Origin of the sequence: Pantoea sp. NGS-ED-1003 (assembly GCF_000738765.1) — a bacterium.
Classification (GTDB): Bacteria; Pseudomonadota; Gammaproteobacteria; order Enterobacterales; family Enterobacteriaceae; genus Pantoea; species Pantoea septica.
The window spans coordinates 115,344-230,686 of sequence record NZ_JPQA01000006.1 but is presented as its reverse complement, the minus strand read 5'-3'; the positions used below and the strand labels follow the sequence as shown (position 1 = coordinate 230,686).

The following is a 115,343-nucleotide window of genomic DNA, read 5'->3' as shown; positions in this document are numbered from 1 at the left end:
ATCATCCGCTCTGCCTGAGCTGGGAGCATTATCATCAGGGGCAGTGGCAGCCGCTGGCGGCCGATCGCCACACCGGCGCCTATTTGCTGAACGCGCACGGCGACGGCGTAGAGCACTATCAGCGTCGTCTGCCGCAGGATCGCGTCTACGGCCTCGGCGAAAAGAGCGGCGACTTGAACCGCAGCGGCCGCCGCTTCGAGATGCGCAATCTCGACGCGATGGGCTATAACGCCGCCAGCACCGATCCGCTCTATAAGCACATTCCCTTTACCCTGACGCAGCGCGACGGCGTCAGCTTCGGCCTGTTCTACGACAACCTGAGCAGCAGCTGGCTCGATCTCGGCAACGAGTTGGACAACTACCATCTGCCGTATCGTCGCTACCGCGCCGAAGCGGGCGATCTCGACTACTACCTGATGCTGGGACCGAAGCTGCTGGACGTCACTCAGGCCTTCGTGCGCCTGACCGGCCGGACTATTTTTCAGCCGAAGTGGAGCCTGGGCTACAGCGGCTCGACCATGCACTACACCGACGCCCCCGATGCGCAGCAGCAGCTGCAGGGCTTTATCCGCCTCTGCCGCGAGCATGAGATCCCCTGCGACTCGTTTCAGCTTTCGTCGGGTTATACCTCGATCAACAACAAGCGCTATGTCTTTAACTGGAACTACGACAAGGTGCCGAATCCCAACGGCATGAGCGCGGCGTTCCACGCGGCGGGCATGAAGCTGGCGGCCAATATCAAACCCTGCCTGCTGCAGGATCATCCGCGCTATCAGGAAGTGGCGTCGCAGGGGCTGTTTATTCGCGATTCGGAGCAGGATCGCCCCGAGCGTTCGGTGTTCTGGGACGATGAAGGATCGCACCTCGACTTTACGCATCCGCAGGCGGTGCGCTGGTGGCAGGAGAACGTCACCGCGCAGCTGCTGGAGAAGGGCATCGACGCGACCTGGAACGACAACAACGAATATGAAGTGTGGGACGGTGAAGCGCGCTGCCACGGTTTCGGGCAGAGCATCGCCATTAAACACATTCGCCCGGTGATGCCGCTGCTGATGATGCGCGCTTCGCTGGAGGCGCAGCAGCGCTTCGCGCCGGAGAAGCGGCCCTATCTGATCTCCCGTTCCGGCTGCGCCGGGATGCAGCGCTACGTGCAGACGTGGAGCGGAGATAACCGCACCAGCTGGCAGACGCTGCGCTACAACATCCGCATGGGACTGGGCATGAGCCTTTCGGGCTTGTTTAACGTCGGTCACGACGTCGGCGGCTTCTCCGGCGACAAGCCGGACGCCGAGCTTTTTGTGCGCTGGGTGCAGAACGGCGTGATGCATCCGCGCTTCACCATCCACTCCTGGAACGACGATCACACCGTGAACGAACCCTGGATGTATCCGGAGGTGACGCCGCTGATCCGCGAGGCGATTCGTCTGCGCTACCGCCTGATGCCCTATCTCTACACGCTGCTGTGGCAGGCGAGCGCGCAGGATGAGCCGATGCTGCGTCCCACTTTCCTCGATCACGAAGAGGACAGCGAGACGTACCGGGAAAACGACGACTTTCTGCTGGGGCGCGATTTGCTGGTGGCCAGCGTGGTGGAGGAGGGCAGCCGCGAGCGCGAGGTCTATCTGCCGCACAACGCTCACGGCTGGTATGACTGGCACAGCGGCCAGTGGCTGGCGGGTGGCCAGACCGTGACGCTGGACGCGCCGCTCGATCGCTTGCCGCTGCTGGCGCGCGCCGGTTCCGCCATTCCGCTGGGACGCTGCGAAAGCACCACCGATGCGCGGCTCGACAGCGTGCGCGAACTGCAGCTGTGGCCTGCGCCGGGCGAAGCGCGCACCGAGGGCGAGTTTTTCGACGACGACGGCGAGAGTCACGGCTGGCGGCAGGGCAATGCGCTCTGGGTGCGCTGGGCGCTGATCAGCAGCAGCGATCGTCTTGAGCTGACGCTGGAGAAGCGCGGCGACTATCAGCCAGCGTGGCGTGAGATTGAGGTATTGCTGCCTGCTGGCGAGCAGCGCGAGCTGTGGATCAACGGCGAGAAGGGCGGGCGGTTTAGCTTGTAAAAACGAAGAAGAGATGTTTGCGAGCGAGGCGCGAAAGCAGGTGAGATGGCCCGATCGCAAAGTCGCTTTACGCATCCCTGCTCGCTCGGCCCGCGACATCCCTGTCGCGGGACGCTTTGCTCTTCGGGTCATCTCACCCGCTTATTGACTTTTTATGCTGTCTGTACGCCTTTAAAGGCAACAACAGAGGTACTAGTTAGCGACGTGGCTTTCCGCATTCATACGCGCCAGATCTTTATCGATCAGGAACAGGCCTTCGCCTTTGTTGCCCACCAGCGCCAGCTTATCCAGTACGGTTTTGAACAGCTTCTCTTCTTCGTGCTGCTCAGCCACGTACCACTGCAGGAAATTAAAGGTGGAGTAGTCGAGAGAAGTAATGGCCGCATGCGCCAGCTCGTTGATCTTGCGCGTAATCAGCTTCTCGTGCTCCAGCGCCTGCTCCAGCAGCTCCGGCAGCGAGTTATAGGCGACCGGCGGCGCGGCGATAGAGCCCAGCACCGGCATCGCGCCGGTGTCGCTCAGGTAGTCGAACAGGCGCTGCATATGCTCCATCTCTTCGCGGGAATGCTCTTTCAGAAACGCCGCTGCGCCTTCCAGACCTTTATCGCTGCACCACGCGCTCATCTGTAAATAGAGATTCGCGGAGAAAAATTCGAGGTTAAGTTGATCGTTAAGACGAGCGGTCATTTCAGCAGTCAGCATGAGCGATTCCTTTATAGAAGCAGAATAAGTAAACAGGTGAGAAGTGGTGAATTATGCACCATGAGGCGTAGCGAAAGATAGTTTTTTACTTAAAAATCACATTTTATCTAATTGATTTAAATAGAATTATTTAGCTATTTGAATGCGAGCGATTATCATTTCTCGATCAGTTGCGCTTCGCACTACGTTAGTGCGAAGCATTTGCGCGCTGATGGTGCAGCGCGGCTTATTTCCGGTTGCGATGCAAAAAAAGAGCGATATTCGCCGCGTCAGGCTGCCGCTGAAAAATATAAAACGGTGCAGATTTAATCGATTATTTATTTAAAAGCCAAAGAGAGGAAAACTTTATTTTCAAAAGAGACGTTATGCGGCGGCTGGCATAAATCCTGCAACCGTCAGAGTTCCATATATCGCAACTGATAAACTATTCGCAGGGAATAACCATGTCTGAAGAAAAAATAACGCTGACAGGCGAACGGGTTTCAGCCAGCAAAGGAAGTTATCTGGCGCTGATTGTGGCTATCCTCTTTTTTTCAGGATTGCTCTACCAGGTCGACGGCTTCCACTGGCTGGGCGCCTTTGACTTTACCACGCTCGGCGGCAGCTTCGGCACCATGAAGGATCCGGCCAGCAATACCTTTCTCGGCGCGGGCGGACTGAGCGCCAAAGCGGGCTTTCTCTTCGCGCTCTCGCTGACACCGACCGTCATGTTGGCGCTGGGCGTGCTGGAAATCTTTACCCACTACGGCGCAATGCGCGCGGCGCACAAGCTGCTGACGCCGCTGCTGCAGCCGCTGATGGGACTGCCGGGGCGCTGCGGGCTGGCGCTGATCACCGATCTGCAGAGCACCGATGCGGGCGCCGCGCTGACCAAAGAGATGTACGACCGCGGACAGGTAACGAAAAAAGATATTGTGGTAATGAGCGCCTGGCAATATTCCGGCGCAGGATTGATCAATAACTATTTTGCTATCGGGTCGGCGCTGTTCGCCTCAATGACGCTGCCGATTATTATTCCGCTCGCCTTGATGTTCGTTCTTAAATTTGTCGGTGCGGCGCTGACGCGTTGTGTGTTAAACAGTGTTTATAAAAAGGATTTCAGCGATGGAAAATAACGGCGCGGTAAAAAGCAGTCACAACCCTTTTGATATTTTTGTCACCGGCGCGCGCAAAGGTTTTCATATTGCCATTCATAACCTGATGCCAAACGTAGTGATGGCCTATGTGCTGGCAGAAGCGCTTAATTTACTCGGTATTATGCCGTTTCTCGGCCAGCTGTTCGCGCCGGTGATGGGGCTGTTCGGTCTGCCGGGCGAAGCGATTACCGTACTGCTGACCGCCTGGCTCTCCTCTTCAGCCGGTACCGGCGTAGCGGTAAGCCTGCTGACCAAAGGGATACTGACCGGCGCGGATGTCACTATTCTGGCGCCCGCCATTTTCCTGATGGGATCGCAGCTGCAGTACATGGGCCGCCTGCTGGGCGTGGCCGACGTGCCGAAAAAATACTGGCCGCTGCTGATGCTGGTAAGCGTTATCAATGCGGCGATCGCGATGTTCGTTATGCGTCTTTTTGTTTAGGAGAGAAGCGGTGTCAAAGGTCTTAGAGCACTATCACTATCTGCATGAGATTCCAGAACTGGGCTTTCAGGAATTTAAAACGTCCGCCTATATTGCCGATCAGCTTGAGAAAGCCGGGCTGAAGGTGACACGCAATATCAATCAGACCACCGGCATCGTGGCGGAGATCGACAGCGGCGTACCGGGGCCGGTGCTGGCGCTGCGTGCCGATATGGACGCGCTCGGCCATATCATCGACGGCGTCGCCTGCGCGCGCCATACCTGCGGCCATGACGGCCACTCTTCCGTGGTGCTGACCGCTGCGCAGGAGCTGCTGGCGGAGGGTGCGGTGAAAAAAGGGCGGCTGAAAATTCTCTTTCAGCCGGCCGAAGAGCTCGGCGCCGGCGCACTGGCGATGGTAGAGGGCGGCGCGCTGGATGACGTGGAGATGATCTTCGGTTTCCATCTGCGGCCGCTGGAGGAGTGCGTGGTGGGCCAGGCGACGCCGGCGGTGCTCTACTCCGCCTGCTCGACGCTGGAGGCCACCATTAAAGGCGCGCCCGCGCACGCCGCGCGTCCGCATCTCGGCGTCAACGCGCTGGACGCGGCGGTGCAGGCGGTCAATGCGGTCAACGCGATTCATCTCTCGCCGGGGCTTAACTGGAGCGTGAAGGCGACTCGCTTTCTCTGCGACGCCGGCGTCACTAACTCGGTGCCCGACGAGGCGCGCGTGGTCTGGGATCTGCGTTCGCAGGAGAACGCGCCGATGGAGGTGCTGAAGGAGAAGGTTACGCAGGCGATCCAGCACAGCGTCGCGGCGCTGGGCGCGACGGCGCAGGTGGCGGTGCTGAAAGAGATGCCGGCGGCGGAGATCCATGATGACGCCACGGCGGTGATCCGCGCGGCGATTACCGACGTGCTGGGCGCAGAGGGATTGCTGGAGGCGAAAACCACGCCGGGCAGCGAAGATTTCTTTTTCTATCCGGTCAAGCGCCCGCACGTCAAGGCGGGCTTCTGGGGACTCGGCACCAACCTGACGCCGGGCCTGCACCACCCCGAAATGCGCTTCGATCTCAACGCGCTGGAGATTGGGGTGAATATTTTTAAATCCTGCGTAAAAAGGGTGCTGGGGTAAATAAGAGGCCGTCCGCCCGCATGCCTGCGGGCGGCGCTGAAATTTTCCCGGCCCTGTTCGCCGCCGCGCGCAAAATATTGTATGCTATGCCGCCTTAACGAAGACTGGGTAACCGGAATCGCCGCCAATGTAGAACGCGCATCAACCACCGCCTTCTGACGCCGTTGCGTCACGCCTGGCTCCGTTTACCTGCCGGATTTCCGGCCATCATGATTACTCTGCAGCGTCCTCCTGTGTGACGTTGCCTCGATGAGAAGAACTCACTCATGTCTAATTTCATGCAAGAGGTGGCGCGCCGCCGCACCTTTGCGATCATTTCGCACCCCGATGCCGGTAAAACCACCATCACTGAAAAAGTGCTGCTGTTCGGACAGGCTATCCAGACCGCCGGTACGGTAAAAGGTCGCGGCTCGAGCCAGCACGCCAAATCGGACTGGATGGAGATGGAGAAGCAGCGCGGCATCTCTATTACCACCTCCGTTATGCAGTTCCCCTACCGCGAGAGCCTGGTCAACCTGCTGGACACGCCGGGGCACGAAGACTTCTCGGAAGATACCTACCGTACTCTGACGGCGGTGGATTGCTGCCTGATGGTGATCGACGCGGCCAAAGGGGTCGAGGATCGTACCCGTAAGCTGATGGAAGTCACCCGTCTGCGCGACACGCCGATCCTGACCTTTATGAACAAGCTCGACCGCGACATCCGCGATCCGATGGAACTGCTGGACGAAGTGGAGAGCGAGCTGAAAATCGCCTGCGCCCCCATTACCTGGCCTATCGGCTGCGGCAAGCTGTTCAAAGGCGTTTACCACCTCTATAACGACGAAACCTATCTCTACCAGACGGGTAAAGGCCACACCATTCAGGAAGTGCGCATCGTCAAAGGGCTGGATAATCCGGAGCTGGACAGCGCGGTCGGCGAAGAGCTGGCGGCGCAGCTGCGCGAAGAGCTGGAGCTGGTTAAAGGCGCGTCGCACGAGTTCGATCGCGAGCTGTTCCTGAGCGGCGATATCACGCCGGTCTTTTTCGGCACCGCGCTGGGCAACTTCGGCGTCGATCATATGCTCGACGGGCTGGTCTCCTGGGCACCCGCGCCGATGCCGCGCGCGACCGACGTGCGTACCGTCACCGCGCAGGAAGAGAAGTTCACCGGTTTCGTGTTCAAGATTCAGGCGAACATGGACCCGAAACACCGCGACCGCGTCGCCTTTATGCGCGTGGTTTCCGGTAAATATGAAAAAGGCATGAAGCTGCGTCAGGTGCGCACCGGCAAAGATGTGGTGATCTCCGACGCGCTGACCTTTATGGCGGGCGACCGCTCGCACGTGGAAGAGGCCTGGCCGGGCGACATCATCGGTCTGCACAACCACGGCACCATTCAGATCGGCGACACCTTTACCCAGGGCGAGAACATGAAGTTCACCGGCATTCCGAACTTCGCCCCGGAACTGTTCCGTCGCATCCGCCTGCGCGATCCGCTCAAGCAGAAACAGCTGCTGAAAGGGCTGGTGCAGCTGTCTGAAGAGGGCGCGGTGCAGGTGTTCCGTCCGGTGCACAACAACGATCTGATCGTGGGCGCGGTGGGCGTGCTGCAGTTCGACGTCGTCGTGGCGCGTCTGAAAAGCGAATACAACGTCGAAGCGATCTACGAAGCGATCAACGTCTCGACGGCGCGCTGGGTCGAGTGCAGCGATGCGAAGAAATTCGAAGAGTTCCAGCGTAAAAACGAGGTCAACCTCGCGCTGGACGGCGGCGATAATCTGACCTACATCGCACCGACCATGGTTAACCTCAACATCACGCAAGAGCGCTATCCTGACGTGATTTTCCGTAAAACGCGCGAGCATTAATCCGCGCTGCAACAGGGCCGCCCAGCTTTGGCTGGCCCTGTTCTCCCTCTCCAGACTCCTCCTAAAAACTCTGTTTTTTCGCTTAACTGGCGTGCTATCAACCAGTTATTCAAGCAAAACGCCAAACACCGACTATGATTATTCTGTCGGACGGGAAAAGAGAAATTGCTTCTCGCTTACGTCCAACGATGCAGCAGCGCCGTTTGCTGCTGTTGCGCCCACGGTTGTGGGTGAGCTCACTGACAGAAGGAAGATATCGATGAATAAGACTAAGATTGCCCAAACGCTGATGGCGGTAATGGTTGGTTCCGCCCTGTTAAGCGGCAGCGCCCTGGCTGACGACTCGCTGACGCAAAAAGCGCAGCAAAGCGCGGACAACGCCGGTGCGAAAATCAATAGTTCTATGAAAAAAGTCGATGGATTTATGGATGACAGCGCCGTTACTGCAAAAGCCAAAGCGGCTCTGGTAGATGACGAAGCAATAAAAAGTACGGATATCTCCGTGAAAACCCATGATGGCGTAGTGACTCTGAGCGGTTTTGTCACCTCGCAGGATCAGGCTGAAAAAGCCGTCGCCGTTGTGAAAAACGTAGAAGGTGTTAAATCCGTCAGCGACAAACTGCACGTTAAAGACAGCAAATCACAAAGTATGAAGGGATATGCCGGGGATGCGGCAACGACTAGCGAAATTAAAGCTAAACTGTTAGCCGACGACATTGTCCCGTCACGTAACGTCAAGGTAGAAACCACTGACGGCGTGGTCCAGCTTTCAGGAACCGTCGCCACTAAAGCGCAATCGGATCGCGCTGAAAGTATCGCGAAAGCCATTGAAGGCGTTAAAAGCGTTAAGAATGACCTGACTGTGAAGTCTTAACGTCGTGAGCGCGGCGTCCGCGTGGCGCCGCGCTGACAAAACAAAACCCAAACTGGGAAGAAACGAGCAGTTCGATTTCACTATGGTAAGGAGAGGCTTATGTTTCGTTGGGGTATTATTTTTCTGGTAATTGCACTGATCGCGGCGGCGTTAGGATTTGGCGGCCTCGCCGGTACGGCAGCATGGGCGGCTAAAGTTGTCTTCGTTGTTGGTATTATCCTGTTCCTCGTGAGCCTGTTTACCGGCCGCAAACGACCCTGACCGGTTGTGTCATTCTGATCTTCGCAACGAGCATGCATAAAGCGGAGACCAGCCAGCCGCCGCGCCGCGTAAAGGAAAACGTACCAGGCGCGGCGGCTGCCGCCAGTTTTTTCGGCGGCAGGTCAGGAGTAAAACATGGCTGGTTCTCCGGGATGCTGTCGACCTAAAGCGGATAAACGCAACGGCAAACCTCAGAACCCTTTCTGAGGAACAGAAGTGGGTATCCGGATCCCTGTAACGCTGGGCGCGATTGAGCCCTTAGCCCTTTCCCCGTTTAAAGCGCGAAAAATCGCCCTGGTGTGCGAAGGCGGCGGTCAGCGCGGCATCTTCACCGCAGGCGTGCTGGATGAATTTCAGCGGGCCAAATTCAATACTTTCGATCTCTTTATCGGCACCTCGGCCGGCGCGCAGAATCTCTCCGCCTTTGTCTGCGGACAGCAGGGCTACGCGCGGCGCGTCATTACCCGTTACACCACCAGCAAACTCTTTTTCGATCCGCTGCGTTTCGTGCGCGGCGGCAACTTAATCGATCTCGACTGGCTGATAGAGGTAACCCAGCGCGAACTGCCGCTGGCGCTGGACAGCGCGAAGCTGCTGTTCGACGGCGGGCGCGAGTTTTATATGTGCGCCTGTCGCAGCGACGACTACTCGCCCGGCTACTTTGCGCCGACCAGCGCCAACTGGCACGATCTGATTAAGGCGTCGAGCGCCATCCCCGGCTTTTACCGTCTTGGCGTCGATCTGGAAGGTATCAGCTATCTCGACGGCGGCATCAGCGACGCCATTCCAGTGCGCGAAGCAGCGCGACGCGGCGCCGACACCATCGTGGTGATCCGCACCGTGCCGTCGCAGATGTTCTATACGCCAAAATGGATGAAGCGCATGGAGCGCTGGCTTAACGCCAGCGCGCTGCAGCCGATGATCAATATCCTGCATCACCATGAAGCGAGCTACCGCGAGATTCAGCAGTTTATCGAGCAGCCGCCCGACGACCTGCGTATCATCGAAATCTATCCGCCGCATGTGCTGGCGAGTATGGCGCTGGGCAGCCGCGTCGCCGCGTTAAATCAGGATTATCATCTGGGACGGCGCTGCGGCCGCTACTTCCTCGCCACGCTGGGGCAGTGGCTCAGCGACGCCGAGCCGTTTGTGCGCTATACCACCGTTACGCCGCCTGCGCCGGTCGCCAACGCGCCCGACAACCGGCCGATTATGACGCCGCCGGTGGCGGGCAATGATGCAGACTACGATGAAGGTTCGCTGGCATGAGATTTACCGATACCCACTGCCATTTCGATTTCCCGCCTTTTGTCGGCGATGAGCCTGCCAGCCTCGCGCGCGCCGCCGAAGCGGGCGTGGAGCGCATTATCGTGCCGGCGGTGGAGGCCAGCCGCTTTGCGCGCATCGTTTCGCTGGCGGCGCAGCATCCCGCTCTCTACGCCGCGCTCGGCCTGCATCCCATCGCCATTGAGCGCCACGAGGATGCCCATCTTGAGCAGCTGGAAAACTGGCTGCGGCAGCAACCGGCGAAGCTAACGGCGATAGGGGAGATCGGCCTCGACCTCTATATGGAGAATCCGCAGTTTGCGCGCCAGGAATTTTTGCTCGACGCGCAGCTAAGGCTGGCGAAGCAGTATGATTTGCCGGTGATCCTGCATTCGCGCCGCACCCACGACAAGCTGGCGCTGCACCTGCGCCGTCACGATCTGCCGCGCCGCGGCGTGGTGCACGGCTTTGCCGGCAGCCTGCAGCAGGCGCAGGCGTTTATCAAACTCGGCTACACGATCGGCGTCGGCGGCACTCTGACCTATGAACGCGCCAGCAAAACTCGTAATACGCTGGCGCAGCTGCCGCTCGACGCGCTGCTGCTGGAGACCGACGCGCCCGATATGCCGCTGCACGGCTTTCAGGGCGAGCCGAACCGACCGGAGCGGGCGCGTCTGGTGTGGCAAACCCTGTGCGAACTACGCCCGGAGCCGCCGCAGGTTATCGCCGAGGCGCTGTGGCGCAATACGCGCACGCTGTTCAACCTGCCTGACTAAACTATCCTGATGTGATAATAGTAACATTACGCTTCTCTGCGTTATAATAACGCTATTGCTAACAGTTCCTGACGGTGGTGTGATGAAATACACATTATCTGCCGCCTCATGTTGTTAGAATTATCACATTACACCGGCGCTTCCGCGTCTGTTTGTTATCTGGAGAACACCATGACTGACATTACCGCCGCCGCGCAGCGCGCGCTGCAACTGATGGACCTGACCACTCTGAACGAAGACGATACCGATGAGAAGGTAATCGCGCTTTGCCGTCAGGCGAAATCGCCGGCGGGCAACACCGCCGCCATCTGTATTTATCCGCGCTTTATTCCGGTCGCACGCAAAGCGCTGCGCGAGCAGGGCACGCCCGATATCCGCATCGCCACCGTCACTAACTTCCCGCACGGCAACGACGATATCGACATCGCGCTGGCGGAAACCCGCGCCGCCATCGCCTACGGCGCGGATGAAGTCGACGTGGTGTTCCCTTACCGTGCGCTGATCGCCGGCAACGCCCAGATCGGTTTCGATCTGGTGAAAGCCTGCAAAGAGGCGTGCGCGCAGGCTAACGTGCTGCTGAAAGTCATCATTGAAAGCGGCGAATTGAAAGAAGAGGCGCTAATCCGTCAGGCTTCTGAGATCGCCATCGACGCAGGCGCGGACTTTATCAAGACCTCTACCGGCAAGGTGCCGGTCAACGCCACGCCGGAAGTGGCGCAGATCATGATGAGCGTTATCCGCGACAAAGGCGTGAAAGAGAAGGTGGGCTTTAAGCCGGCGGGCGGCGTGCGCACGGCGGATGATGCGGCCATCTACCTCAAGCTGGCGGACGATATCCTTGGCGAAGGCTGGGCCGACGCGCGCCACTTCCGCTTCGGCGCGTCCAGCCTGTTAGCCAGCCTGCTGAACGCGCTGGGCCATCAGACCGCCACCAGCAAAACCGGCTACTGATTGCGTGACGGCGGCCGCTGGCCGCCATTCTCATCTCAACCCTGATCATGGGGGCGATTGTGTTTCTGCCGCAAGAAATTATCCGTAAAAAACGCGATGGCCAGACGCTGAGCGAAGAGGAAATCCGCTTCTTCATCAACGGCGTGCGCGATAACAGCGTTTCCGAAGGTCAGATCGCCGCGCTGGCGATGACCATCTTTTTTCACGATATGTCGCTGCCGGAGCGCGTGGCGCTCACCATGGCGATGCGCGACTCCGGCACCGTGCTGAACTGGCAGGCGCTAAATCTCAACGGGCCGGTGGTCGATAAGCACTCCACCGGCAGCGTCGGCGACGTCACCTCGCTGATGCTGGGGCCGATGGTGGCCGCCTGCGGCGGCTATGTGCCGATGATCTCCGGACGCGGCCTCGGCCATACCGGCGGTACGCTGGACAAGCTGGAGGCGATCCCGGGCTTCGATATTTTCCCGGACGACGATCGTTTCCGCCAGATTATCAAACAGGTCGGGGTGGCAATTATCGGCCAGACCAGCTCGCTGGCGCCGGCGGATAAGCGCTTTTACGCCACGCGCGATATCACCGCCACGGTGGATTCTATTCCGCTGATCACCGCCTCGATTCTGGCGAAAAAGCTGGCGGAAGGGCTGGACGCGCTGGTGATGGACGTCAAAGTCGGCTCCGGCGCCTTTATGCCGACCTTCGAGGCGTCGCTCGATCTGGCGCAGGCGATCGTCGGCGTAGCCAACGGCGCGGGCTGCACCACCACCGCGCTGCTTACCGATATGAACCAGGTGCTCGCCTCCAGCGCGGGCAACGCGCTGGAAGTGCGCGAAGCGGTACGCTTCCTGACCGGCGCGGAGCGCAACCCGCGCCTGCTGGAGGTGACGCTGGCGCTGTGCAGCGAGATGCTCATCTCCGGCAAGCTGGCGGCCAGCGAAGAAGAGGCGCGCGGCAAGCTGCAGCAGGTGCTGGATAACGGCCAGGCGGCCGAGGTATTCGCGCGTATGGTCGCCGCGCAGGGCGGCCCCGCCGATTTTGTCGAACGCCACGAGGCTTATCTGCCGCAGCCGACGCTCAGCAAAGCGGTCTACGCCGATCGTCCCGGCATCGTCAGCAGCATGGACACGCGCGCGCTGGGGATGGCGGTAGTGGCGATGGGCGGCGGACGCCAGCGCGCCAGCGACGCTATCGACTACAGCGTCGGACTGAGCGAGACGATCGCGCTGGGCGAACGCGCCGATGGGCAACGTCCGCTGGCGATCGTGCACGCCAGCAGCGAGGCGAGCTGGCAGCAGGCGGCCGCCGCAGTGCGTGCCGCGATCACGCTGAGCGACAGCGCGCCCGAGGCGCTGCCTGCGGTCTACCGTCGCGTGCGCGCCGGCGACTGCGAAGCATAAAGCGCCTGACAGCGGCCGACCGGGCAGAGAGTTACTTTTGCGGACGGCCGCTGTCGTCCGCGACGCACTCGCAAAAAAGCCGCAAAAATGCGGCTTTATGCTGCCGCTGCGCACTCATTCGGGTATACTGATCTGATCGCTTTTTTTTGACTTGTCACGCGCGCAGGCGCAGGAGACTTGCATGAAACGTGCTTTTATTATGGTGCTCGATTCCTTTGGAATCGGCTCAAGCAAAGACGCCGACAAATTTGGCGACGCAGGATCGGATACGCTCGGCCACATCGCCGAAGCGTGCTTTAACGGCAAAGCGGATCAGGGGCGCAAAGGCCCGCTGCATCTGCCGAACCTGACCGCGCTGGGGCTGGGGAAAGCCGCCGAGCTCTCTACCGGCCGCTTCCCGCTGGGCCTCGATCCCAATGCGGAAATCACCGGCGCTTACGCCTACGCCAGCGAAATCTCATCCGGCAAAGATACGCCGTCTGGGCACTGGGAAATCGCCGGCGTGCCGGTGCTGTTCGACTGGGGCTATTTCAGCGACAAAGAGAACAGCTTCCCGCAGGAATTGCTCGACAAGCTGGTCGAGCGCGCGAAGCTGCCGGGCTATCTCGGCAACTGCCACTCCTCCGGCACGGTGATCCTCGACCAGCTGGGCGAAGAGCATATGAAAACCGGCAAGCCGATTTTCTACACCTCGGCGGACTCGGTGTTTCAGATCGCCTGTCACGAAGAGACCTTCGGCCTCGATCGCCTTTATGAGCTGTGCGAAATCGCCCGTGAAGAGCTGACCGAAGGCGGCTACAACATCGGCCGCGTCATCGCGCGTCCGTTTGTCGGCGACAAAGCGGGTCATTTCGAGCGTACCGGCAACCGTCACGATCTGGCGGTGGAACCGCCTTCGCCGACCATGCTGAAAAAGCTGGTGGACGAAAAGGGCGGCGAAGTGATTTCGGTGGGGAAAATCGCCGATATCTACGCCCAGCAGGGCATCACGCAGAAGGTGAAAGCCACCGGCCTGGACGCGCTGTTCGACGCCACCATCGAGCAGATGAAGAAGGCGCCCGACCAGTCGATTGTCTTTACCAACTTCGTCGATTTCGACTCGACCTGGGGACATCGTCGCGACGTCGCCGGCTACGCGGGCGGGCTGGAGCTGTTCGACCGCCGTTTGCCGGAGCTGATGGCGCTGGTGAAAGAGGATGACATCCTGATCCTCACCGCCGATCACGGCTGCGATCCGACCTGGCAGGGCACCGAGCATACGCGCGAGCATATTCCGATTCTGATCTACGGCCCGAAAGTGAAACCCGGCTCGCTGGGCTATCGCGAAACCTTCGCCGACATCGGTCAGACGATTGCGCACTATTTTGGCCTGTCCGATATGGACTACGGCAAGAGCATGCTGTAAACAGAGCCGCTGAATTTAAAAAGGACAAACAACAATGGCAACTCCTCACATTAATGCAGAAATGGGCGATTTCGCCGACGTGGTACTGATGCCGGGCGATCCGCTGCGCGCGAAGCACATTGCGGAAACCTTTCTGGAAAACCCGGTTGAAGTAAACAACGTGCGCGGCATGCTGGGTTACACCGGCACCTACAAAGGCCGCAAAATCTCCGTGATGGGCCACGGCATGGGCATCCCGTCCTGCTCGATCTACACCAAAGAGCTGATCACCGACTTTGGCGTGAAAAAGATCATCCGCGTCGGTTCCTGCGGCGCGGTGCGCGCCGACGTCAAGCTGCGCGATATCGTTATCGGCATGGGCGCCTGCACCGACTCTAAAGTCAACCGCATGCGCTTCAAGGATCACGATTTCGCAGCGATTGCCGACTTCGATATGGTGCGCAACGCGGTTGACGCGGCGAAAGCGCTGGGCGTAGACGCGCGCGTCGGCAACATCTTCTCTGCCGATCTTTTCTACACCCCGGATCCGCAGATGTTCGACGTGATGGAGAAGTACGGCATCCTCGGCGTGGAGATGGAAGCAGCGGGCATCTACGGCGTGGCGGCGGAGTTTGGCGCGAAAGCGCTGACTATCTGCACCGTGTCCGACCATATCCGCACCCATGAGCAGACGACCTCTGCCGAGCGCCAGACCACCTTCAACGATATGATTAAGATCGCGCTGGAGTCGGTGCTGCTGGGCGACTAAGCCTGCGCTTGCCTGTTCCCCGCCTCGTGCTTTGTCGCGTGAGGCGGGGAATTCCAGGCGATTTTCGTAACATTCTCACCAAATGACACACTTTTCCCGACTCCTGTGCATCTTCCTGCTGGCGCTTACCTCTTAGCTCCCTATCATTAGCGCGACAACAAAAAATAACCTGTCCGCCAATGCCGCCTAATGAATTTCCGTAATTTCGAAGCTGAAGAAAAGCTCTTCGCGCGCCGCGCGCTGGTCGCCTTTGCGCTGGTCGTTATCTGTTTCACTATTCTCGGCGTCAATCTCTATCGTTTGCAGGTGCGCGATCACGGCTACTACCAGACGCGATCGAACCAGAACGACATCAAAATGATCCCCATCGCGCCGACGCGCGGGCTGATCTTCGATCGCAACGGCATCCCGCTGGTGCATAACGTTACCTGGTACGACATCACGCTGACGCCGTACAAAATCGACGATATGCAGGCGACGCTGAAGGCGCTGACGCCGATCGTCGATCTGACCCCGGACGAGATCGACGCCTTTACCCGCACGCTGAAGCAGAGCAGCCGCTACAAGCCGGTGGTGCTGAAAGAGGAGCTGACTGACGAAGAGGTGGCGCGCTTCTCGGTGAACCAGTATCGCTTCACTGGCGTCAGCGTCGAGACCTATCAGGATCGCGAATATCCCTACGGCGCCGACCTGGCGCACGTCGTCGGCTACGTCTCGAAAATCAACGATAACGACTACAAGCGTCTCAACGCCGCGGGCATCGCCGAGAACTACGCCGCCGACCACAATATCGGCAAGCAGGGCATCGAGGGCTACTACGAGTCGCTGCTGCACGGCAAGCCAGGCTATCAGGAAGTCGAGGTGGATAACCACGGCCGCATCGTGCGCGTGCTGAAAGAGGTGCCGCCGGTAGCGGGTAAAAATATTACGCTGACCATCGATCTGCATCTGCAGCAGTACGTAGAGAGCCTGCTGGCCGGGCAGCGTGCGGCGGTGCTGGTGGAGGATCCGCACGACGGCTCGGTGCTGGCGATGGTTTCCAGCCCAAGCTACGATCCTAATCCCTTCGTCAAGGGCATCAGCTATCAGGCCTATAAAACCCTGCTGCAGGACAAGAATCTGCCGCTGATTAACCGCGTCACCCAGGGACTCTATCCGCCCGCGTCGACGGTGAAGCCCTATATGGCGATGTCAGCGCTGCTGACCGGCGTCATCACGCCGCAGACCAGCTTCTACGGCGCGCCGACCTGGACGCTGCCGGGCACCGATCGCCGCTATCGCGACTGGAAAAAAAGCGGCCACGGCATGCTGGACGTTACCAAAGCGATTGAGGAGTCCGCCGACACCTTCTTCTATCAGGTGGCATTTATGATGGGCATCGACCGTATCCACAGCATGCTCAGTCAGTTCGGCTACGGCAAATCTACCGGCATCGATCTTAATGAAGAGTACAGCGGCCTGCTGCCGAGCCGCGAATGGAAGCTCAAGGTGCATAAAAAAGGGTGGTATCAGGGCGATACGGTCTCGGTGGGCATCGGGCAGGGCTACTGGATCGCCACGCCGATTCAGATGGTGAAGGCGATGGTGGCGCTGATCAACAACGGGAAAGTGATTGCGCCGCATCTGCTGGCGAAAGCCGAGCGCGGCAAAATCGTGGAGCCCTATCAGCCGACGCTGCCGCAGCCGCAGATCGGCGACGCCCGTTCGCCTTACTGGGCGTTGGTGCGTCGCGCCATGTTCGGCATGGCCAACGCGCCGAACGGCACCGGCTATAAATATTTTCACACCGCGCCTTACGGCATTGCGGCAAAGAGCGGCACCTCGCAGGTGTTTAGCCTGAAGCAGAACCAGACCTATAACGCGAAGATGATCCCGGTGCGCCTGCGCGACCATATCTTTTATACCGCGTTCGCGCCGTTTAACAATCCGAAGGTGGCGGTGGCGCTGATACTGGAGAACGGCGGCAATGAAGGCGTGACCGCCGCGCCGGTGATGCGCCAGATCCTCGACCATATCTTCCTGCCGCCAACGACGGCGCCGCCGGTCGAGATGACGCAGCAGCCGTAAAAAGCGGCTATAGCAGCGCAGTTGCTGCGAAAAAGCCGGCGCAGGGCCGGCCTTGCGGGCTACTCCTGGCTCAAGGTCTGGGTAACGTGGCTGATGGCGCGCACCACCTCCGACGAACTGTCGCGCAGCTCGCCGATCACGCCGCCCGCCTGCTGAGCCAGCACCACGCCGTGATCGGCGCGCTGCATATTGGAGGCGATGCCTTTCAGCGCTTTGGACGCCAGCAGATGATTCTGCCGCACCCGATTTTCAATCTCGCTGGTGGCCTGATTGATATTGGCCGCCAGCGTGCGCACCTCATTGGCCACCACGGCGAAGCTGCGGCCGTGCGTGCCGGCGCGCGCCGCCTCGACCGCGGCGTTAAGCGCGATCAGGTTGGTCTGATCGGCGATGCGGCGGATGCTGGCGACAATGGCGCCGATGCGGTCGGAGGAGTCGCTGAGATCGGCGATATCGTCAGAGATGCCGTGCAGCTCGCCCGCCAGTGCGTTAATGGTCTGCACGCTCTCTTCAATTACGCTGGCGCCGTGGCGGGTGCTCTCGCGGGTCTGTAAAGCCGTCTGGTAGGCCTGCTGCGCCGCGTCTCGCTCCTGCTGATTTTTCTCTACCTGCGCCGTCACGTCGGTGGCGAACTTCACCACTTTATAGAGCTTGCCTTCACCATCGAACATCGGATTATAGGTGGCGCGCAGCCAGATAGTGCGACCCTGTTTATTTACCCGCTGAAACTGACCGGAGATAAACTCGCCGCGGTTGAGCTTTTCCCAGAACGCTTTGTATTCGGCGCTCTGACGCAGCGCTTCGGAGCAGAAGCGGCTGTGCGGCAGGCCGATCACCTCGTCGGCGCGGTAGCCCATGGTTTTAAGGAAGTTGGCATTCGCCTTCAGCACTTCGCCTTTGAGGTTAAAAGCGATAACCGCCATCGACCGCTCAATGGCGGTGGTCATGGCGCGCTGCTCCTGGGCGTCGACGATACGCGCGGTGATGTCGGTCGCCAGCTTGACGATTTTCACCACGCGGCCATTGCGATCCTGCACCGGCACATAGTTGGCCTCCAGCCAGACCGGACGGCTGTGTTTCGCCAGGCGCAGAAATTTGTCGCTAAAGCTTTCGCCGCGCTTCAGGCGCAGCCAGAAGTCGCGATAGAGCGACGACTGCGCAAAGTCGGCGGTGCAAAACAGACTGTGATGCTGACCGACGATCTCGCTCAGCGCATAGCCCATGCGGTCGAGAAACAACGGGTTAGCGTTAAGGATGATGCCGTCAGGCGTAAACTCGATCATCGCGATAGCGTCGTTGAGCGAGTTGAGCGTCGCCGAAGGGCGCGTTTGTTTTTGCCACGCAAGGCGTGACAGCAGACCTGATGAAATAGTGGAGAACATAGTGCACCTTATTATGGGTATGTAGTGTCGCTATCGTTATCGGCCAGGGCGGCGAAAAAGTAAGCGCGGTGCGGCGCGACTGCGCTTTTTTTTACCAGACGGTCTGTTGGTTGCTATAAAACGCAGCAGTCAGCAGGCAATTTAGTGAAAAGCGTTTGACGCTGTGAGGCCATTAAGGTTTAATGCGCCCCGTTGCCCGAATAGCTCAGTCGGTAGAGCAGGGGATTGAAAATCCCCGTGTCCCTGGTTCGATTCCGGGTTCGGGCACCACAAATTAAAGAACCCAGCCTTATGGCTGGGTTTTTGCTTTTGTGCGGAACCCGTCATCGAACAGGTTCGATGACCTCGCCGCGTCCTGCGGCTCGCCCTGCGGGTTTGCCGCGCAGGCGCGACAAAGCAAAAATGCTCCCGGCATTTTTGTCCGGGTTCGGGCACCACAAATTAAAGAACCCAGCCTTATGGCTGGGTTTTTGCTTTTGTGCGGAACCCGTTACCCCACTTAACGCTTACGCGCGCCCGGCAGCACCGCCGTCATCGCCAGCGCCAGCGCGGCAAATCCCAGCAGCGCCGTGCCTGCGCTCAGACCAGCATAAACCGCGCCGAACAGCGCTGATCCCGCGACCTGACCGGCCGCCAGCATAAAGAACGCTACGCCGACGCCTGACGCCGGCGCAGCGGGCGTGGCGGCCGCGCCATACACCAGCAGCACGCCGGAAAGCGTCACGTAGCCCGCGCCGCCCAGCGCCACGGCGGGAAACAGCCACCATGAAAAGCCCTGCAGACTCGCCAGCAGCAGCAGCGGCAGCGCCATGCAGAGCAGCGACAGCCGATAGATCTGTCCCAGGTTGAGGGCGCGCCGCGCCGCGCCGGTCAGCGCGCCCGCAATGCCGGCGCCGCCGCCGATCAGCCACAGCAGGCTGCTGGTGCGCGCGTCGAGATGCAGATGATTACGCAGAATATCAGGGCCGAAGCTCCACCAGGCCGCGCTGGCGGATCCAGTGATAAAAGCGACGATCGCCAACCGGAGCAGCGATCGCTGCCGCATCAGATCGCGCCAGCCCGCGCGATCTTTCTGCCCGGCGCGCGGATCCGCAGGCAGATAGCGCCGCGCCGGCAGCAAACAGAGCAGCGCCAGCAGCGCAAAGGCGACGCAGGCGGCGCGCCAGCCGCCGGGCAACAGCAGCAGCACCGGTACGGAAAGCATAATGCCCGCGCTGGTGCCGGCGTTGATGGCGGTATTGGCGGAATCCTGCTGCGCAGGCGGCAGTGCCTCGCCCACCGCGCTGGCGATGGCGGGCGAGGCGACGCCCGCGCTCAGTCCGGCGATAAACAGCCCGGCGGCGAGCATCAGCGGCGAAAAGGCGCAGGCGAGCAGCAGCAGTCCGCCTGCGGCGCAGAGCGCGGCAAGGCAGGCCGAGGCTCTGGCGCCGAAACGCGCCACCAGCCAGGGCGCGGCGGCGGTAGAAAGGCAATAGGAGATATAGCTGCAGGCGGTAACGATGCCGGCGAGATGGACGCTGAACGGGATCTCTTTCATCACTGCCGGCATCATCAGGCCCCATGCGAAACGCGCCATGCCGTAGGTGACGGCAATCAGCGAAAAGCCGGTCACGCCCAGCGCAAGAGCGGATCTCATGGCTGCTCCTCGCGCGGCAGCATCAGCCGCGCGGCGGCGTCGCCCGCATGCTTCGCCGCGTCCGCGCCGAGCATCAGCGCCGAGATCACCGCGCCCTCAAACAGCATCCACACCGCGTTCGCCAGGCGCTCATCCGCCACGCAGTCGCCGATATAGCGGCGCAGCGCATAGCGATAGTCGAGCGCGTGCGCCGCCAGCATCGCGTCTTTCTCCGCATACTCGCCCCAGGCCTTGATAAAAAAGCAGCCCTGCGCGCCATACTGCTCTGTCCATTCCCCTAGCGTCTCAAACAGCTGCCGCAGCGCCTGCGGATGCTGCGCAGGCAGCAGATCGCCGAAAAAGCGCGCCCGGCGCGCCGCCATCACGCTGATGGTCAGCGCCTCGCGCGAGGGGAAGTGGTGATAGAGCGTGCGCGTCGAGACGCCCGCTGCCCGGCAAATCTGGTCGGTGCTGGTGGCATGAAAGCCGTTGTTGTAGAACAGCCTTTCGGCCGCCTGCAAAATATCGTCGCGTTTGTTCATCTTTTAAAAGTAAACCGATCGTTTTACTTTTGCGTAATGGCGGCGGCGATTTATTTTTCCGACAGGGCCAGATTACGTCAGGCAGCGTAGATAACGCGCCCCGGATTGCATCACGATCTCTTTCGCCTGCTGCGCGACCTCCTGTCCTTCGAACGCGCCGTAAAGCCGCGAAAACGCCAGCGCGTCGCAGCGGCGCAGCATCTCGCTTACCGTCGCGGCGGAGAGCGGCAGCATATTGGGATAGCTCCACATAAAGGAGACCGCATCTTTGCCCGGCGCGACCTGAATGATATCGCCCGCCAGCATCACGCCGCCGTTGGCTTTCCAGTGCAGCACGCTGCCGCCGGCGAAATGACCGCCGAGGCGCACGATATCGACCTCGCTGTTGAGCGGCAGCGTCTCGCCCTGCCAGAAATGAATGGCGTCGCTGTCGCGCATCACCCATTGACGATCGTCGGCGTGCAGATAGATCGGCGCGTTAAATTCCTCCGCCCACGCCTGCATGGTGGTGTAGTAGTGCGGATGCGAGATAGCGATAGCCGAAAGTCCGCCGATCGCATGGATCAGCTGGACAGTGGCGGGATCGAGATTGGCGATGCAGTCCCAGAGAATATTGCCGCCGCCGCTGCGCAGCAGCAGCGCGCGCTGGCCAATGGCGAAGTTTGGCACGGTTTTAATGCTGAGCAGGCCCGGCTCAAGCTGCTGCCATTTGTTCTGATGGCTGCGGGTGAGCGCGGCAAAATCGGTCCATTGCTGTCCGGCGGCGGGCACCCACTGCCGTTCGTCTTCGCAGATTTTGCAGCGCTGTGGCGAAACCTCAGCGTAGGCGGTGCCGCAGGTGGCGCAAAGTCGCATGATTATCTTCTCCAGAATAAAGGTTACTCTGACTATAGCCGCTGACCACGCAGACGAACGATTGCCCGGCAAGTGGCCGATTTTGCGCGCGCTGCCGCTGACTATGCGGAAAGGCTGATTTAAACCGGATAAAATCTTGCGCTTAAGCCGATAAAGCGCGGCTGATCATGTTTCCAGCGCTTCTCTTTACAGAAATATCCGCACAGGCAAAATACATCTTATTTCTCAACGTCCGCGTGCCATGTCTGACGAAGCGCTGCGCCAGCAGATACAGATTTTGAAAAAGCATAATGCGCGACTCAAGCGTATAGCGCACGACGCCCGCAGCAAACTCGACGCGGCGCTGGACGGCACCGGCCTTTGCCTGTGGCAGCTGGATATTCCCTCGGGCAAGCTGGTGATCTTTAACCGGCGCTGGGGCGCGATGCTGGGCTATCAGCCGAAAGAGAGCAGGGCGCTGTTCTCCGAGTGGCAAGAGAGCCTGCATCCCGACGATGCCGCCGAGGTGCTGAAAGCCTTTTACGACCATATCGAAGGCAAGGCGCCTTATTATGAGGCGCTGCACCGGATGATCGCCAAAAACGGCGGCGTGGCCTGGGTGCTGGATCGCGGTCGCATCAGCGAATGGGATGAGCAGGGCAGGCCGCTAAAGGTCACCGGCACCCATATCGACATGACCAAAGAGAAGCAGTACGAATCTCAGCTGGCGATGCTGGCGAATCACGATCCCCTGACGCAGCTCGCTAATCGTCACGCCTTACGCAACGCCTTCAGCCAGATGCGCAGAGAGAACGCGCTCTGCGTCGCCTTTATCGATCTCGACGATTTCAAGCATGTGAACGACACTTTCGGCCATCGCAGCGGCGACCGCCTCCTGATCCAGCTCAGCCAGCGCCTGTGCGAGGCGTGCCCCGACTCGGTGCTGGCAGGGCGGCTGGGCGGCGACGAGTTTGTGCTGCTAATGCCGTACGGTCAGGATGATCCGCGGGTGGAGCAGGTAAGCCGCGCCTGTCTGCAGGCGGCGCTGATCCCGTTTGAGCTGGAGAACGGCACGGCGACTATCGGCGCCTCGATCGGCATCGTACAGGCGCAGCCGCAGGAGGGATTCAGCGCGGCGGTGAGCCGCGCCGACGAGGCGATGTATCGCATCAAGCGCAACGGGAAAAACGGCGTCGGGCTGGGCTGAACCGCCAGACTCCGGCGCTATCCTCGCGGCAGCAGCCAGTTTTTCAACCAGCGCGTCAGCAGCGGCATCCACAGCCAGACCACCAGCGCGACCACGGTCGCATCGCCTAAAAAATGTCCCCACAGCGTGCCGCGGCTGGCGGGCAGCAGCGCGGCCCAGAGCGGCGGGATCAGCAAGGTCGAGGGGAAAATCACGCCTAGCGTCAGCAGATACTGTTTCCACTTCGCCGGACGCGGCGTCGCCTTGCTGGCGGGCGTAAACCAGAACGCGGCGCCGGGGCGCACGTCGATATGCTCCGGCCCGGAGAGCAGCTGCGGCAGTTCGGCGATCAGCGTCTTGCGCGCCTCGGACTGGGTCCAGTTGAACAAGTTATCGAGACTGTCGAAGCGGATCAGCACGGTGTAGACGCTTTCGCCATGCACCGGACGCAGCACGTTCACCCCCAGATGGCCGGGAAACTGCGCCGCCTGCGGCATGATCTGTTCCAGCCACTGCTCGTAAGCCTGCTGTTTCTCCGCCTGAACGCTGTGGGTGATCACCAGCGTGACGTGACTGGCCTGATGCGAATGGTTCATATCGCCTCCCGGCGCGTTGAAAGTGATTTACAGCAGTGGCGCTGTTGGATACAAAAATACGAGATGAGAATCTTTATTGTTAGCGGAATGATTTTGGGTTGTTGTTCAACAAATTTTGGGGAGAACTGAGGAATGCGATTAAACCTCGAGGCGCTGCTGATTCTGGATGCGCTCGACCGTCACGGCACCTTCGCGGCGGCGGCTGCGCGGCTGTTTAAAACCGCGTCGGCGCTAAGCTATACGGTGCAGAAGATGGAAGGCGACATGAAGATCACGCTGCTCGATCGCTCAGGTCACCGCGCCACCTTCACCCCAACCGGACGGCTGATGCTGGAAAAAGGACGCGCGCTGCTGCGTGCCGTCAACGAACTGGAGCAGCAGGCGCGCTACGTCGAGAGCGGCTGGGAGAGCAACCTGACCATTAGCGTTGACGCCTCGGTGCCGTTTTCCCTGCTGTCGCCGCTGATTGACGAGTTCTATCAGCAGCATCCCCATACGCAGCTGCAGTTTCGTCAGGATGTGCTGGCGGGCTGCTGGGAGGCGCTGAGCTACGGCGAGGCGGATCTGGTGTTCGGCGCGGTGCAGGAGCCGGCGACGCGCAAAGATATCGGCTGCGTGGCGCTGGGCTGGCTCGACTATGTTTTTGCCGTCGCGCCGTCCCATCCGCTGGCGCAGATGCCGGAGCCGCTGCTGCGCGAGCAGATCCGCCAGTATCGCGCGGTTACGGTGCACGACTCCTCGCGCCACGGCGCCGGCGTGGATCTGCGCGTGCTGGACGAACAGAAAACGCTGAGCGTGCACGACTTTCATGCCAAGCTGCAGGCGCAGCTGGCGGGTCTGGGATGCGGCTATCTGCCGAGCTATCTCGCCGCGCCGCATCTGGCGGACGGCACGCTGGTGGCGCGCCAGCTCGACAGCGAAACGCGGCGCGATATGGCTTATATGGCATGGAATGAGAGCGCCAGCGGCAATGCGGCGCGCTGGTGGCGCGAAAGGCTGCAAAGCCTGGAGGGACTGCGCGACATCTACGCTGCGCCCTGAGCGAAAAGCGCGCGGCCGCCGCGCCGCGCGCCTGAAGCTAGAGTGAGATAAAGTGGTGCGCTTTCGGCGCGCCTTCGTCCTGATGGAACGCCAGCACCGTCGCCTGCAGCGCCGCGTCCGCTTTCGATACGCGCTGATGCTGACGCAGATGCTCCTGCCAGGATTCAACTAAAAACCACTCCTGAATCAACGCCGCGTCTTCCGTATGTGACATAACGCCCCAGGCGTAAGCGCCATCGCGACGACGCGCCAGCGCCAGCTTATTGATGGCCGCCAGGAAGGCGGGGCGATCCTCTTCCGCCACGCGGTAGTGGATCTGCACCATCACCGGACCGCGACGCGCGTCGATGCTTTGCGCCACCGCCGGTTCCTGCCAGTGCAGCGCGGGCTGCAGATCCGCCTCGCCCTGCGGCAGCGTTTTGCGACGCAGCAGCAGCGCGCTCAGCATCAGCGCCGCCGCCGCGACCACCAGCGTCGCCACCACGCCCGCCTGCTGCGCCACCAGACCCCACAGCAGGCTACCGCCCGCCAGCGCGCCGTTAAACACCATCAGATAGACCGCCAGCCCGCGGCCGCGCACCCAGTCCGGCAGCACCGCCTGGGCGACGCCGTTCAGCGTGGTCAGCGCCACGATCCAGCCGCTGCCGAGCACCAGCATCAGCAGCAGCGCCAGCCACTGCGGCGGCGTCAGCGCTAAGCCGAGCATCACCAGGCCGTTGATAGCGGCGGCGAGCAGCAGCAGCGCATCGGCGCTCATCCGGACGCGCAGGCGCGGCAGCAATAGCGCGCCGGCAATCGCGCCGATACCCACCGCGCCGAGCATCATGCCGTAAAAACCCGCCGTGCCCTGCAGCAGCTGGCGCGCCACCAGCGGCAGCAGCGCCCAGAGCGCGCTGGCGAAGATAAAGAACATCGCGGCGCGAAACAGCACGCGGTGCAGCTCGCGGCTCGCTTTGACGTAGCGCAGTCCGGCGCGAAAGGCGCCGAAGAAGTGCTCGTTCAGCGCATCCTGCGCTTTCGCCGGGCGCTTCCAGCACAGCAGGGCGGCGATAACGATAAAGTAGCTGGCGACATCCGCGCCGTAGGCCGCCATCGCGCCAAGGCTCGCCAGCAGCAGGCCGCCGGTGGCCGGACCGATGGCGCGCGCGATATTAATGCCGAGCGAGTTAAGCGCGACCGCGTTTTTCATCTCCTTGCGCGGCACCAGCTCCGGCACGATCGCCTGCCAGGCCGGCCCGAACAGCGCCGCGCCGATGCCGCCGACGAAGGTCAGCCCAATCAGCCACTCCGCCGTCAGCCAGTTGTTATGCGAGAGGATCAGCAGCGCGCCGCTGACGCTGGCCATCAGGATCTGAATGGCGATCAGCAGGCGGCGACGGTCAAAAATATCGGACAGCACGCCCGCCGGCAGCGCCAGCAAAAACACCGGCAGCGTGGCGGCGGTCTGCATCAGCGCCACCGCGGCGGGATTATCCGACAGTCCGGTAATCAGCCAGGAGCTGGCGACGTCGCGGATAAAACTGCCGGTATTGCCCAGCACCGAAGCGCTCCATATCAGGGCGAACATGGCGTAGCGAAAAGGGGAGAAGGCGCCGCCCGCAGGCGTGGGGGTCATATTCTGGCTCATCTTCAGTCTCCGGCCGCGGCGGTTAGCGCAGCGTCATTAAGTAGCGATAGCTGGAACATTACGGGCGCTCTGCCAGGCTTGATAGCGGAATATCTGCGGCAACTTATCCAGGATTTTTTCACAACGCCGGCCGCTAAAATTCTTTAACGACTTATTAAAATTTCTGCTTTAGGTTTTACGGTACGTCCAGGTTAGCTTGATTAGCGAGACACAACCTCACTGATAACGGAGACCCGATATGAGCACCTTCACGACGAAAGATGGCGTAAGCATTTACTTCAAAGATTACGGCAAAGGGCAGCCGGTTCTGTTCAGCCACGGCTGGCCGCTCGATGCTGATATGTGGGAGAGCCAGCTGGTTCACCTGGCCGAAAACGGCTACCGTGCGATTGCTTTCGACCGTCGTGGTTTTGGTCGTTCCGATCAGCCGTGGGAGGGTTACGACTACGATACCTTTGCCGAGGATATTCACGGCCTGATTGAACATCTGGGGCTGAACGACGTAACGCTGGTAGGCTTCTCTATGGGCGGCGGCGACGTGACGCGCTATATCGGCCGCTACGGCACGGAAAAAGTGAAAAGCCTGGTGCTGCTCGGCGCGGTCACGCCGATCTTCGGTCAAACCGCCGATCATCCGGAAGGACCGGAAAAAGCGGTGTTCGACGGCATTATCGACGGGCTGCGCAAAGATCGCGCGCAGTTTATCAAAGAGTTCGCCACGCCGTTTTATGGCATCAACGCCGGGCAGACCGTCTCTGACGGCGTGCTGACGCAGACGTTGAATATCGCGCTGCTGGCGTCGCTGAAAGGCACTCTCGACTGCGTTACCGCCTTCTCGCAAACCGATTTCCGCGGCGACGTGGCGAAAGTAGACGTGCCGACGCTGATCATTCACGGCAGCAACGACCAGATCGTGCCGTTCGAAGCAACCGGCAAGCTGGCGCACGAGCTGATCGCCGGATCGGAACTCAAGGTTTACGACAACGGCCCGCACGGTTTCGCCGTGACGCATCAGGAGCAGCTCAATCAGGATCTGCTGGCGTTTTTACAGCAGCATTAATCGCATTTTCTGTAAATCTGACGCTAAACGCCCATGCGGGCGTTTTTTATTTGCGCTTCGCTTAACGCGCATGCGCCAAATAAGGTTCACAAAACCGCAGCCTCAATAAGCTGGAAGTCAGGTTGTTTATTGATCGTTTTTAATTCTTCAGCGCACAGAATGGCCTTTATACCGCTTCGCTTTATTTACCTTTTACGCCTCGCTTATTGAGTGAGGAATTATCCTATTTTTCTGTATAAAACGATCGTTTTATGATCAACCGCTTCGCTTAATTATGCCTGCCGCTCCCTCTTTCACGCTTCGCTTAAATAATGCTATTCCTCTTGAGAGAAGGTTAAATAGAGTTGTTTTGCGCCTTTATAAGGCTAAATAACAGGAAAGATCTGAGGTTTTTTACACGCTGATAACGGGAAAACATGATTTCCTCAAGAAATAGTTGGCACATTGATTTGTTTGTTATTGCCGACAACTTTTTGTTATTCGCTGGCAACCAATACTTGATCCATTATTTTTAAAAGCTACATTTAACCCTGCGCCATCGACGCTGATGAAGCGTAGGCTGTGATATTTTTATTATTAATCCTTAAGAGGAACACAGTATGTCTCAATATCGTGGTGGAGCCGGGAACTTTGCGGTGGATCGTGAGCGTGCAGCAGAAGCAGGTAGAAAAGGCGGCCAGAAGAGCGGCGGCAATTTCAAAAATAACCCTGAGCGCGCAATCGAAGCCGGGCGGAAAGGAGGTAAGATTAGCCGTCGTAGCTGAAATATCAGTAAGTTAGATGTATTGACTGTCAACATCTGACCGCGGGTGAGTCATCTTTTTTCTCTTTTAGTTCTCCTTGCGAAACACACCTGACAAGAGCATGTTCCTGTCTTTCTCTGAAAATCAGGATCGCCATAATTAAACCGGACTCGGTCTTTTCCCTGTCCGGTTTTTTTATTGTTTTTTGTAAAAAATGGCGCAGAAGAAAAGTTAAATTTCAGTTTTACATGGCGCAGCACAACTGATATCGATTATTGAAAAAACGCTTTAATTTATACAAGGATCTGCAGCTTGTACAATTATGCGCGAGAGAATGGCATTTAAATTTTGCAGCAGACAAAAAAGTAAATTTAGCTAACTCCTTGCTGTAAATGGAAAAATGCATTTTGCATGCCACTTTTGTTTAATAGCGGGTGAAATTTTTGTGAAATTGCACCCGGGCAAAGAACGCTTTTTTATCGCGGTTCGATGAAAGACCGCAGGCCTGGTGGAAACCATCCTCTTTACATTAAAAAAGGAATAACCGCAGCTGACAGCGGCCTGCCTGTACAGAGACGAGTCGTGGGTGCTTTGATTGCGTTGCGCCAGAGAAGCGTGCGCATCAACATCGTTCTGATTACAGCAGGTTAGCGCGAGGTAACGGATTGGGCGCCAGCGCCTTAAATATCGCTGGCGCGCAGTGAAAACAAATCTGGATAAGAACCAAAGAAACAGAGTTAATAAGACTTCTGTCAAAAGTCAGATATATCAGTCCGATTATTGAAAGTATGTACTTACTATTCATCGCAAGCGACGTGTGAAACAGGCTGGCTCGGCTGAGCCAGCGACAAGATCAGGGCGCTGCGGGCTGCCAGACGGCCGGCGCCTGCGCATCGATGCGCGTCGGCAGCAGCTTCGCATCGTAGAAGGCATCGGCGATGATCTGCTGCTCCGCCAGATCGCTTTTCTTCACCGGCTCAACCTGGTAGCTGCGCTGGGCATTCGCCTTCTCAATCGTCGCCGCGGGCAGTTTGCCCCACAGCGGCGAAAGCAGCGCCGCCGCCTGGGCAGGATTCGCTTTCAGCCAGGCGGCTTCCTGCTTCAGCGCGCGATAGACGCTGTTCAGCACCTGCGGATGCGCGCTGGCGTAGGGCGTCGACGCAAGGTAGTAGCGCTGATAGTTCGCCAGCCCGCTGCCGCTGGCGAGCACGCGCGCGTGCTGTTCAACCTGCGCGCTGGTAACGTAGGGCTCCCAGGTGACCCGGGCGGCGACGCTGCCGTTTTCCAGCGCCGCGCGTCCGTCAGCGGGCGTCAGCCAGGCGGGCGAAACGTCGCTGAAGCTCAGCCCGGCTTTCTTAAGGGCGGCAATCAGCAGATAGTGGCTGCCCGCCGCTTTGGTCACGGCGATCTTTTTCCCTTTTAAGTCCTGTAATGTTTTTATCGGCGAATCGGCAGGCACCAGAATCGCCTGCGCCGCCGGCGACGGGGTTTCACGCGCATAGTAGGTGAGGTTCGCGCCCGCCGCCTGGGCGAACAGCGGCACGGTGTCGGCGACATCGGCCGAAAGATCGACGTTATTGAGATTGAGCGCCTCCAGCAGCGGCAGTCCGCTGGAGAATTCATGCCAGCTTACCTTTACGCCCTGCGCCGCCAGGGCTTTGTCGAGATCGCCGCGCTGCTTGATCAGCGTCAGCAGCGTAGAGGATTTCTGATAGCCGATGCGAAGGGTTTCATCTGCGTGCGTAGAGAACGAGAAAAGGGCGGTGAGCAACAGCGCACCGCCCAGTAACGGACTAAAGGGTTTCATGGGCGTTCCTGTCAGAGGGTTATCATCAGGCTGATGATAAAAGCGCGTCAGGGACGCGCTAAACGCCTTTTTTGCATAAGCTTTGCGCCAGCGCGGAAATGCGCTAGTTGACCATCAGATGGCCATACATCGCCATCAGGCGACGCGTGACGCCGTTGGTCCAGCCGAAGCCGTCCTGCAGCGGATATTCGCCGCCGCCGCCGGGACGGGCGCGATCGCCGCTGATGTCATATTTCTCTACCAGCTTATGGTGCAGCTGATAGAAATTGTTCACCGTAGTAAGCCAGTTGACCGCGATCTCCGTCGCCAGCGTCTCTTCACCGTACTGGTTGAGTCCAATAATCGCCATCCACTGCAGCGGCGCCCAGCCGTTGGGTTTGTCCCACTGCTCGCCGCTTTCAACCATTGAAGCGACCAGACCGCCGCTGGTAAGCAGCAGCTGACGCAGCGCGATAGCCTGCAGGTGCGCCTGTTTCGGCGTGGCAAGGCCGACAAACAGCGGCACCACGGCGGCGGCGGTAAAGGCGCCGAAGCGCTCGCGGCGCCAGTCGTAGTCGCGATAGACGCCCGCCGTGCTGTCCCACAGGTAGCGGTTAATCGCACGTTTGCGCGCTTCCGCCTTCTTCTGCCACGCCAGCGCGGTCAGCTCTTCGCCTTTCGCATGGGAGAGCGTGGCGATCATCAGCTCCAGCTTGTAGAGAAACGCGTTCAAATCGATCGGAATGAACTGCGTGGTGCGAATGCTGGCCAGCCGTTTGGGATCGCGCAGCCAGCGGGAAGAGTAGTCCCAGCCGGATGCCGCGCCCGCGCGCAGATCGCGGTACACTTCGCTCGCCGGTCGGCTGGAATGACGCGCCGTCTCGACATCTTCAATCCAAGACTCGTCACGCGGCGTATCGCGGTCGTCCCAGTAGCGGTTCAGCAGCGAGCCGTCAGCCATACGCACCACGTGGCGGTAGGCCTGACGCGGCATCAGCGCGCCCGCGCCGTCCATCCAGAACTGATACTCTTTCATCAGCTGGTCGAGATAGCGTTTCGCGCCGCGCACGCCATCTTCTTCAAACAGCTCGACCATCAGCGCGAAGACCGGCGGCTGTGAGCGGCTCAGGTAGTAGGTGCGGTTGCCGTTGGGAATATGGCCGTAGTTGTCGATCAGCCACGCGAAATTGTCCGCCATATGGCGCAGCAAATCGTCGCGTCCACTCTCCGCCAGGCCAAGCATGGTGAAGTAGGAGTCCCAGTAGTAAGTCTCGCCGAAGCGGCCGCCGGGCACCACGTAAGGTTTCGGCAGCGGCAGCAGAGAAGAATGCGGCAAATGCTGCTGCGGCATTTTGGTTAACACCGGCCACAGCGCATCGATATGCTCGTTCAGCGTTTTATCTGGATTCGAAACGTAAAAACTTTCGTTTATCGCCGGTAAATAAAAATGGTCCGCCACAAAGCGCGCCAGATCGAAATCGCGGCTGCGTTTCTGACGACGATAACGCATTAAAACGTCCAGCGGATCGTATTTAGGCGAGCAGTCGGGAAAGGTTTTGCTGTCTTCGAAGATGCGCGACATCTGCACATGCTCGAACAGCTCCATGTAGCGATCGGCAGGCGTGAGCGCGTCTGGCGCCGGTAAGCCTTCAATCAGCTCCGGTTCCGGCTCGGAATCCTGCATACGATCAAGCTTGAGCTCGTGGGGATCGTATTGATACTCAACTTCCGCCCCTTTGCGAACCTCATCGAATGCGTTGAGTTGCTGGCGATAAGTATTAATAGCGGCCTCCTGGAGTCTGAGGGTTTCATAAAAGAAAAATTATAGACTTATGGCAGGCCCAAACAACAATGCAGAATATCTATGAACGTAATAAAAATTGTCTATCAATGGGTTATTTAGCGGAATTGCTCTGGTTATCAAGTAAATAACGCGCTGCGCTTAAAACATCTATTTAGGAGTAATCTTTCAAGAACAGAAATAAATCGCGGAGAGTTGAAAAAAAGCGGCAAAAATTGACAAAATCCGACGTTGCCGTTGCGCTGTGGGTTGAGCAATTTGTGGCATTTTTGCGCAGTTAACGGCGGTGCCCTCAAGCGAGGGCACCAGGATTAGCGAGAAATTGTCTGCCCCAGTAAACAGGCGGCGTCGCTTGTCGCAAGCTTTACTCGCTTACGCGATAGCGCTCCAGCCAGTGCGCATATGGCGCAGGCAGCACCCATGACGGCTGCGGCTTGTCGAGCGCTAGCGCCGCCTGATAAGGCCAGTGCGGGTTCTTCAGGTGTGCGCGGCCTACCATCACCAGATCAAGCTGGCCTTTCTCGACGGTGGCGTTGGCGATCTGCGGCGCATCAATGCCCCACGCAGAAGCGACGGCGATATCCGCTTCGCGGCGAATGCGCTCGGCAATCGGCGCAAGGAAAGCGGGCGTGCCCCAAGGAATATTGGCGTCCGGCGTGGAGAAGCCGACGCTGACGCTCAGCAGATCCAGACCGTTGGCGCGCCAGTAGCGCGTCAGGTCGATGGCTTCAGCCAGCGTCTCTTCGTCGCGGCCGTCATACTCCAGCACGCCGAAGCGCGCGGTCAGCGGCAGGTTTTCCGGCCAGACTTCGCGCACCGCGTCGAAAGTTTCGCGCAGGAAGCGGCTGCGGCCCGCGGCGTCGCCGCCGTATTGGTCGGTGCGCTGGTTGGCGTGCACCGAGAAAAAGCTCTGCGCCAGATAGCCGTGCGCGAAGTGCAGCTCCAGCCACTCATAGCCTGCCTCGCGCGCGCGGATAGCCGCCTGCACGAAGTCGTTGCGCACGCGCGCGATATCGTCGAGCGTCATGGCGCGCGGCACCTGCGGCAGATTGTTGCCGAAGGCGACAGCGGAAGGCGAAATCGTCTCCCAGCCGCGTCCGTCGTCAGCCGCGATATGGTCGTCGCCTTCCCAGGGTTTATTGGCGCTCGCTTTACGGCCGGCATGGCCGATCTGAATGCCCGGCACGGCGCCCGCCGCTTTGATCGCCTGCGCGACCTGCGCCAGCCCTTCGGCCTGCGCGTCATTCCATAAGCCCAGACAGCCGGGGGTGATGCGGCCTTCCGGCGAAACGGCGGTCGCTTCGACAATCACCAGGCTCGCGCCGCCGCGCGCCAGCGCCGCGTAGTGCACGCGATGCCAGTCGTTGATCAGGCCCTGCTCGGCGCTGTACTGGCACATAGGCGGCACCGCGATGCGGTTGCGCAGCGTCACGTCTTTCAGACGAAATTCAGAAAACAGAGACATAGCACCCTCTTGGTCATGTGGTATTTCAGCCGCAGGTATTCCCGTCTGAGCGCACCGCCGAAGTGCCACAGGCGATGTCGAAGAGGGGAATATCAGAACCGATTCGCCGTGCAATGTACCCTGAGACTTCTCCCGCAGCCTACGCTCCCTGTGCTGCGTCAGAGACGCGACGCGGACGGACTCGAGCGTCGAACCCGCGGCGCGCTCCGGTTTTCGCCTTATTTCGCCAGCGTCGCCTTAATGACCTCCTGATAAGGCGTGGTGGCGCGACCGATCAGTTTGCTCAGGCTGCGCGAGTCGTCGAACAGGCCGCCCTGCGACGCGCCCTTGTCGGAATCCGCCAGCATCTCCGCCAGGCCGTCCGGCAGACCGGCGCCTTTTAGCGCGGCGGCGAATTCAGCTTCTGAAAGATTAACGTAATCCACTTTTTCGCCGGACTGGCGTGCAATCTCTGTGGCGAATTCCGCCAGCGTATAGCTGTCGTCGCCCGCCAGCTCATAGACTTTGCCTGCCTGATCGTCGCGGCTGATTACCTCTGCCGCTGCTTCGGCATAGTCGCGACGCGCGGCGGAAGCGATACGGCCTCCACCGGCCGCGCCGATAAAGGCGTGATGCGTCAGCGCAGGCGCAATGCTGGCCGCATAGTTCTCGGTGTACCAGCCGTTGCGCAGCAGCGCGTAAGGAATGCCCGACGCCTGAAGCTGCGCCTCGGTGGCGCGGTGTTCTACGCCAAGGCCGAGCGGCGAGCTATCGGCATGCAGCAGGCTGGTATAGGCAATAAATTTCACATTCGCGGATTTGGCCGCATTGATGATCGCCTGATGCTGGGCTTCGCGCTGACCCACTTCGCTGCCGGAGATCAGCAGCAGCTTGTCCACGCCGGAAAAGGCTGACATCAGGGTATCCGGCTGGCTGTAGTCCGCCTTACGCACCGTCACGCCTTTCGCCGCCAGGTCTGCGGCTTTTTCCGGCGAGCGCACGGCGGCGACGATCTGCTCTGCCGGCACTTTTTTCAGCAGGGCTTCAATAACCAGACGGCCTAACTGGCCGGTTGCGCCTGTCACTGCAATCATTTTCTCTCTCCTTTGCGTTTGTCGTTGTCGAAAGCAAGAGTAGGATATAAGCTAACTTTTCGTAAGTACTTACAACTTTGTTAGTTTAGAGAAAAGAGATTAAATGTCTGAAAAGATAAGTGAAAAATTTAGCCGCGGCGAACTGCTCAACGTCAACTGCCCGTCGCGCGAGGTGCTTAAGCGCGTTACCAGCCGCTGGAGCGTGCTGATTTTTCTCGCGCTGCGTAATGACACGCTGCGCTTTAGCGAACTGCGCCGCGCGGTCGGCGGCGTCAGCGAGCGCATGCTGGCGCAGACGCTGCGCCATATGGAAGAAGACGGCTTCGTCGAGCGCATCGCCTATAACGTCGTGCCGCCGCACGTAGAATATCGCCTGACGCCGCTCGGCCGCGAGCTGGAAGGGCAGGTGGTCGGCCTGGCGGACTGGCTGGAACTCAACGTGGACAGGATTCTGGCGCAGCGGGAAAAAGCCTGACGGCGCGCTCCCGTACGGCCACGCGCGAGCAGGCGATGGGGCGCGGGCAATATTCGTCCTGAATAAAAAGCGGCGCTGATTCATTTATTCCCGCTGCGCAACCTCTGATTGTTATTAACAACTTTATTTCATGTTTGCGCAGCGGGTTAATTAAGCGTGACGGAAATAGCGATAATGGCCAGAGGTGATAAGTCACGTTTTTTAAACGTAACGCCTTAAAAAGAATTCTTAATGGCCTAAATGCCTAATTTACTTTCATTAAGCGCCGCGCCGAACCGCAAAATTGACCGCTTTTCAGCTGTGGGTATAGATAAAATAACATGCCTAAACAGGGCGTTGCGCCAGGAAAGAGGCGCCGCGCCGCCTGGGTTCTCCTCCGCTGTAATCACGCAACAATAAATAACAAAGATGTCACATTGATGCCTCTGAATTAACCTAAAGTATCGCGTTAAAATAGGTAATTGCGGACAAAAACAATGACCAAAATCAAAAAACGCTGTTATAGTTTTTGCATCCCAGACTGTTTCTGTTTGTCAGGCGCGAGTTCTTATAAATTCGCGTCAGCAATTGGCTTAAGCGCAGCGTAAATATTAACGCTGTGCTTTAGTTGTTAACTATAAGTAAATATATGGTGTTATATGTGGCAACGAGGTAAGCAATGTTCGGATTAGACGCCTTTCACCTGGCCAGGATACAGTTCGCGTTTACTGTCTCCTTTCATATCCTTTTTCCCGCCATTACCATCGGTCTCGCCAGCTTTCTGGCCGTGCTCGAAGGGATGTGGCTGAAAAGTCGTAACGAAACCTATCGCGATCTCTATCACTTCTGGTCCAAAGTCTTCGCCGTTAACTTTGGTATGGGCGTGGTCTCGGGTCTGGTGATGGCCTATCAGTTCGGTACCAACTGGAGCGGCTTCTCGCAGTTCGCGGGCAGTATTACCGGTCCGTTGCTCACCTATGAAGTCCTGACCGCCTTCTTCCTTGAAGCGGGCTTCCTCGGCGTGATGCTGTTCGGCTGGAACCGCGTCGGTCCGGGTCTGCACTTTTTCGCGACCTGTATGGTGGCGCTGGGCACCCTGATCTCCACCTTCTGGATCCTCGCCTCTAACAGCTGGATGCATACGCCGCAGGGCTACCTGATCCAGAACGGAATTGTGGTGCCGGAGGACTGGTTTAAAATCATCTTCAACCCGTCGTTCCCCTATCGCCTGTTCCATATGTCGGTGGCGGCGTTCCTCGCCAGCGCCTTCTTTGTCGGCGCCTCCGGCGCATGGCATCTGCTGCGCGGCAACGACAATCCGGCGATCCGCAAGATGTTCTCGATGGCGCTGTGGATGGCGCTGATCGTCGCGCCGATTCAGGCGATGATCGGCGATGCGCACGGTCTGAATACCCTTGAGCATCAGCCGGCGAAAATCGCCGCGATTGAAGGCCACTGGGAGAACCCGCCGGGCGAAGCGACGCCGCTGATCCTGTTCGGTATTCCGGATATGGATGAAGAGCGCACCAAGTATGCGGTGGAAATTCCTTATCTTGGCAGTTTGATTCTGACCCACAGCCTCGATAAGCAGGTGCCGGCGCTGAAGACCTTCCCGAAAGAGGATCGTCCTAACTCGCTGATTATCTTCTGGTCGTTCCGCGTGATGGTGGCGATGGGGCTGCTGATGATTACGCTCGGCGTGGTCAGCCTGTGGCTGCGCTATAAAGGCCGTCTCTATCAGTCGCGTCCGTTCCTGTGGTTTGCTTTGCTGATGGGGCCGTCTGGCCTGATCGCGCTGCTGGCAGGCTGGTTCACCACGGAAATCGGCCGTCAGCCGTGGGTGGTTTACGGCGTACAGCGCACTATCGACGCGGTTTCCGGTCATGGCGATCTGCATATGAGCATCAGCCTGCTGGCCTTTATCGTGGTTTACTCCGCGGTGTTTGGCGTAGGTTACGTCTATATGGTGCGCTTGATTAAGAAAGGCCCGCTTACCGGCGAAGGTAAGGATGTGCGTCACGGCGGTCCAGGCCACGGCAAGACCCCGGCTCGTCCGCTCTCTGCGGCCCATGAAAGTCTGAACGATCCGCAGGAGGGAAAATAAAATGATCGATTTTTCCATTATCTGGTTCGCGATTATTGTTTTCGCCACCCTGATGTATATCGTCATGGACGGTTTCGATCTCGGTATCGGCCTGCTGTTTCCCTTTAACAAGGACGCGGTCGAGCGCGACATGATGGTGAATACCGTCGCGCCGGTCTGGGACGGCAACGAGACCTGGCTGGTGCTGGGCGGCGCGGGCCTGTATGGCGCCTTCCCGCTGGCCTATTCAGTGATTGCCGATGCGCTCTCTATTCCGCTGACGGCGATGCTGATCGGTCTGATCTTCCGCGGCGTCGCCTTCGAGTTCCGCTTTAAGGCGACCGAGACGCACCGTGCATTCTGGGACAAGTCGTTCGTTGCAGGTTCCGTGCTTGCGACTTTTAGCCAGGGCGTGGCGGTCGGCGCGATGCTCGACGGCATTAAGGTGACGGGCCGTCACTTCAGCGGCTCGGCGATGGACTGGCTGGCGCCGTTCCCGCTGTTCTGCGGCGTGGGTCTGGTTATCGCCTATGCGCTGCTGGGCTGTACCTGGCTGATTATGAAAACCGAGAACGAGCTGCATCGTAAGATGTCCGCGCTGGCGACGCCGCTGGTGATCGCGCTGCTGGTGGTTGTCGGCATTATCAGTCTCTGGACGCCGTTCAGCCATGACGCCATCGCGCAGCGCTGGTTTACCCGTCCAAACCTTTACTGGTTCCTGCCGGTTCCGGTGCTGGTGCTGCTCTGCTCGTGGGGCATTGTGCGCGCCATTAAGCGCGAGGCGCACTATTCGCCGTTCCTGCTGACGCTGGCGCTGATTTTCCTCGGCTTCTCTGGCCTGGGCATTAGCGTATGGCCGAATATTATTCCGCCTTCGGTGACTATCTGGCAGGCGGCGTCGCCGGCGATTAGCCAGGCCTTTATGCTGGTGGGCAGTTTGTTGATTATTCCGATGATCCTGGGCTACACCTTCTGGAGCTACTACGTGTTCCGCGGGAAAGTCAAAGCAGACGAAGGATACCATTGATATGCGAACCGAGGTCGGCAGCGTGAAAAACCACAAGGAACCCAAAGCCCCGTTGTGGAAACGCATTCTGTGGCTGGTGGTGATCTATGGAGCAAGCGTGCTGGCGCTCGGCGTCGTGGCCACGCTGTTCCGGATGATGATGACAGCGGCAGGGATGCGCAGCCACTAGTGGTTTCTGGTTGATGATGAAGGCTGGCTCTGCCAGCCTTTTTTTATGCTGGTGTGAATGTCGGAGTGGATGCGGATGGCATGGACCGAAGAGCATCCGGGGTTTTAGCCTTGTAAAAACCGCACAGATATTGAAACGCGGATGGCATGGACCGAAGAGCAAAGCGTCCCGCGACAGGGATGTCGCGGGACGAGCGAGCAGGGATGCGTAAAGCGACTTTGCGATCGGGCCATGCCATCCGCGTCTGCACCAGCACCGCACCATCATCCATAATAAGCAGGCCGACTTTGCCAGCCTTTTCTGTTCGGTTTTCTGGCTAAACATTAAGTGCCTTTTACCCGCGCTTTGCTTACGCTTCCTTTACCCTTCCTTACATGCGGAAGGCATTTTTGTTATGATTATGTGACTAATCTCGCAATACTTTCTACGATCCGCATCGAAATGCTCAGCCTGAACGTTAAAAAACAGTACATCAGCGATCTGGTGGACTGGATTGAGGCGAATCTGACCGACGATCTTAATATCGATCTGATTACCCTGAAATCCGGCTACTCCAAATGGCACATGCAGCGCATGTTCAAAGAGATGACCGGCCAGACGCTGGCGGCCTATACGCGCAAGCGTCGTCTCACCATGTCCGCTATGGCGCTGCGCCTGACCCGCATGCCGCTGATCGACATCGCGGTGCGTTTTGGCTTTGATAACCAGCAGAACTTCACCCGCGTCTTCAAAAGTCACTTCTCGCTTACGCCGGGCGCCTTCCGCCGCGTGCCTGACCTGCAGCTGCAAAGCTTTCATGGGCCTATCTCCGTATATGGCGAAATGCTGCAGGCGCAGCTGGTGGAGCGCGATGAACTGCAGCTGCGCGGCGAACTGATCGAATGGGAGTGCAAATTCGGCGACTACGTGCGCGACCATGCGCAAACTGTCGCGCAACAGGCGCGCCACTTCGTGCAGCTGGCCGCGCCCCATGTCGAGCGCGGCTGGCTCGGCTTTCAGTACGGCCCGGGCAGCTCGGCGGCGGAGCAGCAGCATATCAGCCTGTTCCAGGCGCTGGAGAGCCAGCACGCCGACATTCTGGGATCGCAAATCGTCAACTGGACCTCGGCGCGCGGCCTCTACGCCACCTTTCCCTGGCAGGGCGCGCCCGAGCAGCTGACGCGCTTTATCGCCGATCTCTACTACGTGCATCTGCCCGCGCTGGGCGTCGCGCGCCGACAGGGCAAAGATCTGCTGCGACTGGATATGAAAGCCTCGACGCCGGATGCGCTGGTGGGGCTCTTCTCGATACCGGTCGCCCAGAGCTGAAAACGGCTTTTCGTGCGGTGAAATGTGATAAACCGCACGATTTTATAAAATAGATGCGCTTTCTGGCGTAAAATTCCTGCCTTAACCCGGAAGCTATGCGGATATCGTGCATTTGGCCTGCCGGACTGGATATTCATCTGCCTTTCAGGTTCATTCCGAACCAGACAGTTAAAACGACGACAATCATGAAACTTTCTACGCTGTTCCTTGCTACGGCGCTTGCTGCGTTGCCGCTTTTCGCCAGCGCCCAGATGGCTGAACCCTTTACGCCGCCTGCCGGCCTGCACCCGCATGCCCAGCCGACCCAGCACGAAATCCTGGGCGACAATGCGCTGCCGCAGCAGTCGCAAAAACAGTTCAGCTCAGACGTGTTAAACGACAACGTCTGATTGCCACGCGCGCTCATTCGGCGCGCGCCTTCGCTTTATCCCTTCTTTTACCGCTGTGCAGGCGTTTGCCCGCGCAGGTTTTCGGCTGCGCGAAAACAGCACAATCCATCCTTGCGCGTAAGATATATCATGAGTAATCTGAGCGTCTCAAATGAGAATCATTTCTAAAATATCTCACGTAATGACGTTTGCAGCCGAAGGCGCTGGCCAGCTGCGTAACAGGAGAACTTATGCATTCCGACAACCGAGCCTCCCGCAGCCGCGCGCCGAAGCGCGTGCGCAACGAGCTGCGTTTCCGTCGCATCAGCGTCGCCAGCAAAACGCTCGTCGCCGGTGAATTCTGGCGCGTGGTGTTTCACGGCAGCGATCTGGCAGGCTTCGCTTCGCCAGGCTTTGACGACCATATCAAACTCTTTTTCCCGCAGGAGAGCGGCGCGGAGTTGCCGCTGCCGCAGATGACCGACGAAGGCGTGGTCTGGGCGGATGGCGCTCGTCCGCCGGCGCGCGACTACACGCCGCTCGCCTTTGACGGCGAATCATCGCTGACCATCGATTTCTATATTCATGAGGGCGGCGTCGCCAGCGGCTGGGCGCAGCAGGCGCAAGAGGGCGATCGGTTAATTATCGGCGGCCCGCGCGGCTCGCTGGTGGTGCCGACCGACTACGCGTTCCAGCTCTACGTTTGCGACGAAACCAGCCTGCCGGCCTTTAAGCGCCGCGTGGCAACTGCCGAGGCGCAGGAGATGCATCTGTTTGCCTGCGTGGATGAGGCGACTGGCCGCGACTACCTGCCGGATCTGGCCGGCGTGAATGTGCACTGGCTCGGCAGCGGCGCCGCGCAGTCGGGTAAGCTTGAGGCGCTAATTGCCGAGCTGGATAGCATCAGGCTGCCGCAGGAGGATTACTTTATCTGGCTGACCGGCGAAGGCGCGTTCGCGAAAGCGCTCGGCGACTACTTTGTCGAACGTCGCGGCCTGGATGCCGCCCAGGTGCGCGCCGTCGCTTACTGGCACGCCAGATAGACTGCCGCCGCCGCCCGTGTTGAATTTTGCCAGGCGGCGGACTACTATCATCCTCCCGTAAAAACTCCCTTCAGGCAGGCAATGAAACAGGATCCGGCTTTCTCGTGTCACCAGGATTCCGCTGCGCGCGGTGAATGCGGCGGTCGTCGCAAACGTCGTGAGAAGATGCTGGATGCCAGCGATATCCGCCTGTTAATGCTGCACTTCCTCGCGCAAAACGATGCGCACGGCTATGAGCTGATCAAGTCGATCGAAGAGCTTTCCAGAGGGGAATATTCACCCAGCCCCGGCATTATTTACCCCAACCTGACGCTGCTGGAAGAGATGGACGCTATCCGCGTGGTGGACGCGCAGGCGTCGCGCAAGGCCTATACGTTGAATGCGGCAGGGCGCGCGCGGCTGGCTGAACAGCAGGCGCATATCGCGCACCTTATCGAGCGTCTCTCGTCGCTGGCGGTGCTGGTTAACAACCGCAGCCTTCCCGACGTCGATCGGGCGATTCATCGCATACGCACCACGCTCAATAGCCGCCTGTCGCAGCAAGATATCTCGGCTGAAACGCTGGAAAAGGTGGTCGAAGCGCTGAATGCGGCGGCGGATAAAATCGCCGCCAGCTAACGCCGCTGCCTCAGGGCTTCTTCTTGTCTACATGACCCAGCGAACGCTCCGGGAAGCAGAGATCGCGCACGCGCTGCTTCAGCGCCGCCGCATCGGGAAAACCGCCGTCGCGCTTACGCTCCCAGAGCGTCTCGTTATCAAGGGTAATAACAAAAATGCCGCCGGTGCCCGGCTTAAGCGTCACCGCCGACAGGTCGTCCGCGAAGGTTTGCAGCAGCTCCTGCGCCATCCAGGCGGAGCGCAGCAGCCAGTTACACTGGGTGCAGTAGTGAATGGTGACGGACGGTTTCTCAGTCATAGGGTTTCCGTAGCGAAAAAAGAGAAGAGCGCACGGCGCAGCTTGGCAATTCGTGCGGTGTAAGATACATCTTACTCTAAAGCTAATTGATAATGATTACCACTTACATTACATTTCTGGCGAAATTATTCCTATAAAAATGACGTTTCTCTTTACGGTTTTATGTGCGAAGCCGAAATTTAGCTACTGACAGCAAGTAAGTGAGCAAATACTAACAATCAAAAGGTATTTGCGCTTATGTCTTTAATGTTTCAGGGATTGACCCAACAGCGGCTGTGTAAAATTGCGCTGCTCGCCTCATCTGTTCACGCCGCCTGCGGCTACGCCGCCAGCGATTCGCCTCTCATTGACACCGCCAGCAGCGATGCGGTGATGACCGTTACCGCGCCGAAACCCAAAGCGGGCAACAAAACCACCCTGACCGCAGCCGATCTGCAAAAGCGCGGCGCGAACGACTTCGGTTCCATCATGCGCTACGAGCCGCTGATCGCCGCCACCGGCTCGGCGGGCGGCTCCTCCTCGGGCAAAAGCGGCTTCGATCGCGCAGGCTACAGCGGCTACAACATTCGCGGGCTGGAGAGCAACCGCGTCGGACTTGACGTTGACGGCATTCCGCTGCCGGACGCCACCGGCCGCGCCTATGCCAGCCGCGCTGGCAACAATACTTTTGGCATCGGCCGCGGCGACTACATCGATCCCTATATGTTCGGCAGCATCGAGATTGAGAAGGGCGCGACCGCGGTCGATCAGCCCAACGCCTCGATTGGCGGCAACGTCTCGTTTCACAACAAAAGCGCCGACGACTACCTGAGCGGCAGCAAAAACACTTACTTCGGCTATCAGAGCAACTACAACTCCGCCGACCGCAGCTGGCACAACGGCATCACGGCGGCAGCGGGCGACGATGAGCTGCGCGGGCTGTTTGTTTACAGCCGTCGCGACGGCCAGGAGACGCAAAACAACAGCGGCGTGAAGCAGGCCTATCCGGCTAACTGGCACTCCGACGCCTTTATGACCTCCGGCATCTGGCAGCCGAACGACCAGCATAAGCTGAGCGCCACCTTCGACTACTACCACAAAACCAATCATACCCACTATGACGGCTGGGATACCTCCGGCAACACCGTCTGGGGCACCTCGCAGCAGCAGAGCGACACGCGCCGCTTCGGCGTCAGCCTGGCGGATGAGTGGACGCCCTACAACGATTTGCTCGATACGCTGACCACGCGCCTCTACTGGCAGAAAACCGAATCGCACGACAATACGTTTATGCCGGGCAGCGCCAGCGCGTATCAAAGGGTCTATTCGGATTACAACACCCGCAGCCTGGGCTTCGACACGCGCGCCAGCAAAATCGTCGGCCGCCATGAGCTAAGCGCCGGCGTCAACGCCCGCACGGAAAACAGCGAGCGTCCGTTCCGCCAGTCGCCCACGCCGAGTCAGTACAGCGTGATCATGCAGCCGCAGGCCGACAGCCGCAGCTACACTGTCGCCGGCTTTGTGCAGGATAAGATCAACTTCGACCTCGACAGCCACAGCTTCGCGCTGATCCCCGGCGTGCGCGTGATGTATCAGAACACCAAACCGCGCAACCTCGCCGATCTCGCCGCCGGCAGCAGCGTGCTGACCGACGCGCAGCTGGAAACGCTCTACGGATCCGGCAACAGCGATACCGAAGTGCTGCCATCGCTCACCCTGCAGTACGATCTCACCCCTGCGCTTATCACTTATTTGCAGTACAAGCGCGGCGTACAGTTCCCGACCGCCAGCCAGCTTTACGGCTCCTGGAACCTTGGATCCAGTTACGCAGGGCGCGCCCAGTACGCGCTGGTCGGCAATGCGGATCTCGACACGGAAACCAGCAACAACTTCGAGTGGGGCCTGAAAGGCGAGCCGGTGAAAGGCGTGACGGTAAACGCCTCGCTGTTCTACAACCAGTACAAAAACTTTATCGCCTACACGCGCTACACCCGCGCCGGCAACCCCGATAAGTTCGTCAACGTGCCGGGCAACATCTATACCACCTATCAGGCGGAGAACCGCGACAAGGCCTATATCTACGGCGCAGAGCTGGCGACCCGCATCAACTTCGGCAGCTGGTTCCAGCCGGTCGACGGGCTGAGCGCCACCTTTGCGCTGGGCTATAACGAAGGGAAATCGAAGTCGAACTACTCAGGCGACAAATATGTCGATCTCGACAGCGTCGCGCCGCTGAAGGCGATTGTCGGACTGGCGTGGGACGACGTGCAGCGCGGCTATGGCGCGGCCGTGACCGCGACCTTCGTGAAAGGCAAGCGCGCCACCGAGACCGGCCGCGAAAGCTACAGCAACAGCGGCGCGGCGCTCGCTGACGCCGCCGGCGAGTATATGCGCGTGCCGGGTTATGGCATGGTGGATGCAACGGCCTACTGGCAGGTGGCGAAAAACGTCCGGCTGAGCGGCGGCGTCTATAACCTGACCGACCGCAAATACTGGGACTACACCAGCAGCCGCGAGCTGACCAGCGACACGGCGCAGGATCGCAACGACGTGGCGCTGGCGGTGATGCCGGGCCGGACGTACCAGCTGGGCGTCAACGTCGATTTCTAATCACTGGAACGCCCTGCGCAGGCGCAGGGCGCATCTCTTAGGGGAGCAAGGCGCAATGAATTCACTGTGGCAGCACTACCAGACGCTGAAAAGCCGTCATCCGAAAAAATATGCCCGCGAGCTGGCTGCGCTGATGGGCATCAGCGAAGCGGAGCTGTGTGCAGCGCGCGTCGGCCAGGAGGCGCAGCCGCTGAAGCCGCAGTTTCGCGAGCTGCTGTCGGCGCTGGAGGCGGTGGGCGAAACGAAAAGCATCACCCGCAATGAATATGCGGTGCATGAGCATCTTGGCCTTTATCAGAACCTGAAGCTGGGCGATCACGCCGGGCTGGTGCTGAACCCGCGCGCGCTCGACCTGCGCATCTTCCTCAGCCAGTGGCGTAGCGCTTTCTTTCTGCGCGAGCAGAGCGCGCGCGGCGAGCGGCAGAGCATCCAGATCTTCGATCGTCATGGCGACGCGGTGCTGAAAATCTACGCCACCGACCACACCGATATGGCGGCCTGGCAGGCGCTGATCGCGCGCTTTGTCGACGACGCGTCCGCCGCGCTGCATGTAGAGCCTGTGGAAACCGCCCGCTTCGCCGAGCATATCGACGTCGCCGCTATCGACAGCGAATGGCGCGCCATGACCGACGTGCATCAGTTTTTCGCTCTGCTGAAGCGTCATAACGTCTCGCGGCCTCAGGCGTTTCGCGCGGCGGGCAGCGATCTGGCGTGGCGGGTGGATAACGACGCGCTGGCGCGGCTGCTGACGCTGGCGCAGCGAGACGGCAACGAAATCATGATCTTCGTCGGCAATCGCGGCTGCACCCAGATCTTTACCGGCGCGGTGGAAAAAGTGGCGCCGATGGAGAGCTGGCTCAACCTGTTCAATGCGCGCTTCACGCTGCACCTGATGGCGGATCGCATCCACGAAAGCTGGGTGACGCGCAAACCGACCGGCGACGGCTTCGTCACCAGCCTGGAGCTGTTCGCGGCCGACGGCACGCAGATCGCCCAGCTCTACGGCCAGCGCAGCGAAGGCACGCCGGAGCAGGCGTGCTGGCGCGAGCAGGTGACCTCGCTGAGCGCGGCGGGAGAAGCCGTATGAAAGGGGTAATCGCCGGCCTAACGCTGCTGCTGGCGCTGCCGTCGCTGGCGGCGGAGCGGGTGATCTCCATCGGCGGCGACGTCACGCAGATCGTCTACGCGCTTGGCGCGCAGCAGGCGCTGGTGGCGCGCGACAGCACCAGCCAGCATCCGGCGCTGGCGAAGCGGCTGCCGGACATCGGCTATATGCGTCAGCTCAACGCCGAGGGCATTCTGGCGCTGAAGCCGACGCTGGTGCTGAGCAGCGAGCTGGCGAAACCGTCGCTGGCGCTGCAGCAGGTCGCTCAGGCTGGCGTTAAGGTGGTGGAGATAAGCGGCGAGAACAGCCTGGCGGCGATCCCCAAAAAGATCGCCGCCATCGGCAAGGCGCTGCACCGCGACGAAGAGGCGCAGGCGCTGGCGCAGCAGGTTAACCGGACGCTGGCGGCACTGCCGAAGCGGCCGCTGCCGGTGAAGGTGCTGTTTATTATGTCGCACAGCGGCATGAAGTCGCTGGCGGCGGGCAGCGATACCGCCGCCGACGGCGCCATCCGCAGCGCGGGCCTGATCAACGCCATGGCGGCGGTGCCGCGTTATCAGCCGCTGTCGCAGGAGGGCGTCATCGCCGCCGCGCCGGATCTGGTGGTGATCGGCGACGATGGGCTGAAAACCCTCGGCGACGAAGAGAAGGTGTGGCAGCTGCCGGGCCTGGCGCTGACCCCGGCTGGCCAGCATAAGAACCTGCTGGTGATCGACGAGATGGCGCTGCTCGGTTTCGGCCTGGATACGCCAGGCGCCATCGTTAAGCTGCGCAAAGCGGCGGAAGCGGCGCGGCATGAGTAATGCCGCCGCGCCGCGCTGGCTGGCGCTGATGCTGGCGAGCATGCTGGCGGCGATGGCGCTGGCGGCGAATCTCGGCGCGATGCCGCTGTCGCTGCGTGCGCTGTGGCGGGCGCCGCTCAGCGATATGGTCTGGCAGATCTGGCTGCATATCCGCCTGCCGCGCGTGCTGCTGGCGGTGCTGATCGGCATGGCGCTGGCGGTCTCCGGGGCGGTGATGCAGGGGCTGTTTCGCAATCCGCTCGCCGATCCCGGCCTGCTCGGCTTCAGCAGCGGCGCGGGGCTGGCGGTGGCGATCGCCATTCTTCTGCCGCTGACGCTGCCCCCGCTGCTGGCGCTCTGGCTGCCGACCCTGGCGGCCTTTCTCGGCAGTCTGGCGGTGATGGCGCTGATCTTCAGCCTCAGCCAGCGGGCACAGGGCAGCCTGGCACGGCTGCTGCTGGTGGGCATCGCCATCAACGCGCTGTGCGGCGCGGCGGTGGGCGTGCTCTCCTGGCTCAGCAACGACCAGCAGCTGCGTCAGCTTTCGCTGTGGGGCATGGGCAGCCTGAGCCAGGCGCAGTGGCCGATGCTGGCGGTTTGCGCCGCCTTTATCCTGCCAGCGCTGCTGCTGACGCAGCGACGCGCGCGCCATCTTAACCTGCTGCAGCTGGGCGAAGAGGATGCGCACTATATGGGCCTCGACGTCAGGCGCACCCAGCGGCAGCTGCTGACGCTGAGCGCGCTGCTGGTAGGTGCGGCGGTTTCGGTCAGCGGCATTATCGGCTTCGTGGGCCTGGTCGTGCCGCACGTGATGCGCTTCTGCCTTGGCAGCGATCACCGCTGGATGCTGCCCGGTTCGGCGCTGGCGGGCGCGATCCTGCTGCTGCTGGCGGATACGCTGGCGCGCACCCTTGTGGTGCCGGCCGAGATGCCGGTAGGACTGTTGACCAGCCTGCTGGGCGGTCCCTGGTTTCTCTGGCAGATCCTGCGCCAGCAGCGAGGAGTGGAATAATGGATCAGTTAGAGGCGCGCAGCCTGCGCTATGCGCGCGGCGGACGGGTGCTGATCGACGCGCTGGATCTGTCGCTGGCGTCGGGCGAGCTGGTGGCGCTGATTGGCCCGAACGGCGCAGGCAAATCGACGCTGCTGCGGATGCTGACCGGCTTTCTGACGCCCGATGAGGGCGAGTGTCGGCTGGGCGATCGTGCTTTAGCGGCCTGGCCGCGCGCGCTGCTGGCGCAGCGGCGCGCGGTGATGCGTCAGCAGAATCCGGTCGCCTTCGCGCTGCCTGCCGCCGACGTGGTGGCGATGGGCCGCGCGCCCTGGCCTGCCGCAGGCGCGGCGACCATTGTCGAGGAGGTGATGGCGCTGACCGGCTGCAGCGAGCTGGCCGGACGCGACTATCGGCAGCTTTCCGGCGGCGAACAGCAGCGCGTGCAGCTGGCGCGCGTGCTGGCGCAGCTCTGGCGCGACGGGGCGCCGCGCGGCTGGCTGTTTCTCGACGAGCCGACCTCGGCGCTCGATCTCTACTGGCAGCAGAAGACGCTACGGCTGCTGCACCAGCTGTCGCGCCAGAGCGATTTCGGCGTTTGCGCCGTGCTGCACGATCTCAACCTGGCCGCGCTCTGGGCGGATCGCATTCTGCTGCTGCATCAGGGCAGTCTGGTGGCGCAGGGCTCGCCGCAGGCGGTGATGACCGAGGCGACGCTGACGCGCTGGTATCGGGCGGACCTGCGCGTCTCTGCTCATCATGAAAGCGGTAGGCCGACGATTCAGCTGCGCGCATAAAGCCGTTTGGCTTATTATTCATGGCGTTAGCGCTTAGCGGCGCGCCGATTTTCGGCCATACTTTCTACTCTGAATCACTGAACAGGGAAGCAAGATATGAATGATGCATTAGATCAGGCCGCCGAACAGCTTGGCGAGCGGCTTCTCTCCTCTGAGTGGCGGTTAGCGACCGCCGAGTCCTGCACCGCCGGCTTGATTAGTATGACGCTGGCGAAAGTGGAAAACAGCGGCAACTTCTATACCAGCGGCTTCGTCACCTACAGCGATAATGCGAAAAGCCAGCTGCTCGGGGTGCGGCCGGAGACCCTGGAGGCGCATACCGCGGTGAGCGAACAGACGGCGCGCGAGATGGCGATCGGCGCGCGCGAGCGCTCCGGCGAGCCGGTCAGCCTGTCGATTACCGGCTATGCCGGACCGGACGGCGGCGAAGACGGCACGCCCGCAGGCACCATCTGGTTTGGCTGGACCTTGCCCGACGGCAGCGTGGTGGCGGAGATGCGACGCTTCGAGGGCGAGCCGAAAGCGGTGATGGAGCAGGGCGCGCAGTTCGCGCTCGAGCGTCTTGCGGTGCTGCTGCGCGACGCCGCCCTGCATCAGAACGCTTAACGGCAGTCGACAATCAGGCGGCCGCGCACCTTGCCGTCCAGCAGATCCTGCGCGCCCTGTTTCGCTTCGCTGAGCGGGATCAGCGTCGTCAGCTGGGTCAGCGTGTCGCCGTTCAGCAGTTCGCCGAGGCGCTGCCACGCCTGCTGGCGCAGCGGTTTCGGACACATCACGCTGTCGACGCCGGTCAGGGTCACGCCGCGCAGGATAAAGGGCGCGACGCTGGCAGGTAGATCCAGCCCCTGCGCCATGCCGCAGGCGGCGACCACGCCGTCGCGCTGGGTGGCGGCCAGCACGTTGCTCAGCGTATGGCTGCCGACGCTGTCGATCGCCGCCGCCCAGCGCTCTTTCGCCAGCGGCTTGCCGGGCTGCGACAGCTCGCTGCGGTCGATGACCGAACGCGCGCCGAGCGTATCGATCAGATAGCCTTCGTCGCTGGCGCGTCCGCTGGCAGCGATTACCTCAAAGCCCAGGCGCGCCAGCAGGCTGACGCTGAAGCTGCCGACGCCGCCGCTCGCGCCGGTGACCAGCACCGGGCCGCGATCCGGCGTCACGCCCTGTTTCTCCAGCGCCATCACGCACAGCATCGCGGTAAAGCCCGCGGTACCGATCGCCATGGTCTGTAGCGGGCTAAGCGTGGCGGGCACTTCAACCAGCCAGTCGCCTGGCACGCTCGCCTTCTGCGCCAGGCCGCCCCACTGTTTCTCGCCGACGCCCCAGCCGGTCAGCAGCGCCACGTCGTCCAGCCGCCACTCTGGATGGCGGCTGGCGGTAACGCGGCCGACGAAATCGATGCCCGGCACCATCGGGAACTGACGCACGATCGGGCCTTTATTGCAGATGGCGAGTGCGTCTTTGTAGTTCAGCGTGGACCAGGCGACATCGACGGTGACGTCATGGTCGGGCAGCTGGGATTCGTTGAGATCTTTCAGGTTGGTGCGGTAGCCTTGCTCATCATTTTCAATGACTAATGCTGTAAACATGCAGCCTCCGGCAATCAGGAAATGTGCCGGCCAGTCTACTCTTCCTCTACGGGAAGGGGTAGAGAGGGCGCAGGCGCTGCCTGAAAGCGCTACTAAATGCATAATCTTTCATAAAGCAAAGATAATTAAGCACTTATTTAATGTGCTCTTGTTTTAAATTCTTATTTATCAGTATTTTATGATTTTTGCTGTTGCGGGGTTATTAATTTGGGCGGGTTGTTCCCATGCTAAAAAAATGACATGATTGCGCCTCTTTTTGCCTGTTCGTCGAGGATGTCGCTATGGCCGGAACAATGCGCAGCCGCACCTGCCTCCGCTCGCTTTACCCTGTGCGCACGGCGCTCCTCTCTGCTCGCCGCTTTCAGCCGTTCCCGCGCGTCATGCGGTGAGGCCAGCTAAACGTTCGCTGTTGGGCATGCGTAAAGACAGACGCGATCTGGCTTTACTGATGTCTATCGGGTGCGGCTTTACCTTTTGCTCCGTCTCCGCTTCCGCCTGACGTTATTCGCCGGGGAATCTTCCCTATTGCCGTGCCTCTGGCACCCACTCATCCTTCACCGTTGGGGATTTGTGTTATGACACCACTGAAAATTGCCGCCAGCGCCGCTGTGGCTCCCAGCCTTACCCTGAATACCGGGCGTGACGTAGTGACGCTGGACAACACCGACTTTACCGACGTAGCGGCGGTGGTCGTCTCGCTGGCCGATACGCGCAGCGGCGTGCTGGCGCTGTTGCGCCATACCGGTTTCAATCTGCCGGTATTTGTCGCCAACGCCTATGAGGAGGAGGTGCTGCATCTGCCGGGCGTGACCGGCGAGCTGAACGGCTCCGCGCAAGAGTGGGCGGCGCTGGAAGCGGCCGCGGCGGAGTATGAGGCGAACCTGCTGCCGCCGTTTTTCGATACCCTTACGCGCTATGTCGATATGCAGAACAGCACCTTCGCCTGTCCAGGGCATCAGGGCGGGGCGTTTTTCCGTAAGCATCCGGCGGGACGGCAGTTTTACGATTTTTACGGCGAGAACGTTTTTCGCTCCGACATGTGCAACGCCGACGTTAAGCTCGGCGATCTGCTGATCCACGAAGGCTCGGCGAAAGATGCGCAGAAATTCGCGGCAAAGGTATTTAACGCGGATAAAACCTACTTCGTGCTGAACGGCACCTCCAGCGCCAACAAGGTGGTGACCAACGCGCTGCTGACGCGCGGCGATCTGGTGCTGTTCGACCGCAATAACCATAAGTCGAACCATCACGGCGCGCTGATTCAGGCGGGCGCGACGCCAGTCTATCTGGAGGCGGCGCGTAATCCTTTCGGGTTTATCGGCGGCATCGACGCGCACTGCTTCGACGAGGGCTGGCTGCGCGAGCGAATCAAAGAGGTGGCGCCGCAGCGCGCCGGAGAGGCGCGTCCTTTCCGGCTGGCGATTATTCAGCTCGGCACCTACGACGGCACGGTTTATAACGCGCGTCAGGTGGTAGATCGCATCGGGCATCTCTGCGACTACATTCTGTTCGACTCCGCATGGCTCGGCTATGAGCAGTTTATTCCGGTGATGGCAGGCACCTCGCCGCTGACGCTGGAACTCACCGCGCAAGACCCGGGCATCTTTGTTACCCAGTCGGTGCATAAGCAGCTGGCCGGTTTTTCGCAGACGTCGCAGATCCATAAAAAAGATAACCATATTCGCGGTCAGAAACGCTTTTGCCCGCACAAGCGGCTGAACAACGCTTTTATGCTGCACGCTTCTACCAGTCCCTTTTATCCGCTCTTCGCCGCGCTGGACGTTAACGCCAAAATGCATCAGGGCGAAGCGGGCCGTCAGCTGTGGCAGGCGTGCGTGACGCTCGGCATCGAGGCGCGCAAGGCGATCCTCGATCGCTGCGAGATGATCCTGCCGTTTGTACCGGAGCAGGTAGACGGCAAACGCTGGCAGGATGCGCCCACGGAGACCATCGCCCGCGACAGCCGCTACTTCAGCTTTGAGCCAGAGGCGAAATGGCACGGTTTTGCCGGTTACGCGCAGGATCAGTATCTGGTCGATCCCTGCAAGCTGCTGCTGACGACGCCGGGCATCGACGCGGCGAGCGGCGAGTATGCCGACTTCGGCATTCCCGCCACCATTCTGGCGAACTACCTGCGCGAAAACGGCATCGTGCCGGAGAAGTGCGACCTTAACTCTATTCTGTTTCTGCTGACGCCGGCAGAGAGCGCGGAGAAGATGGCGCATCTGGTGGCGATGCTGGCGCAGTTCGAACAGCACGTCAGAGAGGATGCGCCGCTGGCGGAGGTGCTGCCGACGATTTATCGCAAGAATCAGGCGCGCTACAAGGGCTATACCCTGCGTCAGCTGTGCCAGGAGATGCACGATCTCTACGTCAGCTTCGGCGTGAAGGATCTGCAGAAGGCGATGTTCCGCCAGAAGCGTTTCCCGGCGGTGAAGGTAAACCCGCAGGACGCGCATCAGGCTTATATTCGCGGCGACGTCGAGCTGGTACCGATCGCGCAGGCCGAAGGGCGCATCGCCGCCGAAGGCGCGCTGCCTTATCCGCCAGGCGTGCTCTGCGTGGTGCCGGGCGAGGTGTGGGGAGGCGCGGTGCAGCGCTATTTCCTGGCGCTGGAAGAGGGCGTCAATCAGCTGCCGGGCTTCTCGCCGGAGCTGCAGGGAGTTTATACCGAGGATGACGGGCAGGGGCGTCTGCAGCTGGTGGCGAATATGATGGTGGAAGGGCGCCAGGCCGGGCGGTAGCGGCGGCGGGTTCCGTCCCGCCTGACGGGAAGTTTGCCTGCTGCGCAGGCGGGCTCGGTGTTCGCTGCGCGAACCGGCTATAAGCGGTTCTGCCCAATAGGAAATTGTCTGCTGCGCAGACGGGCCCTGGTGCAGGTTTCGTTCGCCCGATAACTGGGCAGTTTCATTTCGCCCGTTGCGGGCGACCGAGCAGGGCCGGTAGGCGCCGGCCCTGCACCCGCGCCCCGGGCCAGCTCACCCGCCCGCTGCGCGGGTTCCTTCGCTTCGTCAGGATTTCGGACGGACCGCGCAGGACAGGCCGTCCTGGCCTGGCCTGCGCTTTCGGCGACGTCCTGTCGCCTCATCCTGAAATCCTTCCTTCGCTCAGCGGCTGCGATGGCCCCCACAACCCCCGCTGCACGTTCTGATTATTGAAGGCGCAACTTCGTCGCTGAAAGCGCAAGCCATGTGATCAGACGACACAGTCTTTAATAAAAAATAAGGAAATTACAGGCGAGGGGTTGGTAGAGGCATCCGACACGCTGAGGCGCGCACGGCGGCCAGGACGAGCCGGCAGGAGGTCGGCGAGAGGGAGGGCCAGGCCAGGACGGCCTGTCCCGACGGGTCCGTGCGGCCGACGTAAGCAACGAAGGGACCGCGCGGAGCGCGGCGTGGAGGCTGCCGGAAGCCGGGATTGTTAAGGGGCTGGCGAGCCCCTTAACACGCACGCCAGCAGCGGAGCGGCTGAAACTCCCTGCCGCCTGGCGGGCGGAACCCGCTCAGAGCCGCCTGCGCAGCAGGCCAACCTGCCTGGCGGGCGGAACCCGCTCAGAGCCACCTGCGCAGCAGGCCAACGCCTGGCGGGCGGAACCCGCTCAGAGCCGCCTGCGCAGCAGGCCAACCCGCCTGGCGGGCGGAACCCGCTCAGAGTCCGCCTGCGCAGCAGCCACCCTGTCAATAACGTCGATAGCTGCGCTGCGCCGTACTCACCTTATACAAATAGCGGCGCGACTCCGCAGACGGATGCTGCGTCGTCAGCGTGTTATAAACCTGGCTCGGCGACATATTATTAATGGCGTTAAAGGCGCGATCCTTATCGCTGGAGAAGACGCGCAGCACGCTGCCCGCGCCGCCGTTGTAGGCGGTAATCACCGCATAGCGACGCGACAGCGGATCCTGAATCCCGCCCAGATAGCTTTTCTGCAACAGCGAAAGATAGGCGGTGCCCGCATCGATATTGTTCTCGGGATCGAGCAGATAGCTGCGGCTCGGCTTGCCCCACTTGCCCTTCATACGGAACACATCGACGCCTGCGGTATGCTGCACCACCTGCATCAGCCCCAGCGCGTCGGAATGGCTGACCGCATAGGGGTTGAAGCTCGACTCGGTCTGCATAATCGCCAGAATCAGCGACGCGTCGACGCCATACTGCTCGGCGGCCTTACGCACCATCGGCAGATATTTGTGCGCACGCTTGTCGAGGTGGTTAGGCACCATCGGTATGGTGACCGAGTAGATGACATGCAGGCCGGAAACGCGACGCTGCAGTTTATTTTGCAGCAGGTAATCGGCGAAGCTGCCCGCGCGGCCCTGCCAGCGAATCGGCTGACCGGTGTTGTCCAGCACCTGGCCGTAGAGCAGCGGCTCTTTACTGATGACGATATCGTTGGCGTCGGAATAGAGATCGACATTACCTGGATCGTCGCCGATCAGCAGCGTGGTCACGATCGCCTGGCGCAGGCTGGCCATCGGATCGGTACCAGAAATGGTTTCGATAGTAATGTTGCCGCTTTCGAAGTTGATATGGCTGCGGGTGTAATAGTTGTCGCTGTATTTGACGTAATCTTTCGGTCCGGCGATCAGGACTTCGTTGATACCCCAAATGTTCTCGATGTTATGCGCAAACTGGCCCATTAAAATATCGAAGCCGTTGGTGTCCTTTACCCACTCTTCGTGATACTGCGAAGACTTCTTTCCTGAACAGGAGACCAAAAGAGGAGCGATCACCAGCAGTGCGAGTAATTTCTTATTCATTGTAAATACGTGCCTGACCCGGAAAAGAGAGGGGCCTCAACGCTGAGGCCCTAAAATTTATGCTTCTGGCGGCGTATAGCCTTCGATGTGGACCTCTTTGCCTTCAAACAGGAAATTCACCATCTCCTTCTCCAGCACTTTACGGTCTTCCGGATTCATCATGTTGAGCTTTTTCTCGTTGATCAACATGGTCTGTTTGGCCATCCACTTCTGCCAGGCTTCTTTCGAGATCTCATTGTAGATGCGCTTACCGATTTCGCCCGGATAGAGCTGGAAATCCTGCCCTTCGGCGTCGCGCTGTAGAAACGTACAAAAAATCGTGCGGCTCATTACTTTTCCTCTCTAATCTCATGCCGGTGCAGGGCCAGCTGTTGCGGGTGACGTAGCTCGTGCAGAAGCCGCTCAACCGGCGCCGCAAGCCCCACTGACGGCGGCTGGGCTAAGTTATACCAGAGACCGCCGGGTTCATCCATCGCCGCCCCGACAGATGACCACGATAGCCACATTGGCACGATATCCAGATGGAAATGGCTAAAGGTATGGCGAAAAGCGGTGAGCTGCTGCGGCTTCGCCGCGATGCCGCGCGCCTGCAGCCAGTCGTGCAGCGCATCCTCTGTAGTGAACTGCGGGAAGCAGAACAGACCGCCCCATAATCCCACAGGCGGACGCTGCTCCAGCCAGACATCGTCGCCATCCTGCAGCAGCAAAAACCAGCCGCTGCGCTCCGGCAGGATCTGCTTCGGCTTTTTGCCGGGATAGCTCGCCTGGCTATTGTTGGCGTAGGCGATACAGCCGCTGTTAAGCGGACAGATGTCGCATTTGGGCTTCAAACGGGTGCAGACCAGCGCGCCGAGATCCATCATCGCCTGATTGAACTGGCTGACGCCCTCTGCCGGCGTGACCGTTTCGCTGATTTCCCACAGCCGCTTCTCGACATCCTTTTTACCCGGCCAGCCGCCGACCGCATAGCAGCGGGCCAGCACGCGCTTTACGTTGCCGTCGAGGATGGGGAAGTGCTGGCCGAGCGACAGCGACAGCACCGCGCCTGCGGTGGAGCGTCCCACGCCAGGCAACGCCGCAACGTCGTCGAAGTTGCGCGGGAACTCGCCCTGATGCTGGTCGGCTATCTGCTTCGCCGCCTTATGCAGGTTGCGCGCGCGGGCGTAGTAGCCCAGCCCGGTCCAGAGGTGCAGCACCTCGTCGAGCGGTGCGGCGGCCAGATCGGCGACGGTGGGAAAGCGCGCCATAAAGCGTTCGAAATAGGGAATAACGGTGGCGACCTGGGTTTGCTGCAGCATCACTTCAGAGAGCCACACCTTATAGGGCGTTTTCTCCTGCTGCCACGGCAGGGTCTTGCGGCCAAAGCGCTGATACCAGTCCAGCACCTGTTGCGCGAACTGCGGCGCTTGCATCATAAGAAGGAAATTTTCCGTGATTACTCTACACTCAGGCAGGCATTCCAGCACAGGCGCGGCCCCGGTGTAAACCTGAAGATCGCAAGGGCTTGCTTCTGCTAATTAACTTTGCATAATGCGCCTTTCCCCAAACAGGCTACTCAGCAGGCTACAACATGATTAATGACGTCATCACTCCGGAATTTGATGAGAACGGGCGGCCGCTGCGCCGTATACGCAGTTTTGTGCGCCGCCAGGGGCGTCTGACCAAAGGGCAGCAGCTGGCGCTCGACCAATACTGGCCGGAGATGGGCGTTGAGTTTCAACCCGAGCCGCTGGATCTGACGCGCCTGTTTGGCCGCGACGCGCCGGTGGTGCTGGAGATCGGCTTCGGCATGGGCGCGTCGCTGGTGACCATGGCGCAGAATAATCCGCAGCAGAACTTCCTCGGCATCGAAGTGCACGCGCCGGGCGTGGGCGCCTGTCTCGCCTCCGCGAAAGAGGCGAACGTCGAGAACCTGCGCGTGATGTGCCACGACGCGGTGGAAGTGCTGGAGAAGATGATCCCGGATAACTCGCTGCGCATGGTGCAGCTTTTCTTCCCCGATCCCTGGCATAAAGCGCGCCACAACAAGCGCCGCATCGTGCAGACGCCTTTCGCCGAACTGGTGATGCGCAAGCTGAAGCTGGGCGGGGTGTTCCATATGGCGACCGACTGGGAAGCCTACGCCGAACATATGCTGGAAGTGATGAACGGCATCGACGGCTATAAAAATCAGTCGGAAACGCAGAATTACGTGCCGCGTCCTGAGACGCGTCCACTGACCAAATTTGAGCAGCGCGGGCAGCGACTGGGCCACGGCGTTTGGGACTTAATGTTTGAGAGGATTAAATAATGGCCACACATCGCAGCCGCCGTTTACGTAAAAAACTGCATATCGACGAATTTCAGGAGCTGGGCTTCTCGGTCGCCTGGCGCTTCGCCGACGGCACCACGGAACAGCAGATTGATAAAACCGTCGACGACTTTATCAACGAAGCGATCGCGCCGAACGGCCTGGCCTATGACGGCAGCGGCTATCTGGTGTGGGAAGGATTGATTTGTCTGCAAAAGACCGGCAAGTGCACCGACGAGCACCGCGAGCTGGTGCGCAAGTGGCTGGAAGATCGTCAGCTGAGCGATGTGCAGGTTACCGAACTTTTCGACGTCTGGTGGGACTAAGTTCCGTATCGGCCTGGCTTGCTTGCGCTATTGACGCCGGGCAGTGCTCGCCTTCCTCACGTACTGCAGTACGCTCCGGAGGCTGTGCGCTGGCCTTCGCCAATAGCGCTGCGCCGCCGACGGCCGACCTGTCATTACAGCGCCTGGTTCACATAGTAGGGAGAGATTATGGTTCGTAAAACGCTTATCGCCGCGCTGCTGCTGGCAGCGACGCAGGCGCAGGCTGCCTGGGAGTGCAGCGTCAAACCGCAGGATGACGTGGTGATTAAGCCGCAAAGCGTGCAGGTGGTCGGCGCAAACGGGAACCTGCAGATCTCCCCGCAGGGCGATGTGCAGTTCAACGGCCAGAAGGTGGCGGTGAACAATACGCAGCGTCAGCAGGCTATCGACTACCAGAACGCGCTGCGTCGCGATCTGCCGTGGATCGATACCGGCGCCTCGTCGCGCCTGGAAAAAGGCCGCATCGCGCTGGATAAGGTGATTGTCGAGAAGCTCGGCGCCGACAGCAACGTGCGTAACCGCCTTACCACGCTCAACGGTCAGCTGAAGCAGCAGATGAACCGTATTATCGAACATCGCGACGACGGCCTGACCTTCCATCATCAGGCGATCGACCAGGTGCGCGCCGACGGCGAACGTCTGGTGCAGAGCACCATGGGCGGCGTGCTGCAGGACAGCCTGAACGAGATGGGCAGCAAGCAGGCGAGCGGCAGTAATCCGCTACAGGCGATCATGGGCAACCTGGGCGGGCTACAGCGGTCGATTCAGGCGGAGTGGAGCAATCAGGAGCAGGATTTCAAAAACTTCGGCCAGGAAGTCTGTAACCGCGTGATTAGCCTTGAAGATCAGCGCAAGAAGCTGGTCGGCAGCGTGAAGTCGTAAAGAAAGCGGCGCGCTTGTCGATGTCAGGCGCGCCTTGCGAGGTTACTCGTTGCCCCACTGGTTAAGAAACTCAGCGATCTCGTCAATACGCTGCGCGTCGATGCCCGCTTCCACAGCCATCTCCTGCTGCGCTTCTTCGCTGATTTCCTCGTTATTCATCAGACGCGTAATCAGCAGCTGGAAATAGCGCGCCAGCGAATCGCGTTCCGAGTCGCTAACCGGCTTGTCGCTCTCCGTCGCATACTCATCCGCAACGTCGTAATATCTGATTGGTATTTCATCGTTCATAAAGAGTCTCCAGGATAACGCCTGTTGTACTTGCGGGACTGTCTGCCGTATCTCAGACCTTGAGCATTTTCGCTGTGGCATCTACGTCGATCTCATCTTCCGAGAAGATCAGCGTCGTTCCCTGGAAAGTGGTGATCGCCAGTTTTCTCACCGCGCGCATTTCGCCAGGCTTAGCGTCGGTTTTCGGCCGGATGTTATTCAGCAGCGAACCCACAGAGAGCACGGTATTCTCTTTATCGATGCGGCTATCCGCCGGCACCTCTTCGCTGAAGACCACGAAAGATTTGATTGCGGTGAGCTTGATGCGCTCGCCAGCGATAAAGATATATTTGCTCTCCGGGAGCACCTTCACAGCATAAGCTGACGGCCCCTTGCTGTTGGTGGTGGGTTCGAAGGTCACCGCCGCATTCTTTTTGATCAGCTCAGGGTTGGCGACCTTGATCACATGAAAATAGCGGTTGTCGCCGTTTTCATCTTTGATAAATCCAAAACCCTTGTCCTGAAACCAGGTTGTGATCGTTCCGTTCATCGCCGTTACCGCCTGTTTAATCGTTAATCTACTCAGTTTTTGCAGCGCGCAGTGTAATGCACAATAGCAGTGCCGACTACGGCTTTGGGTAAGTGTGGATGATAAATTTAACGGGTGCGAGAAGAGAGCGGGCCGCTCGAGGGGAAACAGATATGAAAAAACCCGCACAGGGCGGGTTTTTTTCATTATCAGCGGCAGCTTAGCCGCTCAGGCTTGCGCCTTCATCGCTATTGTAAGCGTCGCTGATAACAGGCGCGTCTTACAGCGCGGTGACGTTGCCGGCAGCAGGGCCTTTAGCACCATTTTCGATGGTGAAAGAGACTTTCTGGCCTTCGTCGAGGGTTTTGTAGCTGTCGCTCTGGATTGCAGAGAAGTGTACGAATACATCTTTGCTGCCGTCGTCCGGAGTGATGAAGCCGAAACCTTTGTCAGAGTTGAACCATTTTACTAAACCAGTCATTTTGTTAGACATAGATATTTCCTTAATTTATGAGCCACTTAAAGCGGCGATGATGGCCTGAGAATTACTTATGGGGCGCTTAGGAGGAGCTCACGAAGAAGGGTATCTTTGGATAACACTTGAACTGAGGACTGCTTTACTAAAACTGCTTTCATAAGGTCTGTATTCCAAACCGATGGCGCTATTAAGCCACAGGGCATGAGGTCTGGCAACATTTATATTAATTTATTTTAACCACTTATACACCTGGACGGCTGCATGGATAGAAGCTTTGCGGACTTATCCGCTAATGCAACACGTCACCCGTCTCGCTGAGATGGTAGCCAGTTCACAACTCTGGGCTTAGCCAGCCGCTGGCCGCCTGCGCGCATGATAGTCTTGCCTGATGCCGCGCACTCGCTCCTGTATAACGGGTTGTATGAAACGCAGATTGCCTTTTCAGGTAAAACTCTTTCTCTCTCTGGTGCTGTTTTCCTGCCTGCTGCTAGCGCTGCAGGGCGCGATCCTGTTTCATTTTATCGACCGGCAGCTGCATCACGATCTGGGGCAGCGCGCGCGCGTGCAGGCGAGCGAAATTGCGCTGATGCCCGGCCTGGCGGAGAAGGTGGCGAGCCGCGATATCGCGGCCATCGCCCGCCTGATCCAGCCGCTGCGCGAGCAAAGCGACGCGAGCTATATCGTGATCGGCGACGCGCGCGAGCAGCATCTCTACCACTCTGAATCGCCCGAGCGCCTTAACTTGCCGCTGATTGGCGGCGATAACGCCGAGGTGCTGCAGGGGAAAACCATTATTTCGGTGCGGAAGGGCGGCATCGGCGTATCGCTGCGCAGCAAGGCCCCCATCTTTGATGCCCGCCATCAGGTGATCGGCATCGTCTCGGTCGGTTATCTCACCTCCTATATCGCCAATATCAACGTCAGCCTGCTGTGGCAGGCGAGCCTGTACGGCCTGGCGCTGCTGATTTTGCTGTTTATATTTTCATGGGCTTTTAGCCGCAACCTCAAGAAGCAGATGTTCTGGCTGGAGCCGAAAGATATCGCGCTGCTGGTGCTGCAGCAAAAAGCGCTGCTCGAGGCGATGTATGAAGGGGTGTTCGCCGTTAACGCCGAAAAGCAGCTGATCTTAATCAATCGCGCCGCCAGAGAGCTGCTGGAGCTCGATCGCAGCGAGAGCGAACTGCTGGGCAAGCCGCTGCATGAGGTGATGCAGATCCATCCCGCTTTTCTCAGCCAGAGCGGCGGACAAGAGAGCGGACGCCAGCACGATCAGATCACCGTCCTGAATCAGCGTCAGGTGATCGTCAACCGGGTCGCTATCGATCTTGAACCTGGCGTGCCGGGCGGCTGGGTCTGCAGCTTCCGCGATAAAAACGACATCAACACCCTGAGCAGCCAGCTGAGCCAGGTAAAGCGCTATGCGGATAACCTGCGCATTATGCGCCACGAACAGCTCAACTGGACCGCCACGCTGGTGGGGCTGCTGCAGATGCAGCGCTACGACGATGCGATGCGCTATATTCAGGCGCAGTCCGCCGGCGCGCAGCAGGTGCTCGATTTCGTCTCGGCGCGCTTTACTTCGCCAGCGCTGTGCGGACTGCTGCTGGGGAAATATGTCAGCGCGCGGGAAAAAGGGGTCGAGCTACAGTTCGATCCCGCCTGCCAGCTCATGCGCATCCCCGCGACCATTAGCGAAACCGCGCTGATGTCGGTGGTGGGCAACGTGCTGGATAACGCCGTAGACGCTACGCTCAACGTGAAAAAACCTGCACCGCCGGTGGAGCTCTATATTTCCGACCGCAATCAGGAGCTGTTGATCGAAGTGGCCGATCAGGGCTGCGGCGTGGACGAACAGCTGAAGCCGCATCTGTTCGAGCAGGGCGTGACCAGCAAGCCCTCCTGCGGCGACGATCCGCTCGGCTCGGAGCACGGCATTGGCCTCTATCTGGCGGCAGGATACGTTCATCAGGCGGGCGGTAGCATCGAAATCAACGACAATGCGCCGCAGGGAACGATTTTCACCATTTTTATCCCGTTCCCGTCCGCCGCTTCGACAGGAATTTCTTATGAACAACGCTAAGCCGCTCAAGGTGGTGATTGTGGAAGATGAGCCGCATCTCGCCGATTTGCACCGCGAGTTTATCGAGCAGCATTTCCATCTGCGCGTGGCGGGCATTGCGGCCACGCTGGAGCAGGCGCGCCAGCTGATCGAGCAGCATCAGCCGCGGCTGGTGCTGCTCGACAATTATCTGCCGGACGGGCAGGGCGTCACGCTGATCGACGACCCACTGCTGAAGCGTTTTGACTGCTCCGTGATCTTTATTACCGCCGCGAGCGACATGCAGACCTGTAGCCATGCGATGCGCAGCGGCGCGCTGGACTATCTGCTCAAGCCGGTCTTTTTTCACCGCCTGCGCGCCTCGCTGGAGCGCTTTATGCTGCTGGTGCAGACGATGCGCCAGATGACCAATGTGGACCAGCATGCGCTGGACAAGCTGTTCAACCTGCCAGCCAGCGACGCGCCGCCCGCGCCGTCGACTAAAGGCATCGAGTCTCTGACCCTGACGCGAGTTAAACGCTTTTTCAGCGATGCGCCTGACCGCAGCTGGTCGGTGGAGCAGGTGGTAGAGAGCGTCGGGATCAGTAAAACCACCGGCCGCCGTTATCTGGAGTATTGCGTGGAGATCGGCTTTATAGGCGTCGAAATGCAGTATGGCAATATCGGCCATCCGCGGCGGCTCTATCGCAAAATTAGCGGCCTGTAATAGTGTGATCGCGCGCAATAAGGGCACGCGTCGCCTACGTGGTTTTAATGGTGTTAATTGCCGAAAAAACGCCAATAATCACACTTCGCGAAGATAACGCCTGGGCACCTCTTGTCTGGCGGACCCGATCGGCTATGTTGACCCTTAGTTCCTAAAGTGTAACTAAAAGGTTAAATATAATGTCGAACAAATATCCTCTTACTCTGGTTGCCGCTACCGTATTAATCTCCTGTTCCGCCTTCTCCGCGCCGCCGCAGGGCTATCCGGCGGACTATCAGGGCGTTATCGACGCCGCGACCAAAGAAGGCAAAGTGGTGATCTATTCCACCACCGACACCAAAGCCGCAGGGCCGCTGATCAAGGGGTTCGAAGCCACCTATCCCGGCATCAAAGTCGAATATAACGACATGAACAGCACCGAGCTGTACAACCGTTTTATCAGCGAGCAGGCCTCCGGCGGCACCAGCGGCGACGTGGTCTGGAGCTCCTCCATGGATACCGGCCTGAAGCTGGCGACCGACTATGCCCAAGAGTATCAGTCGCCCGAGCTCGCTCAGCTGCCGAAGTGGGCGGTGTGGAAAAACCGCGCGTACGGTACCACCTACGAGCCGGTGGTGATTATCTATAACAAGCGGCTGATCCCGGCTGGCGAGGTGCCCGATTCACACGCCGCGCTGGCGAAGCTGATCGCCAGTCAGACCGACAAATTCAAGAGCAAAGTCACCACCTACGATATCGAAAAATCGGGGCTGGGCTTTATGCTGTCGGTGCAGGATTCCAAAGCCGATCCGCAATATTTCAAAACCTTGTCTGAAGTGGCGAAGGGCGGATTAGCGGTACAGTCCTCTACCGGCACCATGATGGAGCGGGTCTCCTCCGGCGAAAACCTGATCGGCTTCAATATTCTCGGCTCCTATGCCGAAGCCCGCGCCAAAACCGATCCTTCGCTGGGCATATCTTATCCGAAGGATTACACGCTGGTGCTGTCGCGCGTCTCCTTTATCAGCCAGCAGGCGCAGAACAGCCATGCGGCGAAGCTGTGGCTCGATTACGTGCTCTCTGAAAAAGGGCAAACCATTCTGGCGAATCAGGCCGACATTCCCTCGCTGCGTAACGATATCGAAGGCAAAAACGATATCGACGGCCTGACCAAAATGTTAGGCAATGCGCTGAAGCCTATCCCGGTAGACGAAAGCCTGCTGGAGTACCTGCAGCCGAAAAAACGTCTGGATTACATCAAACAGTGGCGCGCAGCCGCCGGTAAATAACGGCAGTTCGGAAGCGCGGCCCGCTGCGTCGCGCTTCTCTTTCCTCAGATTTCGCCATTCAGGGTCTCAATATGAATGCATTGCGCAGAAAGTGGCAAAGCCTGCCGCGCGGCGTCGTGGTGCTGTTAACCGCGCTGGTTATCTATGTACCGCTGTCGTTTATCGTCATCCAGAGCTTTTTATCCGCCCCCTTTTTTGCGCCGTCAAAAGAGTGGAGCCTGGAGTCATTTGAATTTATTTTCACCGACCCCGACTTCTACAAGGCGCTAAAAAGCGGCTTTATTCTCGCCTTTGGGCTGGTGATCATCGCCATTCCGCTGGGCGGCATCCTGGCGTTTCTGATGGTGCGTACCGACCTGCCGGGCAGACGCATTATCGAGCCGCTGATCCTCGTGCCGATCTTCGTCTCGCCAATGGTGCTGGGTTTCGGCTATGTGGTGGCCGCCGGGCCGGTCGGCTTCTTCTCGCTGTGGGCGCAGTCCCTGCTCGGTTTTGTGCCGTGGAATATCTACGACATGTCGAGCATCGTGGTGATTGCCGGGCTGACGCACGTTCCCCATGCCTATCTCTATATCTCCTCGGCGCTGCGCAGCGTGGGATCGGATGTCGAGGAGGCGGCGCGCATCGCCGGCGCCTCGCCGCTGCAGGTGATGACGGCGGTGAGCCTGCCGATGGTGCGCCCCTCGATCCTCTATGCCGTGGTGCTGCTGTTCTTTCTCGGACTGGAAGTCTTCGGCCTGATGCTGGTGCTGGGCGATCCTGAAGGCAATATGGTGCTGGCGACCTATCTCTACCAGCTGACCAATAAGCTCGGCACGCCTTCGTATCACCTGATGGCCGCGGTGGCCGTGGTGCTGATCTGCATTACCATTCCGCTGGTGATGCTGCAGCGTCGCCTGATGCGCACCGCTAACCGCTTCGTGACCGTTAAGGGCAAAGCTTCCCAGGCGCGCGCCTTGCCGCTGGGGAAATGGCGCTGGGTGGCGGGCGCGGTAGTGGCGTTCTGGTTGACCGTAACCATTGGCGTGCCGCTGCTGGGCGTGGTGCTGCGCGCCTTTATCTCTAACTGGGGCGTCGGCGTCTCGCTGTGGGACGAGCTGTCGATCAAAACTTTTCAGACTATCTGGGCGCAGCCAAATCTGCTGCGCGCCATCGTCAACTCCATGGCGATCGGCGTGATCGGCGGCGCGTTAGCGGTGGGATGCTACCTGTTCATCGGCATCGCCATGCACCGCAAGCCTGACAACACCACGCGCTTCCTCGACTACAGTGTGCTGGTGCCGCGCGCCGTGCCAGGGCTGCTGGCGGGCCTGGCGTTTCTCTGGGTGTTTTTGTTCCTGCCGCTGTGGCTGGACAACTCGCTTAAATCGGGCTGGCTTTCCGATTTCGCCTGGTCGCAGTGGCTGCGCGATAACCTCATCGTCTGGCTGCGCTCGCTGCGCAGCACCATCTTCAGCGTCTGGCTGGCTTACACCGTGGTGTGGATGGCCTATGGCCTGCGGCTGATCTCCTCGACGCTGCTGCAGGTAGGGCCCGAGCTGGAAGAGGCGGCGCGCAGCACCGGCGCCACGCGCGGGCAGATTACGCGCCACGTGACGATCCCGCTCTCACGCTACGGCCTGATCGGCTCCTGGCTGCTGATGTTCCTGATTTTTGAACGCGAATACTCCACCGGCGTTTATCTGCTGTCGCCCGGTACGGAAACCATCGGCTCAATGCTGGTTTCCCTGTGGGCCGCGGGCGCGATCGATATCGTCGCCGCGCTCTCCTTTATTAACATCCTGCTGGTGGTGGTAGGCCTGGGTATCGCCCTGCGATTTGGAGTTAAATTACATGATTGAATTATCAGTAGAAGATCTGCATTTAACCTATGGCGACAACCCGGTTCTGAAAGGGGTCTCCATGAATTTACAGCGCGGCGAAGTGGTGTCGCTGCTTGGCCCCTCCGGCAGCGGCAAAACCACGCTGCTGCGCGCCGTCGCCGGGCTGGAAAAGCCGACGCAGGGCAAGATTATCATCGGCAAAAACCAGGTGTATGCCGGTACGCCGCGCAGTGAGATCCCGGCGGAAGAGCGCAACCTCGGGCTGGTGTTTCAGTCATACGCGCTGTGGCCGCATAAGACGGTGTTTGAGAACGTGGCCTATCCGTTAAAGCTGCGTAAGATCGCTTCCGCGGAGATTAATCAGCGGGTGCAGGACGTACTCAACCAGCTGGGGCTGGGCCATCTGGGCAAGCGCCATCCGCACCAGCTTTCCGGCGGACAGCAGCAGCGCGTCGCCATCGGCCGTGCGCTGGTCTATAACCCACCGGTGATCCTGCTGGATGAGCCGCTATCGAACCTCGACGCCAAACTGCGCGAAGAGGCGCGCGTCTTCCTGCGTGAGTTGATTATCAAGCTCGGGCTGTCGGCGCTGATGGTGACGCACGACCAAAACGAGGCGATGGCGATTTCCGACCGCATCCTGCTGCTGAATAACGGCAAGATCGAGCAGCAGGGCACGCCGCAGGAGATGTACGGCTCGCCGAAAACTCTTTTCACCGCTGAGTTCATGGGCAGCAACAACCGGCTGCACGGAAAAATCGCCGAGCTGCGCGACGGTAAAGCGCGTATCGAGGGCAAAGGCTGGAGCCTGTGGGGCAGAGCGGGAGAAGGTGTGCAGCAGGGCCAGGAGGCCACGGCGGTGATCCGCGTAGAGCGCGTGAGGCTGGTGGAAGGGCCGGGCGAGAACCAGCTGGAACTGCCGCTGGTCACCAGCATGTATCTCGGCGATCGCTGGGAGTACCTGTTCCGCACCGCAGGCGACGATTTTGCTATTCGCGCCTACGGCCATGAGGTGCGCGACCCGCAGCACTGCTATCTGGCGCTGCCGGAAAACCATTTGTGGATCTTCCCGAAGGCATAACAGTAAGGGCGGCCTGCGCCGCCCTCGTTGTTTCCCCTTACTCCTCCGCCAAAAACAGCTCCAGCAGCGAGTTCAAAAACAGCTTACCTTTTTCCGTTATCTGCCAGTGCGTGGCGCTCTCCGCGACGTAGCCTGCTGCGATCGCCGCATCCATCTGTGGGCGAATGGTCTGCTCGCTCAGGCCGGTATAGCGCGTAAACTCCTCGCGCGGCGCCGCTTCCAGCAGGCGGAAACGGTTCATGAAGTACTCGAATGGCTTCTCCGCGTCGTCGACCTCATACTGCTTCTCCTGATAGCGGCCCTGCATAAAGCCGCGCGGGTGGCGCGTCTTCACGGTGCGCACGATACGCCCGTCAGGCTGGGTCAGCTTGCCGTGCGCGCCGCAGCCGATGCCGAGGTAGTCGCCGAAGCGCCAGTAGTTGAGGTTGTGCTCGCAGCGATAGCCCGGCTTCGCGTAGGCGGAGGTCTCATACTGCTGATAGCCGGCGGCGGTCAGCAGACGATCTCCTTGCTCGAAGATATCCCACAGCGCGTCGTCGTCCGGCAGCGTCGGCGGACGCGAGCCGAACAGCGTATTCGGCTCGATAGTCAGCTGATACCAGGAGAGATGCGGCGGGTTGAGCGCGATCGCCTGCTTCAGGTCGCTCAGCGCCTCCTCCAGCGACTGATCGGGCAGGCCGTGCATCAAATCGAGGTTAAAGCTGCGCAGATGCAGCCCCTCAGCCAGCTGCGCGGCGCGCTTCGCCTCGTCCGGGCCGTGAATGCGTCCCAGCCGCTCCAGCTTCTGCGGGTCGAAGCTCTGCACGCCGATAGAGATACGATTAATGCCCGCCAGCTGATAGGCGCTGAAACGGTCAGCCTCTACGGTGCCGGGATTGGCCTCCATGGTGATCTCCGCATCCGCCGCCAGCGGCAGTCGCGCGCGCACGCCGTCCATCAGCATCTGCATCGCTTCGCCGCTCAGCAGGCTCGGCGTGCCGCCGCCGATAAAAATGGTGCGCACGGCGCGACCGTGGGTCAGCGGCAGGTCGTTTTCCAGATCGCGCAGCAGGTGCTGCACATACTCGACGTGCGGCACCTCGCCTTTTAACGCATGGGAGTTGAAGTCGCAGTAGGGGCACTTCTGCACGCACCACGGAATATGGATGTAGAGGCTTAACGGCGGTAAATCAGGCATTGCGCATCGCTTCCAGCAGCAGCGTCAATGCTTTGCCTCGATGAGAAACCGCGCCTTTTTCCGTTTTGCTTAGCTCGGCGGCGGTTTTGCCCAGTTCGGGCACGTAGAAAATCGGATCGTAGCCGAAACCGCCTTCGCCGGCGGCGGAGCGGGTGATTTCGCCCGCCCAGCTGCCGTGGAACACCAGCGGCGTCGGATCTTCCGCATGGCGCAGATAGACCAGCACGCAGTGGAACTGCGCCTGACGTTCGCCGTCCGGCACCGTTTCCAGCGCGTTCAGCAGTTTCTCAAGGTTCTCCCGATCGCTGGCCGCCTCTCCGGCGTAGCGCGCCGAATAGATGCCGGGCGCGCCGCCCAGCGCATCCACCGCGAGGCCCGAATCGTCGGCGATGGCGGGCAGGCCGGTGATCTGCGCGGCCTGACGCGCTTTCAGAATGGCGTTTTCGATAAAGGTCAGGCCGGTTTCTTCCGCCGACTCCACGCCCAGATCGGTTTGCGCCACGATATCCAGGCCAAAGGCGGAGAGGAGATCCGCCAGTTCACGTACCTTGCCGGGATTGCCGGTGGCGAGCACAACTTTTTGCATAGCAGTTCCAGTCATATTTACAGCAGAAACCAGAGGCCTGGAAACAGGTCCATGCCGAGGAAGTTCAGGGCGTAGAGCACCAGGATCACAATCATCGCCGAGAAGTCGATGCCGCCCATCGCAGGCAGAATACGGCGAATCGGCGACATCAGCGGTTCAGTCAGCTGCACCAGCACATAGTCCAGCGGGCCGCGTCCCTGGCTGATCCAGCTCATCAGCGAGCGAATGATGATCACCCAGAACACCAGATAACCGGCGGATTTCACCAGCGACAGCAGGCCGACCAGCAGATTGGCCGGATCGACCGAGAAGGCGCCGACCTGGATCAGCAGCAAAATCGGGTATTTCAGCGTCGTCAGCACAAACGCCAGCAGCAGCGAGGCGGTATCGATCGGACCAATAGCCGGAATAATGCGGCGCAGCGGCTTGATAATCGGCTGGGTGATCTTCACCACGAACTGCGACAGCGGGTTATAAAAGTCGCAGCGCGACCACTGCATCCAGATGCGCAGCAGCAGCACCATCACATACAGGTCGATCAGCGTTTTGACTAAAAACGTCAGTGTTAACATGAGGTTCCTCAATTATTGTTGTGGGTTGCGCGCATAATCCCGCGCGCCGAAAATCGCGGTGCCGATGCGCACCATGGTGCTGCCTGCGGCAATAGCCGCTTTCATGTCGTCGCTCATTCCCAGAGAAAGCGTATCGACGTCGGGATAGTGCTGCTTCAGCTGACGGAAGGCGTCGGCCATCCGCTGACACACCGCCAGCTGGCGCGCGTAGTCGCTCTCCGGCGCCGGGATCGCCATCAGGCCGCGCAGCTGCAGCCGCGGCAGCGCGGCAACCTGCTGCGCCAGTTCGGGCAAATCCTCCAGCATGATGCCAGATTTGCTGTTTTCGTCACTGATATTTACCTGAATCAACACATTCAGCGGCGGCAGCGCGTCGGGACGCTGATCGTTCAGGCGCTGGGCGATTTTCAGGCGATCCACCGTATGGCACCAGGCGAAATGCTCCGCTACCAGGCGGCTTTTATTCGACTGCAGCGGGCCGATGAAGTGCCACTCCACTTGTGGATGTGCGGCCAGCGCCTCAATCTTTTCAACCCCTTCCTGCACGTAATTTTCGCCGAAGGCGAGCTGGCCGGCTGCGATGGCTTCTTCGACCGCGCTCGCAGGTTTGGTTTTACTGACGGCAAGCAGCGTAACTTCTTCTGGATCGCGCCCGCATTGCGTTGCGGCAGCGCGGATCCGCTGACGCAGTTGCTGTAGGTTGTGCTGGATTGAGGTCATCGTCAGGAGGCTATCTATGGAGTTGGAAGAAATGGTGGCGCTTAGTGTAAAGCATAATGCCGCCGATCTGCACCTGTGCAGCGGAGATTCGCCGCGCTGGCGGTGCCACGGCAGGCTGGAGCCGATCCCCGATCTCGCGCCGCTGACGGCCGACTGGCTGGAGCAGGCTATCGGGCGCTATCTCGACCCGCGACAGCGCGAAGAGCTGGCGGCGCAGGGGCAAACCGACTTCGCTTTCTCGCTGGCCGACGGTCAGCGGCTGCGCGCCAGCCTGTTTCGCCAGCGGCAGGGGCTGTCGCTGGCGCTGCGGACGCTGGCAACCCGCTGTCCGAGGCTGGAGAGCCTGCGCCTGCCGCTGGCGGCGTCGCGCTGGCTGCAGCTGGAGGATGGGCTGATATTAGTGACTGGCGCGACCGGCAGCGGCAAATCGACCACGCTTGCCGCGCTGGTCGACGCCATTAACCGCCAGCAGGCGAAGCACATTATTACGCTGGAAGATCCCATCGAGTTTATTCACCAGAGTCGGCGGTCGCTGATCCAGCAGCGCGAAATCGGCGCGCACTGCGCCTCGTTTAGCCTCGGGCTGCGCGCCGCGCTGCGTGAAGATCCCGACGTTATCCTGCTGGGCGAGCTGCGCGATGGCGACACTATCCGCCAGGCGCTCACCGCCGCCGAAACCGGCCATCTGGTGCTCGCTACGCTGCATACGCGCGGCGCGGCGCAGGCGATCGATCGCCTGGTGGATGTCTTTCCGGCGGAGGAGAAAAACCTGGTGCGCGCCCAGCTGGCAGGCAGTCTGAAAGCGGTACTGGCGCAGAAGCTGACGGCGGCGCGCGACGGCGGACGCGTCGGGCTGTTTGAGGTATTGATCGCCACGCCCGCTATCGCCAACCTGATCCGCGACGGCAAGATGCATCAGATCGGCGCGCTGCTGCAAACCGGCGCGCAGGCCGGCATGCAAACCTTCGAGCAGAGCCTGCTGGCGCGGCAGCGGGAAGGGCTGGTCGCTCCTGAATCAGGCGAGAGCGAGGCGGGCCTTAATGGGTTTCGAACCAGTCCTGCAGAATAATCGCCGCCGACTGCGAGTCCACCGAGCCTTTATTCAGCGCGCGATAGCCGCCGCGCTCAAACAGGCCGGCACGCGCTTCTACCGTGCTGAGGCGCTCGTCCTGCAGTTCGACGCGCACGCCGAAGCGGCCGTGCAGACGGTTGGCGAACTTGCGCGCGCGCGCGGTCAACGGCTGCTCGGTGCCGTCCATATTCAGCGGCAGGCCGACCACCACAAAATCAGGCTGCCACTCTTTCAGCAGGCGCTCGATCTGCAGCCAGTCCGGCGTGCCGTCCTGCGCTTTCAGCGCGGCGAGCGGACGTGCGCTGCCGGTCAGCTGCTGGCCGACCGCGACGCCGATGCTTTTGGTGCCGAAGTCGAAACCCAGCAGCGTTTGCGTCGTCATCAGGCGTGTCCCGCATCGCTGGCGATGCTGTGAATATCGATGCCGATGCTGCGCGCCGCTTCGCGCCAGCGATCGGCGATCGGCGTCTGGAACAGAATATTGCTGTTGGCGGGCGTGGTGAGCCAGGCGTTCTCCATCAGCTCGTTTTCCAGCTGATCTTTCTCCCAGGCGCAGTAGCCCAGCGCCACCAGCACATGCTCCGGCTGCGAAGCGGTGCCGAGCGATTCCAGCACGTCGCGCGAGGTGGTGATCACCGTGGTGTCGGAAATGCGGATGCTGGAAGAGAAGATGCGCTGCGCGGAGTGAAGAATAAAGCCGCGATCCTCAGCCAGCGGGCCGCCGCTGAATACCGGTTTGTCCAGACGAATCGCGGGATCGCGCTCGCCTGACGTGATTTTCAGCTTCTTTAAAATGCCTTCGACCGTCAGATTTTCCATCGGCTTGTTGATAATCAAACCCATCGCGCCTTCTTCATTGTGCTCGCAGATATAGACCACGGAGCGTTTGAAAAAGGGATCCTGTAGGGAAGGCATGGCAATCAAAAAATGATGCTGTAAATTCATTCTCACTCGATGTACCAAAAATAGCCGGCGCGGGTATGCGCCGGTTTGGGTTGATCACGGAGCCTGGCTCCAGGGTCATGCTCAGCCCAGACGCTTCTCGATAGCGTCCATCAACATACCGGTGATGGAGATCGGGAATGCGGCTTCGATTTCACGCACGCAGGTCGGGCTGGTGACGTTCACTTCAGTGAGTTTATCACCAATGATATCCAGGCCGACAAAAATCAATCCTTTTGCTTTCAGCGTCGGGCCAACGCGGCGGGCAATTTCCCAGTCGCTTTCGCTCAGCGGGCGCGCTTCGCCGCGGCCGCCTGCCGCCAGGTTGCCGCGCGTTTCGCCGCCCTGCGGGATGCGCGCCAGGCAGTAAGGCACCGGCTCGCCGTCCACTACCAGCACGCGCTTGTCGCCTTCTTTAATGGCCGGCAGATAGTTCTGTGCCATGCAGAAGAACTGGCCGTGGTTGGTCAGCGTCTCGGTGATCACGCCGAAGTTCGGGTCATCCTGCTTGACGCGAAAAATCGATGCGCCGCCCATGCCGTCCAGCGGCTTCATGATAATGTCGCCGTGCTCCTGCCAGAAGGCGCGCAGTTTCTCTTTGCTGCGCGTCACCAGCGTATCCGGCGTGAACTCCGAGAACCAGGCGGTGTAGAGCTTCTCGTTACAGTCGCGCAGGCTCTGCGGCTTGTTGACGATCAGCGTGCCTTGCTCTTCGGCGCGCTCCAGAATATAGGTAGCGTAGATAAACTCGGTATCGAACGGCGGATCCTTACGCATCAGGACCACGTTGAGATCGGCCAGCTTGATCTCCTGCTCGCTGCCGAACTCATACCATTTATCATAGTTCTGATCGACGCTCAGCAGGCGGGTGCGGGCGTAAGAGACGCCGCCGCGCAGCGAGAGATCGGCCATCTCCATATAGTGAATTTCGTAACCGCGGCGCTGTGCTTCCAGCAACATGGCGAAGCTGGTGTCTTTTTTAATGTTAATGGACGCGATGGGGTCCATAACGATGCCAAGTTTAATCATTATTCTCTCCTCAGAGAGGCGGTCTTTTCCGCCTCGTTCTGTGCGGTCAGCGCAGGCTGACCAGTCAGGACGCCAGTAAGTGCTGCGCGCGTCTTAATATAAACCCTGATTATTCCCTAGCCGAGATCGCCAAACCTCACCTGGAGTGCCGTAATCGCGGTCAGCGCGGTAGTTTCCGTACGTAAAACGCGCGGGCCGAGCAAAATATCGGTAAAACCGCGCTCGCCGGTCATGGCAATCTCCTCGGCGCTTAGCCCGCCTTCCGGGCCGATCAGCAGGCGAACCCGCTCGACCGGCTGCGGCAGCGTGTTGATGCTCTGCTGCGCGCGCGGATGCAGGTTAAGTTTCAGGCCGTCGTCGGCCTCGGCGCACCAGGCCTCCAGCGTCATCGCCGGGCGGATTTCCGGCACGCGATTGCGTCCGCACTGTTCGCAGGCGGCGATAGCGATTTTTTGCCACTGCTGGCGTTTTTTCGCCAGCCGTTCGGCATCCAGCTTTACGCCGCAGCGTTCGGAAAAAAGTGGAGTAATCACGCTCACGCCCAGCTCAATCGATTTCTGGATAGTGAACTCCATCTTTTCGCCGCGCGACATCACCTGGCCGAGATGCAGAAACAGGGGAGACTCACGATCGTCGGGCTGGCCTTCAAGGACTCTTACTTTTACACGCTTTTTATCGACAAGAGTGATCTCTGCCGCAAAAGTCAGATTAGTGCCATCAAAGAGTTCCAGACGCTGGCCGCTGGTCATGCGCAGAACGCGTCCAACGTGGTTAGAGGCGTCTTCGTCCAGCGCGATCTCGCTGCCGCTGGTTAAAGGTTCGGAATGATAAATGCGAGGTATGCGCATACAGGCCCTGAAAGCTGAGCGCCGCGCACCCGGCGCGGCAATATCGAGAAGACGTTAGTGTAGGGCAGTGATTTTAACGCTGGCAAGCCTGCTGCACATAAGGATTGTGATTACTCTGCACGCGCGCGATGCGCTGGTCGCGTTCGCACTCCCAGCTGGAGACCGGATAGAGCTTGTCCCAGACGGTGAAAAGCTGAGTCTGCTGGCGCGACAGGCGCAAGTGATACTGGTCGCGCATATAGAAGTAGGTGCGCGCAATGGCGCCGCGAGCGCGGGCGGGCGGCTCGGCCTGCTTGTTCTTGAAGTCCACCTTCATGGCGCACTGGCCATACTGCTGTTCGCCGCCGTTCCACTGGCTGTAGGCGAAGTTGCCGCGGTCGCCGTTGACCTCGCCGACGGCGGGCTGCAGATTATGCAGATCGCTTTCGATGCGGCGATAGTCAGCGTCTTTGCTGCAGTTTTTGCGGCCGCCGTTCTGCCAGCACTGGCGCTGGTGGCCAAACTCCCAGGCGGGCATAACATGTTCCCACTCGATACGGCCGGCGCGGTTGGCGTTTTTACGCACCTGATAGCCGCAGCTGTTGAGATCGGGTATGCCTTTTTTACCCTGCCAGCTGATTTTACAACCGCAGTAGAAGGAGCCGGGCGCGTCGGCGTTGATCGCCGCAGCGAAGGTTTTCGCCTGCTGAAAGTTATTCTGATGGTAGTTGTTCAGTGCGATCGCCTGGGCAGCGAAAGGGGAGAGCAGCAGCGCGACGGCACAGATAATTTTGCGAGACATGTTGCGGAATTATTCTCAGTCGGTAAAAAAGTGCGGCAGGGTAGCAGAATGACGTCGCGAGCGGAATGGGAATAGCCTCAGGCTGGCGAATAGTCGCCCGGTTTTAGCAGGCTTTTGCAGCGCACGCAGCGGTATTCGCTTTCGCCGCGCAGCACGCGGTTGTGGCGGCGTACCGTGAGGTGATGCTGCTGGCATCCGCAGCGGTAGGGGAAGGTGGCGGCGCGCACCGAGGCGATTTCGAACTGATGGGTGCGACGCGCGGGCACGCCAAGCACCTCCTGCATCATCCACTTCCACTCTTTGCCGTGCGGCGGCACGCGGCCAAAGACTTTCCATACCAGCAGATGCGCCAGCTCGTGCGGCACCACTTCATCGACGAACGCCTGCTGGTTTTCCAGCAGCAGCACCGGATTGAGGCGAATTTCCCACTTTTCCAGCCAGGCGGTGCCTGCCGCCGTGCCGCGCTGCTGATAGACCAGCGCCGGTTCGGCAAACGGGCGCTCCAGCCTGTCGCTGGCAAGCTGTAAAAAATGGCGCAGCGAGCGCATAACGGCCTGCTGGAGAGCGATGGGAAGTCGGGGCGTTTTCATGCCGGAAGCATAGGCGGCGCGGGCGAAGAACTCAATCAAATAAAAAAGGCGGGCCATAAGGCCCGCCTTCAGACGGCTAACAGACTCAAAACACGGGTGACAAGGACCGAAGAGCAAAGCGTCCCGCGCAAGGGACTGCGCGGGCCGAGCCGCCATGGATGGCGCTTTTGCGTCTTTGCGATCGGGCCTTGTCACCCGTGTCCGCACATTGCTAACCGCTTCAGGCGGGCCTTTTGGCCCGCCTGAGTAACTTAGTTGTTTGAACCGATATCGCGCAGTTTCTTGCCGGACATCAGGTTGCGCTCGATGTGCTCCAGCGAAACGTTTTTGGTTTCCGGAATCAGCATCAACGTCAGCACAATGAAGAAGACGTTCAGCAGCGCATAGACCCAGAAGGTGTTCGCGTTGCCCAGCGTATTCAGCATGGTCAGGAAGGTCGCGCCGACAATCATGTTGGCGATCCAGTTGGTCGCGGTCGAAACGGTAATACCGAAGTCGCGGCCTTTCAGCGGCTGGATTTCCGAACACAGCACCCAAATCAGCGGGCCGGCGCTCATGGCGAAGCCGACGATAAACATCAGCAGCATGGCGATAGCAAAGTACTGCGCGCCCTGCGAATGGATGCCCATATGCAGCATGGTGCCCAGCACGCCCATACCCGCCGCCATCACCAGGAAGCCCAGGATCAGCGTCGGTTTACGGCCCCAGCGGTCCACCAGACCGATAGCGATAAAGGTCGCCAGTACGTTGACCAGGCCAACGATAACGGTGCCCCACATCTGCTCGGTGGTATTGGTGAAGCCGGCGATTTCAAAAATCTTTGGCGCGTAGTACATGATGACGTTCATACCGGTGAACTGCTGCATCACCTGCAGCAGTACGCCGAGGAACACCGCGCGGCGGAAGTTGCTGTTGCTCTGGAACAGCTGCCAGCCTGACTGCTTGATCTTCAGGCTCTCGCGGATCTCTTCCAGCTCGCGTTTCGCCTGCTCGCTGGTGTCGCGCAGACGATCCAGCACGCGCTGGGCGTCGCGGAAATCGCCTCTGGCCGCCAGCCAGCGCGGACTGTTGGGCAGGAAGAAGACGCCCACCAGCAGCAGCACCGCCGGAATAGTGATGATGCCCAGCATCCAGCGCCAGTCGCCGGACGCGCTGAAGGCGGTGTCGGAGAGGTAGGCGCCGAGAATCCCGATGGTAATCATCAGCTGATAGAGCGAAATCATCGAGCCGCGAATTTTTTCCGGCGCGATTTCAGACAGGTAGAGCGGCGCAGTGTAAGAGGCAACGCCGACGGCGAGACCCAGCACTACGCGTGCGACGATCAGCATTTCCGGGTTCGGTGCCATGGCGGACCAGAGCGAACCGATAACGAACAGAATGGCGCCGGCCATCAGGCTCTTTTTACGACCGAGACGCGACGACATCCAGCCGGAGCCGACCGCGCCGACCGCTGCGCCAAACATCATGGAGCTAACGATCCACTCCTGCTGGTGTGCGGTAACGTTAAAGTCTTTGGCGATAAACGGCAGCGCACCTGCGATAACACCGATATCCAGTCCAAATAACAGCCCTGCGAGAGCTGCAAGAAAGCAGACAAACAAGGTCATTGCCTTGTTTGAGGTTCTGCTTTTGTGAGTGTTGCCAGGCATGTTGCCTCCGAGTTTATCCATCATTGTTGTTATCTAATGTTAAAAAACCTTTCTCGGGTAAAAAGTGAGGACGATCACGCTAATGTAATCGCTTACACACGCTGAAACCCTGAAATTCAGCATATTCAGCCCAAAAAGGTTAACTAACCAGTAAGGTATAGCACTTGTTAAGTTTCCGACATGGCGTCAATTATCGGCTATCAGAGGACGCTGAAAATAACGCATTTTCAGCCGAATAACCACGCAGGTTAAATCCTAAATAACAGATTAATAAAGCGTTTCAATTTGTAATCGGTAACACGCCGAGGCTTGACGAGTGTGAAAAGTGTAGTAGAGAAAAGGAAATGTGCTGAATGGGGCGGAAAGTGGAGAAAAAAGAGGCCAAAAAAACAAGGCTCTCCCCTGCGACAGGGGAGAGCCTTTAGAGGAAAACCTTACAGGCCAGCAGCGTCGCGCAGCTGAGCAGCCTTGTCGGTTTTTTCCCACGGGAAGTGTTCGCGACCGAAGTGACCGTAAGCGGCGGTCTCTTTATAGATCGGCTGCAGCAGGTCCAGCATCTGAATCAGGCCGTAAGGACGCAGGTCAAAGAACTCGCGCACTAGCAGCGTCAGCTGTTCGGTTGAGATCTTCTCGGTGCCGAAGGTTTCCACCATGATGGAGGTCGGCTCCGCTACGCCGATAGCGTAAGAGACCTGAATCTCGCAGCGGTCGGCCAGGCCGGCGGCAACGATGTTTTTCGCCACGTAGCGCGCCGCGTAGGCCGCAGAACGGTCAACCTTCGACGGATCCTTGCCGGAGAAAGCGCCGCCGCCGTGACGCGCCATGCCGCCGTAGGTATCGACGATGATTTTACGACCGGTCAGGCCGCAATCGCCCATCGGGCCGCCGATAACGAAGCGGCCGGTCGGGTTAATGTGGTACTTGGTGCTGGCGTTGATCCACTCGGTCGGCAGCACCGGCTTGATGATCTCTTCCATCACCGCTTCGCGCAGGGTTGCCTGGTCGATATCTTCAGAGTGCTGGGTAGAGAGCACTACCGCGTCGATACCGACGATTTTGCCGCCGTCGTACTGGAAAGTGATCTGGCTTTTCGCGTCCGGACGCAGCCACGGCAGCGCGCCGTTTTTACGCACTTCAGACTGGCGCTGCACCAGACGGTGCGCATAGGTCACCGGTGCCGGCATCAGCACGTCGGTTTCGTTGGTGGCGTAGCCGAACATCAGGCCCTGGTCGCCCGCGCCTTGCTCCAGCGGATCGGTGCGGTCAACGCCCTGGTTAATGTCGGGCGACTGCTTGCCGATGGCGCTCAGAACGGCACAGGAGTTGGCGTCAAAGCCCATATCGGAATGGACATAACCGATTTCACGTACGGTATTGCGGGTAATCTCTTCGATATCGACCCATGCGCTGGTAGTGATTTCACCGCCGACCAGCACCATACCGGTTTTAACGTAGGTTTCGCAGGCCACGCGCGCTTTGGGATCCTGCTCGAGGATGGCGTCCAGCACGGCGTCAGAAATCTGGTCAGCGATTTTATCAGGATGTCCTTCTGATACGGACTCGGACGTAAAAAGGTGTTTAGCCATTCTGTTCTTTACCTTACAAATGGTTTGAATTCGACTGCATAGCGTAAGTGAGATGAACCTACTTGACGCCCCTTCAGGCAAAGCCGCGAGCAGTTTTAGAAGTGTCAGTATGTCAGACGTAAAACGCCTGGATGTTAACCAGTTTAGATGGAAAACCATCTGGACGGCTATTTTAGGTTAAGGGGTGAGCGAAATGCCAGCCCTTTTTCTGTTTCCGCATTTTTCGGAAAAGCAGCCGCTGGCAAAAAATCGTGACGCGGAACGGCGGCAAACCAGCGAAACGCTTTGCAATTTCGCCCGTCAGGCGGTATAAAACGCCGCTGCTGCCTGCAGCCATAAGGATGACGCTGCTGCGCGTAAGCCACTGTCAGAGCCTCTCTGACGTTCGCACAGATTATTTCCACATGCCAAAACATGTGTGGAGGTGACAGAAGTAATGAACCACGCTCTCCTCTCTTGCGGTTCTCTGCGCTCAACGGGCGCGCTGGCGTACTCCTTTCCTGTCTTTTCTCCTCTTTTCCGACGAATCGCCTGTTGCGGTCATTCTCCCGACACGCGCGCCGGTTAACCTGTTTTTCCTTATTTACGCTACTGGCGATTGCACGTCAGTGAACGTCGTGATGCATTCGGGGTCCATTTACACGTAACGGGCCAGGGTGTTTTACACTTAGTTTTGTGCTTTTTTCACATTCCAACAGAATTCGAGGTTCGTGATGTCTGGCGACATGAAGACTATTAAGGGTTCGTCAGCCGGCGAACAGGGTGTGCTCCGCTCAATGCAGGAGGTTGCAATGAACGACCAGGATGCCAGCAAAATGCTGCGTACCTATAACGTTGCCTGGTGGGGCAATAACTACTACGACGTTAACGAACTCGGCCACGTCAGCGTCTGTCCGAACCCGGACGAGCCGACGCTGCGCGTCGATCTGGCGAATCTGGTGAAAGAGCGCGAGGCCCAGGGCCAGCGTCTGCCTGCGCTGTTCTGCTTTCCGCAAATCCTGCAGCATCGCCTGCGCTCAATTAACGCGGCGTTCAAGCGCGCGCGCGAATCCTACGGCTATCGCGGCGACTACTTCCTGGTCTACCCGATTAAGGTCAACCAGCATAAGCGCGTGATCGAATCGCTGGTCAACTCCGGCGAACCACTGGGGCTGGAAGCGGGCTCCAAAGCGGAGCTGATGGCGGTGCTGGCCCACGCCGGCAAGACCCGCACGGTGATCGTCTGCAACGGCTACAAAGATCGCGAATATATTCGTCTGGCGCTGATTGGCGAAAAGCTCGGCCACAAAGTCTATCTGGTCATCGAGAAGATGACGGAAGTGCGCCTGGTGCTGGAAGAGGCCGAGCGTCTGAATGTGGTGCCGCGCCTCGGCATCCGCGCGCGTCTGGCGTCGCAGGGCTCCGGCAAATGGCAGTCGAGCGGCGGCGAAAAATCGAAGTTTGGCCTCTCGGCATCGCAGGTGCTGCAGCTGGTGGAGATTATGCGCAACGCGGGCCGTCTCGACAGCCTGCAGCTGCTGCACTTCCACCTCGGCTCGCAGATGGCCAATATTCGCGACATCGCTACCGGCGTGCGCGAGTCGGCGCGTTTCTATGTCGAACTGGCGAAGCTGGGCGTCAACATCAAATGCTTCGACGTCGGCGGCGGTCTGGGCGTCGACTATGAAGGTACCCGCTCGCAGTCCGACTGCTCGGTCAACTATGGTCTGAACGAGTATGCCAACAACGTTATCTGGGCGATCGGCGATGCCTGCGAAGAGCACGGGCTGGATCACCCGACGGTAATCACCGAGTCGGGCCGCGCCGTGACCGCGCACCATACCGTGCTGGTTTCCAACATTATCGGCGTGGAGCGTAACGAGTTCATTACGCCGCAGGCGCCGGAAGAAGACGCGCCGCGCCCGATCCTCAGCATGTGGGAAACCTGGCAGGAGATGCACGAACCTGACGTGCGCCGTTCACTGCGCGAGTGGCTGCACGACAGCCAGATGGATCTGCACGATATCCACACCGGCTACGCCTCCGGTACCTACGATCTGACGCAGCGCGCCTGGGCGGAGCAGCTTTACCTGAGCATCTGCCACTATATTCAGCAGCATCTCGACCCGAGCAACCGCGCGCATCGTCCGATTATCGACGAGCTGCAGGAGCGTATGGCGGACAAGATGTACGTCAACTTCTCGCTGTTCCAGTCGATGCCGGATGCCTGGGGCATCGATCAGCTGTTCCCGGTACTGCCGCTGGAAGGGCTGCATAAAAAGCCGGAGCGTCGCGCGGTGCTGCTGGACATCACCTGCGATTCTGACGGCACCATCGATCACTACGTCGACGGCGACGGCATCGCTGCCACCATGCCGATGCCGGAATACGATCCAGAGAATCCGCCGATGCTCGGCTTCTTTATGGTCGGCGCCTATCAGGAGATCCTCGGCAATATGCATAACCTGTTCGGCGATACCGAGGCGGTCAACGTCTACGCGCGCGCGGGTGGCGAAGTCGAGGTCGAGCTGTCGGACGAGGGCGATACCGTTGCGGATATGCTGGAGTACGTACAGCTGAATCCCGACGAGCTTATGACGCTGTTCCGTAATCAGGTCAAAGAGACCGATCTCGACGATGAGCTGCGCGCGCAGTTCCTGGAAGAGTTTGAAAGCGGCCTGTACGGCTACACCTATCTTGAAGATGAGTAAGTAACGCTTCATGCCGGGCCTCGTCAGGGGCCCGGTATTCTCTTCTCCCGCCTGAAATTCCCCTTTTTACCTGTTTTGTGAGCGTTATCACCGTTTCACGCCTGATTAATCTTCGTAAAAGCCGTGTCCTAAAAAGGTGTTTTGTTTACCGCTGAATTTTTTAGGAAAAACGAGGCGTTAGCGTTGGCCTCTATTCGGTCGGGCGGGATTGTTAAATTTACAGCGCGTATAGCCTCTGATTTTTAGGCTTATATATTATAAAATTTAAACATTATGCCTAAAGCTGAATTTATAAATGGCGTTTTTATTTGGCACCTTTTGGAAACCTGTGCGATTTTGGTTTCAAGTAAAACTTATCAGATAATGTGATGTTTGTTATGGCGAATTAAAATTATTTAGTAATAAAATCAAATGAGTATAATATTTTAAATTCGTCAAGCCCGCCACAGAAATTAATTTATAGCATGTTTTATGATTTTTTATTTCTGAAAATCCTTCTCAATCACCGTAATTGATTGGTTTTGGCTATTGAATTTTCCACCGGGTTTGGCTTAAATCTATTTTTCAAAATGTAAGTTGTACGTTAGCATCAGGTTAAGGTGTTAAGAATCTTCTGTGTTTTCTTAACGTTCATATGAGTTTTCCTGACATTTCCGTTGCTGTTTTCAGGTGGCTGACTTATCGGGTAGATCGGGTAGCAGCAGAATGGGTCGCCAACTAAATCTTCGTCAGCATTACACTTTTCTGCTTGACCCTGTTCACGCTCTGTCCGGAGAGGTGACGGCGTGGGAGCTGTTAACGCGCTTCACGCCGGACCGCGAAATGAATGGCCTGGCGGATGCTGACAGCGGACACCGCCTGTTCGACTGCCTGCTTGAGGCGTAAAAATGGCAGCTGTTTCAACTACAGCTGGAACAGCTTGAGGCGCTCTATAAAAGCGGTTTCACGTCCATCATCAGCCTTAACGTCGACGGCGATATTATTCGCGGCGTTTTAAACAATGACATCACGCAGCAAAAGCTCGACCGACTGCCCTTATTGCGTCTTGAAGTTTCCGCCTTGTTCACCGAACGCTATTGCGCTGCCGATCGCCTGCTGCTGCAAAAGCTGGCGGGTATTACTCCAGCCTTATTATGGCTGGATGATTTCGCGGCGGGCGGATCAACCTTATCAATGCTAACCAGCGGCCTGTTTGAATATGTCAAAACCAGCAGAGACTTCTTCTGGAAATATGGCAATGGCTATGCCTTCGATACGCTGCTTAATCATGTAAACGATTTCTGCAATGGCGTTATCGTTCAGGGCGTAGAGACAGAACGGCATCTCCAGCTGCTCGCGCGCAAACCGATTGTCGGTATGCAGGGCCATCACTGGAAAGCGCGCTATTTAGCGGATTTTATTGAGCAAACAGCAACAGCCTCACCATCCAGAGCGTTAAAAAAACAGCAGGCCGCCATCGTCAGCCGCCCTAATTTTTTATGATATGCCGCCGGTTTCCGTTATTACGGCAACCGGCTAGCCCATTGTGGTTATTAGAAAAATAAAAGTGATTCCCTCACCAGGATAAAGACTCAACACGGCTCAGTGCGATTTCGTCAAGCAGATGGGATCGACAAAGAGGGGAGTGAATAGCACACAGCGTTATTCACGGATAAACCGGCATCTCTGGGTGCCGGGCATTTTTATGAATTCAATAACCTCAGTGGGATATACATAACATGAATAATATCTCAGTAACGCCTAAAGGCGGGACTATCGCCTCGCAGCTGAGTGGCAGCAGCGTCAATTTGTCCACTCCAAGTGTGATTAAACTCAATCTCAATCGATCTGACATTAAATCTTTCGCACGCAACGGCAATGATCTTGTTGTAACCACGAAATCTGGCGAAACGGTTGTTATTCATAATTTTTATGGCCCGGCAGGTGAAAGCGACCTGGTGCTGCAGGATGATAAGGGCGCGCTCTGGTGGGTAAAGAATCCCGGTGAGCAGGGTTTCCAGTACGTCTCGATCGACAGCACCGAAGGGCTGCTGGCGGATAACCTAACCAGCGACAACACTATCGCCGCCTTTGGTATCGGCGGCGCGGCGCTGGCGGGTATCGGCGCGCTGTTTGCTACTAACGGCGGCGGCGGTGGTGGTGGTGGTGGCGGCGGCGATGCAGGCGGCGGCACCGGCGGCGGAGATAACCCTGGCGGCGGCACAGGCGGCGGCAATACCGGCGGCGGCACAGGCGGCGGCGACAACGGTGGCGGCACAGGCGGCGGTGATACCACTGCGCCCGGCGCGGCGACCAATGTAGTGATTAACGACAGCGTCGGCGCCATTCAGGGCGCGATTGCCGCAGGCGGCATTACCGATGACAATACCCCGGTCTTAAGCGGAACCGCTGAAGCGGGCGCGACCGTCAGCGTTTACGACAACGGCACTCTGCTGGGAACCGCGACCGTCAATGCAGACGGCAGCTGGAGCTTTACTTCACCGGCGCTGGCGGATGGCCAGCACAGCCTGACGGTGACGGTCACCGACGCTGCAGGCAACACCAGCAGCGCCACCGATCCGCTGAACTTTACCGTCGATACCCTTGCGCCAGCGCTAACCGACGTGAGCGCCAGCAGCGATAATGGCGCGATCCTGACGCCTGTCGCCGCAAACGGCGCGACCAGCGACACAACGCCGACGCTGCAGGGCACCGCCGAAGCGGGCAGCACCGTCACCATTTCCGATAACGGCACCGTGCTGGGCACGGTTATCGTCGGCAGCGATGGGCGCTGGTCTTTCACTACCTCTACGCTGGGCGAAGGCAGCCATACGCTGAGCATTACCGCCGCCGATGCGGCAGGCAACGTTAGCCCGGCGACCACCTTGACCTTCACCGTTGATACCCTGGCTCCGAATGCCGCCAGCAACCTGCAGCTGACCGATAACGTCGGCGACAGCCAGGGGCCGCTCGCTTCCGGCAGCTCGACCGACGACAATACGCCAGCGTTGAGCGGCCAGGCAGAAGCGGGCACCACCGTCAGCGTATATGACGGCGATACCTTACTCGGCACGGTCACGGTCGGCGCCGATGGCCTCTGGAGCTTTACTACGCCCGCCCTGAGCAACGGCAGCCATAGCCTGACGGCGACCGTCACCGATGCGGCAGGCAACGTCAGCGCGCCGACGGCGGCGATTGTGGTCAACGTCGCGGCGGATCTGCCGCCAGCGACCAGCTCGCTGGAGATCACCGACGACAGCGGCAGTACGCTGGTGCCGCTTTCTAATGGCGCCTCGACCGCAGACAGCACGCCGACCCTGAGCGGCCTGACCACCGCAGGCGCGCTGGTGACGCTCTACAACGGCGACACGATCATCGGCAGCGTCACCGCCGACGCCAGCGGTCAGTGGAATTTTACTCCCGCCGCGCTGGTGGATGGTACCTACGCCTTCCGCGCCGACACCACCAATGCGGACGGCAGCATTACCCCGTCGCCGGTGCTGACCATCACTATCGACACGCTGGTGCCAACCACGCCAGCCGATCTGCAGCTGACTAACGACAACGGCGCAGCGGTGGCAGCCGGCAGCGCGACAAACGACAATGCCCTGACGCTGAGCGGCAGCGCGGAACCGGGCAGCACAGTCACCGTGCGAGACGGCGACACGCTGCTGGGCACCGTTACTGCAGGCGGAGACGGCAGCTGGAGCTTTACTACGCCGGTACTGACGGACGGCAGCCATAGCCTGACGGCAACGGTAACGGATGCGGCGGGCAACGTGAGCGCGGCTTCCGCGCCGCTGAACTTTACCGTCGATACGCAGGCGCCGGAAGCGGTCAGCGGTCTGGTGGTCACTGACGACGTCGGCGACAGCACGGGGCCGCTGACGTCAGGCGCCACCACCGACGACGCGACCCCTGTTCTGAGCGGACAGGCGGAGCCCGATTCGCTGCTGACGATTTACGATAACGGCGTCGCCATCGGCAGCCTGACGGTCGGCACCGACGGCAACTGGAGCTTTACCACGCCGACGCTGAGCAACGGCGCGCACAGCCTGACGCTGACGCTGACCGATGCGGCAGGCAACGTTAGCGCGCCGACCGCGCCGTTCGATTTCACCGTGGCCGCAGGCGAACCGCCAGCGGCCAGCACGCTGGTGATCACCGACGACAGCGGCAGCGCGCCGGTGGATCTGGCCGACGGCGCCAGCACCCGCGACACCACGCCGGTGCTGAGCGGCGCGACCTTCGCCAACGCGCTGGTGACGCTCTATAGCGGCGATACCGTAATCGGCAGCGTCACTGCCGACATCAACGGCCAGTGGAGCTTTACGCCCGCCGCGCTGGCGGACGGCACCTACGATTTTCGTGCGGCCGTCACCGACGCCGCAGGCAACATCATCTATTCCGCTACCCAGGCGATTACTATCGACACCGTCGCGCCGACAGCGGCGGCGGACGTTACGCTGGCGGACGCCAGCGGCGATCCGATCGACGGCCTCACCAACAATAACGCGCCGGTGCTGAGCGGCACGGCGGAGCCGGGCAGCATCGTTACCGTCTCTGACGGCGGCACGCCGCTGGGCAGCGTTACGGTTGGCCAGGATGGCAGCTGGAGCTTCACCTCGCCAGCGCTTGCCGACGGCAGCCATAGCCTGACGGCGGTGGTGACCGATGCGGCGGGCAATGCCAGCGCGCCGAGCGCGCCGGCAAACTTTACCCTGGACACGCAGGCGCCGATCGCTGCGGCCGATCTGGCGCTCAGCAGCGACAGCAGCGGCGTCTCCGTGCCGGTCGCCGCAGGCTCTGCCACGGGCGACGCCTCCCCGGTATTGAGCGGCAGCGCCGAACCGGGCAGCATCGTGACCATTTCTGACGGCGACACTGTACTGGGCACGGCGACCGTCGGCGGAGACGGGCGCTGGAGCTTTACCGCAGCAGGACTTGCCGACGGCAGCCACAGCCTGACCACCACCGTGACCGATGCGGCCGGCAACACCGGCCCGGCTTCGGCGCCGCTCTCCTTTACCGTTGATACACTCGCCCCGGAGGCGGCCACCGGCCTGGTAGTAACCGACGACGTGGGCGCCTCGCAGGGCGATCTCGCCTCGGGCGACACCACCGACGACAGCACGCCGACCCTGAGCGGCACGGCGGAGGCCAACGGCATCGTCAGCGTCTATGACGGCGATACGCTGCTCGGCACCGCGACGGCAGATGCCAGCGGCAACTGGAGCTTCACCACACCGGCACTGAGCGACGGCCTGCACAGCCTGACCGTCACCGTCACCGATGCGGCAGGCAACGTCAGCGCGCCGACGACACCGTTCGAGCTCACCGTTGACGCCGGCGTGCCGCCAGCCACCGCCTCGCTGGAGGTGACCGACGACAGCGGCAGTACCCTTGTGGCGCTGGGCGACGGCGCCAGCACGCGCGACACCACGCCGGTGCTGAGCGGCCTGACCACCGCGGGCGCGCTGGTGACGCTCTATAACGGCGACGCGGTCATCGGCAGCGTCACCGCCGATGCGGCGGGCCAGTGGAGCTTTACGCCAGCGGCGCTGGACGATGGCAGCTACGCCTTCCGCGCCGACACCGCCAACGCGGACGGCAGCGTGACGTCCTCGCCGGTGCTGACCGTCACCATCGATACCGTCGCGCCTGCGACGGTCACGGACGCCGCCCTGACCGACGCTAACGGCGTGCTGGTAACAGGCGACGGCATCACTAATAGCCCTACGCCGGTGCTGAGCGGCACGGCGGAGCCGGGCAGTATCGTCACCGTTTCCGATGGCGACAATGTGCTGGGCACGACCACCGTCGCCCAGGACGGCAGCTGGAGCTTTACCACGCCGACGCTCGCCGAAGGCGGCCACAGCCTGACCGCCATCGTGACCGATGCGGCGGGCAACGTTAGCGCAGCTTCTACGCCGCTGACCTTTACTCTCGATACCTCCGCGCCGCAGACAGCGTCAGGCGTCACCGTGACGGATGACGTCGGCGATCGTCAGGGCGCGCTGGCGTCCGGCGACACCACCGACGACAGCACGCCAACCCTGAGCGGCACGGCGGAAGCCAATAGCGTCGTCAGCGTCTACGACGGCGACACCCTGCTGGGGACGGCCAACGCCGACGGGAGCGGCAGCTGGAGCTTTACCACGCCGGAACTGGCCGACGGCCTGCACAGCCTGAGCGTGACCGTGACCGATGCGGCGGGCAACGTCAGCGCGCCGACGACGCCTTTCGACCTGACCGTGGCGGCCAGCCAGCCGCCTGTGACCCTGACGCTGGCGGTCGCTGACGACAGCAGCGGCGCGCCAGTGGATCTCGCTGACGGCGCCAGCACCCGCGACGCGACGCCGACGCTGAGCGGCCAGACCGCCGCCGGGCTGCTGGTCACGCTTTACAACGGCGATACCGCTATCGGCAGCGTTACCGCCGACGCTAATGGCCTCTGGAGCTTTACGCCGCAGGCGCTGCCGGACGGCGACTACGCTTTCCGCGCCAGCGTCACCGACGCCGCGGGCAATATCACCGACTCCGCCACGCTGACGATCGCCATCGACACCGCGGCGCCAGCAACCGCTACCGACATTGCGCTGGCGGATGAGAACGGCGATCCCATCGGCGGTCTCACGAACAACAACGCGCCAGTACTGAGCGGCACGGCAGAGGCGGGCAGCATCGTCACCGTCTCTGACGGCGACACGGTGCTGGGCAGCGTCACGGCCGCTCAGGACGGCAGCTGGAGCTTCACCTCGCCAGCGCTTGCCGACGGCAGCCACAGCCTGACGGCAGTGGTGACCGATGCGGCAGGCAACGCCAGCGCGCCGACTGCGCCAGCAACCTTTACTCTGGATACGCAGGCGCCGGTCGCCGCAACCGATCTGGCGCTCAGCAGCGACAGCAGCGGCGTCTCCGTGCCGGTCGCGGCAGGCGACACCACCCGCGACGCTACGCCTGTGCTGAGCGGCAGCGCCGAACCGGGCAGCATCGTGACTATTTCTGACGGCGACGCGGTGCTCGGTAGCGCCACGGTCGCGCAGGATGGCCGCTGGAGCTTTACCTCGCCTGCTCTGGATGACGGCAGCCACAGCCTGACCACTACCGTGACCGATGCGGCAGGCAACACCGGCCCGGCTTCGGCGCCGCTCACCTTTACCGTTGACGCCACTGCGCCGGAGGCGGCCACCGGCCTGGTAGTAACCGACGACGTGGGCGCTTCGCAGGGCGATCTCGCCTCGGGCGACACCACCGACGACAGCACACCGACCCTGAGCGGCACGGCGGAGGCCAGCGGCATCGTCAGCGTCTATGACGGCGACACGCTGCTCGGCACCGCGACGGCAGATGCCAGCGGCAGCTGGAGCTTCACCACGCCGGCACTGAGCGACGGCCTGCATAGCCTGACCGTCACCGTCACCGATGCGGTCGGCAACGTCAGCGCGCCGACGGCACCGTTCGATCTCACCGTTGACGCCGGCGTGCCGCCAGCCACCGCCTCGCTGGTGGTGACCGACGACAGCGGCAGCACCCTTGTGGAGCTGGCCGACGGCGCCACCACGCGCGACACCACGCCGGTGCTGAGCGGCCTGACCACCGCGGGCGCGCTGGTGACGCTCTATAACGGCGACGCGGTCATCGGCAGCGTCACCGCCGATGCGGCCGGTCAGTGGAGCTTTACGCCAGCGGCACTGGAAGAGGGCAGCTACGCCTTCCGCGCCGACACCGCCAACGCGGACGGCAGCGTGACGCCTTCGCCCGTGCTGAATATCACTATCGACAGCGTCGTGCCGGATGCGGTCAGCGGGCTGCAGCTGAGCAGCGACGCCAGCGGCGCGCTGGTGCCGGTCACCACGGGCGCGACCAATGATACGACGCCTGTGCTGAGCGGCACGGCGGAGCCGGGCAGCATTGTCACCGTTTCCGACGGCGGCAACGTACTCGGTAGCGCCGCCGTTGGTCCAGACGGCAGCTGGAGCTTTACCACGCCTGCGCTGAGCGAGGGTGCTCACAGCCTGAGCGCCACCGTGACCGATGCGGCGGGCAACGTCAGCAACGCCTCCGCGCCGATCACCTTTGACGTCGACAGCACGCCGCCGGCGGCGATCGTCGATCTGGTGTTGAGCGATAGCCGCGGCGGCACGCTACAGCCGATAGGGGCAGGCGGCTCCACCAGCAGCACCACGCCAACCCTGAGCGGCAGCGCTGAACCGGGCAGCATCGTTACCGTCACCGACGGCGAGCAGGTGCTGGGCAGCGCGACGGTCAACGCCGACGGCAGCTGGAGCTTTATCAGTCCGGCGCTGGGCGAGGGCGGCCACAGCCTGACCGCCACGGTAACCGATTTAGCGGGCAACAGCGGCTCGGCCTCCGCGCCGCTGGCCTTTAACGTAGATACCGTCGCGCCTGCGGCGGTGAGCAACCTGGTGGTCACCGACAACTACGGGGATGCCACAGGCCAGCTCGCCTCGGGCGACACTACGGACGATCGCACCCCGACCCTGAGCGGTCAGGGCGAACCAAACGCGCTGGTGACCATTTATGACGGCCAGGTCGTGCTGGGTTACACCACCGTTGACACCGACGGCAGCTGGAGCTTCACCACGCCGACCCTGAGCAGCGGCGCGCACAGCCTGACGACCACTCTCACCGATCCAGCAGGCAACGTCGGCCCGGCGTCTGATGCCTTCGCGCTCACCGTTGACGGCACGCTGCCGCCAGCGAGCACGCCGCTAGAGGCGGTCAATGAAACCGGCTCTACCGTCGCGCCGCTGATCGACGGCGCCACGACCAATAACGACAGTCCGGTGCTGAGCGGCCTCGCCGATCCGAACAGCGTGGTTACGCTCTACGACGGCCAGACGCTGATAGGCAGCACCACGGCTGACGGCAGCGGCCAGTGGTCTTTCCGGCTCTTTTCGCTGTCGAACGGCCTGCACGCTTTCTATGCCACTATCGTCAGGCCTGACGGCGCGACCACCAACGCCGGTCCGCTGAATATCACCGTCGATACCCTTGCGCCGAGCGCGGCCGATAACCTGCAGCTTACCGGCGACAACGGCAGCACCAGCACGCCGATCGGCGACGGCAGCGCTACACGCGACGTCTCGCCGGTACTGAGCGGCACGGGCGAGCCGGGCAGCACCATCTCTGTTTCCGACAACGGCAACCTGCTGGGCACCGCCACGGTCGATAATAACGGCAACTGGCGCTTTGCTACGCCGGCGCTGGCGGAAGGGCCGCACAGCCTGACCACCACCGTTACCGATATCGCTGGCAACGTCGGCCCGGCCTCCGCGCCGCTGAGCTTTACCGTCGATACCACACCGCCAGCCGCCGCCAGCAATCTGGTGGTGACTGACGACGTTGGCGGCAGTCAGGGGTCGTTGGCCTCCGGCGACACCACCGATGACAACACCCCGACGCTGAGCGGCCAGGCGGAAGCGGGGGCGCTGGTCAACGTTTATGAAGGGAACGTGCTGCTGGGCAGCGCCGTCGCTGACGGCAGCGGCAACTGGAGCGTCACCACCATCGCGCTGAGCAACGGCAACCACAGCATGACGGTGACCGTCACCGACGCGGCGAGCAACGTCAGTCTGGCGACGCCAGCCTTTAACCTGAACATTCAGGCGGGTCTGCCGCCGGCCACCGTCTCGCTGGAGGCGATTGACGACAGCGGCAGTCCGCTGCTGCCGCTGGCCAACGGCGCCAGCACGCAAGACACCACGCCGATCCTTAGCGGTCTGGCCACGGCAGGCGCGCTGGTGACCCTCTTCAGCAACGGTGACGCGCTGGGCAGCGTCACCGCCGACGCCAACGGGCAGTGGAACTTCACGCCTGCGGCGCTGGCGGATGGCACCTACACCTTCCTCGCCAGCTATACCGACGCGACCGGCAACCTGATTGAGTCTACGCCGCTGACGCTGACCATCGATACCGTTGCGCCGACTGCGGCGGCAGACATTGCGCTGACCGACGCCAACGGCGACCCGGTAGGCACGGATGCGCCGACCAGCAACAATACGCCGACGCTGAGCGGCAGCGCTGAACCAGGAAGCATCGTGACGGTTTCCGACGGCGTCCAGGTGCTGGGCACGACCACGGCAGGCACCGACGGCAGCTGGAGTTTCACCACGCCGACCCTGTCCGATGGCGATCACAGCCTCACCGCGGTGGTCACCGATGCGGCGGGTAACGCGAGTCCCGCCTCTGCACCTGTCGCCATCACCGTCGACACATTACCGCCATCCTTGCCAGCGGATGTGGTGCTGAGCAATGACGGCGCGCCGATCGCGTCCGGTAGCCTGATTAATAACGCCACGCCGGTCATGAGCGGCAGCGCCGAGCCGGGCAGCATCGTTACCGTTTCCGACGGCGACACGCCGCTGGGCAGCGTAACGGTGGGCAATGACGGCAACTGGAGCTTCACTACGCCGACGCTGGGCGAGGGCGACCATAGCCTGAGCGCGGTGGTTACCGACGCGGCGGGCAACAGCAGCAGCGCCACTACGCCAGTGCTGGTGAGCGTCGATACGGTTGCGCCGACCGCAGCAGGCGATCTGCTGCTCAGCAGCGATCAGAGCGGCGCCCCTGTACCGATCACCGGCACCGTCACCAACGATCCGACGCCGGTATTGAGCGGCACCGCCGAAGCGGGCGGCTTTGTCACCGTTTACGACGGTGACACGGTGCTTGGCTCCGCGACGGTAGGCAGTGACGGCAGCTGGAACTTTACCGCGCCAGCCCTGAGCGAAGGGGATCATAGCCTGACGGCCGTGGTGACCGACGCGGCGGGCAACGCCGGTCCGGCATCGGAAGCGGTCGCCATCACCGTTGATACCACGCCGCCAGCCGTGGCAGCCGACCTGCTGCTCACTGATGAAGGCGGCACGGCTATCGCCGCAGACGGCCTGACCAACAGCGACGCGCCGGTGCTGAGCGGTACTGCCGAAGCGGGCAGCCTGATCATCGTCTCTGACGGCGACCAGGTGCTCGGCTCGGTCACCGCCGCTGATGACGGCAGCTGGAGCTTCACTTCGCCGCAGCTTGACGACGGTTCGCACAGCCTGAGCGCCACCGTGACCGATTCGGTGGGCAACGTCAGCGCGCCAACCACGCCGCTGAACTTCACGGTAGACACGCTGCCGCCAGCGGCCGCGCTCGGCCTGACGCTGGTTGACGATCAGAGCGGGGCGACGATCCCGGCAAACGGCGCGACCAATGACACGACGCCGGTGCTGAGCGGCACGGCGGAGCCAGGCGGGGTCGTCACCATTTTTGACGGCGCGACCGAACTGGGTTCCGTGGCGGTGGATGCGGTCGGCAACTGGAGCTTTACCTCCCCGGCGCTGGCAACGGGCGATCACAGCCTGACCGCCACCGTCACCGATGCCGCCGGCAATACCGGGCCAGCGTCGGCGGCCTATCTCTTCACCGTCGATCTGACACCGCCTGCGGCGGCGACGGATCTGGCGCTCACTAACGACGCCAGCGGCACGACGATTGCAGCGGGCGGCCAGACCAACGACACCACGCCGGTACTGAGCGGCACCGCTGAGGCGGGCAGCACGGTTACCGTTTCCGACGGCACCACGGTGCTGGGCACGGCCACGGTCAGCGGCGACGGCAGCTGGAGCTTCACCGCGCCGACCCTGAGCGAAGGCGCGCACAGCCTGAGCGTGGTGGTGACGAACGCCACCGGCAACAGCAGCGCGCCGTCTGAGGCGATCGGCTTTACCGTCGACACCGCCGCGCCTGCGGCAGCGACCGCTCTGCTGCTGACCAACGATGCCAGCGGCGTCGTCATTGCGGCAGGCGGCGCGACCAACGACGCAACGCCGGTGCTGAGCGGGACGGCGGAGCCGGGCGGCACGGTCACTGTCTCTGACGGTACGGTCGTGCTAGGCACGGCCACCGTCGGCGCTGACGGCAGCTGGAGCTTTACGTCGCCAGCGCTGGGCGAAGGCGCGCACAGCTTCACCACCGTAGTGACCGATGCGGCGGGCAACGTCGGACCTGCGTCGGAAGCCCTGGGCTTCAGCGTGGATACCACTGTTCCTGCGCTGGCCGACAACGTGCTGGTTAACAACAACAACGGCCTGACGCTGGTGCCGATTGTGGACGGCAGCACCACCAACGACGCCACGCCGGAGCTAACCGGCACGGCCGAGGCGGGCAGTGTCGTCACCGTTTATGACGGCGACGAGGCGATCGGCTCCGTCTCCGTAGGACCGGAGGGCAGCTGGAGCTTTACCACGCCGACGCTGGCGAGCGGGCCGCACAGCCTGAGCGTGAGCGTTACCGACGCGGCGGGCAACAGCAGCGGCACGACTCCGCCTGTTGGCTTTACCGTCGATACCGCCGCGCCTGAGGCCGTTACCGGGCTGACGCTCACCAACGATCTTACCGGCGCGACCATCCCAGACGGCGGCCTGAGCAACGACAACACGCCGGTGCTGAGCGGCAGCGCCGAAGCAGGCAGCATCGTTACCGTGCTGGACGGCACGGCGGTACTCGGCAGCGCCACCGTGAATGACGACGGCAGCTGGAGCTTTACCGCGCCGACGCTCAACGACGGCGCGCATAGCCTGAGCGCCGTGGTAACAGATGCGGCCGGCAACGTCAGCCCGGCCAGCAGCGCCATCGCGCTGAACGTCGATACCCAGCCGCCTGCGGCCGTAACCAGCCTGGCGCTGAGCAACGACAGCGGCGCAACGCCAACGGCTATTCCGGACGGCGGCCTGACCGATGACAATACGCCGGTGCTGAGCGGCCTCTCTGAGGCGGGCGGCACGGTCGCCATCTATAATGGCGCCACGCTGCTGGACAGCGTAGCGGTCAACGCCGACGGCAGCTGGAGCTATACCCCGGCTGCGCTTAGCGACGGCACCTATACCTTTACCGTGACGCCTGTCGATGCGGCAGGCAATGTCGGCGCCGCCGCCGCTATCAGCGTGGTTATCGACGCCACCGCGCCGGCAACGGCGGCGGATATCGCCCTCACCAGCGATAACGGAGCGGCAACGGCGATCGTCGACGGCGGCATCACCAGCGACAGCACGCCGCTGATGAGCGGCAGCGGCGAAGCGGGCAGCATCGTCACCGTTTATGACGGCGCCCTTGCGCTCGGCACTACCACGGTCGGCGCCAACGGCCTGTGGAGCTTCTCGCTGCCGACGCTGAGCGACGCCGCGCACAGCCTGACGGTGACCCTCACCGATGCGGCGGGCAACACCAGCGCGCCTTCAGCGGCGATCGGGTTTACCGTTGACACCCTGGCGCCGGACGCGTCTGCGCTGACGGTCAGCAGCGACAACGGCCCCGAAACGGTGGTGCTGACGCCGAACGCCGCCACCAGCGACAACACGCCGGTGCTGACGGGAACGGCGGAGGCCAACAGTCTGGTCACCCTTTATGACGGCGACGTGGTGATCGGATCGGTCACTGCAGACGACCAGGGCGCATGGACCTTTACCTCGCCTGCGCTGGCGGACGGCAGCCATGCGCTGAGCACCACGGTGACCGACGAGATCGGCAACGTCAGCGCGCGTTCTGAAGCCTTTACCTTTGTGGTCGACGTGACGCCGCCGGAACCGGCAGGCGCGCTGACGGTGCGCAACGACAGCGGCACGAGTATTGCCGACGGCGGCATCACCAATGACAGCACGCCAGCCATCAGCGGTACGGCAGAGGCGGGCACGCTGGTTACCGTTTACGACGGCACCACGGCGGTCGGCTCGGCGACGGCGGACGGCAGCGGGGCATGGAGCATTACGCCAGCGCCGGTGCTCTCCGACGCCGCGCATACGCTGAACGTCACGGTAACTGATGCGGCGGGCAATATCAGCTCCACCTCCTCCATCACCCTGACCGTGGATACCACGCCGCCGCAGCCGGTGGCGACCTTTGATATCTACGATACCAACGGCGCGACGCCGGTGTTGATCGCCAGCGACGGCTATACCAACGACGACACGCCGGTGCTGCGCGGCACCGCCGAGGCGGGCGCTACGGTCACTATCTATGAGGGTGACTCGCTGCTCGGCACCGCTACGGTGAACCAGAGCGGCGTCTGGCGCTTCGAGACCGGCACGCTGACCGACGGGCAGTATACCTTTACCGTATCGGTCACCGACGCGGCGGGCAACGTCAGCACCGAGGCGCAGCCCTACACCATAAACGTCGATCTCACGCCGCCTGCGGCCATCGCCGATCTGGCGGTGAGCGACGATGCGGGCGCCACCAACGGCCCGCTGGCCAACGGCGCGGTCACCGACGACAACACTCCGACGCTGAACGGCACGGCGGAGGCGGGCAGCGTCGTCAGCGTCTATGACGGCGACACGCTGCTGGGATCGGTAACGGCGGGCGCCGGTGGCGCATGGAGCTTTACCACCGGCGCGCTGAGCAACGGTCCGCACAGCTTTACCGTTACGCAGACCGATGTAGCAGGCAACGTCGGCGCGGCGAGCACGCCATTCGCTATCACCATTGAGAATGGTCTGCCGCCGACTTCCAGTACGCTGCAGCTTACCGACGACAGCGGCAGCACGCTGGTTAATCTGGCCAACGGCGCCTCTACCAGCGACACCACGCCGGTATTGAGCGGTCAGGCGACCGCCGGCGACGTGATTACCATCGCTGACGGCGGGACCACGCTGGGCAGCGTCACCGTCGGCGCCGGCGGCGTGTGGACCTTTACGCCAGCGGCACTGGCGGAGGGGGCGCACAGCTTCACCATTACCACGGTAGATGCCACAGGAAACCCTGGCGCGTCGGCTGGCCCGATCGCCATTACCGTCGATACCACGGTGCCGACCACCGCCACCGATCTGCTGCTGAGCAACAACAACGGCACCACGGCGGTGGAGATCGCCAACGGCACCGCCACCAACGACAACACGCCGCAGCTGAGCGGCACCACCGAAGCTGGCGCGCTGGTCACCGTCTATGACGGCGACACCGTCATCGGCTCGACTACGGCGGGAGCAGGCGGCGCATGGAGCTTCGTCTCGCCGCTGCTGACCAACGGGCCGCATGCGCTGAGCGTGACGGTAACGGATGCGGCGGGCAACCTGAGCGATCGCTCCGCCGCTATCGCCTTCACCGTGGATACCATCGCGCCAGCGACGGCCGCGAATCTGACAATCACCAACGACGCCACCAATACGGCGATACCGAACGGCGGCTTCACCAATGACGACACGCCGGTGGTCAGCGGCACTGCCGAGGCGGGCAGCCTGGTGACCATCTATGACGGCGCCACGGCGCTCGGATCCGTTACGGCGGACGCTGGCGGCAGCTGGCGCTTCGTCTCCCGCGCGCTGGCACAGGGCACCCATACGCTGAGCGCTCGCGTCACCGACGCGGCGGGCAACGTCAGCGTGCCGTCCGGCACCGCGACGGTAGTGGTTGACACCGCGCCGCCAGCGCCGGTAACCCTGACCGCCAGCAACAACAACGGCGCGACGGCGACGCCGATCGCCAGTAACGGCATCACTAACGACAGCACGCCAGTGCTGACGGGGACGGCGGAGGCGGGCAGCCGCATCTTTATCTCCGACGGTAACACGGTGCTGGGCAGCGTTACGGCGGGCAGCAACGGTCAGTGGAGCTTTATCACGCCGACGCTGGCCGACGGCCCGCATACCCTGAGCGTGACCGCCACCGATGCGGCAGGCAACACCAGCGAAGCCGCGCTGCTGACGCTGACGGTCGCCACCGCCGCGCCAGCGCCGGTCGCCGACCTGACGGTTAACGATAACGTCGGGGCGACGCAGGGCAACCTGGTGAACGGCGCGGTCACCGACGACAACACGCCGACCCTCAGCGGCACCACCGGCGCAGGCAATATCGTGGCCGTTTACGACGGCGCTACGCTGCTCGGCACGGTGACGGCGGGCGCCAATGGCGCATGGAGCTTCACCACCGGCGCGCTGAGCAACGGCGCGCATACTCTCAACGTAACGGTGACCAACGCGGCTGGCAACACCAGCGCCGCGACGCCGTTTACCCTGACGGTGGATACCGTCGCGCCAGCCGCATCGACGCTGGTGGTCACCAACGACGCCGCCAACGTGACGGTGCCGAACGGCGGATCGACCAACGACAACACGCCGGTGCTGAGCGGTACGGCGGAAGCGGGCAGCACCGTCACGGTGTATGACGGCGCGACGGCGCTGGGCACCGTGACCGTCGGTACAGGCGGCGCGTGGAGCTTTACCTCGAGCCTCCTCGCCGAAGGCGCGCATGCGCTGCGCGTGACGGTGACGGATCCGGCAGGCAACGTTAGCGGCTCCACCACGGCCAGCATTGTGGTGGACACCACGCCGCCAGCGGCTGTTACCCTGACGGCAAGCAACAATAACGGCACCACGCCGGTGCCGATCGCCAGCAACGGCAGCACCAACGACAACACGCCGGCGCTCACCGGTAGCGCCGAGGCGGGCAGCCGCATCACCATCACCGACGGTACCACGGTGCTGGGCAGCGTAACGGCGGGCAGTAACGGTCAGTGGAGCTTCGTCACGCCGACGCTGGCGGACGGAGTTCATACCCTGAGCGTCACCGCCACCGATGCGGTCGGCAACACCAGCTCGCCGACCACGCTGACGCTGGCCGTGGATACCACGGCGCCAGCAGCGGTCACCGATCTGACGGTGAGCGATAACGTCGGAACTATTCAGGGCAACCTGACGAACGGCGCCGTCACTGACGACAATACGCCAACGCTGAGCGGCACGGCGGAAGCGGGTGCTATCGTGGTGATCTTTGACGGCACCACGGCGCTCGGTTCCACCACGGCGGGCGCCAACGGCGCGTGGAGCTTCACCACCGGCGCGCTGAGCAACGGCGTGCATCCGCTGAGCGTGACGGTGCGCGACGCGTTAGGCAACACCAGCGCCGCCTCCGCCACGGTTTCCGTTACCGTGGATACGGTGGCGCCAGCCGCCTCGACGCTGCAGGTCGTCAACGACATCACCGGCACGGTGGTGGCGAACGGCGGGTCGACTAACGACAACACGCCGACCCTGAACGGCACGGCGGAAGCGGGCAGCCGCGTCAGCATTTTCGACGGCGGCACGCTGCTGGGCACAGCAACGGCGGGCGCCAGCGGCGCGTGGAGCTTCACCACCAGCGCGCTGACGCAGGGCACCCATCCGTTGAGCGTGACGGTGACCGATCTGGCGGGCAACGTCAGCGGTTCGACGGCGGCCACAGTGATTGTCGATACCACGGCGCCAGCGGCGGTCACGGCGCTGACGGTGAGCAACAACAATGGCAGCACGCCGGTGACCATTCCTAACGGCGGCGTTACCAACGACAACACTCCGCTGCTGAGCGGCAGCGGCGAAGTCGGCGCGCGGATTAGCGTCTATGAGGGCGCCACGCTGTTGGGCACCGCCACGGTGGGCAGCAACGGGCAGTGGAGCCTGATTAGCCCGACGCTGGCCAGCGGTCCGCACACGCTGACCGTTACCGCGACCGATGCGGCAGGCAACGTCAGTCCGGGCGTTAACGCCACCCTGACCATCGATACCACGGCGCCGGCGGCCAGTACGCTGGTGATCACCAATGACTCGGTGACGCCGACCGTCACGGTACCGAGCGGCGGGGCGACGCGCGACACCACGCCGGTGCTGAGCGGCACGGCGGAAGCGGGCGCAACGGTGAGTATCTTTGATGGTACGACGCTGTTGGGCACGGCGATCGCAGGCAACAGTGGCGCCTGGAGCTTCACCACTTCTACCCTGTCGCAGGGCGTCCATCCGCTCAGCGTGACGGTGACGGATCCGGCAGGCAACGTCAGCGGCACCACGACCGCGAACGTCACCATCGACAGCGTGGCGCCGACGGCGGTCACCGGACTGGCGATTAATTCGGCGGGCACCACGTTAACCGGTAGCGGGGAAGCGGGCGCGACGGTGACGGTACGCGACGCGGGCGGCAACGCAATCGGCAGCGGCACCGTGGCGGCCAACGGCAGCTTCTCGCTGGCGCTGACCACCGCCCAGACCACTGGCGCCTCGCTGTCAGTCACTCAGGCCGACCGCGCGGGCAACGTATCGCCCGCCGCAACGGTGCTGGGCGCTATCCGCGTGGTGGCGGCCAATGACACCACCGAAGTGGATTACGCCACCCAGACCGGCACCATCACCAACGCCAATACCAGCACCAGCGGCGTGGCGTTGTTGAGCGCTAACCTGGGCAGCACACTATCGCTCGGCGTATTGCAGAGTGCGGGCGCCTATCAGTTCAGCGTCGGCGCAGGCGACACCCGTACGGTGACGCTGCACGCCTCGGCCACCAGCCTGGTGGCGCTGACCTCGACCTATACGCTCTACCTCTATCAGCAGCAGGCGAATGGCACATGGGTGGTGAAATCGAGCAATGCCAACTACATCTCGACCTTCCTGACGATCGGGACGCAGACGGGCGGTAACGTCACCTATAGCAACCTTGGCACCGGCAACTACGCGGTGCTGCTGGGTACCAGTACTGGCGCAAGCGTCCTGCCTGCCACCACCGTTACCACGACGTCAGATATCACCACCCTGGCGGTGACGGTGGCGGCGACCGTAACGGGCAACCTGCTGGCGAACGACACCAGCTCGGTGGCCGGCACGATTCCGGCAGGCACGCAGGTGACCACGGTAGGCAGCAGCGCCATCTCAGCGACCGGTAATACGGTGATCAACACCACCTACGGCACCCTGACCATCGACGCCAGAGGTAACTACACCTATGCGCTGAAAGCGGGTCTGGATGTCGATACGGTGCCAGCCACGGATGTGTTCACCTACTCGGTGCGCGACGCCGGCGGCGCGGTGACCTCAGCCACCCTGACCGTGAACCTGCACAACGGCCCAGCGGCGGCGCTCTTCTCGGTAAACAGCCTGTTTGCCGAAGCGCACGTCGATGACGGCACCGCGGCGAGCGGCAGCATCTACGGCGACAGCAGTGCGGCCCACACCGGCGCGCTGAGCATCACCAACGAGGCGGGTCTGACCACCGCCGTCAGCAGCACGGGCATCACGCTGGTGGCGGGCGACTACGGCACCCTGAGCATCTCTGCCGACGGTCACTACACCTACACCCTGAACTCAGCGGTTAACGTGCAGGATATCGCGCATAAAGAGGTGTTCAGCTATAGCCTGGCGGCAGCCGACGGCACCATTACCACCAACAGCTTCACCATTGACCTGCATCCGCTTATTACCGGAACCGCAGGGGCGGATGCGCTGACCAGCAGCGCCTACGACGACACCATCACTGCCGGAGCGGGCGCCGATACCCTGGTGTATCACCTGCTCAACAGCGCGGATGCCGTCGGCGGCAACGGGCATGACACCTGGACCGATTTCTCTGTCGCCAGCGGCGACAAGATCGATATCAGCAGTCTGCTCGTCGGCTGGAATGACGCGACCAGCAACGTCAACGACTTCGTGAAGGTAGATCATACCGCCGATGGCAATACCGTTCTGTCGATCGACCGCGACGGCACCGGTACCGCCTACAGCAGTACGCAGCTGGTCACGCTGGAAGGGGTTAACGTTTCACTGGAGGAGCTACTGCAACAGCCGCACCAGAATCACACGGTCTGATCGCCGTGATGTCTGGCAGGGAAGCATTATCGGGCGCAGGGATGCGCCCCTTTCTCTAACTGACGAGTGGAAAACGATGGATCGGATGCAATCAAGCGCAACATATCGCCGTTCTTTTAAGCTCAGCGTTCTCTGTGCTGGCATCGCTTTTTTTACAACTTCTTCCTCTCTGGCGGCCGGCAGCGACCTGATGCAGTCGGCCAGCCAGATCACCGCCACCGGCCTGGCGCAACAGCAGGATCTCCCTTCATTAACCGGCGAAAGCGCCGAACCGGCGCTGGCGCGCGTGCCCGACTCCCTGACCATCAATCAGGCGGTGCAGCGGGCGATCCAGTGGCATCCCGATATCGCCGAAGCGGTGGGAAAGCTGCTTGAGCAGGCGGATCAGGTGGACGTGGCGAAAGCCAAATACTATCCGCAGATCAGCGGCGGCATGAATAACGGTTACAGCAACAGCTACAGCGAGAAGGGCTACAGCCCCTCGTTCGTGCTGTCGGTCTCTCAGATGCTCTACGACTTCGGCAAGGTCAGCAGCTCGGTGCGCTCCGCCGAGGCGGGCGTCGCCCAGCAGCAGGCCAACGTGCTGGTGAGCATCGACACCGTCGCGCACGACACGGCCGCGGCGCTGGTGCAGGTGCAGGGCTATCAGCAGCTGGTGAAGATCGCCCAGGAGCAGCTATCGGCGCTGATGAAAATCGGCGATCTCGCGCGTCAGCGCAACAATGAAGGCGCCGCCTCGCTCTCCGACGCCACGCAAACCGACGCGCGTATCGAAGGGGCGCGCACCGTGCTGACGCAGTATCAGGCCAACCTCGACCGCTGGCGCGCCACGCTGGCGACCTATCTCGGCTGGCCGCTGGTGAAAAAAGTCAGCGACGATTTTCCCGCCAGCCTGGCGCGTTCCTGTGACGCCGCGAAAAGCGACGACCGCACCATTCCGGCGGTGCTGGCCGCCTGGGCGCAGGCCAATGAGGCGCAGGCGAAGCTGGACAACGCCAACGCGCAGATGCTGCCCACTATTTCGCTGGAGCCGCAGGTGACGCACTACCTCAACAATCACTACGCCAGCAGCGAGACGCTGGATCGCACGCAATATTCCGCCTGGGTCAAAGTCGAGATGCCGCTCTATCAGGGCGGCGGCATGACCGCCAGCCGCAACGCCGCCGCCAACGCGTTGACCGCGGCCAACGCGGCGGTCAACTCGGCGCGGCTGAAGGCGCGCCAGCAGCTAAACGAATCGCAGAGCCAGTCGCAAAGCCTGGCGCTCAGCCTGGCGATTCAGGCGCGGCAGCAGCGGCTGGGGGAGAAAACCCAGGAGCTTTATCAGGATCAATATCTGCAGCTCGGCACCCGCCCGCTGCTCGACGTGCTCAACGCCGAGCAGGAGGTGTTCCAGACGCGCTTTACGCTGCAGCAAACCATCAGCCAGTTGCGCGCGCTGCAGCTCGACTGCCTTTACAGCACCGGCCATATGCGGTCGGCATTCGCCCTGAATAATCAGCGGATCCAGTCCGTGGAGATCCAGCCATGACGCAAATGCAGCTTCCAGATTCGCCCGCCGGCAAGCCCGAGGGAGCCGAAGGCGGGGTGCCGCTCCAGGGCTGGGCGACAGCCATTATCCTGATCGCCGCGCACTATCGTCTGCCCTGTTCGCCGGGCATGATCCTCGCCGCCAGCGAGTGGCAGGGCAAACAGACGCGCGACAAGGCGTTGCGCCATCTGGCGCGCCAGGCGGGCATGTCGCTGCAGCTTTACCAGGATAACAAGTGGGAGATTAACCACTGGCGGCTGCCGCTGGCAGTGGAGCTGGCGGACGGCCAGGTCGGGGTCATCGTCAGCTTCGATGGCGAAGATGAGGTGCGGGTGCACTTCAGCGGCGACGAACAGCCGACGCCGCTGGCGCTCGGCACGCTGTTGCCCGACATCCGCTTCGCCGCCGCTTTTCGCCCGCTCACCGCCGCCAAAGACAGCCGCGTCGACCGCTATCTGGAGACCATTAAGCCCGACTGGCTGCGGCGCCTGGTGCTGCGCGATCTGCGTCCTTACGGCTATGTGATGCTGGGATCCTTCCTGATCAACCTGCTGGCGCTGGTGGGCATCATCTTCTCGATGCAGGTCTATGACCGGGTGATCCCGGCGCAGTCGTACCCTACGCTCTACGTGCTCTACGGCGGGGTAATTATCTCGGTGATCTTTACCTATATTCTGCGCGTCGGGCGCGATCACGTGACCGATCTGCTCGGCAAGCGCGCCGATATGCGCGTCTCCGATCGGGTGTTCGGCCATGCGCTGCGGCTGCGCAACAGCGCGATTCCGCGATCCACCGGCACCTTTATCTCTCAGCTGCGCGAGCTGGAGGCGATTCGCGAAATGGTGACCTCGACTACCGTCAGCTCGATCGTCGATATGCCGTTTTTCCTGCTGTTTATGCTGGTAATGGCGATTATCGCGCCGCAGCTGGCGTGGATCGCGCCGGTGGCGGTGATCCTGATGATCCTGCCCGGCGTGCTGAAGCAGAAAACGCTGGCGAGACTGGCGCACCAGTCGCTGAAAGAGTCGACCCTGCGCAATGCGGTGCTGGTAGAGAGCGTGCAGGGGCTGGAGGATATCAAGCTGATGCAGGCAGAGGATCGCTTTCTGCAGCAGTGGAACAGCTATATCCGCATCACCGCGCAGTCCGGCGTGGAGATGCGCAAAGTGATGCACTCGCTGATCAGCTGGGGCGTGACGGTGCAGGGGCTGGTTTATGCCAGCGTGATCGTGATCGGCGCGCCGATGGTGATCAACGGCGACATCACCACCGGCGCTATCGTCGCGGCGTCGCTGCTCTCGTCGCGCATGATCGCGCCGATGGGCACCCTGTGCGGCGTGCTGGCGCGCTGGCAGCAGGTCAAGGCGGCGAAAACCAGCCTCGACGCGCTGATGGCGCTGCCGGTCGAGAACAGCAAAGATGAAACCCGCATTCACTGCCCGGTGCTGTTCGGCCACTACCAGTTCAGCGAGGCGATGTTTCGCTACTACAGCGACTCCGCCACCATCGCGCTGCGCATTAAAAGCCTGACCATCAAGCCAGGCGAACGCGTCGCCGTGCTGGGGCGCAACGGATCGGGCAAATCGACGCTGCTGCAGGCGATGATCGGCGGCATGGATCTGGTGGGCGGCGAACTGCGGCTCGACAACCTGAGCCTGCCGCATATCGATCTCGCCGACGTGCGCCGCAACGTCGGCCTGATGACGCAGAACGCGCGGCTGTTCCACGGCACGCTGCGCGAAAACCTGACGATGGGCGCGGCGCACGCCAGCGACGAGGCGATCTTCGCCGCGCTGACGGTGAGCGGCGGCGCGGACTTTATTCGCCGGCTGCCGCTCGGTCTCGATCATCCGGTGATGGAGGGCGGCGTCGGGCTGTCCGGCGGACAGCGGCAGTCGGTGCTGCTGGCGCGCATGCTGCTGCGCGATCCCAATATCGTGCTGCTGGACGAGCCGACCGCCTCGCTGGACGATCACACCGAAAAAGAGTTTATCGAACGGCTCGGTCAGTGGCTCAACGGCCGCACACTGGTGGTGGCGACACACCGCGCCGCCATTCTTGCGCTGGTAGATCGCGTGCTGGTATTAAAAGAGGGGCAGCTGGTGATGGACAGCCCGAAAGAGAGCGCGCTGCCGCCTGCGCGGCCGGCGCTCAATCGTCCGGAGGATCAGGCATGAGCGAGCTATCGACTAAACTGCGGCTGGTGGCGCCCGAAGCGGAGACCTCAGACGATCTTAACGGCGATCTGCGCTCGGAAGCCTACTACAGCGGCTCGGTGCGCCTGATCGTTATCAGTTTCTTTCTGCTGATGGCGGGTCTGATCTGGGCATGGTTCGGCGTGCTGGACGAGGTGTCGACCGGCACTGGCAAAGTGATCCCCAGCTCGCGCGATCAGGTGCTGAGCTCGCTGGAAGGCGGGATCCTCGCCGAACTTAACGTGCATGAAGGGGATCGGGTCGAGGCGGGGCAGATCGTGGCGAAGCTCGATCCGACGCGATCCGTCTCCAGCGTCGGCGAAAGCGCGGCGCGCTATCGGGCCGCGCTGGCCGCCAGCGCGCGGCTCTACGCCGAGGTGAACGATCAGCCTTTGCGCTTTCCCGACGAGCTAAAGGCCTTTCCCGATCTTATCGCCTCGGAAACCCGGCTCTATACCACCCGACGCGCGCAGTTAAAAGATGCGACGGCGCAGATCCAGCAGTCCCTCGGGCTGGCCAACCGCGAGCTGGGCATTACCCAGCGGCTGGCGAAAAGCGGCGCCGCCAGCAGCGTCGAGGTGCTGCGGCTGCAGCGCGACAAGTCCGATCTGGAGCTGAAGCTTACCGATATGCGCTCGCAGTATTACGTGCAGGCGCGCGAGGATCTGGCGAAGGCGTCGGCGGAAGCGGACAGCCTGGCGCAAACCGTGAAGGGGCGCGAAGATACCGTCAGCCGCCTGACCCTGCGCTCGCCAATGCGCGGCATCGTGAAAAACATCAAGGTCACCACCGTCGGCGGGGTGATCCCGCCCAACGGCGAGCTGATGAATATTGTGCCGATGGATGACCGCCTGCTGATTGAGGCGCGCCTCTCGCCGCGCGATATCGCCTTTATCCATCCGGGTCAGAAGGCGCTGGTGAAGATCTCCGCCTACGACTACGCGATCTACGGCGGGCTGCACGGCGTGGTGGAGAGCATCTCGCCCGATACCATTCAGGATGAGGTGAAGCCGGAGATCTACTACTATCGCGTCTTTATCCGCACCGATACCGACTACGTGCAGAACAAAGCGGGACGCCGCTTCGCCATCAGTCCCGGCATGGTCTCTACGGTCGATATCAAGACCGGCGAGAAAACGGTGATGGACTATCTGGTTAAGCCGTTTAACCACGCCAAAGAGGCGCTGCGAGAACGTTAATGCGATCTCAACAAACGCGTTTCCGGCGCGTCGCGCATTGCAGCGCGCGCCGAACTCCGCAATAATTGCGTAAACTGCGGCAACGCAAACATCCCTTCCTCGTCGGGCTTAACGACGCGGAGGGGATTTTTTTTATCTGGCCTTCACCTGTAACTTAATGCCATGCGGCAGCGAGGATGATTTATGTATAACACCCTGGGCAATCAGTACGACAATTCGCTGGTTTCAAACGCCTTCGGCTTCATGCGTTTTCCGGTCAACTTCCAGCCTTACGACAGCGACGCCGAGTGGGTCATCACCGGCGTACCTTTCGACGCCGCGACCTCTGGCCGTCCGGGCAGCCGTCTGGGACCGGGCGCGATCCGTCAGATCTCCACCAACCTCGCCTGGGAAGGGTGCCGCTGGCCGTGGCAGTTCAATCTGCGTCAGCGTCTCAACGTGGTGGACTGCGGCGATCTGGTTTACGCCTTCGGCGATTCGCAGGATCTCTCTGACAAATTACAGGCGCACGCGGAAAAACTGCTGGCGAACGGCAAGCGCATGCTGACCTTCGGCGGCGATCACTACGTTACGCTGCCGCTGCTGCGCGCCCATGCGAAGCATTTCGGCAAGCTGGCGCTGGTGCATTTCGACGCCCATACCGATACTTACTCCAACGGCCCGACGTTCGATCACGGCACCATGTTCTATACCGCGCCGCAAGAGGGGCTGATCGATCCGCAACACTCGGTGCAGATCGGCATCCGCACTGAGTTCGATAAGAGCCTCGGCTTTAACGTGCTGGATGCGGCGCAGGTCAACGATCGCAGCGTCGACGATATCCTGGCGGAAGTGAAGCGCACCGTTGGCGATATGCCGGTGTACCTGACCTTCGACATCGACTGTCTGGATCCGGCGCACGCGCCCGGCACCGGCACGCCGGTAATCGGCGGCCTGACTACCGACAAGGCGACCAAACTGGTGCGCGGCCTGCAGGGCCTGAACATTGTCGGCATGGATCTGGTGGAAGTGGCGCCAGGCTACGACCACGCCGATCTCACCTCGCTGGCCGCCGCCACGCTGGCGCTCGATATGCTGCACGTGCAGGCGGCGAACAAAGGCGAATAACCCTTCAATCCGGGCGCACTCGCGCGCCCGGCTGTAACCGTAACGGAGAGCATGATGGGCTTACTTGATGAATTAGTCGGCGCCTTAGGCAACGGCAACGGACGCAATACCTTAGGCGAACTGGAAGCGGTCTGGAACTGGGTGCAGGAGCAGGGCGGGGTACAGGTGCTGCTGCAGAAGTTCCAGCAGGGCGGCCTGGGCGAAATTTTAAGCTCGTGGATCGGCACCGGCAGCAACCAGTCGGTCAGCGGCGGGCAGCTGCAGTCGGCGTTCGGCGAAGAGGCAATGCAGTCGCTGGCGCAGAAGCTGGGCACCGACGTAAACGGCGCCTCCGGCAAACTGGCGGAGCTGTTGCCGCATCTGGTTGACCGCATGTCGCCGCAGGGCCAGATGGACGATCAAACCCTGCACGACAAGCAGCTCGATCTGGGATCGATGGTCGATCAGCTTTTCAAGCGATAGTTGTAACGCGCGCCGCCGCAGAACGGCGCGCGCCCGCTTATTTCCCGGCGTCCGCCGCGATGCGTTCGCGAATATGCTGCGCGCGCGCCGCGGAATCGGGATGCGAATCAAACAGGCTGCTCTGCTGGCCCTGCTGCATTTTCGCCAGCTTCTCAAAGCTGGTCGCCAGCCCCATCGGATCGATACCGCGTTTCTTCAGTAGATCGTAGGAGTAGTCATCCGCCTGCGACTCCTGGGTTTGCGAGAACTGCGCGTTAACCAGCTTTTCGCCCAGATCGCCCAGCTGCGACTGCGACAGCGAGCCGATCACGCCGCCTACGGATGCGGCCGCGGTGCGCGCCGCCGTGGTGCCGAAGGCGACCTGCATCGCCTTGCGCGTGTGACCCAGCGCGACGTGGCCCATCTCATGCCCCAGCACCCCTTCGACCTCGTTGTCGTCCATCATATCCATCAGGCCGCTGTAGACGCGGATGCAGCCGTTAGCCATCGCCCAGGCGTTAACGTCTTTGGTGACGTAGACGCGGTAGTTGGCCGGCGTGCCGTTGATGTTGTCGCCCAGCGCGGCGGCGATTTTGTTCAGGCGCTGCTGGTAGGTGCTGTCGGCGGGCGCAAGCTGGTTCTCTTTATCCATCTGCGCGCAGGATTGATCGCTGAGCTGCTTCACCTGCGCGTCGTTAAGGGTGTAGGCCTGAAAAGCCTGCGCGCCCGACTGCAGCAGCGCGTTATTGTCCATGCCCTGGCAGCCGCTGAGCAGCGCCGCGAGGCTAATTGCCATGATGCCTGTCTTGATCGTCATGCGTACATCCTGTGGGTAACAAGGTCAGAAAAGCAGGTATCTGAAAAAGGGTCAGATACGGTAAAGAGTGGGTTATAGCCTGTCGTCGGCCACTTCGCTAGCAGACATTGCCGTAAATGCCAGACGGAGCGGCGACATTTAGCACGGCGCGGCATGTACTTTTGCCCCGATTTTCATGTACATTGATGAGCGACTTTTTCCTTGTTTTGCCCGATAAATCATTAATAACAATGAGTTAAATAGGCGAATCATTAATCCGACCTGGAGTAGAAAATGCCCTCTCGTAAAGAGCTTGCCAACGCCATTCGCGCGTTAAGTATGGACGCAGTACAGAAAGCCAAATCGGGACATCCGGGGGCCCCGATGGGTATGGCAGATATTGCCGAGGTGCTGTGGCGCGGCTACCTGAACCATAACCCGACCAACCCGCTGTGGGCCGATCGCGACCGCTTCGTGCTCTCCAACGGCCACGGCTCGATGCTGATTTACAGCCTGCTGCACCTCACCGGCTACGATCTGCCAATGAGCGAGCTGCAGAACTTCCGCCAGCTGCATTCAAAAACTCCAGGTCACCCGGAATACGGCTACACCCCAGGCGTGGAAACCACCACCGGCCCGCTGGGCCAGGGCATCGCCAACGCGGTCGGCTTCGCCATCGCCGAGCGCACGCTGGCGGCGCAGTTCAACCGTCCGGGCCACGACATCGTCGATCACAACACCTATGTGTTTATGGGCGACGGCTGCATGATGGAAGGCATCTCGCACGAGGTCTGCTCGCTGGCCGGCACCCTGAAGCTGGGCAAACTGGTCGCGTTCTATGACGACAACGGCATCTCTATCGACGGCCATATCGACGGCTGGTTCACCGACGACACAGCGAAGCGCTTTGAAGCCTACGGCTGGCACGTAGTGCGCGGCGTAGACGGCCACGACGCGGACGCTATTGCGAAGGCGATCGAGGAAGCGAAAGCGGTGAGCGACAAGCCTTCGCTGCTGATGTGCAAAACCGTTATCGGCTTCGGCTCGCCGAACAAAGCTGGCACCCATGATTCGCACGGCGCGCCGCTGGGCGACGACGAAGTGGCGCTGACCCGCAAACAGCTGGGCTGGGCGCACGCGCCGTTCGTGATCCCGTCGGAGATCTACGCCGAGTGGGACGCGAAAGAAGCGGGCCAGGCGAAAGAGGCGCAGTGGAACGAGAAATTCGCCGCCTACGCGCAGGCGTTCCCGGAGCTGGCCGCCGAGTTCAAACGCCGCGTCAGCAACGAGCTGCCGGCTAACTGGCAGGAAGAGTCGCAGAAGTTCATCGAACAGCTGCAGGCGAATCCGGCGAAAATCGCCAGCCGTAAAGCCTCGCAGAACGCTATCGAAGCATTCGGCAAGCTGCTGCCGGAATATCTGGGCGGCTCCGCCGACCTGGCGCCGAGCAACCTGACTATGTGGTCCGGCTCTAAGCCGATCAACGTTGACCTGGCGGGCAACTATATTCACTACGGCGTGCGCGAGTTCGGCATGACCGCTATCGCCAACGGCATCGCGCTGCACGGCGGCTTCCTGCCTTACACCGCGACCTTCCTGATGTTCGTGGAGTATGCGCGCAACGCGGCGCGTATGGCGGCGCTGATGAAGATCCGTCAGATCATGGTCTATACCCACGACTCCATCGGTCTGGGCGAAGATGGCCCGACGCACCAGCCGGTCGAGCAGCTGGCCAGCCTGCGCACCACGCCGAACATGAGCACCTGGCGCCCGTGCGACCAGGTTGAGTCCGCAGTGGCGTGGAAATACGCTATCGAGCGCAAAGATGGCCCAAGCGCGCTGATCTTCTCTCGCCAGAACCTTGCGCAGCAGGAGCGTACGCCTGAGCAGCTGGCCAACATCGCGCGCGGTGGCTACATCCTGAAAGATTGCGACGGTCAGCCGGAGCTGATCCTGATCGCCACCGGTTCTGAAGTCGAGCTGGCGGTCGCGGCCTGGGACAAGCTGAGCAGCGAAGGCGTCAAAGCGCGCGTGGTTTCCATGCCTTCTACCGATGCCTTCGACAAGCAGGATGCTGCCTACCGCGAAGCGGTGCTGCCGAAAGCGATCGGCGCGCGCGTCGCTATTGAAGCGGGCATCGCCGACTACTGGCAGCGCTACACCGGCCTGCACGGCGCGGTGGTCGGCATGACCACCTTCGGCGAATCTGCACCGGCCGAGAAGCTGTTCGAGGTGTTTGGTTTCACCGTTGACAACGTTGTAGCACAGGCGAAAGCGGTGCTGGCATCATAAGCCCTTAGCCTGAAGAGAGAGGGACGCCAACAGGCGTCCCTTTTTTATGGCCGGCTGAATTATTCTTCAAGTAATAGCATGCACATTGGCAAAAATGTGACGTGGATCCAATAATCAGCGGCGCATTTGATCGCAGTCATTCCCGTTATTCCTTCCATGCTTTATTGTAGCTGAACCGTTTCAGTTGGCCGGTTTTTAGCAGCGATTTCGGCGCGGAGCGCGCGAAAATCTCCTGTACAAACCCGCGTGAAACGCTCAGGCTATCGGCACGTTTATTAGCAGGAAGTGGCAGAAAAGATGACCATTCGGGTGGCGATAAATGGCTTTGGCCGCATTGGGCGCAACGTACTGCGCGCCCTCTATGAGACCGGGCGTCGCGCCGAAATTACCGTGGTGGCGATTAACGAACTGGCGGAGGCGGCCGGCATGGCGCATCTGCTGAAGTACGACACCAGCCATGGCCGCTTCGCCTTCGACGTGCGTCAGGAACGCGATCTGCTGTGGGTCGGCGACGATACCATCCGCATTCTGCACCACGCCGCCATCGACGCGCTGCCGTGGCGCGAGCTTAACGTCGACGTGGTACTGGAGTGCACCGGCGTCTACGGCAGCCGGGCGGACGGCGAGGCGCATCTGCAGGCGGGCGCGAAGAAGGTGCTCTTCTCCCATCCGGGCGGCAGCGATCTCGACGCCACCGTGGTGTTCGGCGTGAACGAACAGGCTCTTAAACAAACTGACCGCATCGTCTCCAACGCCTCCTGCACCACCAACTGCATTATCCCGGTGATCAAGCTGCTGGACGACGCCTTCGGCATCGAGTCGGGCACCGTGACCACCATCCACTCGGCGATGCACGATCAGCAGGTCATTGACGCCTATCACAGCGACCTGCGCCGCACGCGCGCCGCCAGTCAGTCGATTATTCCGGTCGACACTAAACTGGCCGCCGGGATTACCCGTATTTTTCCGAAATTCGCCGATCGCTTCGAAGCGATTGCGGTGCGTGTGCCTACTATCAACGTGACGGCCATCGATCTCAGCGTCTCCGTACGCGAGGCGGTAAGGGCGTGCGAGGTCAACGCGCTGCTGCAAAACGCGTCAGAAGGGGCATTTCGTGGTATAGTTGACTATACGGAATTACCGTTAGTCTCAGTAGATTTTAACCACGATCCGCACAGTGCCATTGTGGACGGCACGCAAACGCGGGTCAGCGGTCAGCACCTGATCAAGACCCTGGTCTGGTGCGACAACGAATGGGGCTTTGCTAACCGAATGCTCGACACGACGTTAGCGATGGCCGCAAGCGGTTTCAGGTAAGGCGCGGTTTGCGCCTGGCAAAACTTATGAGAATCAACGAGAGGGTTCACCATGTCTGTAATTAAGATGTCCGATTTGGATCTGGCTGGTAAGCGCGTTCTGATCCGTGCCGATCTCAACGTACCAGTAAAAGAAGGGAAAGTGACGTCAGACGCACGTATCCGTGCTTCTCTGCCTACCATCGAATCGGCGTTGAAACAGGGCGCAAAAGTGATGGTCACCTCTCACCTGGGTCGCCCGACCGAAGGTGAATACAACGAAGAATTCTCCCTGCTGCCTGTTGTTAACTATCTGAAAGAAAAACTGAACGGTACCAATGTTACCCTGGCGAAAGATTACCTCGACGGCGTTGAAGTCGGCGCGGGCGAGCTGGTGGTGCTGGAAAACGTTCGCTTTAACAAAGGCGAGAAGAAAGACGACGAAGCGCTGTCGAAAAAATACGCCGCGCTGTGCGACGTCTTCGTGATGGACGCTTTCGGCACCGCGCACCGCGCGCAGGCCTCGACGCATGGCGTCGGCAAATTCGCGCCGATCGCCTGCGCAGGCCCGCTGCTGTCAGCCGAGCTGGAAGCGCTGGGCAAAGTGATGAGCAACCCGGAGCGTCCGCTGGTAGCGGTGGTCGGCGGCTCAAAAGTATCGACCAAATTCGACGTGCTGCAGTCGCTGGTGAAAATCGCTGACACCGTTATCGTCGGCGGCGGCATCGCCAACACCTTCGTCGCTATCGACAACAACGTCGGCAAATCGCTCTACGAACCGGACTTCGTCGAAGCGGCCAAAGGCCTGCGCGACCAGTACGGCATTCCGGTTCCGACTGACTCACGCGTCGGCACGGAATTCTCTGAAACTGCGCCGGCAACGGTGAAAAAGGTTTCCGAAGTAGCGGATAACGAAGAGATTATGGACTTCGGCGATGAAACCGCGCAGGCGATGGCGAAAGTGCTGAAAGAAGCCAAAACCATTCTGTGGAACGGTCCGGTCGGCGTGTTCGAGTTCCCGAATTTCCGTAAGGGCACCGAGATCGTGGCGAACGCCATTGCCGACAGCGAAGCCTTCTCTGTTGCAGGCGGCGGCGATACCCTGGCGGCTATCGACCTGTTCGGTATTGAAGACAAGATCTCTTACATCTCTACCGGCGGCGGCGCGTTCCTGGAATTCGTCGAAGGCAAAAAACTGCCTGCGGTCGCCATGCTGGAAGAGCGTGCTAAGCAGTAATCCTTTGGGGGCGACGCCTGGCGCGTCGCCTGAAGACTTGCCCCGTTGGGCGTTTAAAGCGCTGTCCCCACAGGGGATAGTCGGTCACGAAACAGGACACAATCATGTCTAAAATTTTTGATTTCGTTAAACCCGGCGTTGTCACTGGTGATGACGTTCAGAAGATCTTCCAGGTAGCGAAAGAGAACAAATTCGCGCTGCCAGCGGTAAACTGCGTCGGCACCGACTCAATCAACGCCGTACTGGAAGCCGCCGCGAAAGTAAAAGCGCCGGTTATCGTCCAGTTCTCTAACGGCGGCGCCGCGTTTATCGCCGGTAAAGGTTTCAAAACTGACAAGCCGCAGGGCGCAGCCATTTTCGGCGCTATCTCAGGCGCGCACCACGTTCACCTGATGGCTGAACAGTATGGCGTGCCGGTTATCCTGCACACCGACCACTGCGCGAAGAAACTGCTGCCGTGGATCGACGGTCTGCTGGACGCAGGCGAAGCGCACTTCCAGAAAACTGGCAAACCGCTGTTCTCTTCTCACATGATCGACCTCTCTGAAGAGTCGCTGGAAGAGAACATCGAGATTTGCAGCAAGTACCTGGCGCGCATGGACAAAATGGGCATGACGCTGGAAATCGAGCTGGGCGTGACCGGCGGTGAAGAAGATGGCGTGGACAACAGCCACGTTGACGCTTCTGCCCTCTACAGCCAGCCGGAAGACGTAGACTACGCCTACACCGAACTGAGCAAAATCAGCAAGCGCTTCACTATCGCCGCCTCTTTCGGCAACGTGCACGGCGTCTACAAGCCGGGCAACGTTAAGCTGACCCCGACCATTCTGCGCGACTCGCAGAAATACGTTTGTGAAAAACATGGCCTGCCGCACAACGCGCTGGACTTCGTTTTCCACGGCGGTTCCGGTTCTTCCGCAGCGGAAATCGAAGAGTCTATCAGCTACGGCGTGATCAAAATGAACATCGATACCGACACCCAGTGGGCAACCTGGGACGGTATTTTGCAGTACTACAAGAAGAACGAAGAGTACCTGCAGGCGCAGCTCGGCAACCCGCAGGGTCCGGACAGCCCGAACAAGAAATACTACGATCCGCGCGTCTGGCTGCGTGCGGCGCAGGCCTCAATGGTCGTACGCCTTGAGCAGGCTTTCAAAGAGCTGAACGCTATCGATCGTCTGTAATCCGCCTCGCGGGTTAATAGCGCAGGCCAGATCTTCCGATCTGGCCTTTTTTTATGCCGCCGCTGGGCTTTTTCGCCTAAATTTGCAACAAATTCAACGCAGATTTGGCATATCCGCCGAATGTTGTTTACCCTTGATAGCTGGTTTGCCGGAATTTTCTGGCTGTGATTTGATCTTCCCGGCAGGGAATTCAACAACAGGGCTCTCAAATGGAAGACTTAAACGTCGTAGACGGCATTCATAACGCCGGCGGCTGGCTGGTGCGCAATCAGGCGCTCATTCTCAGCTATGCGGTCAATATCGTAGCGGCTGTGGTTATCCTTATCCTGGGGATGATTGTGGCGCGCATTATCTCAAGAGGCATCAACCGGGTGCTGGTAGCGCGCCATATCGACAAAACGGTGGCGGACTTTTTGTCGGCGCTGGTGCGCTACGGCGTTATCGCCTTCACCCTCATCGCCGCCCTGGGGCGCATCGGCGTGCAGACCGCGTCGGTTATCGCCGTGCTGGGCGCCGCCGGTCTGGCGGTCGGTCTGGCGCTGCAGGGCTCGCTCTCTAACCTAGCGGCGGGCGTGCTGCTGGTGACCTTCCGTCCTTTCCGCGCGGGCGAGTTCGTCGATCTCGGCGGGGTGATGGGCACGGTGCTCAACGTGCAGATCTTTTCCACCACGCTGAAGAGCGCCGACGGTAAAATCGTCGTGGTGCCGAACGGTAAAATTATTGCCGGCAATATCGTCAACTTTTCACGCGAACCGGTGCGTCGCAACGAGTTCATTATCGGCGTCGCCTACGACGCGGATGTGGATGAGGTAATTGCGCTGCTGGAAGAGGTGGTTAAAAGCGATCCGCGCGTGCTGCAGGATATGGGCGTGCAGATCGGCCTCAACGAGCTGGCCGCCTCGTCGCTCAACTTCGTGGTGCGCTGCTGGAGCAACAGCGGCGATCTGCAGAACGTCTACTGGGATCTGCTGAAGAACTTCAAGCGCGCGCTGGACGCGAAGGGCATCGGCATTCCTTATCCGCAAATGGACGTGCATCTGCATCGCGTCAGCCAGTCTGACGCGGAAGCGAAAGCAGAATAACCCTCTCAGGACGGCGCCTGCGCCGTCCTTATTAATCTGCCTAATAGCAGATTAAATCTTTCAATTTCCGCTAATAACCTCCCCTCTTTATACTCCTTTGCATCTCGCTGATGTAAGGAAAATGCCGTGTTATCAATGTATTTACAGGGGCTTGCTCTTGGCGCCTCGCTGATTCTGCCGCTGGGGCCGCAGAACGCGTTCGTGATGAATCAGGGCGTTAAACGCCAGTACCATTTAATGACGGCGTCGCTCTGCACGCTGAGCGATATCGCGCTGATCTGCGGTGGTATCTTCGGCGGCAGCGCCTTGCTGCATCAGTCGCCGCTGCTGTTGATGCTCATCACCTGGGCCGGGGTGGCTTTTCTGCTGTGGTACGGCTGGAATGCGCTGCGTCGCGCCTTTAGCGGCGATGTCGATCTGGCCAGCGACAGCGAGCTTAAGCAGAGCCGCTGGCGCATTATCGCCACCATGCTGGCGGTCACCTGGCTTAATCCCCACGTCTATATCGATACTTTCGTGGTGCTGGGCAGCCTGGGCGGACAACTGCCGACGCAGGAAGCGCGCCGCTGGTTCGCGCTGGGCACCGTTAGCGCGTCGGTGTTCTGGTTCTTTGGGCTGGCGCTGATGGCGGCCTGGCTCTCGCCTCGCTTGCGTACCGCCAGAGCGCAGCGTGCGATCAATCTGCTGGTCGGCGCGGTGATGTGGATTATCGCCAGCCAGCTGGCGCTGCAGGGAATAGCGAATTTCTGATTTGAATTGTCCTAAAGCGGCAGAACAGGATAAGCAAAACGCGAACTTTTGCGGTATAACACGCTCTTAGCAGTGCATACTATTCCGTTCAGGCTCTGGCCTTTGATGCCGCAGCAAAACAGAGATTCCAAGGAGGACTTTCGTGAAACTGAAAGCACTGGCGCTGGTCGCCATGACAGGCGCTTTGGCGCTGCCGTTAAGCGCATTAGCCGACGAACTGCCGAACGGCCCGCATGTCGTGACCTCTGGTCAGGCGACCGTCGATGCGCGTCCGGATATCGCCACGCTCTCTATCGTGGTCAACGTCTCCTCTAAAGACGCTGCGGACGCGAAAAAGCAGGCCGACGACCGCGTCGCGCAATATTTTGATTTCCTGCAGAAAAACGGCATCGAGAAGAAAGATATCGATGCCGCTAACCTCAGCACGCAGCCGGAATATGACTATACCAAAGAGGGCAAGTCGGTGCTGAAAGGCTACCGCGCGGTGCGTCAGGTGCAGGTGACGCTGCGTCAGCTGGATAAGCTGAACGAACTGCTGGACGGCGCGCTGAAAAGCGGCCTGAACGAGATCCGCTCGGTCGAGCTGGGCGTCACCAATCCCGACAGCTATAAGGCGCAGGCGCGCAAGGCGGCGATTGATAACGCGACGCAGCAGGCCGCAGCGCTGGCGGAAGGCTTTAACGCGAAGCTTGGCCCGGTTTACAGCATTCGCTACCACGTGGCCAACTATCAGCCGATGCCGATGGCGCGCATGTATAAGGCCGCCGCGCCGGCTGCGGATACCTCCGCGCAGCAGACCTACGAGCAGCAGAGCATTCACTTCGACGATCAGGTGGATGTGGTCTTCGATATCAAGCCGAATGCGGCAGGCACGCAGCAGTAATGGAAAAGGGGCGCTAAGCGCCCCTTTTTTTGGACA

The 115,343-nt window shown here is 60.8% G+C and carries 90 protein-coding genes and 1 tRNA gene (1 of these 91 only partly in view); 58 read left to right on the top strand and 33 right to left on the bottom strand.

The features are described 5' to 3' along the window. A protein-coding gene (locus JS46_RS14150) for a TIM-barrel domain-containing protein (protein ID WP_033752403.1) crosses the window boundary here: on the top strand, positions 1 to 2,063 show its 3' portion. Its footprint begins 298 nt before the window's first position; 2,063 of the gene's 2,361 nt are visible here — the last part of the coding sequence; the start codon falls outside the window, past its left edge; the stop codon is at positions 2,061 to 2,063. Positions 2,064 to 2,255: 192 nt separating this feature from the next. Here JS46_RS14150 and ftnA read toward each other — a convergent pair whose 3' ends face one another. Then, the gene (ftnA, locus tag JS46_RS14145; protein WP_033752399.1) at positions 2,256 to 2,765 is read right to left on the bottom strand and encodes a non-heme ferritin; all 510 of its coding nucleotides are present in this window, start codon (positions 2,763 to 2,765) and stop codon (positions 2,256 to 2,258) included. Positions 2,766 to 3,208: 443 nt separating this feature from the next. Between ftnA and JS46_RS14140 the strand changes: the two genes are divergently transcribed. The 13 genes from JS46_RS14140 to mrdA all read left to right on the top strand — a co-directional run bounded on the left by JS46_RS14140 (position 3,209) and on the right by mrdA (position 17,052). Next, positions 3,209 to 3,880 (top strand): nucleoside recognition domain-containing protein, encoded by a 672-nt coding sequence (locus JS46_RS14140; RefSeq protein ID WP_033752397.1) that lies wholly within the window; start codon positions 3,209 to 3,211, stop codon positions 3,878 to 3,880. Beyond that, entirely contained in the window at positions 3,870 to 4,343 is a 474-nt protein-coding gene (locus tag JS46_RS14135) for a YjiG family protein (RefSeq protein WP_033752395.1), read from the top strand. The genes JS46_RS14140 and JS46_RS14135 overlap by 11 nt, the downstream gene beginning before the upstream one ends. Before the next feature lie 10 nt (positions 4,344 to 4,353). Continuing rightward, positions 4,354 to 5,457, top strand: a complete 1,104-nt coding sequence (locus JS46_RS14130; RefSeq protein WP_033752393.1) for a M20 peptidase aminoacylase family protein — start codon at positions 4,354 to 4,356, stop codon at positions 5,455 to 5,457. A 266-nt stretch (positions 5,458 to 5,723) separates the two neighbouring features. Continuing rightward, positions 5,724 to 7,307, top strand: coding sequence for a peptide chain release factor 3 (prfC, locus tag JS46_RS14125; RefSeq protein WP_033752390.1), 1,584 nt, complete (start codon positions 5,724 to 5,726; stop codon positions 7,305 to 7,307). A 259-nt stretch (positions 7,308 to 7,566) separates the two neighbouring features. Beyond that, positions 7,567 to 8,181, top strand: coding sequence for a molecular chaperone OsmY (osmY, locus tag JS46_RS14120; RefSeq protein ID WP_033752389.1), 615 nt, complete (start codon positions 7,567 to 7,569; stop codon positions 8,179 to 8,181). A 99-nt stretch (positions 8,182 to 8,280) separates the two neighbouring features. Next, on the top strand, positions 8,281 to 8,442 hold the full coding sequence (locus JS46_RS23455; protein ID WP_065426276.1) for a DUF1328 domain-containing protein: 162 nt from the start codon (positions 8,281 to 8,283) through the stop codon (positions 8,440 to 8,442). Positions 8,443 to 8,658: 216 nt separating this feature from the next. Beyond that, a complete protein-coding gene (locus JS46_RS14115; RefSeq protein WP_033752388.1) occupies positions 8,659 to 9,711 on the top strand; it encodes a patatin family protein in 1,053 nt (350 codons plus the stop codon). Further along, positions 9,708 to 10,484, top strand: coding sequence for a TatD family hydrolase (locus JS46_RS14110; RefSeq protein WP_033752386.1), 777 nt, complete (start codon positions 9,708 to 9,710; stop codon positions 10,482 to 10,484). Before JS46_RS14115 ends, JS46_RS14110 begins: the two co-directional genes overlap by 4 nt. Before the next feature lie 171 nt (positions 10,485 to 10,655). Continuing rightward, positions 10,656 to 11,435, top strand: coding sequence for a deoxyribose-phosphate aldolase (deoC, locus tag JS46_RS14105; RefSeq protein WP_033752383.1), 780 nt, complete (start codon positions 10,656 to 10,658; stop codon positions 11,433 to 11,435). Positions 11,436 to 11,494: 59 nt separating this feature from the next. Further along, complete coding sequence (deoA, locus tag JS46_RS14100; protein WP_033752562.1) at positions 11,495 to 12,832, top strand: thymidine phosphorylase; 1,338 nt, start codon at positions 11,495 to 11,497, stop codon at positions 12,830 to 12,832. A gap of 181 nt (positions 12,833 to 13,013) precedes the next feature. Further along, positions 13,014 to 14,237: a phosphopentomutase gene (deoB, locus tag JS46_RS14095; protein WP_033752381.1), complete on the top strand. Its 1,224-nt coding sequence runs from the start codon at positions 13,014 to 13,016 to the stop codon at positions 14,235 to 14,237. A 34-nt stretch (positions 14,238 to 14,271) separates the two neighbouring features. Continuing rightward, positions 14,272 to 14,985: a purine-nucleoside phosphorylase gene (deoD, locus tag JS46_RS14090; protein ID WP_033752378.1), complete on the top strand. Its 714-nt coding sequence runs from the start codon at positions 14,272 to 14,274 to the stop codon at positions 14,983 to 14,985. 189 nt (positions 14,986 to 15,174) lie between these two features. Then, positions 15,175 to 17,052 (top strand): penicillin-binding protein 2, encoded by a 1,878-nt coding sequence (gene mrdA / locus JS46_RS14085; protein WP_033752375.1) that lies wholly within the window; start codon positions 15,175 to 15,177, stop codon positions 17,050 to 17,052. Positions 17,053 to 17,111: 59 nt separating this feature from the next. Here mrdA and JS46_RS14080 read toward each other — a convergent pair whose 3' ends face one another. After that, the gene (locus JS46_RS14080) at positions 17,112 to 18,434 is read right to left on the bottom strand and encodes a PAS domain-containing methyl-accepting chemotaxis protein (RefSeq protein WP_033752373.1); all 1,323 of its coding nucleotides are present in this window, start codon (positions 18,432 to 18,434) and stop codon (positions 17,112 to 17,114) included. 194 nt (positions 18,435 to 18,628) lie between these two features. On the opposite strand from JS46_RS14080, the gene JS46_RS14075 reads away from it, so the two are divergent. Next, positions 18,629 to 18,704, top strand: a tRNA-Phe gene (locus JS46_RS14075). A 229-nt stretch (positions 18,705 to 18,933) separates the two neighbouring features. Here JS46_RS14075 and JS46_RS14070 read toward each other — a convergent pair. The 3 genes from JS46_RS14070 to JS46_RS14060 all read right to left on the bottom strand — a co-directional run bounded on the left by JS46_RS14070 (position 18,934) and on the right by JS46_RS14060 (position 21,449). Further along, positions 18,934 to 20,070, bottom strand: a complete 1,137-nt coding sequence (locus tag JS46_RS14070) for an MFS transporter (protein WP_033752371.1) — start codon at positions 20,068 to 20,070, stop codon at positions 18,934 to 18,936. Continuing rightward, positions 20,067 to 20,591 carry a TetR/AcrR family transcriptional regulator gene (locus JS46_RS14065; protein WP_033752369.1) on the bottom strand — a complete coding sequence of 175 codons (525 nt, stop codon included), beginning with the start codon at positions 20,589 to 20,591 and terminating at the stop codon, positions 20,067 to 20,069. The genes JS46_RS14070 and JS46_RS14065 overlap by 4 nt, the downstream gene beginning before the upstream one ends. A gap of 72 nt (positions 20,592 to 20,663) precedes the next feature. Then, positions 20,664 to 21,449, bottom strand: a complete 786-nt coding sequence (locus JS46_RS14060; protein ID WP_033752560.1) for an MBL fold metallo-hydrolase — start codon at positions 21,447 to 21,449, stop codon at positions 20,664 to 20,666. Between the two features lie 238 nt (positions 21,450 to 21,687). On the opposite strand from JS46_RS14060, the gene JS46_RS14055 reads away from it, so the two are divergent. Beyond that, positions 21,688 to 22,632 carry a sensor domain-containing diguanylate cyclase gene (locus JS46_RS14055; protein ID WP_033752366.1) on the top strand — a complete coding sequence of 315 codons (945 nt, stop codon included), beginning with the start codon at positions 21,688 to 21,690 and terminating at the stop codon, positions 22,630 to 22,632. Between the two features lie 17 nt (positions 22,633 to 22,649). On the opposite strand, the gene JS46_RS14050 is transcribed toward JS46_RS14055, so the two are convergent. Next, positions 22,650 to 23,207, bottom strand: a complete 558-nt coding sequence (locus tag JS46_RS14050) for an antibiotic biosynthesis monooxygenase (RefSeq protein WP_033752364.1) — start codon at positions 23,205 to 23,207, stop codon at positions 22,650 to 22,652. Positions 23,208 to 23,339: 132 nt separating this feature from the next. On the opposite strand from JS46_RS14050, the gene JS46_RS14045 reads away from it, so the two are divergent. Next, positions 23,340 to 24,248, top strand: a complete 909-nt coding sequence (locus tag JS46_RS14045) for a LysR substrate-binding domain-containing protein (protein ID WP_033752361.1) — start codon at positions 23,340 to 23,342, stop codon at positions 24,246 to 24,248. Between the two features lie 37 nt (positions 24,249 to 24,285). On the opposite strand, the gene JS46_RS14040 is transcribed toward JS46_RS14045, so the two are convergent. Continuing rightward, on the bottom strand, positions 24,286 to 25,875 hold the full coding sequence (locus JS46_RS14040; protein ID WP_033752358.1) for an MFS transporter: 1,590 nt from the start codon (positions 25,873 to 25,875) through the stop codon (positions 24,286 to 24,288). A gap of 238 nt (positions 25,876 to 26,113) precedes the next feature. Between JS46_RS14040 and JS46_RS14035 the strand changes: the two genes are divergently transcribed. Beyond that, entirely contained in the window at positions 26,114 to 26,935 is an 822-nt protein-coding gene (locus tag JS46_RS14035) for an alpha/beta fold hydrolase (protein ID WP_033752356.1), read from the top strand. A gap of 599 nt (positions 26,936 to 27,534) precedes the next feature. Beyond that, positions 27,535 to 27,699, top strand: a complete 165-nt coding sequence (locus tag JS46_RS23450; protein ID WP_071997459.1) for a general stress protein — start codon at positions 27,535 to 27,537, stop codon at positions 27,697 to 27,699. 832 nt (positions 27,700 to 28,531) lie between these two features. Here JS46_RS23450 and JS46_RS14030 read toward each other — a convergent pair. From JS46_RS14030 to JS46_RS14015, 4 genes are all read right to left on the bottom strand, one after another. Beyond that, the gene (locus JS46_RS14030; protein ID WP_033752354.1) at positions 28,532 to 29,485 is read right to left on the bottom strand and encodes an aliphatic sulfonate ABC transporter substrate-binding protein; all 954 of its coding nucleotides are present in this window, start codon (positions 29,483 to 29,485) and stop codon (positions 28,532 to 28,534) included. 103 nt (positions 29,486 to 29,588) lie between these two features. Continuing rightward, positions 29,589 to 31,247 carry an alpha,alpha-trehalase gene (locus tag JS46_RS14025; protein WP_033752351.1) on the bottom strand — a complete coding sequence of 553 codons (1,659 nt, stop codon included), beginning with the start codon at positions 31,245 to 31,247 and terminating at the stop codon, positions 29,589 to 29,591. A 382-nt stretch (positions 31,248 to 31,629) separates the two neighbouring features. Then, on the bottom strand, positions 31,630 to 32,730 hold the full coding sequence (locus JS46_RS14020; RefSeq protein ID WP_033752348.1) for an NADH:flavin oxidoreductase/NADH oxidase: 1,101 nt from the start codon (positions 32,728 to 32,730) through the stop codon (positions 31,630 to 31,632). A 218-nt stretch (positions 32,731 to 32,948) separates the two neighbouring features. After that, positions 32,949 to 33,803: an SDR family oxidoreductase gene (locus tag JS46_RS14015; RefSeq protein WP_033752346.1), complete on the bottom strand. Its 855-nt coding sequence runs from the start codon at positions 33,801 to 33,803 to the stop codon at positions 32,949 to 32,951. Between the two features lie 103 nt (positions 33,804 to 33,906). Between JS46_RS14015 and JS46_RS14010 the strand changes: the two genes are divergently transcribed. From JS46_RS14010 to JS46_RS13980, 8 genes are all read left to right on the top strand, one after another. Then, the gene (locus JS46_RS14010; RefSeq protein ID WP_033752343.1) at positions 33,907 to 34,278 is read left to right on the top strand and encodes a helix-turn-helix domain-containing protein; all 372 of its coding nucleotides are present in this window, start codon (positions 33,907 to 33,909) and stop codon (positions 34,276 to 34,278) included. A 658-nt stretch (positions 34,279 to 34,936) separates the two neighbouring features. Further along, the gene (locus tag JS46_RS14005) at positions 34,937 to 36,361 is read left to right on the top strand and encodes a cytochrome ubiquinol oxidase subunit I (RefSeq protein WP_033752340.1); all 1,425 of its coding nucleotides are present in this window, start codon (positions 34,937 to 34,939) and stop codon (positions 36,359 to 36,361) included. A 1-nt stretch (position 36,362) separates the two neighbouring features. Beyond that, positions 36,363 to 37,367 (top strand): cytochrome d ubiquinol oxidase subunit II, encoded by a 1,005-nt coding sequence (cydB, locus tag JS46_RS14000; RefSeq protein ID WP_033752337.1) that lies wholly within the window; start codon positions 36,363 to 36,365, stop codon positions 37,365 to 37,367. A gap of 1 nt (position 37,368) precedes the next feature. Continuing rightward, entirely contained in the window at positions 37,369 to 37,536 is a 168-nt protein-coding gene (locus JS46_RS23445; protein ID WP_065426289.1) for a DUF2474 domain-containing protein, read from the top strand. Between the two features lie 441 nt (positions 37,537 to 37,977). Next, on the top strand, positions 37,978 to 38,844 hold the full coding sequence (locus JS46_RS13995) for a helix-turn-helix domain-containing protein (protein ID WP_033752335.1): 867 nt from the start codon (positions 37,978 to 37,980) through the stop codon (positions 38,842 to 38,844). A gap of 185 nt (positions 38,845 to 39,029) precedes the next feature. Next, entirely contained in the window at positions 39,030 to 39,233 is a 204-nt protein-coding gene (locus JS46_RS13990) for a hypothetical protein (RefSeq protein WP_033752333.1), read from the top strand. A 230-nt stretch (positions 39,234 to 39,463) separates the two neighbouring features. Then, positions 39,464 to 40,255 carry a siderophore-interacting protein gene (locus JS46_RS13985; RefSeq protein ID WP_033752331.1) on the top strand — a complete coding sequence of 264 codons (792 nt, stop codon included), beginning with the start codon at positions 39,464 to 39,466 and terminating at the stop codon, positions 40,253 to 40,255. An 81-nt stretch (positions 40,256 to 40,336) separates the two neighbouring features. Then, entirely contained in the window at positions 40,337 to 40,873 is a 537-nt protein-coding gene (locus tag JS46_RS13980; RefSeq protein ID WP_033752328.1) for a PadR family transcriptional regulator, read from the top strand. Between the two features lie 10 nt (positions 40,874 to 40,883). On the opposite strand, the gene JS46_RS13975 is transcribed toward JS46_RS13980, so the two are convergent. Beyond that, on the bottom strand, positions 40,884 to 41,171 hold the full coding sequence (locus JS46_RS13975; protein WP_033752326.1) for a SelT/SelW/SelH family protein: 288 nt from the start codon (positions 41,169 to 41,171) through the stop codon (positions 40,884 to 40,886). Positions 41,172 to 41,408: 237 nt separating this feature from the next. On the opposite strand from JS46_RS13975, the gene JS46_RS13970 reads away from it, so the two are divergent. The 6 genes from JS46_RS13970 to JS46_RS13945 all read left to right on the top strand — a co-directional run bounded on the left by JS46_RS13970 (position 41,409) and on the right by JS46_RS13945 (position 48,041). Continuing rightward, positions 41,409 to 43,760, top strand: a complete 2,352-nt coding sequence (locus JS46_RS13970; protein WP_033752323.1) for a TonB-dependent receptor domain-containing protein — start codon at positions 41,409 to 41,411, stop codon at positions 43,758 to 43,760. A gap of 55 nt (positions 43,761 to 43,815) precedes the next feature. Then, a complete protein-coding gene (locus JS46_RS13965) occupies positions 43,816 to 44,847 on the top strand; it encodes a hemin-degrading factor (RefSeq protein WP_033752321.1) in 1,032 nt (343 codons plus the stop codon). Next, positions 44,844 to 45,668 (top strand): hemin ABC transporter substrate-binding protein, encoded by an 825-nt coding sequence (locus JS46_RS13960; protein ID WP_033752319.1) that lies wholly within the window; start codon positions 44,844 to 44,846, stop codon positions 45,666 to 45,668. Before JS46_RS13965 ends, JS46_RS13960 begins: the two co-directional genes overlap by 4 nt. After that, positions 45,661 to 46,659 carry an iron ABC transporter permease gene (locus tag JS46_RS13955; RefSeq protein ID WP_033752317.1) on the top strand — a complete coding sequence of 333 codons (999 nt, stop codon included), beginning with the start codon at positions 45,661 to 45,663 and terminating at the stop codon, positions 46,657 to 46,659. The genes JS46_RS13960 and JS46_RS13955 overlap by 8 nt, the downstream gene beginning before the upstream one ends. Further along, the gene (locus JS46_RS13950; RefSeq protein WP_033752316.1) at positions 46,656 to 47,435 is read left to right on the top strand and encodes a heme ABC transporter ATP-binding protein; all 780 of its coding nucleotides are present in this window, start codon (positions 46,656 to 46,658) and stop codon (positions 47,433 to 47,435) included. Before JS46_RS13955 ends, JS46_RS13950 begins: the two co-directional genes overlap by 4 nt. Positions 47,436 to 47,531: 96 nt before the next feature. Continuing rightward, a complete protein-coding gene (locus JS46_RS13945; protein ID WP_033752315.1) occupies positions 47,532 to 48,041 on the top strand; it encodes a CinA family protein in 510 nt (169 codons plus the stop codon). Here the strand turns inward: JS46_RS13945 and JS46_RS13940 are convergent. Beyond that, positions 48,038 to 49,021 (bottom strand): MDR family oxidoreductase, encoded by a 984-nt coding sequence (locus JS46_RS13940; RefSeq protein ID WP_033752313.1) that lies wholly within the window; start codon positions 49,019 to 49,021, stop codon positions 48,038 to 48,040. The genes JS46_RS13945 and JS46_RS13940 overlap by 4 nt on opposite strands. 575 nt (positions 49,022 to 49,596) lie before the next feature. On the opposite strand from JS46_RS13940, the gene JS46_RS13935 reads away from it, so the two are divergent. Further along, entirely contained in the window at positions 49,597 to 51,765 is a 2,169-nt protein-coding gene (locus tag JS46_RS13935; RefSeq protein ID WP_033752311.1) for an ornithine decarboxylase, read from the top strand. A gap of 933 nt (positions 51,766 to 52,698) precedes the next feature. Here JS46_RS13935 and mltC read toward each other — a convergent pair. The 3 genes from mltC to mutY are packed head-to-tail and all read right to left on the bottom strand — an operon-like array spanning position 52,699 to position 55,193. After that, positions 52,699 to 53,778, bottom strand: coding sequence for a membrane-bound lytic murein transglycosylase MltC (mltC, locus tag JS46_RS13930; protein WP_033752308.1), 1,080 nt, complete (start codon positions 53,776 to 53,778; stop codon positions 52,699 to 52,701). Between the two features lie 57 nt (positions 53,779 to 53,835). After that, on the bottom strand, positions 53,836 to 54,108 hold the full coding sequence (locus tag JS46_RS13925) for an oxidative damage protection protein (RefSeq protein WP_033752305.1): 273 nt from the start codon (positions 54,106 to 54,108) through the stop codon (positions 53,836 to 53,838). After that, the gene (mutY, locus tag JS46_RS13920) at positions 54,108 to 55,193 is read right to left on the bottom strand and encodes an A/G-specific adenine glycosylase (RefSeq protein ID WP_033752302.1); all 1,086 of its coding nucleotides are present in this window, start codon (positions 55,191 to 55,193) and stop codon (positions 54,108 to 54,110) included. Before mutY ends, JS46_RS13925 begins: the two co-directional genes overlap by 1 nt. A gap of 155 nt (positions 55,194 to 55,348) precedes the next feature. Between mutY and trmB the strand changes: the two genes are divergently transcribed. The 3 genes from trmB to JS46_RS13905 all read left to right on the top strand — a co-directional run bounded on the left by trmB (position 55,349) and on the right by JS46_RS13905 (position 57,276). Further along, positions 55,349 to 56,068 carry a tRNA (guanosine(46)-N7)-methyltransferase TrmB gene (gene trmB / locus JS46_RS13915; RefSeq protein ID WP_033752299.1) on the top strand — a complete coding sequence of 240 codons (720 nt, stop codon included), beginning with the start codon at positions 55,349 to 55,351 and terminating at the stop codon, positions 56,066 to 56,068. Then, entirely contained in the window at positions 56,068 to 56,394 is a 327-nt protein-coding gene (locus tag JS46_RS13910) for a YggL family protein (RefSeq protein WP_033752296.1), read from the top strand. Before trmB ends, JS46_RS13910 begins: the two co-directional genes overlap by 1 nt. 168 nt (positions 56,395 to 56,562) lie before the next feature. Beyond that, positions 56,563 to 57,276 carry a DUF2884 domain-containing protein gene (locus JS46_RS13905; RefSeq protein ID WP_033752293.1) on the top strand — a complete coding sequence of 238 codons (714 nt, stop codon included), beginning with the start codon at positions 56,563 to 56,565 and terminating at the stop codon, positions 57,274 to 57,276. A 42-nt stretch (positions 57,277 to 57,318) separates the two neighbouring features. Here JS46_RS13905 and JS46_RS13900 read toward each other — a convergent pair whose 3' ends face one another. From JS46_RS13900 to cspA, 3 genes are all read right to left on the bottom strand, one after another. Beyond that, positions 57,319 to 57,564 carry a DUF2543 family protein gene (locus JS46_RS13900; protein ID WP_033752291.1) on the bottom strand — a complete coding sequence of 82 codons (246 nt, stop codon included), beginning with the start codon at positions 57,562 to 57,564 and terminating at the stop codon, positions 57,319 to 57,321. Positions 57,565 to 57,616: 52 nt separating this feature from the next. Beyond that, positions 57,617 to 58,093, bottom strand: a complete 477-nt coding sequence (locus JS46_RS13895) for a cold-shock protein (protein WP_033752289.1) — start codon at positions 58,091 to 58,093, stop codon at positions 57,617 to 57,619. A 259-nt stretch (positions 58,094 to 58,352) separates the two neighbouring features. Then, on the bottom strand, positions 58,353 to 58,565 hold the full coding sequence (gene cspA, locus JS46_RS13890; protein WP_023479762.1) for an RNA chaperone/antiterminator CspA: 213 nt from the start codon (positions 58,563 to 58,565) through the stop codon (positions 58,353 to 58,355). A 406-nt stretch (positions 58,566 to 58,971) separates the two neighbouring features. On the opposite strand from cspA, the gene JS46_RS13885 reads away from it, so the two are divergent. The 5 genes from JS46_RS13885 (at position 58,972) to JS46_RS13865 (ending at position 65,487) form a co-directional block, all read left to right on the top strand. After that, positions 58,972 to 60,630: a sensor histidine kinase gene (locus JS46_RS13885; protein WP_033752281.1), complete on the top strand. Its 1,659-nt coding sequence runs from the start codon at positions 58,972 to 58,974 to the stop codon at positions 60,628 to 60,630. Next, positions 60,617 to 61,315: a response regulator gene (locus JS46_RS13880; RefSeq protein ID WP_033752278.1), complete on the top strand. Its 699-nt coding sequence runs from the start codon at positions 60,617 to 60,619 to the stop codon at positions 61,313 to 61,315. Before JS46_RS13885 ends, JS46_RS13880 begins: the two co-directional genes overlap by 14 nt. Before the next feature lie 179 nt (positions 61,316 to 61,494). Next, positions 61,495 to 62,583, top strand: a complete 1,089-nt coding sequence (locus tag JS46_RS13875; RefSeq protein ID WP_033752275.1) for an ABC transporter substrate-binding protein — start codon at positions 61,495 to 61,497, stop codon at positions 62,581 to 62,583. 71 nt (positions 62,584 to 62,654) lie between these two features. Next, positions 62,655 to 64,424, top strand: coding sequence for an iron ABC transporter permease (locus JS46_RS13870; protein ID WP_033752272.1), 1,770 nt, complete (start codon positions 62,655 to 62,657; stop codon positions 64,422 to 64,424). After that, positions 64,417 to 65,487, top strand: coding sequence for an ABC transporter ATP-binding protein (locus JS46_RS13865; RefSeq protein ID WP_033752270.1), 1,071 nt, complete (start codon positions 64,417 to 64,419; stop codon positions 65,485 to 65,487). Before JS46_RS13870 ends, JS46_RS13865 begins: the two co-directional genes overlap by 8 nt. A gap of 37 nt (positions 65,488 to 65,524) precedes the next feature. Here JS46_RS13865 and hemW read toward each other — a convergent pair whose 3' ends face one another. From hemW to JS46_RS13845, 4 genes are read right to left on the bottom strand one after another with little or no spacing between them, the layout of a single operon-like run. Further along, entirely contained in the window at positions 65,525 to 66,664 is a 1,140-nt protein-coding gene (hemW, locus tag JS46_RS13860) for a radical SAM family heme chaperone HemW (RefSeq protein ID WP_033752268.1), read from the bottom strand. Then, on the bottom strand, positions 66,657 to 67,250 hold the full coding sequence (locus JS46_RS13855) for an XTP/dITP diphosphatase (RefSeq protein ID WP_033752265.1): 594 nt from the start codon (positions 67,248 to 67,250) through the stop codon (positions 66,657 to 66,659). Before JS46_RS13855 ends, hemW begins: the two co-directional genes overlap by 8 nt. A 17-nt stretch (positions 67,251 to 67,267) precedes the next feature. Then, complete coding sequence (locus JS46_RS13850; protein WP_033752264.1) at positions 67,268 to 67,822, bottom strand: YggT family protein; 555 nt, start codon at positions 67,820 to 67,822, stop codon at positions 67,268 to 67,270. Between the two features lie 12 nt (positions 67,823 to 67,834). Next, entirely contained in the window at positions 67,835 to 68,542 is a 708-nt protein-coding gene (locus JS46_RS13845; protein WP_033752263.1) for a YggS family pyridoxal phosphate-dependent enzyme, read from the bottom strand. A 16-nt stretch (positions 68,543 to 68,558) separates the two neighbouring features. Here JS46_RS13845 and JS46_RS13840 point away from each other — a divergent pair, with 16 nt between their 5' ends. Continuing rightward, positions 68,559 to 69,611 (top strand): type IV pilus twitching motility protein PilT, encoded by a 1,053-nt coding sequence (locus tag JS46_RS13840; protein WP_051905622.1) that lies wholly within the window; start codon positions 68,559 to 68,561, stop codon positions 69,609 to 69,611. Here the strand turns inward: JS46_RS13840 and ruvX are convergent. The 9 genes from ruvX to JS46_RS24385 all read right to left on the bottom strand — a co-directional run bounded on the left by ruvX (position 69,580) and on the right by JS46_RS24385 (position 77,376). Next, positions 69,580 to 69,996: a Holliday junction resolvase RuvX gene (ruvX, locus tag JS46_RS13835; protein WP_033752261.1), complete on the bottom strand. Its 417-nt coding sequence runs from the start codon at positions 69,994 to 69,996 to the stop codon at positions 69,580 to 69,582. The two genes, JS46_RS13840 and ruvX, sit on opposite strands and share 32 nt — an antisense overlap. Then, positions 69,996 to 70,559: a YqgE/AlgH family protein gene (locus tag JS46_RS13830; RefSeq protein WP_033752258.1), complete on the bottom strand. Its 564-nt coding sequence runs from the start codon at positions 70,557 to 70,559 to the stop codon at positions 69,996 to 69,998. Before JS46_RS13830 ends, ruvX begins: the two co-directional genes overlap by 1 nt. Before the next feature lie 81 nt (positions 70,560 to 70,640). Then, positions 70,641 to 71,585 carry a glutathione synthase gene (gshB, locus tag JS46_RS13825; RefSeq protein WP_033752255.1) on the bottom strand — a complete coding sequence of 315 codons (945 nt, stop codon included), beginning with the start codon at positions 71,583 to 71,585 and terminating at the stop codon, positions 70,641 to 70,643. A 116-nt stretch (positions 71,586 to 71,701) separates the two neighbouring features. Beyond that, positions 71,702 to 72,433: a 16S rRNA (uracil(1498)-N(3))-methyltransferase gene (gene rsmE / locus JS46_RS13820; RefSeq protein WP_033752252.1), complete on the bottom strand. Its 732-nt coding sequence runs from the start codon at positions 72,431 to 72,433 to the stop codon at positions 71,702 to 71,704. A gap of 73 nt (positions 72,434 to 72,506) precedes the next feature. Continuing rightward, complete coding sequence (gene endA, locus JS46_RS13815) at positions 72,507 to 73,214, bottom strand: deoxyribonuclease I (RefSeq protein ID WP_033752250.1); 708 nt, start codon at positions 73,212 to 73,214, stop codon at positions 72,507 to 72,509. A gap of 77 nt (positions 73,215 to 73,291) precedes the next feature. Continuing rightward, entirely contained in the window at positions 73,292 to 73,804 is a 513-nt protein-coding gene (locus JS46_RS13810; RefSeq protein ID WP_033752556.1) for a SprT family zinc-dependent metalloprotease, read from the bottom strand. Between the two features lie 251 nt (positions 73,805 to 74,055). Continuing rightward, positions 74,056 to 75,453: a sugar porter family MFS transporter gene (locus tag JS46_RS13805; protein ID WP_033752553.1), complete on the bottom strand. Its 1,398-nt coding sequence runs from the start codon at positions 75,451 to 75,453 to the stop codon at positions 74,056 to 74,058. Positions 75,454 to 75,887: 434 nt separating this feature from the next. Continuing rightward, a complete protein-coding gene (metK, locus tag JS46_RS13800; RefSeq protein WP_033752247.1) occupies positions 75,888 to 77,039 on the bottom strand; it encodes a methionine adenosyltransferase in 1,152 nt (383 codons plus the stop codon). A gap of 172 nt (positions 77,040 to 77,211) precedes the next feature. Further along, the gene (locus JS46_RS24385) at positions 77,212 to 77,376 is read right to left on the bottom strand and encodes a hypothetical protein (RefSeq protein ID WP_160173336.1); all 165 of its coding nucleotides are present in this window, start codon (positions 77,374 to 77,376) and stop codon (positions 77,212 to 77,214) included. Positions 77,377 to 77,752: 376 nt separating this feature from the next. Here JS46_RS24385 and speA point away from each other — a divergent pair, with 376 nt between their 5' ends. From speA to JS46_RS13760, 8 genes are all read left to right on the top strand, one after another. Beyond that, a complete protein-coding gene (speA, locus tag JS46_RS13795; protein ID WP_072010440.1) occupies positions 77,753 to 79,729 on the top strand; it encodes a biosynthetic arginine decarboxylase in 1,977 nt (658 codons plus the stop codon). 1,038 nt (positions 79,730 to 80,767) lie between these two features. Next, the gene (locus tag JS46_RS24615; protein WP_369799168.1) at positions 80,768 to 81,211 is read left to right on the top strand and encodes a hypothetical protein; all 444 of its coding nucleotides are present in this window, start codon (positions 80,768 to 80,770) and stop codon (positions 81,209 to 81,211) included. Positions 81,212 to 81,447: 236 nt separating this feature from the next. Next, positions 81,448 to 99,315 carry an Ig-like domain-containing protein gene (locus JS46_RS13785; RefSeq protein WP_152560706.1) on the top strand — a complete coding sequence of 5,956 codons (17,868 nt, stop codon included), beginning with the start codon at positions 81,448 to 81,450 and terminating at the stop codon, positions 99,313 to 99,315. A gap of 190 nt (positions 99,316 to 99,505) precedes the next feature. Then, positions 99,506 to 100,846, top strand: a complete 1,341-nt coding sequence (locus JS46_RS13780) for a TolC family outer membrane protein (RefSeq protein ID WP_235213003.1) — start codon at positions 99,506 to 99,508, stop codon at positions 100,844 to 100,846. Beyond that, on the top strand, positions 100,843 to 103,023 hold the full coding sequence (locus JS46_RS13775) for a type I secretion system permease/ATPase (protein WP_033752240.1): 2,181 nt from the start codon (positions 100,843 to 100,845) through the stop codon (positions 103,021 to 103,023). Before JS46_RS13780 ends, JS46_RS13775 begins: the two co-directional genes overlap by 4 nt. Further along, positions 103,020 to 104,240: an HlyD family type I secretion periplasmic adaptor subunit gene (locus JS46_RS13770; RefSeq protein ID WP_051905619.1), complete on the top strand. Its 1,221-nt coding sequence runs from the start codon at positions 103,020 to 103,022 to the stop codon at positions 104,238 to 104,240. The genes JS46_RS13775 and JS46_RS13770 overlap by 4 nt, the downstream gene beginning before the upstream one ends. A gap of 183 nt (positions 104,241 to 104,423) precedes the next feature. Continuing rightward, complete coding sequence (gene speB / locus JS46_RS13765; RefSeq protein WP_033752237.1) at positions 104,424 to 105,347, top strand: agmatinase; 924 nt, start codon at positions 104,424 to 104,426, stop codon at positions 105,345 to 105,347. Positions 105,348 to 105,401: 54 nt separating this feature from the next. Then, positions 105,402 to 105,809: a YidB family protein gene (locus tag JS46_RS13760; RefSeq protein ID WP_033752234.1), complete on the top strand. Its 408-nt coding sequence runs from the start codon at positions 105,402 to 105,404 to the stop codon at positions 105,807 to 105,809. Positions 105,810 to 105,846: 37 nt separating this feature from the next. Here JS46_RS13760 and JS46_RS13755 read toward each other — a convergent pair whose 3' ends face one another. Continuing rightward, positions 105,847 to 106,605, bottom strand: coding sequence for a M48 family metallopeptidase (locus tag JS46_RS13755; protein ID WP_033752232.1), 759 nt, complete (start codon positions 106,603 to 106,605; stop codon positions 105,847 to 105,849). A 273-nt stretch (positions 106,606 to 106,878) separates the two neighbouring features. Between JS46_RS13755 and tkt the strand changes: the two genes are divergently transcribed. The 7 genes from tkt (at position 106,879) to JS46_RS13720 (ending at position 115,307) form a co-directional block, all read left to right on the top strand. Further along, positions 106,879 to 108,876, top strand: a complete 1,998-nt coding sequence (tkt, locus tag JS46_RS13750; RefSeq protein ID WP_033752229.1) for a transketolase — start codon at positions 106,879 to 106,881, stop codon at positions 108,874 to 108,876. A 297-nt stretch (positions 108,877 to 109,173) separates the two neighbouring features. Next, positions 109,174 to 110,193 carry an erythrose-4-phosphate dehydrogenase gene (gene epd / locus JS46_RS13745; RefSeq protein ID WP_033752227.1) on the top strand — a complete coding sequence of 340 codons (1,020 nt, stop codon included), beginning with the start codon at positions 109,174 to 109,176 and terminating at the stop codon, positions 110,191 to 110,193. 51 nt (positions 110,194 to 110,244) lie between these two features. After that, entirely contained in the window at positions 110,245 to 111,408 is a 1,164-nt protein-coding gene (gene pgk / locus JS46_RS13740) for a phosphoglycerate kinase (RefSeq protein WP_033752224.1), read from the top strand. Between the two features lie 104 nt (positions 111,409 to 111,512). After that, a complete protein-coding gene (gene fbaA / locus JS46_RS13735; RefSeq protein WP_033752222.1) occupies positions 111,513 to 112,592 on the top strand; it encodes a class II fructose-bisphosphate aldolase in 1,080 nt (359 codons plus the stop codon). Positions 112,593 to 112,801: 209 nt separating this feature from the next. Further along, positions 112,802 to 113,674, top strand: a complete 873-nt coding sequence (gene mscS / locus JS46_RS13730) for a small-conductance mechanosensitive channel MscS (RefSeq protein WP_033752219.1) — start codon at positions 112,802 to 112,804, stop codon at positions 113,672 to 113,674. Positions 113,675 to 113,800: 126 nt separating this feature from the next. Continuing rightward, entirely contained in the window at positions 113,801 to 114,424 is a 624-nt protein-coding gene (gene argO, locus JS46_RS13725) for an arginine exporter ArgO (RefSeq protein WP_033752216.1), read from the top strand. A gap of 142 nt (positions 114,425 to 114,566) precedes the next feature. Continuing rightward, the gene (locus JS46_RS13720; protein ID WP_033752213.1) at positions 114,567 to 115,307 is read left to right on the top strand and encodes an oxidative stress defense protein; all 741 of its coding nucleotides are present in this window, start codon (positions 114,567 to 114,569) and stop codon (positions 115,305 to 115,307) included. Positions 115,308 to 115,343: the final 36 nt, after the last annotated feature.

Excerpts from the sequence above, each read along its gene's own strand:
- ftnA (WP_033752399.1), bottom strand. The coding sequence starts at position 2,765 with ATGCTGACTGCTGAAATGACCGCTCGTCTTAACGATCAACTTAACCTC.
- JS46_RS14140 (WP_033752397.1), top strand. The coding sequence starts at position 3,209 with ATGTCTGAAGAAAAAATAACGCTGACAGGCGAACGGGTTTCAGCCAGC.
- JS46_RS14135 (WP_033752395.1), top strand. The coding sequence starts at position 3,870 with ATGGAAAATAACGGCGCGGTAAAAAGCAGTCACAACCCTTTTGATATT.
- prfC (WP_033752390.1), top strand. The coding sequence starts at position 5,724 with ATGTCTAATTTCATGCAAGAGGTGGCGCGCCGCCGCACCTTTGCGATC.
- osmY (WP_033752389.1), top strand. The coding sequence starts at position 7,567 with ATGAATAAGACTAAGATTGCCCAAACGCTGATGGCGGTAATGGTTGGT.
- JS46_RS23455 (WP_065426276.1), top strand. The coding sequence starts at position 8,281 with ATGTTTCGTTGGGGTATTATTTTTCTGGTAATTGCACTGATCGCGGCG.
- JS46_RS14110 (WP_033752386.1), top strand. The coding sequence starts at position 9,708 with ATGAGATTTACCGATACCCACTGCCATTTCGATTTCCCGCCTTTTGTC.
- deoC (WP_033752383.1), top strand. The coding sequence starts at position 10,656 with ATGACTGACATTACCGCCGCCGCGCAGCGCGCGCTGCAACTGATGGAC.
- deoB (WP_033752381.1), top strand. The coding sequence starts at position 13,014 with ATGAAACGTGCTTTTATTATGGTGCTCGATTCCTTTGGAATCGGCTCA.
- deoD (WP_033752378.1), top strand. The coding sequence starts at position 14,272 with ATGGCAACTCCTCACATTAATGCAGAAATGGGCGATTTCGCCGACGTG.
- mrdA (WP_033752375.1), top strand. The coding sequence starts at position 15,175 with ATGAATTTCCGTAATTTCGAAGCTGAAGAAAAGCTCTTCGCGCGCCGC.
- JS46_RS14080 (WP_033752373.1), bottom strand. The coding sequence starts at position 18,434 with ATGTTCTCCACTATTTCATCAGGTCTGCTGTCACGCCTTGCGTGGCAA.
- JS46_RS14070 (WP_033752371.1), bottom strand. The coding sequence starts at position 20,070 with ATGAGATCCGCTCTTGCGCTGGGCGTGACCGGCTTTTCGCTGATTGCC.
- JS46_RS14065 (WP_033752369.1), bottom strand. The coding sequence starts at position 20,591 with ATGAACAAACGCGACGATATTTTGCAGGCGGCCGAAAGGCTGTTCTAC.
- JS46_RS14055 (WP_033752366.1), top strand. The coding sequence starts at position 21,688 with ATGTCTGACGAAGCGCTGCGCCAGCAGATACAGATTTTGAAAAAGCAT.
- JS46_RS14050 (WP_033752364.1), bottom strand. The coding sequence starts at position 23,207 with ATGAACCATTCGCATCAGGCCAGTCACGTCACGCTGGTGATCACCCAC.
- JS46_RS14045 (WP_033752361.1), top strand. The coding sequence starts at position 23,340 with ATGCGATTAAACCTCGAGGCGCTGCTGATTCTGGATGCGCTCGACCGT.
- JS46_RS14040 (WP_033752358.1), bottom strand. The coding sequence starts at position 25,875 with ATGAGCCAGAATATGACCCCCACGCCTGCGGGCGGCGCCTTCTCCCCT.
- JS46_RS14035 (WP_033752356.1), top strand. The coding sequence starts at position 26,114 with ATGAGCACCTTCACGACGAAAGATGGCGTAAGCATTTACTTCAAAGAT.
- JS46_RS23450 (WP_071997459.1), top strand. The coding sequence starts at position 27,535 with ATGTCTCAATATCGTGGTGGAGCCGGGAACTTTGCGGTGGATCGTGAG.
- JS46_RS14030 (WP_033752354.1), bottom strand. The coding sequence starts at position 29,485 with ATGAAACCCTTTAGTCCGTTACTGGGCGGTGCGCTGTTGCTCACCGCC.
- JS46_RS14020 (WP_033752348.1), bottom strand. The coding sequence starts at position 32,730 with ATGTCTCTGTTTTCTGAATTTCGTCTGAAAGACGTGACGCTGCGCAAC.
- JS46_RS14015 (WP_033752346.1), bottom strand. The coding sequence starts at position 33,803 with ATGATTGCAGTGACAGGCGCAACCGGCCAGTTAGGCCGTCTGGTTATT.
- JS46_RS14010 (WP_033752343.1), top strand. The coding sequence starts at position 33,907 with ATGTCTGAAAAGATAAGTGAAAAATTTAGCCGCGGCGAACTGCTCAAC.
- JS46_RS14005 (WP_033752340.1), top strand. The coding sequence starts at position 34,937 with ATGTTCGGATTAGACGCCTTTCACCTGGCCAGGATACAGTTCGCGTTT.
- cydB (WP_033752337.1), top strand. The coding sequence starts at position 36,363 with ATGATCGATTTTTCCATTATCTGGTTCGCGATTATTGTTTTCGCCACC.
- JS46_RS23445 (WP_065426289.1), top strand. The coding sequence starts at position 37,369 with ATGCGAACCGAGGTCGGCAGCGTGAAAAACCACAAGGAACCCAAAGCC.
- JS46_RS13995 (WP_033752335.1), top strand. The coding sequence starts at position 37,978 with ATGCTCAGCCTGAACGTTAAAAAACAGTACATCAGCGATCTGGTGGAC.
- JS46_RS13990 (WP_033752333.1), top strand. The coding sequence starts at position 39,030 with ATGAAACTTTCTACGCTGTTCCTTGCTACGGCGCTTGCTGCGTTGCCG.
- JS46_RS13985 (WP_033752331.1), top strand. The coding sequence starts at position 39,464 with ATGCATTCCGACAACCGAGCCTCCCGCAGCCGCGCGCCGAAGCGCGTG.
- JS46_RS13980 (WP_033752328.1), top strand. The coding sequence starts at position 40,337 with ATGAAACAGGATCCGGCTTTCTCGTGTCACCAGGATTCCGCTGCGCGC.
- JS46_RS13975 (WP_033752326.1), bottom strand. The coding sequence starts at position 41,171 with ATGACTGAGAAACCGTCCGTCACCATTCACTACTGCACCCAGTGTAAC.
- JS46_RS13970 (WP_033752323.1), top strand. The coding sequence starts at position 41,409 with ATGTCTTTAATGTTTCAGGGATTGACCCAACAGCGGCTGTGTAAAATT.
- JS46_RS13965 (WP_033752321.1), top strand. The coding sequence starts at position 43,816 with ATGAATTCACTGTGGCAGCACTACCAGACGCTGAAAAGCCGTCATCCG.
- JS46_RS13960 (WP_033752319.1), top strand. The coding sequence starts at position 44,844 with ATGAAAGGGGTAATCGCCGGCCTAACGCTGCTGCTGGCGCTGCCGTCG.
- JS46_RS13955 (WP_033752317.1), top strand. The coding sequence starts at position 45,661 with ATGAGTAATGCCGCCGCGCCGCGCTGGCTGGCGCTGATGCTGGCGAGC.
- JS46_RS13945 (WP_033752315.1), top strand. The coding sequence starts at position 47,532 with ATGAATGATGCATTAGATCAGGCCGCCGAACAGCTTGGCGAGCGGCTT.
- JS46_RS13940 (WP_033752313.1), bottom strand. The coding sequence starts at position 49,021 with ATGTTTACAGCATTAGTCATTGAAAATGATGAGCAAGGCTACCGCACC.
- JS46_RS13935 (WP_033752311.1), top strand. The coding sequence starts at position 49,597 with ATGACACCACTGAAAATTGCCGCCAGCGCCGCTGTGGCTCCCAGCCTT.
- mltC (WP_033752308.1), bottom strand. The coding sequence starts at position 53,778 with ATGAATAAGAAATTACTCGCACTGCTGGTGATCGCTCCTCTTTTGGTC.
- JS46_RS13925 (WP_033752305.1), bottom strand. The coding sequence starts at position 54,108 with ATGAGCCGCACGATTTTTTGTACGTTTCTACAGCGCGACGCCGAAGGG.
- mutY (WP_033752302.1), bottom strand. The coding sequence starts at position 55,193 with ATGATGCAAGCGCCGCAGTTCGCGCAACAGGTGCTGGACTGGTATCAG.
- trmB (WP_033752299.1), top strand. The coding sequence starts at position 55,349 with ATGATTAATGACGTCATCACTCCGGAATTTGATGAGAACGGGCGGCCG.
- JS46_RS13910 (WP_033752296.1), top strand. The coding sequence starts at position 56,068 with ATGGCCACACATCGCAGCCGCCGTTTACGTAAAAAACTGCATATCGAC.
- JS46_RS13905 (WP_033752293.1), top strand. The coding sequence starts at position 56,563 with ATGGTTCGTAAAACGCTTATCGCCGCGCTGCTGCTGGCAGCGACGCAG.
- JS46_RS13900 (WP_033752291.1), bottom strand. The coding sequence starts at position 57,564 with ATGAACGATGAAATACCAATCAGATATTACGACGTTGCGGATGAGTAT.
- JS46_RS13895 (WP_033752289.1), bottom strand. The coding sequence starts at position 58,093 with ATGAACGGAACGATCACAACCTGGTTTCAGGACAAGGGTTTTGGATTT.
- cspA (WP_023479762.1), bottom strand. The coding sequence starts at position 58,565 with ATGTCTAACAAAATGACTGGTTTAGTAAAATGGTTCAACTCTGACAAA.
- JS46_RS13885 (WP_033752281.1), top strand. The coding sequence starts at position 58,972 with ATGAAACGCAGATTGCCTTTTCAGGTAAAACTCTTTCTCTCTCTGGTG.
- JS46_RS13880 (WP_033752278.1), top strand. The coding sequence starts at position 60,617 with ATGAACAACGCTAAGCCGCTCAAGGTGGTGATTGTGGAAGATGAGCCG.
- JS46_RS13875 (WP_033752275.1), top strand. The coding sequence starts at position 61,495 with ATGTCGAACAAATATCCTCTTACTCTGGTTGCCGCTACCGTATTAATC.
- JS46_RS13870 (WP_033752272.1), top strand. The coding sequence starts at position 62,655 with ATGAATGCATTGCGCAGAAAGTGGCAAAGCCTGCCGCGCGGCGTCGTG.
- JS46_RS13865 (WP_033752270.1), top strand. The coding sequence starts at position 64,417 with ATGATTGAATTATCAGTAGAAGATCTGCATTTAACCTATGGCGACAAC.
- hemW (WP_033752268.1), bottom strand. The coding sequence starts at position 66,664 with ATGCCTGATTTACCGCCGTTAAGCCTCTACATCCATATTCCGTGGTGC.
- JS46_RS13855 (WP_033752265.1), bottom strand. The coding sequence starts at position 67,250 with ATGCAAAAAGTTGTGCTCGCCACCGGCAATCCCGGCAAGGTACGTGAA.
- JS46_RS13850 (WP_033752264.1), bottom strand. The coding sequence starts at position 67,822 with ATGTTAACACTGACGTTTTTAGTCAAAACGCTGATCGACCTGTATGTG.
- JS46_RS13845 (WP_033752263.1), bottom strand. The coding sequence starts at position 68,542 with ATGACCTCAATCCAGCACAACCTACAGCAACTGCGTCAGCGGATCCGC.
- JS46_RS13840 (WP_051905622.1), top strand. The coding sequence starts at position 68,559 with ATGGAGTTGGAAGAAATGGTGGCGCTTAGTGTAAAGCATAATGCCGCC.
- ruvX (WP_033752261.1), bottom strand. The coding sequence starts at position 69,996 with ATGACGACGCAAACGCTGCTGGGTTTCGACTTCGGCACCAAAAGCATC.
- JS46_RS13830 (WP_033752258.1), bottom strand. The coding sequence starts at position 70,559 with ATGAATTTACAGCATCATTTTTTGATTGCCATGCCTTCCCTACAGGAT.
- gshB (WP_033752255.1), bottom strand. The coding sequence starts at position 71,585 with ATGATTAAACTTGGCATCGTTATGGACCCCATCGCGTCCATTAACATT.
- rsmE (WP_033752252.1), bottom strand. The coding sequence starts at position 72,433 with ATGCGCATACCTCGCATTTATCATTCCGAACCTTTAACCAGCGGCAGC.
- endA (WP_033752250.1), bottom strand. The coding sequence starts at position 73,214 with ATGTCTCGCAAAATTATCTGTGCCGTCGCGCTGCTGCTCTCCCCTTTC.
- JS46_RS13810 (WP_033752556.1), bottom strand. The coding sequence starts at position 73,804 with ATGAAAACGCCCCGACTTCCCATCGCTCTCCAGCAGGCCGTTATGCGC.
- JS46_RS13805 (WP_033752553.1), bottom strand. The coding sequence starts at position 75,453 with ATGCCTGGCAACACTCACAAAAGCAGAACCTCAAACAAGGCAATGACC.
- metK (WP_033752247.1), bottom strand. The coding sequence starts at position 77,039 with ATGGCTAAACACCTTTTTACGTCCGAGTCCGTATCAGAAGGACATCCT.
- JS46_RS24385 (WP_160173336.1), bottom strand. The coding sequence starts at position 77,376 with ATGGCTGCAGGCAGCAGCGGCGTTTTATACCGCCTGACGGGCGAAATT.
- speA (WP_072010440.1), top strand. The coding sequence starts at position 77,753 with ATGTCTGGCGACATGAAGACTATTAAGGGTTCGTCAGCCGGCGAACAG.
- JS46_RS13785 (WP_152560706.1), top strand. The coding sequence starts at position 81,448 with ATGAATAATATCTCAGTAACGCCTAAAGGCGGGACTATCGCCTCGCAG.
- JS46_RS13780 (WP_235213003.1), top strand. The coding sequence starts at position 99,506 with ATGCAGTCGGCCAGCCAGATCACCGCCACCGGCCTGGCGCAACAGCAG.
- JS46_RS13775 (WP_033752240.1), top strand. The coding sequence starts at position 100,843 with ATGACGCAAATGCAGCTTCCAGATTCGCCCGCCGGCAAGCCCGAGGGA.
- JS46_RS13770 (WP_051905619.1), top strand. The coding sequence starts at position 103,020 with ATGAGCGAGCTATCGACTAAACTGCGGCTGGTGGCGCCCGAAGCGGAG.
- speB (WP_033752237.1), top strand. The coding sequence starts at position 104,424 with ATGTATAACACCCTGGGCAATCAGTACGACAATTCGCTGGTTTCAAAC.
- JS46_RS13760 (WP_033752234.1), top strand. The coding sequence starts at position 105,402 with ATGGGCTTACTTGATGAATTAGTCGGCGCCTTAGGCAACGGCAACGGA.
- JS46_RS13755 (WP_033752232.1), bottom strand. The coding sequence starts at position 106,605 with ATGACGATCAAGACAGGCATCATGGCAATTAGCCTCGCGGCGCTGCTC.
- tkt (WP_033752229.1), top strand. The coding sequence starts at position 106,879 with ATGCCCTCTCGTAAAGAGCTTGCCAACGCCATTCGCGCGTTAAGTATG.
- epd (WP_033752227.1), top strand. The coding sequence starts at position 109,174 with ATGACCATTCGGGTGGCGATAAATGGCTTTGGCCGCATTGGGCGCAAC.
- pgk (WP_033752224.1), top strand. The coding sequence starts at position 110,245 with ATGTCTGTAATTAAGATGTCCGATTTGGATCTGGCTGGTAAGCGCGTT.
- fbaA (WP_033752222.1), top strand. The coding sequence starts at position 111,513 with ATGTCTAAAATTTTTGATTTCGTTAAACCCGGCGTTGTCACTGGTGAT.
- mscS (WP_033752219.1), top strand. The coding sequence starts at position 112,802 with ATGGAAGACTTAAACGTCGTAGACGGCATTCATAACGCCGGCGGCTGG.